This is a genomic window from Flexivirga lutea (genome assembly GCF_054778955.1).
The window spans coordinates 1,072,777-1,187,796 of the sequence record NZ_BAAGZB010000002.1 but is presented as its reverse complement, the minus strand read 5'-3'; the positions used below and the strand labels follow the sequence as shown (position 1 = coordinate 1,187,796).

Below are 115,020 nucleotides of genomic sequence, written 5' to 3'. Positions count from 1 at the left end.
GCTCGATGCTGCGCGCGACGGCCACCATCCGCAGCACCGGGGGGCTGGCCTTGAAGGTGCGCTGCAGACCGTGTTCGGCGCCGCCGTGCAGCAGCAGGGCGATCGCCTCCGGGCGGTGCCTGCCGTCCGGCAGCGTGAGGAAGGGGTGTGCCTCCGGTCGCACCTGCGCGTGCGCCGGACCGACCTCGAAGCGGGGCCTCATGCGGTCGCGCTCACAGCTGCGACCGGTGGAAGTTGTCGTAGGACCGGCTCGCGGTCGGGCCCCGCTGGCCTTGGTAGTGAGAGCCGTATTTCGCGCTGCCATAAGGGCTTTCGGCCGGACTACTGAGCTGGAAGAAGCACAGCTGGCCGATCTTCATGCCCGGCCACAGCTTGATCGGCAGGGTCGCGACATTGGACAACTCCAGGGTCACGTGGCCGGAGAACCCCGGGTCGACGAAGCCGGCGGTCGCGTGGGTGAGCAGGCCCAGCCGGCCCAGGCTCGACTTGCCCTCCACCCGTGCGGCGACGTCGTCCGGCAGCGTCACCTGCTCGTAGGTCGAGCCGAGCACGAACTCCCCTGGGTGCAGCACGAACGGCTCGCCCGCGTCGGTCTCGATCAGCCGGGTCAGTTCGTCCTGCTCGGCGGCCGGATCGATGAACGGATACTTGTGATTGTCGAACAGCCGGAAGAAGCGATCCAGTCGGAAGTCGATGCTCGAAGGCTGGATCATCGTCTCGTCATACGGGTCGAGACGCACGCGTCCGGCGTCGATCTGGGCGCGAATGTCGCGGTCGGAGAGCAGCACGGGGGTCACGCTACCCGGCGGGCCCGTGCGCCGGTGGCGCCGCGCGTGGGTTAGACTCCTGCCGGTCCGAAATCGCCCCCGCGGCAGCGTGTCAGGGGAGCGGCTTTCGCGGCACGCGAGTGTAGTTCAATGGTAGAACATCAGCTTCCCAAGCTGAATACGCGAGTTCGATTCTCGTCACTCGCTCTTCACTGCGTTTCTTGCGGTCGACTCCTCACCGCCCTCCTGCGGCTCGGGCTCGCTCGCCCCGCGCCGCAGCCGCGCCGACCGTTGTCTCGCGGACCGTCCACTCGCCCTTCCGTCGCCAACGCTGGTCGCTCACCACCTCCCCGGTTCGACTCCGCACCGCCCGCCTGCGGCTCGGGCTCGCGCCGTTCTGCCGATTTGACACCGTCGAAACTACATGCGTGCAACTACAGCATGTTGGGTCTTGGCAAAGTCGCCACCACTAGATAATGTGTCTCACGCAGTTGGTTCGGGCACGGACACTGACCGCCACGGTGGTCGTCGATCGTGCCCGAGGAAAGAGGGAAGCCGGTGAGATTCCGGCACTGCCCCCGCAGCGGTGAGTGAGGACGAACGTCGTCATCAGCACTGGGCCGACCAGCCCGGGAAGCGACGACCAGTAGGTGTGCGTCTGGCACGGAGTCACGAGTCCGAAGACCTGCCACTGCCCCGTTCACGTTCGTGGACGGGTCCGACCGCAGCCCGCGCGGGAAGGGCTGACGAACGAGCGGTGGCATGCCCCATCTGCGTGCGCTGCCCGCTCGCCGTCCCTCCTCGCCGGACGACCAGCGAGGACAGACGGGAGACACCGCACGTGGCCATACACGTCACCAAACGCGACGGTTCGCGCGAGCCGTATGACGCAGACCGCATCAACCGGGCGATCGAGAGGGCGGCCGACGGCCTGCCGAACGCCATGTCGATGACTATGCAGATCGCCTCGGAGCTGGCGATCACCCTCTTCGACGGCATCACCACCGAGCAACTCGACGAAGCCGCCATCTCGGTCGCGGTGCAGAACGTCAAGGACGACCCCGACTTCGACGTCATCGCCTCCCGTCTGCTGCTCAAGACGATCTACAAGAAGGTGCTGGGCGACTTCGAGACCCAGTCCGAGCTTGCGTTGCTGCACCAGGCGCGCTTCCCCGGCTACGTCCGCGAGTCGGTCGAGGACGGGCTCTTCGATCCCCGGCTGGCGTCGGCGTTCAACCTGGAGCAGCTCGCGGCCGCGCTCGACCACCACCTGGACGACGGGCTGCGCTACATCGGCATCGTCACCCTCAAGAACCGTTACATGGCAACGGATTCCAGTCGTCGACCGCTCGAGGTCCCGGCATACTTCTGGATGCGTGTCGCGATGGGTATGTCGGTGGGCGAGAAGGACCCGACCCAGGCCGCGATCGGCTTCTACCGCAAGATGGCGTCGCTGGACTACCTGGCGGCCGGCTCGACGCTGGTCAACGCCGGCACCGTCACCCCGCAACTGTCCAACTGCTTCGTGATGCAGATGGACGACGACATCGAGCACATCGCCAAGTCGATGCGCGACGTCATGTGGCTGACCAAGGGCACCGGGGGCATCGGCCTCTCGGTCTCCAAACTGCGCTCGGAAGGCAGTCCGATCCGCAGCAACAACACCTCGTCCACCGGGCCGATCCCCTTCATGCACACCATCGACTCGATCCTGCGGGCCGTCTCCCGCGGCGGGAAGAAGTTCGGGGCGCTGTGCTTCTATATGGAGAACTGGCACCTGGACTTCCCGCAATTCATCGATCTGCGGCAGAACGCCGGCGACCCCTACCGACGCACCCGGACCGCCAACACCGCGGTCTGGCTGTCCGACGAGTTCATGAAGCGCGTCGTCGCCGATGACGACTGGTATCTCTTCGACCCGCTGGAGACCCCGGACCTGGTGGAGCTGGTCGGCGACGACTTCTCCCGCCGCTACCAGGAGTATTCCGCTCTGGCCGAGGCCGGGAAGCTGCGCTCCTTCAAGAAGATCCGCGCCCGCGCGCAGTGGAGATCGATCCTGGTCTCGCTGCAGACGACCTCGCACCCGTGGCTGACATGGAAGGACACCGTCAACCAGCGCGCGCTCAACGACAACACCGGCACGATCCACCTGTCGAACCTGTGCACCGAGATCACGCTGCCGCAGGACCGCGACAACGTGTCGGTGTGCAATCTGGCCTCGATCAACCTCTCGCGACACCTGATGCCCACCCCACGAAGTTCGACTCCCCCGCTGCGCTCCTCCGTCGATACTTCGCGGGGACCCCGGGCTATCGAGGATGAGCGTCGCCAAGAGTGGGACTGGGATTGGGACCGACTCGCCGAGTCCGCCCGTCTCGCCGTGCGTCAGCTGGACAACCTGATCGACATCACGCGCTCCTCGGTGCCCGAGTCGGAGCACTCCAATGACCGGAACCGCGCGATCGGCCTGGGAATCATGGGCTTCACCGACGTGGTGGAGAAGTTGGGTCTGTCCTACGCCTCGGAGGAGGCGGCCGACCTGATCGACCGGCTGACCGAGTTCATCAGCTGGCACGCCATCGACGCCTCGTGTGATCTGGCGGTCGAGCGCGGCGCCTACCCCAACTTCCCGGGATCCGGCTGGTCCCGCGGGCTGGTGCCGATCGACACGCTCGAGGTGCTGGAGCAGCGACGTGGTGTGGAGGTCGACGTGCCCCGGACCGCGCAGCTGGACTGGGATGAGCTGCGCGCCCGCGTCAAGGACGGCGTGCGGAACGCGACGTTGATGGCGATCGCGCCGACGGCCTCCATCGGCCTTGTCGCGGGCACCACGCCGGGGCTGGATCCGCAGTTCTCCCAACTGTTCTCGCGCACGACCTCGTCCGGAAAGTTCCTGGAGGTCAACCGCAACCTGGTCACAGCGTTGCAGGAGCGCGGCCTGTGGGACACGATCCGCGAGGAGCTGCTGCGTTCACGCGGCGACCTCTCGGCGGTGTCCGGTGTGCCGGAGGATCTATTGGAGGTCTTTCAGACTTCCTTCCAGCTGCCGGCCACGGCATACCTGCAGGTCGCCTCGCGGGCGCAGAAGTGGATCGATCAGGCGATCAGCCGCAACATCTACCTGGAGTCGCGGGACATCGGTGGCATGAGCGACCTGTATGTCGACGCGTGGCGCAAGGGTGTCAAGACGACCTACTACCTGCACATGAAACCGCGCCACCGCGCGGAGCAGTCGACCGTCAAGGTCAACAAGGCCGTCGAAAGCGGCCGGGCCGGAAGCGGATTCGGCTTTGCGCGCAAGGCAGCGACGCCCCCTCCCGAGCAGGCAGAAACCCCGAAGAACGCGCCGGTCGCCGAATTCGAAGAGGGCTTCACCTGCCCCACCGACCCCCAGGAACTTCTCGAATGCGAGGCATGCCAATGACATCCACGACTCCCGACACCCAGACGTCCATCCTCGGCACTGGCGTCCAGGACGGCCTGTTGCTCAAGCCGATCCGCTACCAGTGGGCATACGACCTGTACAACCAGGCCGTCGCCAACACGTGGTTCCCGCACGAGATCCAGCTCGGGGAGGACCTCGGCGACTTCGAGCGGATGACGGACGAGGAGCGGCATGCCGTCACCTTCCTGATGAGCTACTTCAATCCCAACGAGCTGCTGGTCAACAAGGCGCTGGCCTTCGGCGTGTACCCGTATGTCGGCGCGCCCGAGGCACACCTCTACCTGGCCAAGCAGATGTGGGAGGAGGCCAACCACTGCATGGCGTTCGAATACGTGCTGGAGACCTTCCCCATCGACCGTGACGAGGCGTATGCCGCCCACGTCGACATACCGTCGATGGCCGCCAAGGAGGAGTTCGAGGTCCGCTACATCCAGCGGATGGCGGAACAGACGCTGGACATCACCACGACCGAGGGCAAGCGCGACTTCGTGCGTAACCTCGTCGCGTACAACGTTGTGCTGGAAGGCATCTGGTTCTACAGCGGCTTCATGGTGGCGCTGAGCTTCCGGCAGCGGAACCTGCTGCGCAACTTCGGCTCGCTGATCGACTGGATCGTGCGCGACGAGTCGCTGCACCTGAAGTTCGGGATCAACCTCATCCTCACCGTGCTCGAGGAGAACCCCGACCTGCAGACCCAGGAGTTCGCCGACGAGATCCAGCAGATGATCTTCGACGCGGTCGAGATGGAGGAGCAGTACAACCGCGACCTGCTGCCGCGCGGCATCCTCGGCCTGAACGCCGACTACATCAACACCTATGTGCGCTACCTGGCCGACCGCCGACTGGAGGAGCTGGGCTTCGGACCGCACTGGGGTGTCAGCAATCCGGCGAAGTGGATGGCGACCGCGAACGACACGCTGGAGCTGGTCAACTTCTTCGAGTCGATCAACACCAGCTACGAGGTGGACGCCCAAGCCGGATCGTAGCCCTGGGCGTGACGTCATCGAGCCGTTCGATGCGGCGCGCGAGGTCCACGCCTCGCGCGCCGAGCGGTCCGGATGCGCCGGCGTCGAGGCTGCTGCGGCTCGGCCCGGCGTTCGTCGCCGCGATCGCATATGTCGACCCGGGCAACATCGCTACCAACACGACCGCCGGCGCCCGGTACGGATTCGGGCTGCTGTGGGTCGTCCTGCTCGCGGTCGCGGCCGCCGGGCCGGTGCAGTACCTGTCGGCGAAACTCGGTGCGGTCACTGGCCAGTCGATGGCGTTGGTGCTCAGCATGCGCCTCAACCGCCCGTCGCGCGTGCTCTATTGGCTGCAGGCCGAAGGCGTCGCGATCGCCACCGATCTGGCGGAAGTGGTTGGCGCCTCGATCGCCATACACCTGCTGGTCGGTATGCCGCTCTGGTGCGGCGCCGTCGTCACGGCGGTGGCCGGCGGCGGGCTCATGGTGATCCGTGACCGGGTCGGCGAGCGCGGTTTCCAGGTGGTGATGGTCGCCGGACTCGCAGTCATCGGAGCGGGATTCATCCTCGGTGTGCTGATGGGACCGGCGCCTGCCGGGCTGGATCTGCGCCCCCGGCCGGCCGACCAGCAGATGGTCCTGCTGGCGACCGGCATCGTCGGCGCGACGGTGATGCCGCACGCCATCTACCTGCACTCCGCGCTCACCACCGACCAGGGCGGCACGTCGCGCCACAGGTTGCGGGACAACCGGATCGACGTCACGTTGGCGATGCTGGTGGCCGGGACGGTGAACGTCTCGATGCTGGTGCTCGGCGCCACTGCCCTACGCGGACACCAGGACGAGGACTTCGCAGCACTCGCCCACGCGCTGGCCGACCGGGTCGGGGACGGCGCCCGGACCGGGTTCATCCTCGCGCTGCTCGTCAGCGGCATCACCTCGACCGCTGTCGGGATCCGGTCCGGCGAGGTCGTGATGGCCGGACTACTACGCCGGCGGGTCCCGGTGGCGGCACGCCGGATCGCCGTCCTCGTCCCGTCGGTCGCGCTGCTCGCGTGCGGCATACCGCCGGTCGACCTGTTGGTCTGGTCCCAGGTCGCGCTCGCGATCGGACTGCCGATGGCCCTCATCCCCCTCGTCCGGCTCACCTCGTCCCGTGCCGTGATGGGCGTATGGCGCAACCACCCCGCCATGACGGCTGCGTGCTGGGCAGTGGTGGGGGTGGTGGTCACGCTGGACCTGGCCCTGCTCGCCATACCGCTGCTCGGCGCGTGACTGCTGCGCCGCAGCCGACGTGTGACAGTCTCGGAGCATGACTACTGCAGCACCGGAGCCGGCACCGCGCCGACGGGGCCGGCCCGGCAAGGACCAGGCGACCGTGCTGCGGGAGGCCATCGAGTTGTTCAACCTGCAGGGGTATGACGCCACCAGCATGGGTGACCTGGCCAGTCGCCTTGGGTTCACCAAATCCGCTCTCTACCACCATGTTCCGAGCAAGGAGCATCTGCTCCAACAAGCTCTCGACGAGGCGCTGGACAACCTGGCCGAAGCCGTTGCCGCAGCCCGCGCGGATCGCTCGGTATCCGCGCTGGAGCGGTTGCGTCGTGCCGTCCGGGGCAGCGTCGACGTGCTCATCAGCCACCTGCCTGCCGTGACGCTGCTGCTTCGCGTCCGCGGCAACAGCCCCGCCGAGGTTGCCGCGCTGAAGCGGCGGCGCGAACTGGACGCCGAGCTCGCGCAGCTCGTCGCGGAGGCGGCCGACGAGGGCGGCATACGCACCGACATCCCTGCCGACCTGATCAGCCGGCTGCTCTTCGGCATGGTCAACTCGCTCACCGAATGGGTGCGCCCCGGCGGCCGGATCAGTCCCGACACCATCGCCGACGCACTGACGACGATTGCCTTCGAAGGGCTGCTCACGGCCTGAGCAACAGTCAGTCCAGCTCGACCGACGCGGGGAACACCTCGGCCAGCACGGCACGGCAGGCACGCACACCGGGCGTCTGCACACTCGACTTGCGCACCGAGGTGAAGACCGAACGACGTGGCGCGCCGGGCAACTCGATCAGCCGGGCGGCCGGACGGCGACGGACCAGCATGAGGTCGGGCACCACGGCGACCGCGCTGCCGGACTCGATCAGCGCGATGTGAGCCTCCAGATCGTCGGTCTCGAAACGCACGTCCGGCTCGAAGCCGGACTGCCGGCACAGCTGCTCGGCCCAATGCCGCGATGCCGCTCCCGGTGGCTCCATCACCCACGGCAGTGTGCGCGCATCGGCGATCGAGCACACCTGGTCGAAGCCGTGCCTGTGGGCCGGCACGGCGAGGTGCAGCGAATCCGTGGTGAGCGGCACCCGGTCGAGCGACGGATAGCGCGGCGCCGCGTGATTGGGATACTGCTCGGCGATCACCAGGTCGAACTCGTGCGCTGCGGTCTCCCGCAACCCCTCCTCCGGTTCGCGCTGCGACATGGTGACCCGCAGCCGAGGATGCGCGGCGGCCAGCTCGGCCAGCAGCCGCGGCATGAAGGCGACGGCGGCCGACTGGAAGACCGCGATCCGCAACGTGCCCGACGCTTCTCCGGAGACGCCGATGGCGGCGCTCTCGGCCTCCTCCAACTGGCTGAGGATGCGCTCGGTGTGCTCGACCAGCACCTCCGCGGCCGGCGTCAACTCCAGGCGGCGGCCGGCCTTGCGCAACAGCGGCACCCCGACCTCGCGTTCGAGCTGGCTGAGTTGCTGGGACACGGAGGAGGGGCTCAGGTGCAGCGCTTCGGCCACTTCCGCGATGGTGCCGCGGCTGCTCAGCTCGCGTAGCAGCCGCAGTCGTCGCACTTCGAGCATACTTAAGGTTAGCCGAAGTGAATACGTCGGAAAACGTCGCTTTACCCGAAGTGAGCCACGCCGGATACTCGGATCGAAGCACTTTGCCCGGACAGAATTCAGAGGTATCCCGTGACCAGCATTCCCGTGGACCCGCAACTCGTCGCCGAAGTGGAGACACAGGTGAAGGCCTGGCTCGACGCCTCGGCCAGCACACCGGTCCACCCGTCGGCGACCCGGCTCGCCGAGGTGCTCAAGGACCCCAAGGGGCTGCAGTTCACCGTCGGTTTCGTCGACCGGGTCGTCCGCCCGGAGGACTTCGGGGTCGCTGCGCAGGCCTTGCGCGAGATCGTCGCCAACACACCGCAGTTCCTGCCCTGGTACCAGCGCGCCGCGCTGCAGTCCGGTGCGAAGCTGTCCGGCACGGCGCCCGGTGTCGTCATACCGATCGCCCGGAAGGTGTTGCGGCGCATGGTCGGTCACCTGCTCATCGACGCGACCGACTCCAAACTGGGCGGGCAGATCGCCCGCATCAAGAAGCGCGGTGTCAAGCTCAACATCAATCTGCTGGGCGAGGCCGTCCTCGGTGAGGCCGAGGCGGGTCGCCGGTATGACGGCACCCGCCGGCTGCTCGAGCGGCCGGATGTCGACTACGTGTCGATCAAGGCGTCCTCTCCGGTCGCACCGCACTCCCCCTGGTCCCACGACCAGGCCGTCGCCCACGTCGTGGACCGGCTGCTGCCGCTGTATCAGTACGCGGCATCCCAAAGCGGAAGCGGCACACCGAAATTCATCAACCTGGACATGGAGGAATACCACGACCTGGCGATCACGGTCGACGTCTTCACCCAGTTGCTGGACCGGCCCGAACTGCTCGACCTGGAGGCCGGCATCGTGCTGCAGGCCTACTTGCCCGACGCCCTCTCGGAGATGATCAAGCTGCAGGAGTGGGCAGCCGCGCGACGGGCACGTGGCGGCGCGCCGATCAAGGTGCGACTCGTCAAGGGTGCCAACCTGCCCATGGAGCGCGCCCAGAGCTCGCTCTTCGGCTGGCCGCTGGCGACCTGGGGCAGCAAGCGTGAGACCGACACGTCGTACCTCAGCGTCCTGGACTACGCCCTGCAGCCGGAGCGCACTGCCAACGTCCGCATCGGGGTCGCCGGCCACAACCTCTTCGACGTCGCCTATGCGTGGATCCTCGCCGGGCGCAGGGGGGTTCGGGACGGCATCGAGTTCGAGATGCTGCTCGGTATGGCGGAAGGCCAGGCCGAGGCGGTCCGCGCAACCGTCGGCGATCTGCTCCTCTACGTGCCGGTGGTCCACCCGAAGGACTTCGACGTGGCGATCTCCTACCTCGTGCGTCGACTGGAGGAGGGTGCCAGCCAGGACAACTTCATGTCGGCGGTGTTCGACCTGCACGACAGCGCCGAGCTCTACCAGCGTGAGAAGGACCGATTCGTCGCCTCGCTCGCCGCGTTGACCGACGACGTGCCGGCGCCGCACCGGGTGCAGGACCGACGCCGCCCGGTGCCGGAAGCACCACTGACCCGGTTCGCGAACACGCCCGACACCGACCCCTCGCTGCTCGGCAACCGGATCTGGGGCGCCGAGATCATCGACCGGATCGCGTCCTCGCAGTTGGGCATCGACCTGGTGTCGGCGCACTCCGTGCAGGACACGGCCGCCGTCGAGTCGATCATCGACGAGACGAGGACGGCCGGCGCGTCCTGGGGTGCCCGGCCGGCGGCCGAACGTGCCGCGATCCTGCGGTCGGCAGCCACCCACTTCGAGCAGCACCGCGGTGACCTGCTCGAGGTCGCCGGGTCGGAGTGCGGCAAGACGCTCGACCAGGCCGACCCCGAAGTCTCCGAGGCCATCGACTTCCTCAACTACTACGCCGACCTGGCCGAGCAACTCGAGCAGGTCGACGGCGCCGTGCCCCACCCGGTGAACCTCACCCTGGTCGTGCCACCGTGGAACTTCCCGCTGGCCATTCCCACCGGCGGTATGGCGGCCGCGCTCGCCGCAGGTTCGGCAGTGATCGTCAAGCCGGCCCCGCAGGCTGCTCGCTGCGGCTCGGTGCTGGCCGAGATCCTCTGGGCCGCAGGCGTTCCCGAGGACGTGCTGCGCCTGGTCCACGTCCCGGAGAACGAGGTCGGGCGGACGCTGGTCTCCTCGCCGAAGGTCGACCGGCTCATCCTGACCGGCGCGTTCGACACCGCGGCGCTGTTCCGTAGCTTCCGTCCCGACCTGCCACTGCTCGCCGAGACCTCCGGCAAGAACTCGATGATCGTCACGCCCAACGCCGACCTCGACCTCGCGGTCAAGGACCTGGTCAACTCGGCGTTCGGGCACGCCGGGCAGAAGTGCTCGGCCGCGTCGCTCGGCATCCTGGTCGGCTCGGTCGCGCACTCCGAGCGCTTCCGGACCCAGCTCATCGACGCCGTCACGTCGCTGAAAGTGGGCCTGCCCAGCGACCCCACGACACAGATGGGTCCGATCATCGAGCCGGCGAGCGGCAAGCTGCACAAGGCGCTGACGACCCTGGACCCGGGCGAGACCTGGCTGGTGAAGCCGCGGCAACTCGACGACGAGGGTCGGCTGTGGTCGCCGGGCGTGAAGACGGGCGTGCGGCGTGGATCCGAATACCACCTGACCGAATACTTCGGTCCGGTGCTCGGTCTGATCGAGGCGGCCGACCTGGACGAGGCCATCGCCATACAGAACGAGACCGACTACGGCCTGACCGCCGGCCTGCACTCGCTGGAGCGCAGCGAGCTGGAGACCTGGATCGACCGTGTCGAGGCGGGCAACGCCTACGTCAACCGCACGACCGTCGGCGCGATCGTCCGACGGCAGCCGTTCGGCGGGTGGAAGAAGTCGGCTGTCGGTGCCGGCACCAAGGCCGGTGGGCCGAACTACCTCGTCGGCCTGACCGACTGGACGCCGCGTATGGCGAGCGAGTCGGCCGAGATCTCCGACACCGTGCGCCGGTTCGTCGAGGCGTCCGGCCTGACCGGGGACGACGCCGAATACGTGCGCCGCGCCGCGGGGTCGGACGCACTGGCGTGGCAGCAGGAGTTCGGCACGGCCAAGGACGTCTCGGGCCTGCTGGCGGAGAAGAACGTCTTCCGCTACCGCCCGGTGCCGGTGACCATCCGGGTGGAGGCGACGGAGCCGGCGCAGCTGGTGCGCCTCGTCGCCGCCGGGCTGACGGCCGGTGCTCCGGTGACCGTGTCGCTCGGGGTCGACCTCGAAGCCGGCCTGCGAAGTGCTCTGACCTCGGCGGGCGTGACGGTCCGCGAGGAGGACCAGGACGCGTGGGCCGCTCGGCTGCGCGGCGCCGATGCGCCGCACCGCGTCCGGCTGATCGGCGGCACCCGGGAGGGCTTCGCCACGGCGAGCGAGGGTCGCGCGGACATCGCACTCTACGCGGGGCCGGTGCTGGAGGCGGGCCGGATCGAGTTGCTGACCTTCCTGCACGAGCAGGCCGTCGCCGTCACGGCGCACCGCTTCGGTTCGCCGACGCCGCTGGCGGAGGACCTGTTCTAGATCTGCGCCGACAGACCGACTCGGCCCTGCAGGGATCGCGCCACGGCGCGACCCCTGCAGGGCCGAAGTCGTCGGAGCTACTTCTCGGTGGTCCAGTCGTAGAAACCCTGACCGGTCTTGCGGCCGAGGTGCCCGGCGGCGACCTTGTCGCGCAACACCTGCGGTGGGGCGAAACGCGGGCCGAGCTCCTGCTCCAGGTGTTCGGCGATGGCGAGGCGGACATCGAGGCCGACCAGGTCGGTCGTGCGGAGAGGCCCGACCGGGTGCCGGTAGCCGAGGGTCATCGCGGTGTCGATGTCCTCCGCCGTCGCCACACCTTCGTCGAGCATCCGCATCGCCTCCAGCGCGATCGCGACGCCCAGCCGACTGCTGGCGAAACCCGGCGAATCCCGCACCGTCACAGCGGTTTTGCCGATGGCGGCGACCCAGCCCTGCGCGGCCCGCACCAGATCGTCCGCCGTGGTGTCGGCCACCACGATCTCGACCAGCGAGCTGCTGGGCACCGGGTTGAAGAAATGCAGGCCGATCAACCGGGTCGGATCCGGCAGGCGGTTCGCCAGCGCGGTGACCGACAGCGAGCTGGTGTTGGTGGCGAGTACGGCGCCGGGCGCCAGCCCGGCGACGTCACCGAGCACCTGCGCCTTCAACTCCGCATCCTCCGGGACCGCCTCGATGACCAGGCCGCACCGGGTCAGTGCCTCCCGGTCGGTCGCCATACACAGGTCACCGTGCGCGGTCTGGCCGCGTTCCGCGGACTTGGCGAGGCTGCGCTCGATCCGCTCGCGACCGGCGATCGCGGCGTCGTCGCTGCCCTCCAGCACCACGACGTCTGCGCCGCCGAGCAGGAAGGCGTGGGCGATGCCGGCTCCCATCCGGCCGGCGCCGATGACGCCGATGCTTGCGGGGAGAACGTCCTTGGTCACTTCGTGCGCTCCTTGCGCTCCAGGAATGCGGTCATCCGTTGGTATTTCTCCTCGGTCTCGAAGAGCACCGCCTGTGCGATGTCATCGATGAGTGGGTGCGCCTCGCGGGGAGCATGGAAGACCGACTTGGTCAACCGCACGGCCTGCGGTGCCTGTCGCGCGATCCGGTCGGCCAGCGCCGCCCCGGCTGCCTCGAGCTGATCAGGTTCCACCACGTCGTTGAGGAGCCGGCAACCGAGCGCCTCCTGCGCGGTCAGGACCCGCCCGGCCAGCAGGATCTCCTTGGCCAGCGGTTCACCGACGAGCTCGGCCAGTCGCCACGACGCGCCGGCGGCGGCGAGGATGCCGAGACCGGGCTCCGGGTTGCCGATCTTGACCGACGGTGTGCCGATCCGGAAGTCGCAGGCGTAGGCGAGTTCGGCTCCACCGCCGAGCGCGTAGCCGTCGATGAGTGCGATCACCGGCATCGGCAGCTTGCGGATACGGTCGAAGATGCCGGAGTTGATCCCCTGCAGTGCGTCCTCCCGGCGTCGCTCGCGCAGCTGCCGGATGTCGGCTCCCGCAGCGAAGATGCCGCCACTGCCGGTGATCAGTGCGATCCGCGGCTGTCGTTCCAGCAGAGCACAGGCGTCGTGCAACGCCGCGACGGTGTCGGCGTCGATGGCATTGCGCACCTCCGGCCGGTTCAGCCGTATGACGAGCCGGTCCTCCCGCTCGTCCAGCTCGACGGCGCTCATGCCGTTTCCAGCAGCAGCGCGGAGCCCTGGCCCACGCCGACGCACATGGTGGCCAGCCCGCGGGTGCCGCCGGTGTCGCGCATCCGCCGCAACAGGGTGACCACCAGCCGGGTGCCCGAGCAGCCGAGCGGATGTCCCAGCGCGATGGCGCCGCCGTCGGAGTTGACGATGTCGGCGTCCAGTGCCAGATCGCGCATGCACGCGATCGACTGCGAGGCGAACGCTTCGTTGAGTTCGATCGCGTCCAGCGAATCCACTTGCCAGCCCGCGCGATCGAGCGCCTTACGAGTCGCCGGGACCGGCCCGATGCCCATGATTTCCGGCGCGACGCCGGCGCTGGCCCCGGCGACGATGCGGGCCTTCGGCTGCACGCCGGTCTCGGCCAGGAACTTCTCGGAGACGACCACGACCGCTGCGGCTCCGTCGTTCAGCGACGAGGAATTGCCGGCAGTGATCAATCCGTCCGGCTTGTTGACCGGTCGCAGCGTGGCCAGCTTCTCGGCGGTGGTGTCCGGTCGGGGCCCCTCGTCCCGGGTGACCTCACCGACCGCGACGATCTCGTCGTCGAACCTGCCGGCGTCGCGCGCCGCGACCGCCCGCTGGTGCGACTGCAGCGCGAAGGCATCCATCTCCTCGCGGGTCAGCTGCCACTGCTCGGCGACGCGCTCGGCGGTCTGCGGCATCGACAGCGTCGTGTCCGCATCGAACCGCGGGTTGGTGAAGCGCCAGCCGATCGAGGTGTCGAAGCTGGCACCGGGTTTGGCCCACGGGCGAGACGGTTTGGCCTGCACCCAGGGCGCCCGGGTCATCGACTCGACACCGCCGGCGACCACGACATCAGCGTCGCCGGCGGCGATCATCTGCCGTGCCAGCGTGATCGACGTCAGTCCCGAGGCGCAGAGCCGGTTGACGGTGAACCCGGGGATGCGCTGCGGCAGACCGGCCAGCAGCACCGCCATACGAGCGACGTTGCGGTTGTCCTCACCGGCCTGGTTGGCGGCGCCGAGGATGACCTCGTCGATGCGCTCGGGGTCGATGCCGGAGCGCCGCACGACGTCGCCGACGACCAGCGCGGCGAGGTCGTCGGGTCGCTGCCCGGCGAGCGCCCCGCCGTACCGACCGATGGGTGTGCGGATCGCGTCGAGGACGAAGGCTTCCGGCATGCAGTGCTCCTTGGCGTTGTGGTCGGGTGGGATGGGTCAGGCGTCGAAGTCGACCGTGACGTCGTCGCTGATCGGGAAGCTCTGGCAGGTGAGGACGAAGCCCTGCTCGACCTCGGCGTCCTCCAGCGCGTAGTTGCGCGCCATCTCGACCTCGCCGGACGTCACCTTGGCGCGACAGGTGCCGCAGACGCCGCCCTTACAGGCGAACGGCATGTCGGGCCGTTTCTGTTGCGCGGAATCCAGCACGGTGCTGGTCCTGGGCACGGCGGCAGTGGTGCTGCGGCCGTCGAGCACCACCGTCAGCGACGCGGTTTCGCCCTCCACGACCGCGTCGGCGTGCCGCAGTTGCGGCGGCGGCGCGTCGACGTAGAACAGCTCGTAATGGATCCGGTCCTGCGGGACGCCGAGCTCCGCCAGGGCTGCCCGGGTCTCCTGCAACATCTCCATCGGACCGCACAGCCAGACATGGTCGATCGACGGCAGCGGCACGAGTTCCCGCAGGATGGTCCGCAGCCGCTCGCCCTCGAGTCGGCCGGAGAACAACTCGACGTCGCGCGGCTCACGGGAGAGCACGTGGATCAGGTCGAAACGTTGGTGATGGGCGTTCTTCAGATCCGCGAGCTCCTCGGCGAACATCACCGTGTTCGTCGTCCGATTGCCGTAGAGCACGGTGACGGTGGAGTCCGGGTGGCCGACCACCGATGCGGCGATGGACAGCATCGGGGTGATGCCGGACCCGGCAGCGATGCACAGATGACGCGCCGGCTGGTCCGGATCGGCCCGGAAACTCCCACTCGGGCGCTGCACCTCGACGGTGTCGCCGGGGCGGATGTCGCGGACCAGCCAGCGGGAGAAGAGTCCGTCCGGGATCTCGCGCACCCCGATCCGTGGCAGGCTGCCGGCCGGAGAACTGATCGAGTAGGTGCGCCGATGCTCGACGCCGTCGACGACCCGGCGCAACGTCAGCGCCTGCCCTGGGGCGAAAGCGAATTCGTCCTTCAGCTCGTCCGGCACGTCGAATGTCACGGCGACGGCGTCATCGGTCAGTTGCTCGATGTCCAGCACCAGCAGCGGGTGGAACGGCGCGGTGCGCGCGTTGATGTTGGCCTCGGGTGCGATGGTCATTCAGATTTCCTTCAGGTGGTCGAAGGGCTCCCCGCAGGCACGGCAGCGGTAGAGCGCCTTGCACGCGGTGCTCCCGAACTCACTGGTCACCTGGGTGTCGCCGGACCCGCACTGCGGGCACTGTATGGCGCGCCGGGTGGGCGCGAGAGTCAGCACGACCGGGCCGCGTGGCGCTTGCCCGGGCGGCGATATGCCGTTGTCCACCAACGCCTTCCGCCCTGCCTCGCTGATCCAGTCGGTGGTCCAGGGCGGGCTGAGCTCGACGCGCACGCGCACCGACTCGAACCCGGCATCGGTCAACCGGTGCACGAGGTCGTCGCGCATCGTCGCCATCGCGGGGCAACCGGAGTATGTCGGTGTGATCGCCACCACGACCGTGCCGTCGTCGTCGATCGCGACGTCGCGCAGCACCCCGAGGTCGGCGAGCGTGAGCATCGGCAGCTCCGGGTCGGTGACCTCGGATGCGATGGCCCGGGCGCGCTCTGCCGCAGTGGCTTCCAGTGTTGCCATCATCCGGTCACCACCGGCCCATCGGATGCGCGCGGGCGACGACCTGCATTTCGGCGAGCATCAGGCTCAGCGCCTCGGAATGCATGCCCTGCCGGCCGGTGCGGCCACGCACGCCGGCGAGTGCCGGTCCGTCCGGTGGCGTCATACCGGCGACAGCCAGGACCTGATCGATGACGACGTCCATCTCGTCGGCGACCGCGGCGGGGTCGACACCGACGTGTGCCTCGACCTCGGTCGAGGCCTGCAGCTCGGGGATCAGCGGCCACACCGATGTCATCGCATCGGTCAGCCGGCGGTGTGACTCCTCGGTGCCCCGGGCGAGCGTCAAGAACCAGCGGCCGGCGAAATCCCGGTGGTAGGCAAGCTCTTTCACGCCCTTGGCGGCAATCGCTGCGATCACCGCGTCTGCGTGGCTCACTAATCGCTGCAGGATCGTCAAGCGCCAGGTCGACATGACCAGCAGTCGGGCGACCAGCTCGGCGAAGTCACCGTTCGGGACCTCGGCCAGCCGGACGTTGCGGAAGGCGTCGGCGTCGCGGAAGTAGGCCAGCCGGTCCTCGTCGGGCACCGGGGAACCCTCGGGCAGCACCGGCACGAGCGAAGGGTCCGCCGCCGCGGCCCTGGCGAGCAGCAGTCGCGCCTGTCCGACGAGGTCGAGCGCGATGTTGGCGATCGCGATGTCCTCCTCGAGGTCGGGCGCGCGGCTGGTCCACTCCGAGAGCCGCTGCGCGTAGACCAGGGCGTCGTCGCCGAGCATCAAGCAGTACTGCGCCAATTCGGCGGCGTCGACGCCGTCCGGGATGGTCGTGTCGACGCCGGCGAGCGGGTCCTCGAAGTCGGTGCCGAACGCCCAGTGGGCGTCGTTGCCCAGCAGCCCGGCGTACGCGTTGTCGTGCTCGCCCTCGGTGTCCTGCTGAATGTGTATGTCGCTCATGGGTGACCTTTCACATATGCGGAACGTTGTCGGGGATGTCGTAGAACGTCGGATGCCGGTAGACCTTGTCGCCGCTGGGTGCGAAGAGCGGGTCCTTCTCCTGCGGGCTCGACGCGGTGATGTCAGCCGAGCGCACCACCCATATGGACACACCCTCGTTGCGCCGGGTGTAGACGTCGCGGGCGTGCCGCAGTGCCATCTCGGCGTCCGGCGCGTGCAGCGACCCGACGTGCACGTGATTGAGGCCTCGCTTGCTGCGCACGAACACCTCGTAGAGCGGCCATTCCCGTTGGTTCTCAGGCATTTTCGGATTCCTTGGTCTCGATACCGCCTCCGCTAGCGCTCCGACCCACCCGACCGGCGGAGTTCGCGAATGCCATGGCTGCCTCCCGCACCCAGGCACCCTCGTCGTATGCCGCCTTGCGGTGCGCCATCCGCTGCGCATTGCACGGTCCGTTGCCCTTGACCACGTGCCAGAACTCCCCCCAGTCCGGCTCGCCGTAGTCGTAGGAGCCGCGTTCCTCGTTCCACTTCAGCTCGGGGTCCGGGAAGGTCACACCCAGCGCCTCCGCCTGGGGCATCGACATGTCGACGAAGCGTTGCCGCAGTTCGTCGTTCGTATGCCGCTTGATGCCCCACTCCATCGACTGCGCGGTGTTGGGCGAGTCGCCGTCCGGCGGACCGAACATCATGAGTGCGGGCCACCAGAAGCGGTTGACCGACTCCTGCACCATCGCGCGCTGCTCGTCGGTGCCGCGCATCATCGTCATCAGCAGTTCGTAGCCCTGCCGCTGGTGGAAGGACTCCTCCTTGCAGATGCGGATCATCGCGCGCCCGTAGGGGCCGTACGACGTCCGGCACAGCGGCACCTGGTTGCAGATCGCCGCCCCGTCGACCAGCCAGCCGATGGTGCCGACATCGGCATACGTCAGGGTCGGGTAGTTGAAGATCGAGGAATACTTCTGCTTGCCGGAGATCAGCCGGCGGGTCAGCTCGTCCCGGGAGATGCCGAGTGTCTCGGTCGCCGAGTAGAGGTAGAGCCCGTGCCCCGCCTCGTCCTGCACCTTGGCCAACAACACGGCCTTGCGGCGCAGCGACGGCGCGCGGGTGATCCAGTTGCCCTCGGGCTGCATCCCGATGATCTCCGAGTGCGCGTGCTGAGCCACCTGCCGGATCAGTGTCTGGCGGTATTTCTCCGGCATCCAGTCACGCGGCTCGATGCGGTCGTTGCCGGCGATGGTCGCGTCGAACGCCTCCTGCAGGGCGTGCTCGGAAGTCTTTTCCAGAGGCGCTTGGTCAACCTGCACGGGATCCTCCTTGCGGTATTTACAGACCGAGTGGTCAGTTATTAGTCTGGCACGCAGCGCCGCCGATCGCAACGACTACTCGTAGGAGCCATCCAGTGACAGACGCACGCATGCTCGAGAGCTACGCCGCAGGTTCGTGGTTCCGGTCCGACGCCGAGGGAGATGCTCTGCTGGACGCGACCACCGGCGAGACCGTCGCCCGCATCAGCAGCCGGGGCGTGGACCTGGCCGCGATGGTCCGCCACGCCAAGCAGGTCGGTGGCCCGGCGCTGCGGGAGCTGACGTTCCACCAGCGGGCGATGCTGCTGAAGGACGTCGCGCTGACGCTGTCGCGCCCCGAGGTCAAGGAGGAGCTCTACGAGCTGTCCTACCGCACCGGTGCCACCGCCCGGGACTCGTGGGTAGACATCGACGGCGGCATCGGCACCGTCTTCAGCTACTCCAGCAAGGCCCGCCGCGAGCTGCCCAACTCGACCGTGGCCCCCGACGGCCCGCTGGAGCCGCTGAGCAAGGGCGGCACCTTCGCCGGCCAGCACGTCTTCACCTCACGCCCCGGCGTCGCGGTCGAGATCAATGCCTTCAACTTCCCGGTCTGGGGCATGCTGGAGAAGCTCGCGCCCGCGTTCATCGCCGGCCTGCCGAGCATCGTCAAGCCGGCCAGCCAGACGGCATACCTCACCGAACTCGCCGTTCGCAGGGTCATCGAGGCCGGCATCCTGCCCGAGGGCACCCTGCAGTTGCTGGCCGGCAGTGCCGGCACGCTGCTCGACGAACTCACCGTGCAGGACTCGGTGGCGTTCACCGGTTCGGCGCACACCGGTGGCATCTTGCGCCGGCACGAGTCGGTGCTGACGGGCGGCGTTTCCCTCGGTGTCGAAGCCGATTCACTCAACTGCTCGGTACTCGGCACCGACGTGACGACCGACGACCCGGAGTTCGACCTGTTCGTCAAGGGCGTCGTGACGGAGATGACGGTCAAGGCCGGGCAGAAGTGCACCGCCATCCGGCGCGTCATCGTGCCCGAGCCGATGATCGACCCGGTCATCGACGCGATCAGCGCGCGCCTGGACCGCACGACCGTCGGCGATCCGCGCGACGAGTCGACCCGCATGGGACCGCTCGCGTCGCTCGCGCAACGTGACGAGGTCCGCAAGGCGATCGAGGCCCTGCGCCCGGCCGCCGACGTCGTGTATGGCGACCCCGATGCCACCGTCGGCGACCCGCGCGGCGCCTTCCTGCAACCGGTGCTGCTGCGGGCGCACGCCGACGCCACCCAGGTCCACGACGTGGAGGCGTTCGGCCCCGTGGCCTCCGTCATCGGTTACGGATCCACCCAGGACGCAGTGCACCTGGCGGCTCGCGGCAAGGGCAGCCTGGTCGGCTCGGTCGTCACCCACGACCCGGACGTCGCCCGGGACCTCGTGCGCGGTGTCGCCCCGTGGCACGGGCGCATCCTGGTGCTCAACCGCGACGACGCGAAGGAATCGACCGGTCACGGTTCGCCGCTGCCGGTGCTGGTGCACGGCGGACCGGGCCGCGCCGGCGGCGGCGAGGAGCTGGGCGGTGTGCGCGGGATCCTGCACCACATGCAGCGCACCGCCATCCAGGGTTCACCGGACATGCTGACCGCCATCACCGGACGCTGGACCACCGGGTCCGCGCGCGGCACGGGCGACATACATCCGTTCCGCAAGTCGCTGGCGCAGTTGCGGATCGGCGACACCGTCGAGACCGGCAGCCGGACGATCACCGGTGCGGACATCGACGACTTCGCGGCACGGACCGGCGACACGTTCTATGCGCACACCGACCCCGAGGCAGCGGCGGCCAACCCGATCTTCGGTGGCATCGTCGCGCACGGTTACCTCATCGTGTCACTGGCCGCGGGCCTCTTCGTCGAGCCCGAGCCCGGCCCCGTGCTGGCCAACTTCGGCGTCGACAACCTGCGGTTCCTCACGCCGGTCAAGGCGGGCGACGCGATCAGCGTCCAGCTCACCGCCAAGCAGATCACTCCCCGGCAGACCGCCGACTACGGCGAGGTCCGGTGGGATTGCCTGGTCACCAACCAGGATGGCGAAGCCGTCGCGACCTACGACGTGCTCACGTTGGTCGCCAAGGAGTAGCGTCACGGACTGGCGTCACGGAGCGGACCCGCCGCTGCTCGGCCGTCAGTGGGCGGCCGGGGCCGTCGCACGGCACTCGGCGCACGTGCCGAGCAGGGCGGCGTGCTGGGCGTCCAGCTCGAAGCCGAGCTGTGTCCGCACCCGGTCGCCGATCGGACCCAGCCATTCGATCGGTATGTCGAAGAACCGCTGGCAGGTCGTGCACTGCAGGTGCGCGTGCCCGGTCCGGGCGGCCGCCGAGTGCCGCAGGTGATAGATCGTCGCACTGCCCGGCACGTGCGTGTGGGCGACGATGCCCAGCTCGGCCAGCGACTGCAACGACCGGTAGACCGTGGCACGGTGCACCCCGGGCTCAGCCTCGTCGACCCGGGTCACGATGTCCTCCGCGCACAGGTGACCGCTGGCGTCGTCGAGCACCTGCAGCACGGCCCGCCGCGCCGCGGTCACGCGCTCGCCCTTGTCCCGCAAGAGCCCGAGCGCCTCGGCCACCGCCGGTGATTCGTCGGTATGACGCATGACGCACCTCCTGGCCCCGATTGTCCACCATCGCACCGGTCCGAGCGCGTGGGTCGCCGTCCGGGGTGGACGGCCCATCCCTCGCGGTCGGCTAGCCTTCCCACGGTGACAGCAGCACTGCCCGCGCGCCCCGCCCCGGTTCACGACGCCGCTCCGTCCGCGCCCAGAACACGTGACGCGCTCATCGACAACTCGCGAGCCGTGCTCATCGTGCTGGTCGTGCTGGGCCACATCGTGATGACCTATCACTCCGACTCACGCGCGATGGGCTGGGCGCACTACTTCATCTACCTCTTCCACATGCCTGCGTTCGCCTACTTCTCGGGCAAGGTGCTGCGTTCCCCCCAGCGCGCCTTCGACAAGGCGTTCACCGCGATCTTCCCCCTGTACGTCGGCTTCAGCCTGATCCACTTCCTGGTGCGACGCTATTTCTTCGGCAGTTGGGACTGGGCGATGTGGGTCGCGCCCGGTCTGATGTGGTACCTGCTGGCCCTGCTCGTATGGCGACTCTCGCTTCCGCTCTGGGACAAGCTGCGCTGGCCGGTGCTGACCTCGCTCGCCATCGCCCTGCTGGTGCCGTTGACCAGCAGACTAGGAACCACGCTCTCCCTGGAACGCATCTTCGTGTTCGCGCCGTTCTTCCTGATGGGCCACTACACCACGTCCGAGACCGTCGAGCGGATCCGGCGGGTGCCTGCCTTCTGGGCGGCCGTTCCGCTGGTGTTCATCGCAGCGGTCGCCTGGCTCGCCGAGAAGACCGGCTTCGTCAAGATCGCCCTGCTCAACGGCAACACGCCCTATCCGCACATCGACGGCAGCAGCCTGGCGGAGATGGGTGGGCGACTGCTCGTCGTCGTGTGCACCCTCGGCGCGCTCTTCACGCTGTGGCGACTGCTGCCACGCCGGAAGGTGTTCTTCACGCACCTGGGTACCTACTCGCTGGGCATCTACACCTTGCACATGTCGTGGCCCTACGCACTGCAGAAGTGGCACCCGCATCTGGGACACCACGAGCTGCTCATCGCCGGCATCGTCCTCAGTCCCCTCGCCGTCGCGTTCTTCCTGGCCTCGCCCCCGGTGCGCGCGATCGTCGGCGGCTACGAACGAGCCTGGCGCCGACTGCTGGGGCTGCTGGGTGCTCCTGGCCCGTCCCCCCGCAAACCGGTTTACCCTTCAGACTGACAAAATGCAGTGCAGCCTCGCGCGCAGACGCCGGCTTCGCCGGCCGGCGCACTGCGCACGCACGAGACCGAACACATCGAGAGGACCCGTCGGGTGCAGGTAGAGACAACGATCAGTGAGATCGCGTGGGACCGGGTCCACCTCGGCCTGCTGGTCCGCATCGAGGCCGTTGACCCCGCGGCACCCACCCCTGCGATGGTCAACGCACTCGGCGACCCCCTGCCGTTACTGGTCGCCGAGCGCTTCGACAGCCCGGTCGAGGAAGCGCGCGACTGCATCGCACCGGACGGCTTCGTGCCGCCGGAGCCGCCCTCGGACATCGCGGAGTTGTCCGCGTCGCTGGGTTTCGCACTGCTGGACGGCCAGCGCCTGCTGGAGATCCCGGTCGAGGTCGACGACGACGGTTACTACCGGCTCACCATCAACGTCACCAACTTCCACAAGCGCAAGGCGGTGCCGAACGGATCGTGGCGCGTCGTGCCGACCTACGGCGGAGTGGCCGTGGGTGCCGGCGCCGCCTTCCCGCTCAGCCGGGTCGGTGAGCTCGAGCCGGCCTCCCGCACCTACCTGTACAACCAGAACCGTTCGGCATACGTCGTCAACTTCGACGTCACCGAGGACGACATCCGCCCCGAATTCGTCGTGCGCACCTACGCGCTGGGCCGCGGCACGGGGAAGAAGACCCGCAACCCGCTGCGCAAGCTGAAGAGCAGGGTCACCAGCCACGACACCCGCGTCAAGCTCGCCAATCAGGTGTATGCCGTCGCCCGTCGGGTGAAGCCGCCGAACGGCAAGCGGATCCTGTTCGCCTCCGAGGCGCGCGATGCACTCGGCGGCAACCTGCTGCAGGTGCGCGATCGGATGGTGCAGCGCGGGCTGGACCAGGACTACGAGTTCCGCTACTCCTTCCGCACCCCGAAGACGTCCAACAAGCTCAACACGGTGCGCACCATCTGGCTGATCGCCACGTCGGACTACATCCTGATCGACGACTACTTCAGCATGCTGCTCAGCCTCAAGCTGGATCCCAAGGCGGTCCTGGTCCAGTTGTGGCACGCGGGCAGCGGGTTCAAGTCCATCGGTTTCAGCCGGTTCGGGCGGTACGGTTCGCCGAAGTTGACCAACTCCCACCGCAGCTACACCTACGCGATCTGCGGTTCGACCCACCTGACGGGCGTGTATGCCGAGGCTTTCGGCATCGAGGAGAAGTCGGTCATCCCGACGGGTCTTCCGCGTATCGACGTGTTCCTCGACCCGGAGCGGATCGCGCGCGTGAGGCAGGAGTTCGCCGCCCGCTATCCGCAGTTCGCCGGGAAAAGGGTCATCCTGTTCGCGCCGACCTTCCGCGGCCGTGGCATCAAGGACGGGTACTACGACTACGACCGGCTCGACCTCGCCGCCATCCACGCCGCGATGGGTGAGGACTCGGTCTTCCTGTTCCGGATGCACCACTTCATCCACGAGAAGCCGCCGATCCCGGCGGAGTTCGCCGATCGCATCTTCGACGTCGGTGACTACCCGGACACGAACGACCTGCTGCACAGTGTCGATGTCCTCATCACCGACTACTCCTCGGTCATCTACGAATACTCCCTGCTCGACCGGCCGATGGTCTTCTTCGCCTACGACCAGGAGATCTACTCGGCGACGCGCGGCTTCCACCGTGACTACTCGTTGACCGCACCCGGCAAGATCGTCGCGGACTCCGAGGGATTGGTCCGGGCACTGACCGAGAACGACTTCGACACGTGGAAGATCGCCGGTTTCCGGAAGGAGAACTTCGACCACGTCGACACCCACTCCTCCGACCGGGTCATCGACTGGCTGATCCTGGGTGAGCCACCGACCCGGCAACCGGAGAGCGCCGCGGATCTGCGGTTCGGTGTCGACGGCTCACCCACCGAGGCAACGACCGAAACCGTCACCGAGAGGGTCCCATGAACGACGCTGCCCCGAACCGCCCCGCCAACGTCGCGGTGATCTTCGCCGGAGGCGTGGGTTCCCGCATGGGGAAGGCCGCCGTCCCCAAGCAATTCTTGGAGATCCACGGCAAGCCGATCATCGTGCACACCCTCGAGCACTTCCAGAACCACCCGGACGTCGACGCCATCGCCATTGCGATCCTGCCGGCGATGCGCCCACAACTGGAGCGCTTGGTGCGGTGGTACGACCTGACCAAGGTGCGCTGGGTCGTCGACGGTGGCGCCACCGGGCAGGAGTCGCGGCACAACGCGCTGAAGGCGGTTGCCGACACCTTCGGCGGCGACACGATCGTGTTGCTCCACGACGGAGTCCGGCCGCTCATCGACGAGAGCTTGATCACCCGCAACATCGAGGCGGCGCGCGAGCACGGATCGGCGGCGACGTGCACGAAGTTCAACGAGACGATCGCGTCGTCGCCGTCGGAGGTCATCGAGAAGATCATTCCGCGCGACACCATCTACTCGGCGCAGGCGCCGCAGACCTTCCGCCTGGACGAGGTGCTCGGAGCCTACGACCGTGCGGTCAGCGAGGGTGAGCACGACTCGATCGACTCGGTGTCGCTGATGTTCCGTTACGGCCACGAGGTGCACCGCGTCGAGGGCCCACGGTCCAACATCAAGATCACGACCGCGGAGGACTTCTACATCTGCCGAACGTTCTTCGAGCTCATCGAGAACCGGCAGGTCACCGGGATATGAGCGACGCCGCACGCCCGCAGCAGGGCGCGGGCAGCATCGTCGACGGGGACGTCGCTCGCATCCTGCACAGTGACCTGCCCTGGGGCGACCTGGCCGGCCAACGGATCCTGGTCACCGGCGCCCGCGGCATGCTGGGGTCCTACGTCTGGCGCACGCTGCTCGGCCTCAACGATCGATCCGATGCAGGGATCGAGGTGGTCGCGCTGGTGCGCGACGTCGCCCAGGCTGCGCCGACCTTCGGTGGCGCTGCCGACCGTGCAGACCTGACGCTGGTGGCCGCCGACGTGTCGGACCTGGACCCGGGAGCGATCGACGGCAGGTTCGATGCCGTCGTCCACGGTGCCAGCCCGGCGCGGCCCGCACTGCACGCGAGCAACCCGATCGGCACGCTCCGGGCCAACCTCAACGGCACCGAGAACATGCTCCAATTCGCGGTGGACCGTGGCGCGTCGACGTTCCTCACCATGTCGTCGGCGGAGGTGTACGGCGCCCAGCCGGCCGGTCGCACGCTGATCGCCGAGGACGACTTCGGCGGCTTCGACATCCTCAACCCGCGTGCCTGCTACTCCGAGGGAAAGCGGGCCGCGGAGACGCTGTGTGCCTGCTACCACGCACAGCACGGCCTCGGTGTGCGGATCTGTCGTTTCGGTCACATCTACGGTCCCGGTATGGCGCTGGACGACGGTCGGGTGCAGGCCGATTTCGCCGCGGCGGCGGTCGCCGGCCGCAACATCGTGCTCAACAGCGCCGGCGCGGCGGTGCGCACGTACACCTATGTCTCGGACGCAATCGCGGGCCTGTTCACGACATGGTTGCGAGGCGGCGAGCATCTGGCCTACAACGTCGCCGACCGGGCCGGGCTGATCTCCATCCGGCAGTTGGCCGAGCTGTTCGCCCAGTCACGGCCGGGCGTGCCGATAGAGCTGGAGTTCACTCATCCGGACGACTCGCGCGCCTATCAGCCGTCGCCCGGCCAGGGGCTGGACAGCAGCCGCCTCGCCGCGCTCGGATGGCGGGCCGAGGTGTCGCCGGCCGAGGGCGTGGCGCGCATGGTGGCCCACCACCTGGAGTGATCAGTCGCCGGCGCCCGCAGGGGTCAGCGCCGTCCGCAGCTTGGAGGCGATCGAGACCTGGGGGACGCCGAGTCCGGTCAGGTGCGCGGTGACGGCATCCAGGAAGTCCAGGCTGCCGTCGCCGGTCAGTTCCACCTCGAACTCGTGCCAGCGCTGGTCGAGTCGCGGATCGAGCAGGTTGTGCGTCGCCACCCGGTCGTCGCACAGGCTGGCCACCGCCCCGTCCGGTCCGTCGAGACGACGCTCCACCCGGGTGGTGCGTACGCGGCAGATCGGCCGCAGCGGCGCGTCGCCGGTCCACTGGGCGACCTGCTGGACGAACTCGCCCGGCGGGCCCTCCTCCGCGGCACCCAGCGGCAGTGCGTGCTCGATGCGGCCCTCGCCGTCCCCGGGCACCTTCAGGTGCCAGCCGTCGTCCGATCCGCCGGTGCGTCGGCGCAGGGTGACACCCGCGGTGACCAGCCGCAGGTCCTCGGTGTCGTAGTAGAGCGCGTCCAGGGCGAACCGCTGGGGCTGGGCAGCGGTGACCACGCCGGGCCAGTCCACCGGGTCGGGCACCTCGTCGTCGGGCCCGAGCGCGAACTTCCGCTCGATCTCCTCGTGCTGCTCGGCCGCCGTCATACCGATCGTCCTCCTCGTTCGCGTGGGTGCGCCGATCCCGGCACGTCGTGCGCCATACCCGCTCCCCACGAGCCTGTCACCGCCGCGTCGGAGTCGTTGCCGTACCCCCGCGTTTGCGCGTTGTACTGGTCAGTAGCACAATGAAGTTACCGACGAGTAGGGTCTATCTGGAGGAACCGTGTCGCACTACAAGAGCAATGTCCGGGACTTGGAGTTCAACCTCTTCGAGGTGCTCGGCCGTGGCGAGGTCCTCGGCTCCGGGCCGTATGACGAGGTGGACGCCGACACCGCGAGCGAGATGCTCAAGGAGCTGGCCCGCCTCGCCGAGAACGAGCTCGCCGAGAGCCTGCTCGACTCCGACCGCAATCCCCCGGTCTACGACCCGCAGACCAAGACCGCGACTCTGCCGGAGAGCTTCAAGAAGTCCTACCAGGCCTACCTCGACTCCGGCTTCCAGGCCGTCGACCTACCCAAGGAGTTCGACGGCACCGTCGTGCCGCCATCGCTGAAGTGGGCGATGAACGAGCTGATCCTCGGCGCCAACCCGGCGATCGGCATGTATGCCGCGACCTTCGCCTTCAGCAAACTGCTGCACATCCTGGGCAACGACGACCAGAAGAAGCTCGCCCGGTGGATGGCGCAGGGCTCCTGGGGCGGCACCATGGTGCTCACCGAGCCCGACGCGGGCTCGGACGTCGGCGCCGGCCGCACCAAGGCCGTGCAGCAGCCCGACGGCACCTGGCACCTCACCGGGGTCAAGCGCTTCATCACCTCCGGCGAGCAGGACATGACCGACAACATCGTGCACTTCGTGCTCGCCCGCCCCGAGGGCGCCGGCGCGGGCACCAAGGGCCTGTCGCTGTTCATCGTGCCGAAGTACCACGTCGACCTCGAGACCGGTGAGCTCGGCGACCGCAACGGTGTCTACGTCACCAATGTCGAGCACAAGATGGGACTGAAGGTTTCGACCACCTGCGAGCTGACCTTCGGCGACGGCGAGCCGGCCGTGGGGACGCTGCTCGGTGATGTGCACGACGGCATCGCGCAGATGTTCCGGGTCATCGAGCACGCGCGCATGCTGGTCGGCACCAAGGCCATCGCGACGCTCTCGACCGGCTATCTCAACGCCCTCGACTACGCCAAGCAGCGCGTGCAGGGCGCCGACATGACGACGCCGGCCAAGGATGCGCCGCGCGTCACGATCACCCACCACCCGGACGTGCGCCGCAGCCTGATGTTGCAGAAGGCGTATGCCGAGGGCCTGCGCTCGCTGGTGCTCTACACCGCCACCCAGCAGGACATCGTCGACCAGGAGTTCCTGCGCACCGGTTCCGAGCAGCCCGAGCCGGGTTCGGCCGCGGAGATGGCCGGCAAGCTCAACGACCTGCTGCTGCCGATCGTCAAGGGCGTCGGCTCCGAGCGCGCCTGGGTGCTGCTGGGCACCGAGTCCCTGCAGACCTTCGGTGGCTCCGGCTTCCTGCAGGACTACCCGGTCGAGCAGTACGTCCGAGACGCCAAGATCGACACCCTCTACGAGGGCACGACCGCGATCCAGGGGCAGGACTTCTTCTTCCGCAAGATCGTCAAGGACCAATTCGCCTCACTGATGCACCTGGCCGGACTGATCACCGAGACGGTCAAGGGCGGCGACGGTCACGACGGCCTGCAGGCCGAGCGCGAACTGCTCGGCACCGCACTGGCCGACGTGCAGGGCATCGCCGAATGGTTGGCCACCACCGCGATGTCGGCGCTCGAGGAGGGCAAGGCGAAGGAGATCTACAAGGTCGGTCTCAACACTTCGCGCTTCCTGCTCGCCGCCGGCGACCTGGTCATCGGCTGGCTGCTGCTGCGCGGCGCCGAGGTGGCGCAGGCACGCCTGGACGCCGGCGACGCCGGCTCCGACGAGGCGTTCTACCGGGGCAAAGTCGCGGCGGCGAAGTTCTACGCCGCCAACGTGCTGCCGAAGATCACCGCCGAGCGCGCCATCGCCGAGGCCACCGGCCTGGACCTGATGGAGCTGCCCGAAGAGTCCTTCTGACACCGCGCTCCCTTTCGCCGAGAGGACACCAACGGCACTGAGGGGACACGAAATCCGGGCCACCTGGCCCGGATTTTCGTGTCCCCTCAGTATGTTTCGTGTCCTCTCGGCGTTCAGGCGGTGGCGAGAGCGACGAGGCGACGGAGAGCGAACTCGTAGCCGTCGGCGCCGCAGCCGACGATCACACCGGAGGCGAGGTCGGACAGGTAGGAGCGGTGCCGGAAGTCCTCCCTGGCGAAGACGTTGGAGACGTGCACCTCCACGAACGGCACCTGGACCGCCGCGAGCGCGTCCCGGATCGCGATCGAGGTGTGCGTGTAGGCGCCGGCATTGAGCACGATGCCGGAGTCCGCCCGGCGTCGCTGGATCTCGTCCACCAGGGCGCCCTCGTGGTTGCTCTGGAAGAACTCGACCGCGACGTCGAGCTCGGCCGCCACCGTCTCGCACCGCTGCTGTATGTCGGAGAGGCGTTCTGCGCCATACAGATCGGGCTCTCGGGTGCCGAGCAGATTGAGGTTGGGACCGTTGAGCACAGCGAACGTCGGGCGCGTCATGGGCTCAAGTATGACGGCTCAGCGGGCGCCGGAGCCCGCTGCCGGGCCCTCATCGCGGACGTCGTGCACCGCCGACACCGCTTCCCGCAGCCGGCCGATCCACTCGTCCTCGTGCTGACCGACCAGTCGCACGCACCAGGCGAGCGCTTCCGAGCGGGACCGGGCGACACCGGCGTCGACGAGGGTGTCCAACACCCGACGCTCCGGCTGCCGCAGCCGGGTCATCACCGGCACCGACAGGTTGGTGAAGAGCTGCCGCGTCTCACCACACACCGCGCCCCAGGCGACCTTCGCGCCGAAGCGACGCTCCGCCTCGTCGGCGATGCGCATGCGCTTGCCACGGGTGTCCTCACGCCAGCGCTTGATCCGGCCGCTCTCCGCGGCACTGGCACCGTCCGCCTCGTCGCCGTCGACCTCCGGTGCCGGCAACCTGCCGACGACCACGATCTCGTCGCGATCGACCGTGACCTCCGGTGCGCCGTCAAACCACTCATCGGGTAGGCGACCCGCGAACCATCCGGCAATCGTGTCCATGCCTCGATTACACGCTTACATGATTACAGAGTCAAGAGCGCTCGGCCCGCAGACCGAGGATCAGCTCACGCAGCGCGCCGTCCACCAGCCGGATCGGGATGCCCCAATCCTGTTGGTACACGTGGCAAGCAGCGTGTTCGGGCAGCTCGCCGGTGACCGGGTCGCCGTCGCAGGCGGCGGCACGGACCGAGATGTGCAGCACGCCCTCGGTCGCATCGTGCGCGAAGGCGAGTGTTCGCGTCAGGCCCTGCGCCGCACCGGCGCCGGCTCGCAACAGTCCCTCGGGGCTGGCCGAGACGGTGAGTTGCGTCGGGTCGCCATACCGCTTGTCCAGCTTCTGACCGGTCGGCGGCACGAAGTCCACCGTGAGCTGCAGGTCACCCGGTGCGACCTCGGTGACCGGCCGCTGCGTCCGTAGCGCAGCACCCGAGACCCGCGCGGCCGCAGCGGGTATGGCGACCCGGGTGATCCGGTGCGCGGTGGACTCCACGACCAGCAGTCGCGTGCCGTCGACGTCGGTCTCGACGAGCACATCGCTGGGTTCGCCCAGGCCGGTGGCGAGCGTCGAGACCTCGTGCGCGTGCGGGTCGAACCGACGGATCGCCCCGTTGTAGGTGTCGGCGATCGCGACACTGCCGTCCGGCAGTTCGGTCACCCCGAGGGGGTGCTGCAGCAGCGCTCCCGCGGCCGGTCCATCGACGTGCCCGAAGTCGAAGAGGCCCTTGCCGATCTCCGAATCGAGACGGAAACCGCTGTCGGTCAGGGAGATCGAGCGCAGCGCCGAGGTTTCGGAGTCGGCGATCCAGACCTTGCTGCCGTCCGCCGACGTCGCCAGGCCGGACGGTTGCGCCAGCCAGGCGTCGTACGCGTCACCATCGCGCAGCCCCTCCTGGCTGGTGCCCGCGAGGACCGCGACCGAGTTGTCGTTCGGGTCCTCGGCGAGATGCAGGGCCCACAGCTGATGCGTGCCGGCCATCGCGATCACGGCGCGGTCGATCCACCAGGCGAGGTCCCACGGAGTCGACAACGGCTGCCGCAACGCCGCACCACCGCCGGAGCGCTCGCGCAGCTGTTCACCGGTGCCTGCCTGGACCCGGATCTGCCCGTCGGACAGGCGGATCGACAGGATCTGATGCCGGACGGAGTCCGCGACGAGCACGTCGTAGCCGACACGTTCGGCGACCTCGGCGGGTAGCACGAGCACGCCCTGCGGCGCATCCAGGGTCTGCGAGGTGCCGTACCGCGCGCGTTCGGTGTCCAGGTCGCCCTCGAGGTGCACGACCTGGTGGTGTGCGGTGTCGGACACCAGGTAGCTGCCGTCGCCGACCGCCGCCAGTTTGCCGGGGAAGCGCAGCGCGGTCGCGACCGGTTCCGGCGGCACGTAGGGACCGTCGCCGGTCCGCAACGTCCCCTTGGCGCGATGCTCCTCCAGCAGTTCGCGCACGAGCACCGTCAGCCCGTGCGCGTGACCCTCGCCGGAGAACTGGCCGACGATGTACCCCTCCGGGTCGATGACGACGAGCGTCGGCCAGGCCCGGGCCGTGTAGGCGCCCCACGTGGTCAGTGCCGGATCGTCGAGCACCGGGTGGTGGACGGCGTAACGCTCCACCGCCTGCTCCAGCGCGACCGGGTCCGCCTCGTGCTCGAACTTGGGCGAATGCACGCCGATCAGGACCAGTTGATCGGCGAATTCGGCTTCCAGCGGGCGCAATTCGTCCAGGACATGCAGGCAGTTGACACAGCAGAAGGTCCAGAAGTCCAGGACCACGACCTTGCCGCGAAGATCGGCCAGGCGCACCTGGTCGCCCCCGGTGTTGAGCCAGCCCCGGCCGATGAGTTCCGGGGCACGCACGCGCAGATTCGTCATACATCCATCGTCGCGCGGCGGCCGTGCGCCACGGTGGTCGGGCTACCGGTAACCGGTCGGCGCACCCGCCTTCAGCTGATCCCCCTGCATGACGCCCGGTCGCCGCTGCCGCGTTCCGGGCCTCGGAACGCGTCATTCGCCGTCCTGTCCGGCCCCTACCATCGTCGGTATGACGCAGTACCTGTCCTTCGTCGCACTCGCGATCGTGCTGGCGATCGCGCCCGGCCCCGACTCGCTGCTCACCCTGCGCAGCACGCTGCTGGGCGGTCGGCGACGGGGTGGGTGGACGGTGGTCGGGATCCTGGTCGCCAATGTCGTCCAGGGGGTGCTCGCCGCGTCCGGGCTCGGCGCACTCCTGGTGCATGCCGAGACGGTGTTCCGGGTGATCAAGTGGGCCGGCGCGGCATACCTGGCCTATCTCGGCTTCCTGGCGATCCGTGCCGCGTGGCGGATGCGCAGCGCGGACGGGCTCGCCGAAGGCGCCGTGCCACTGCGCCGTTCCCCGTGGACGGCCACCCGCCAGGGATTCCTGTGCAACATCACCAACCCCAAGGTGCTGGCGTTCAACATCGCGGTGCTGCCGCAGTTCGTCGGCGAACACGCCAACGTGGCAACGCTGTTGACCTATGCGATGACGCTGTCAGCCGTGGGTTCCGTCGTGCTGGTCGCGCTGGTCGCCGTCGCGGGCATCGCGACACGGGTACTGCAGCGGCTCACCGTCCGCCGCAGCATCGAGGGCGCCACCGGGGTGGTGATGCTGGGCTTCGCCGGGGCGTTGGTCGCCGAGAGCTGAGTCGGCCTCGGCGCACGTGGTCTCGATACACGGCCTCGTTCCTCGGCCGCACGCGACCAGCGTGCAGGCGCTACAGGCGTCGGTCGGCCAGCACCGGGAACGCGTCCCGGAACTCAGCCACGGACGCCGGATCGACATCGACGCGCAGGACCTCTTCGTCGCTGCCGGCCTCGACGAGCACCTCACCGGTCGCCGCGACCACGGCGCTGTGCCCACCCATCGGCGTGCCCGCATGCGTGCCCGCGGTGTTGCAGCCGACCACCAGGCACTGGTCCTCGATGGCCCGCGCGCGCAGCAGCAGCCGCCACGCCTCGACCCGGGCCTGCGGCCACGCAGCCGGTATGACGAAAGCGGTCGCTCCGCGATCCACTTGCTCCCGGTAGAGCTCGGGAAAGCGCAGGTCGTAGCAGGTCGACAGTCCCATGCGCACGCCCGCGGCATCGGCGACGACGACCTCGTCACCGGCCTCCATCAGCTTCGGCTCTCCCCCGGCAAAACCGAACCGGTGGATCTTGCGGTAGGTCGCCGCGAGGGATCCGTCCGGTCCCAGCAGCACCGAGGTGTTCCACAACGACTTGCCCTCCGGGCCGGTCTCGCCGGACGCCGGGTGCTCGGCGATCGACCCGCCGTGCAGCCACAGTCCCGCGTCCCGCGCCGCCGCCGCGAGCGCGGCCACCACCGGTCCGCGGATGTCCTGCGAGCGGTCCGGCCAGTCCCGGTAGGAGAATCCACCGGCCGACCACAGCTCCGGCAGCACCACCAGGTCCGCACCCGCCTCGGCCCGCACCATCCCGGCCACCCGGTCGGTGCGGTCGGCGAGCGACTCCTCGTCGTCATACGCGAGCTGGATGGCGGAGATCCGCATGGTCCTCAGTCCTTCTGGTGCGCCGAACCCGCGCGGGCCCGCGCGGCGAGGTAGTCGTTGTAGGCGTTGAGCTCCGCGTCCCCGTCACGCTCGGCCTGCCGCTCGGCGCGCTGCCCGGCGGCACGGTCGGTGCGGTACCACTCCATCGCGATCAGCATCGCGAGCATCAACGTCGGGAACTCGCCGGCACCCCACGCGACGGTGCCGGCACGCTGCTGGTCGACGAGCGGGTCCGGAATCCACGACAGGTCGAGCACCGTGAAGAGATCAGGTGCCAGCAGCGTGGTGCCGGTCATCATCGCGACCCCGAAGAAGGCGTGGAACGCGATGGCCACCAACAGGATCAGCATCCGGATCGGCGGCGCCCAGCGCTTGGGTCCCGGGTCGATGCCGACCAGCGCATACGCGTAGATGTAGCCGGTGATCATGAAGTGCGCCACCATCAGCACGTGCCCGGTGTGGGTGGTCAGCGACAGGTAGAACCACGGCGAGTAGTAGAAGACGATCAAGGTGCCGAAGGACAGCACGGCCGCGATGATCGGGTTGGCGAAGAACGCGAACACCCGCGAGTGCACGACCGCCAGGAGCAGCTCGCGCGGCCCGAGGGTGCCGTCCTGCCGCTTGGGCAGGGCGCGCATCGCCAGGGTGACGATGCCGCCGCGCACCAGGCAGATCGGCACGAACATCGACACACCCATGTGCATCAGCATGTGCATCGAGAACTGCACGTGCCCGTAGATCGCCGGCGCCGCGTCGGTGAAGTAGACGAAGGACGCCCAGCCGCAGACCCACCAGATCGTCCGGGCGATCGGCCACTTGTCGCCGCGACGATGCAGGCGCCATACCCAGTGCAGATAGACACCGAGCGCGATGACCGCGACGGCGGTGAACAACCACTCGACCCGCCAGGCGGTGAACCAGCTGCTGGTCTCCAGCGGCGCGGGTGTCGGGTAATCGGTGAGTGAGAACGCCCGGTCGGTGGTGTTGAGCGGCGACTCGCCGGAGATCGGCGGCTCCGAGCGCGACAGGGCTGCGCCCAGCCCGATCGCCACGCCCATCACCAGCACCTCGATGCCGGCCAGCCGGGCGAACGCGGCGCGGCCGGGCCGCGAGGACCGGTCCGCCCGCAACCGAGCGATCACCTTCTGCCGCTGGAACCAGCCGAACACGCCGAGCGCGACCAGCGCGGCGATCTTGGCGAGCACGATGACGCCGTACTTCGAGTTCAGACCGCTGAAGCCGCCGATGCGGATCCAGGCGTTCAGCGCCCCGGACAGCCCGACCATGGCGATGCACCAGGTGGCGACGGTCGAGAAGCGCTCCACCACGTCGGGTGCCCCTTTGCCGAGGCGCGACCACATCAGCAGCACGGCGAGCAGGCCACCGACCCAGACGGCGACACCGAGCAGGTGGAACACCAGCGAGTTGACCGCCGCGTCGTGGTCCAGGCTGCCGGCGGCGTGACCGACCAGCGCCAACGGCCAGAGCGCGGCCACCGCGACGAAGAAGAGGAACGCCTGCACGCCCCGGCTCGCCCCGACGAAGCAGATGACCGCGACGCAGAGACCGACCAGTGTGGTGATCGCCGGCGCCCGCAGCAGCTCCAGGTCCCAGGTGGACTGCCAGGCGTTGGACCAGAACCCGCTGGACCCGACGTGTGTGCCGGACACGTCCGCGTAGTTGAAGACCCCGCTGACCGCGCCGCACACCGCCCAGGCCAGCGCCGACCAGGCGGCATACCGGCCGACCCGGATCCGGCGGGCGGTGTGGGCTCCCTCGGGCATCAGCATGCCGCCGAGCAGGAGCAGTCCGATCGTCAACGCGATCGCCAGCTGGCATGCCGTGGTGGTCAGTGGCAGCCCCCAGCGGACCAGTGCGCCGGGATCGAGCAGCTCGAGCTTCGCGGCCGCGCCGGTGAAGCGCAGAGCCGCCGCGCAGGCCAGGAGGCCGGCCAGCACGGCGCCGGCGAGAGATCCGGCGTGCGAAACCGGTCGGGTGCTGGCCTGACGTGTCACGCACAGCAGCCTAGATCGACACCTTGTGGGTCGTACTCTCGGTCGACGCGGGTCCAGCCACTACCGTGGGGGTATGCCGACACGACCGCTCCCGCCCGAAGGTCTCGACGAGATGGTCACCGCGTATGCCGAGACGACGCAAGCGGTCCTCGACCTCGGAATGACCTGTCGGCCGGATGATTTCGACCTCCCGACGCAGTGCCCGGGGTGGACCGTCAAGGACCACATCTCGCACGTCGTGGGCGTCGAGACCGCCCTCCTCACCGGCGAGCTGCCCGATGTCGAGGTGCCCGACCATCCGTGGATCCGGCACGACTTCGGCCGGTTCATGGAGCAATCCGTCGAGGAGCGACGGTCGCGCAGCGGGCACGAGGTCGTGCAGGAACTGGCGCACGTGCTGCCACGGCGGCTGCGGGCGCTGCGCGACCCGGAGCTGACGCTGGACTCACCGGTCGTGCCGGTGATCGGCGAGCTGGACACGATCGGCAAGCAGTTGCCGGTCCGCATCATCGACATCTGGTGCCACGAACAGGACCTGCGCGCTGCCCTCGACCGCCCCGGGAACCTCGACTCCACCGCCGCGGCCGCGTTCGTCACGACGGTGCTGGATGCCTTCCCCCGGCGCGCTGCCCGCGCCGGCCTGGAGCCGGGGACCTCGGTGATCATCGAATGCACCGGCCCGGTGCTGGCTCGCGAGGGGGTGCGGATCACTCCCAGCCATGACGGCTCCCTGCGTGGCGAGCCGCTGTTCTCCGGGCAGGCGCATGTGGACGAGACGGACGACAGCACCGGTGAGGTGATCATCGTGCCGCCGGGCTCGGTCACCACCATCCGGCTGACCACCGAAGCCCTCACCCGTCGCGGCGCCGGCCGGGTGCCCACCGCCGAGTTGCGCTATTCGGTCGAAGGCGACGAGGACGTCGCCGCGCGCGTGCTCGACGCGCTCACCGTCACGCCCTGACCGGGCGGCGGCCCGCACCCGCCGTACCCAACCGGCAACGGTCGCCGCTTCGCGCCGGATCCAGCCGTCGACTTGATACATCGCCATTCGATGCATATCGTTGTATGCCGCAAGCAAGTAACCCCTTGTCGTCATCCAGGAATCGTCATGCCCGTCGAGCACGCAGTTGCGATGGAGCTGTCGACCGAGCTCATCCAACTGGTCAAGAAGATCGAAGCGGTTCGCCATCACACGCCTCGGGTACACCCCGGGATCGAGCCTTCGTCGTACCCGGTGATCTTCGCGTTGCGCCGCGGCGGCCCCGCCCGCATCTCGGCGCTCGCTGAGACCGTGCACTCCGACGTCTCCACGGTCAGTCGCCAGGTGAGCAACCTGGTCTGCCACGGCCTGGTGGCCAAGGTCTCCGATCCGGACGACGGGCGCGCCCAGCGAGTGGCGCTGACCGACGAGGGTGACGCGCTCGTCCAACGCCTGCAGGACGGCCGTGGCCAGTGGTTCCAGCAGATGCTGGCCGACTGGGACGATGCCAAGGCGCGCGACTTCACCCGTTATCTGCACGAATTCATCGCGGCGCTCACCGCACAGCTCGACCAGGCACGCGCACAGGGCGCCGACCTGCCCGAATATCCGCCCACCACCCGAAAGGATCCTTCGTGACCACCTCTACGGCGACTGCTCCGGCGCCCACGGACGGTGAATACACCCATCGGCAGATCCTGACGATCCTCACCGGTCTGCTGCTCGGCATGTTCCTCGCCGCGCTCGACCAGACGATCGTCAGCACCGCGATCCGCACGATCGCCGATGATCTGCACGGGTTGTCGATCCAGGCGTGGGTCACCACGGCATACCTGATCACCTCCACGATCACCACGCCGATCTACGGCAAGCTCGGCGACCTCTACGGCCGCAAGAAGCTGTTCATCTTCGCCATCGGCGTCTTCATCATCGGCTCGGCGATGTGTTCCTTCGCGACCTCGATGTACGAACTCGCGGCGTTCCGAGCCTTCCAGGGCATCGGCGCGGGCGGCCTGATGACGCTGGTGCTGGCGATCATCGGCGACCTGGTGCCGCCGCGGGAACGTGCCAAGTACACCGGCTACTTCATGGCGACCTTCGGCACCTCCTCGGTGCTCGGCCCGGTCGTCGGCGGCTTCCTCGCCGAGACCACCTCGTTCCTGGGCGTGACCGGCTGGCGCTGGGTCTTCCTGGTCAACGTGCCGATCGGCATCGTGGCGTTCTTCGTGGTGTCGGCGACGCTGCACCTGCCGCACGTGCGGCGTGAGGCGCGCATCGACTGGTGGGGTGCCGCGGCGCTGGTCGTGGCGCTGGTGCCGCTGCTGACCGTGGCGGAACAGGGCCGCGACTGGGGCTGGGGCTCGGTCACCTCCGTCATCTGCTACCTGATCGGCATCATCGGCGTGGCCACCTTCGTGTGGATCGAGCACCGCATGGGTGACGACGCCCTGATCCCCCTGCGCATCTTCAAGCTGCGCGCCGCGTCGGTCACCATCGCCGCCAGCGTGATCGTCGGCATCGGCATGTTCGGTGGCATCACCGTGCTGCCGCTCTACATGCAGATCGTGCACGGAGCCTCGCCGATGACCTCCGGCCTGATGATGCTGCCCATGGTCGCCGGCCTGATGATCGCCGCCGTCATCTCGGGTCTGATCACGGCCAAGACCGGCAAGATCCGCGGCTTCCCGATCCTCGGCACGCTGCTGGCCACCGCCGGGCTGTTGCTGCTGTGGATCTTCGTCACCGCCGACACCAACCTGGTCTGGGTGATGGTGATGATGTTCATCACCGGCCTCGGCCTCGGCAACTGCATGCAGCCGCTGACGCTCATCGTGCAGAACGCCGTGCCGCCGCGCGAGATCGGCGTGGCCACCTCGGCCGCGACATTCTTCCGGCAGACCGGTGGCACCATCGGCGTCGCGATCTTCCTGTCGATCCTGTTCAGCACGGTCGGCGACAAGATCAAGGACGCGCTCGGCGCGGCGGTCAAGGCCGATCCGTCACTGGCGCAGCCGGCCAACCAGCAATTGCTCGGCAAGGTCGCCGCGCAGGTGCAGGACGACTCCAACATCCTCACCAAGGTGCCGGCCGACATCGCGCATCCGTTCAAGGTCGGGTTCGCCGACTCGATGGACCTGATCTTCCTGTGCGCGGCGGTGCTGATGTTCCTCGGTTTCCTGGTGCTGTTGCTGATGCCGCACGTCGAGCTGCGGGCGCAGTCGGCGCAGGCCGCCGCCGCCTCAGAGGCTGCCGGCGCGGCGAGCGCGGCGCGCGAACCCGTCGGCGTGGGCGCGGGTGCCGTGGGTCGTCACGAGGCGCTCGGGGACGAACCGGCCGACGGCGTGGGCGAGTCGATGTCGCCGCGGCACAGCGCAGACTGAGTCCGCGGCGCCCGGGAGAAATCCACCGGGATGCATGAAGGAGCGCCCGGCAGCTGCCGGGCGCTCCTTCGTTCACGGCGCAGTGATGACGGGTCAGGCCTGAGCGCTATCACCTGGGGCCCCGGGCGGTCGTGCTGGGACGCGCCGCAGAGCGCGTGCTGGGCATCGACAAGGCGATGCAGCCGTTGCACCGTCTGGCCGAGAGCTCCCACGAGTCGGTGAACCTCGCCGCGCGGGACGGTGTCGAGTCCGTGGTGCTCGCCCGCGTCCAGTCCACGCTGCCGCTGCGCTTCGTGCAGCACGTGGGTGCGCGATTCCCGCTCTACAGCACCGCGTCCGGCAAGGCGATGCTGGCGTTCGGCGACTCGACCACCGACTACCTGGCGGGCCTGCCCAACCGGCTGCCTCCGGTCGGCCCGGGCACCCTCGCCACGCGCGCCCAGCTCGAGCGGCAGCTGGAGCAGACCCACGAGCGGGGCTACTCGATCGACATCGAGGAGAACGTCGAGGGCGTGCGCTGCGTCGGGGCGCCGGTGCTCGACGGCGACGGCATCGCCCGTGCCGCGGTGGTGCTGCAGGCGCCCAGCGTGCGCATGCACAAGGACCGCATCGAGGAACTCGGCCCGGCCGTCGCGGCGACGGCCCGCGAGGTCTCTCGAGTCATACCCGATGCGAGCGTGCTGCGTTCGCAGGACTGACTGCCGCGCTCACTCGTCCTCGTCGACCATCCTCGACCAGGCCCGCCAGGCGCCGGTGTCGCCGTCGTCGTGGGCCTGGGTGATCAGCAGTCGCCCGGTCTCGATGAGGTGTCGCCGCATGGACATGGCAGCCCGCGCCGGGTCGCCGTCGGCGATGGCGTCCACGAACGGTTCGTGCTCCTCCAGCACCTCCAGGTGGGTGCGCGATCGGCCGGCGGTGTTCGCCCCGATCAGCCGGGTGGTGTCCCGCAGCTCGGCGACCAACGCCACCAGCCGGGCGTTGCCCGAGCACTCCAGGATCGTGGCGTGCAGCAGCTCGTCGGCGCCACCGAAGCCCGCGTCGTCGCCAGCACTCGCGGCGGCCCGCATCTGCCGCAGCTGCCTGCGCAGACCCCGCGCGACGGCCGTGCGACCGGCGCCGAGCCTGGCCGCACGCGCGGCGGCGTCGGGCTCCAGCGCGAGACGGAGCGCGAAGATCTCCGCGATGTCCTGGCCGGTCGGGAGCACCGCCCGGAACCCGCGCTGCGGGACGAACTCGATCAGTCCGGCATCGGCCAGGCGCAGCAGTCCCTCCCGCACCGGGCTGCGTGACATGCCGAGCTTCTCGGCCATCTCGGGCACCGAGTGGAAGATGCCGCGGCCGATCGTCCCGTCATACAGCCAGGCGCGCACCTGCGTCGCCGCGTCCTCCGCGAGAGTCATGGGTAACATGTTACCTATGTCGTTGATCTCCGCATTGCGCTCGGCCGGCCTCTCCGCACGCGACGACGACACGACGCGCGCGATCTACAGTTCGGACGCCTCGCTCTACCGGGTGCCGCCACTCGCCGTCGTCTTCCCCCGATCCTCGGACGAGGTGGCCAGCGCGTATGGCGTCGCCCGGGACGCCGGTGTCCCGTTCACCATGCGTGGTGCGGGCACCTCGGTGGCGGGCAATGCGGTCGGGCCCGGGCTCGTGGTGGACACCTCGCGGCACCTGAACCGCATCCTGGAGATCGACGGCGAGGCCCGGACCGCTCGCGTGCAGCCGGGCGTCATACAGGAGCAACTGCAGCGCGCCGCCGCGCCGCACGGGCTGCGCTTCGGGCCGGACCCGTCGACGTCGACCCGCTGCACCATCGGCGGGATGATCGGCAACAACGCGTGCGGCTCTCGCAGCCTTGGTTATGGAAGGACCGCCGACAATGTGCTCGCATTGCGCGGCTTCTTCGGGACGGCAACAGAATTCGACGTCGGGTCGCGTGTCGACGACGCCATACCGTCCGTTGAGGCGGACGCCCTGCGCCGACTGGGGCACGACAACCTGGCGCACCTCCGCACGCAGTTCGGCCGGTTCGGCCGGCAGGTGTCCGGCTATTCGCTGGAGCATCTGCTGCCCGAGCGCGGAGCCGACGTCGCACGCTTCCTGGTCGGCTCCGAGGGCACTCTCGGCGTCGTGACCGAGGCAACCGTCCGGCTGGTGCCCGACCCGAAGCACCGGCGGATGGTCGCGCTGGGTTTCACCGACATCGTCGCGGCGGGCGCCGCTTCTCCGGCGGTGCTCGCGCATCGTCCGACCGCGTGTGAGGGCCTGGATGCACGCCTCACCGACGTGGTCCGCACCCGGCGAGGGGACACCGCCGTGCCCGACCTGCCACGCGGCGGCGCGTGGTTGTTCGTGGAGATCAGCGGTGATGAGCTGCCCGAGGTCGATGCGCGGGCCGATGCGCTGGCCGCGGACTCCTCGCTCGGTGCGATCGATGCGCGCGTCGTGCGTTCAGCCGCGGAAACCGCTGCCCTGTGGCGCATCCGGGCCGACGGGGCGGGGCTGGCGGGACGGTCTCCCGCCGGAGAGCCTGCGTGGCCGGGCTGGGAGGACGCCGCGGTGCCCCCGGACCGACTGGGCGACTACCTGCGCGATTTCGACGAGTTGGTCACGGCGCACGGGCTCACGTCCGCGCCGTTCGGCCACTTCGGCGACGGGTGCATGCACGTGCGGCTGGATCTGCCGCTGCAGCGTCCGGACGCACCACAGGTGTTGCGCTCCTTCATGACCGACGCCGCCGAGCTGGTCGGCCGCTACGGTGGTTCGCTGTCCGGCGAGCACGGTGACGGCCGCGCCCGCAGTGAGCTCCTCCCGCACATGTACGACGCAACGTCCCTCGATCTCTTCGCGGCGGTCAAACGCATCTGCGATCCCGAGAACCGTCTGGCGCCAGGGGTGCTCGTCGATCCGGCACCGATCGATGCCGATCTGCGCTTCCCTACCCCGTCCGCGCCGGCAGCCCGTGGACCGAGGTCTCGATACGCGGCTCGTACCTCATCGCTCCTCGACCAGCAAGAGGGCCTCGCGCTCGCCTGGGCCTCCGACAACGGCGACTTCGGGCAGTCGGTCCACCGCTGCACCGGTGTCGGCAAGTGCCGGGCTGACAACACCGGCTCGGGCGGGGTCATGTGCCCGTCGTACCACGCGACCAAGGAGGAGAAGGACTCCACGCGCGGCCGCGCACGGGCACTGCAGGAGATGATCAACGGCTCTGTGGTGCAACGTGACTGGCGTGCACCGGAGGTGCACGAAGCACTCGATCTCTGCCTGTCGTGCAAGGGTTGCCTGTCGGACTGCCCGACCGGTGTCGACATGGCGTCGATGAAGTCGGAGGTGCTGCATCAGGCGTATGCCGGCCGTCGCCGGCCGATCTCGCACTACACGCTCGGCCGGTTGCCGCAGTGGCTGAGGCTGGCGCGGCGGACGCCACGGCTCGCGCGGATGGCGATGCGCTTCGGCGACAAGGCGGGTATGGCGAAGCGTCTCGGCGGCGTCGACCCGCGCCGTTCGATCCCGGTGATCGCAGCGACGTCCTTCGCGCAGTGGGCCGTCACCCACGGCCTGCGTCCCTATGAGCCCGGCGCTCTCGACCGGCCGGCACTGCTGTGGGTGGACACCTTCACCGACGAGTTCACGCCGGAGATCGGCACGGCGATGGTGCACGTCCTGCGCGCCGCCGGATATCAGCCGGTGCTGCCGCCGCGCGCTACCTGCTGCGGGCTGACACTCATCTCCACCGGTCAGCTGGACGCCGCGAAACGCACTCTCACCACACTGGTTTCGGCGCTCGCCCCGGCGGCTGCAGATGGCGTGCCGATCGTCGGAGTGGAACCGTCGTGCACCGCCGTGCTGCGCCACGATCTGCTGGCACTGCTCCCGGGGGATGCACGCGCCGCCCAGGTCGCCGGGGCCCCCGTCACGCTCGCCGAGCTGCTGACCCGCACCACTGACTGGAGTGCGCCGGACCTCACCGGCACGCGGGTGATCGCCCAACCGCACTGTCACCACCACGCCGTGATGTCCTGGACCGCCGACGAGCGGCTGCTGACGGCAGCGGGTGCGGAGGTTGTCCGCATCGGTGGATGTTGCGGCTTAGCAGGCAATTTCGGCGTCGAGCAGGGTCATTACGAGGTCTCGGTTGCGGTGGCGGAGAGCCACCTGCTGCCGGCGGTGCGGGACGCAGGCCCGGACGATATCATCCTGGCCGACGGTTTCTCGTGTCGCACGCAACTGCAGGACTTGGCGGGGACTTCCGCCATACATCTGGCGCAGCTGCTGGCCGGTGCTCTGCCCGCCGTGCGGTAGGCCGCACTGCTGACATACCCGATGCGTTGACTACGGCGTGCTCACCAAGCGCTGCGCACCCGGTGCGATGGATCGCAATGGGGCCGGCAGCGGGTGCGGTTTTCGCACCAGCTGCCGGCCCTCCACGTCTCGGAGCGGGAAGCTAGCCCCAGACCAGCGCCTTCGCCGGGTCCTCCAGCAACGCGGCGATGTCGGCCAGGAAGCGCGACCCGAGGTCGCCGTCGATCAGTCGGTGGTCGAACGACAGGCCGAGCTGCGTCACCTGGCGCGGCACGATCTGGTCGACGCCGTGCTCGTCGCTCACCACCCACGGCATCTTGCGGACCTGGCCGAAGCACAGGATCGCCGACTCACCGGGGTTGATGATCGGAGTGCCGGTGTCGACACCGAAGACGCCCACGTTGGTGATCGTGATCGTGCCGCCGGACATGTCGGGCGGCGGCGTGCGCCCCTCCCGGGCGGTCCCGACCAGCGCACCGAGCGCTTCGCCCAGCTCTCGCATCGACATCCGGTCGGCGTCCTTGATGTTCGGGACCACGAGGCCGCGCGGCGTCGCCGCGGCGATGCCCAGGTTGACGTAGTGCTTGACGACGATCTCCTGCGCCGCCTCGTCCCAGGTCGCGTTGACCTCCGGATTGCGTTTGATCGCAACGCACAACGCCTTGGCGAGGACCAGCAGCGGCGTGACCTTCAGGTCGCGGAAGTCGCGGTCGGACTTCAGCCGCTCGACCAGCTCCATGGTGCGGGTCATGTCGATCGTCACGAACTCGGTCACGTGCGGCGCCGTGAACGCCGACCCGACCATCGCCTGCGCGGTCATCTTGCGCACGCCCTTGACCGGGATGCGGGTCTCGCGTGCACCGTCGTATGACGCGGCAACCGCCGGCGCGGACGCAGTGGCCCCGCCGCCGGACAGGAACGCCTCCACATCGGCGCGGCTGATCACGCCGTCCTCACGGGTGGGCTGGACCTGTGACAGGTCGACACCGTTGTCCTTGGCGAACTTCCGCACCGGGGGCTTGGCCAACGCCTTGCCGCCCTTCGCGGCCGGCGCGGGAGCGGCTCCGCCGACGCGGGACCGGGTCGGAGCCGGCGCATCCTCGCGCGGCACCGGCGCGCTCGGCACGGCGTCGGTCGCGACGTGCTTGTGCAGGTCCGGTGTGGGCAATGGGTCGCCCTGACTGCCTGGTCCTTGCACACCCTCGAACGCCCGCCGGGCACGACGCTTCGTCGCGCCTTCGACGGCGCCATACCCGACGAGATTGGCGACGCGTTCGCCCGAGTCGTCGCCGGAGTCATCGGCTGCCGCGGCCGGTGCGGCCGCAGCGGGTGCATCGTCCTCCGCACCGACGACATCGACGCTCACGATCGGCGCACCGACCTCGACGGTGGCACCCTCGCTGACCAACAGCTCGACGACCTTGCCCTCCCACGGGATCGGCAACTCCACCAGGGATTTCGCGGTCTCGATCTCGACCACGATGTCGTTGACCTTGACCTGGTCGCCCGGCTTGATCTTCCAGGTGACGATGTCGGCCTCGACCAGACCCTCGCCGGGGTCGGGCAGCTTGAACTGCTTCACGCCCATGGTGTGAACTCCTTAGAAGCTGAGCGCTTGGTCGACGCTGTCGAGGATCCGGTCCAGGTCGGGCAGGAAGTCCTCCTCGTAGCGGGACGGCGGATAGGGGATGTTGTAACCGCCGACCCGCATGACCGGTGCTTCCAACGAGTAGAAGCACTCGCGCTGTACCTGCGCGGCGAGCTCGGCGCCCATGCCGAGGAAGGTCGACGCCTCGTGCACCACGACGCACCGACCGGTCTTGCGAACCGATGCGAAGATCGTCTCGGTGTCCAGCGGCGACAGCGACCGCAGATCGATGACCTCCAGCGACTTGCCCTCGCCCTGCGCCGCGCCCGCGGCGTCGAGGCAGGTCTTGACCATCGGCCCGTAGGCCAGCAGCGTCGCGTCCTCACCTGCGCGGGCCACGCGGGCGCTGTGCAGCGGCAGCGGTGCACCGGCCGCCTCGTCCAGCTCGACCTCGGCCCGCTCGTGATAGCGGCGCTTCGGCTCGTAGAACATCACCGGGTCGTCGGAGGCGATCGCCTGCTGGATCATCCAGTAGGCGTCGGCCGGGTCGGCACAGCTGACCGTCCGCAGGCCCGCGGTGTGGGCGAAGTAGGCCTCGTTGGACTCCGAGTGGTGCTCGACGGCGCCGATGCCACCGCCGAACGGGACGCGGATGACCAGGGGCAGCTTCAGGTGCCCGAGCGACCGCGCGTGCATCTTGGCGACCTGGCTGATGATCTGGTCGAACGCCGGATAGATGAACCCGTCGAACTGGATCTCGACCACCGGGCGGTAGCCGCGCAGCGCCAGGCCGATCGCGGTGCCGACGATGCCGGACTCGGCCAGCGGGGTGTCGATGACGCGGTCCTCGCCGAAGTCCTTCTGCAGCCCCTCGGTGATCCGGAAGACGCCGCCGAGCTTGCCGACGTCCTCGCCCATGAGCACGACCTTGGGGTCGTCCTCCATGGCCTTGCGCATGCCGGCGTTCAATCCCTTGGCGAGGGAGAGCTTCTGAGCAGCCATCAGTGACCACCCTCCGATCCGGCGAAGGACTCTTGGTAGGCGATGAACTCCGCCTTCTCCCGCTCGACCACGGGATGCGGGTCGACGTAGATGTCGTCGAACATCGCCGGCTTCGGCGGGTTGGGCATCTCCTGGCAAGCCTTGCGGATCCGAGCCGCCAGCTCGTCGGCCTCCCTGTCGACGGCGTCGAAGAACTCTTCGTCGGCGTGGCCCTTGGTCGACAGAAAGCCGCGCATGCGGGCGATCGGGTCCTTCTCGCGCCAGATGTCCACCTCGGCGGCGATGCGGTATTTGGTCGGGTCGTCCGACGTGGTGTGCGCACCCATGCGGTAGGTGAACGCCTCGATCAGGGTCGGGCCCTGACCGGCACGAGCGGCGTCCATCGCGGCCTTCGTCACGGCATACACGGCCAGCACGTCGTTGCCGTCGACCCGGACGCCCGGGAAGCCGAAGCCGCGTGCGCGCTGGTATGGCGGAATGCGGAACTGCTTGTAGTTGGGCTCACTGATGGCCCACTGGTTGTTCTGGACGAAGAACACCATCGGCGCGTTCGCGACCCCGGCGAAGACCAGCGCCTCGTTGAAGTCGCCCTGCGCGGTGCCGCCGTCACCGGTGAACGCCATGACGGCGGTGTCGCGGTCGAGGTCCCCGGTGCCCACCGCACCGTCGCGCTGTACCCCCATCGCATAACCGGTCGCGTGCAGCATCTGGTTGCCGATGACGATCGTGTAGAGGTGAAAGTTGTTGGCGTTGCTGTCCCAGCCGCCGTGGTTGACGCCTCGGAACATGCCCAGCAGGTTCTCCGGCGGGACGTCGCGGCACCAGGCGACACCGTGCTCGCGATAACCGGGGAAGGCGTAGTCCTGCGGTCGCATCGCGCGGCCGGCACCGACCTGCGCGGCCTCCTGACCCAACAACGACGGCCACAAGCCGAGTTCGCCCTGCCGCTGCAGCGCATGGCCCTCGGCGTCGATCCGGCGCACCAGCACCAGATCGCGGTACATCGAGCGACCGTCCTCACCGGTCATGTCCTCGACGATCTGCGCGTAATCGGCGTTGGCGTCGGTCGTCGGCAGGCGATTGCCGTCACCGTCGACGAACTGCACCATGTCGGGGCCGCCATCGGTGATGTCGTGCTCCATCGGACCTGTCACCACCGTCTCGTGATGTCTCACGGGGCCCGGCGTCGACGGCGCCGAATCCATTGCATCGTCAGGCATGGTTCTCCTTCTCGGGCGGCCGCGGGCCGGGTGTGCCGCGACGTGTCGTGCGCCTGCGCCGGGGTCGCCGGGCAGGCGCTGAGCGGCCTCGCCATACGTTCGGAGTGGGTGTCCGTGGGGTATGACGCGGCTCACATTGCCTTACGCGGGAAGATTACCTTTGCGGCGTCCGACCGCCGAATCGGGAGGGCTACCAGCGAGTAGCGAACTGTGCCGCCACTTCGAGCAGCCGATTCGTCGCCTCGACCTCGCCGACACTGCAGCGCACGCCGTCACCTGCGAACGGCCGCACCACCACACCGGCGGCCTCCGCTGCCGCCGCGAAGTCGAGGGTCTTGTCACCGAGCGGCAACCAGACGAAGTTGGCCTGGGTGTCGGGGACCGGATAGCCCAGATCGCGCAGCCCGATCAGTAACCGGTCACGCTCGGCGACCAGCGCCTGGACCCGCTCGTCGAGTTCGTCGTATGCCGCCAGGCTGGCGATCGCGGCCTGCTGAGCCACGTGCGAGACACCGAACGGCACCGCCGCGGTGCGTAGTGCCGATGCGACCTGCTCGTGCGCGATGCAGTAGCCGACCCGGAGTCCGGCGAGTCCGTAGGCCTTCGAAAAGGTCCGGAGCACAGCGATATTCGGCCGCGAGCGCCATACGGACAGGGCGTCCGCGGCGTCGGTGTCGTGGTTGAACTCCAGGTAGGCCTCGTCGAGCACGACCAGCACGTCGGACGGCACCCGCTCCAGGAACTCCTCCAGCTCCGCGGCATGCACCGCCGGGCCGGTCGGGTTGTTGGGGCTGCAGACGATCACCAGGCGGGTGCGTTCGGTGATCGCGTCGGCCATCGCTGTCAGGTCGTGCCGGCTTTCGCCGTCCAGCGGCACCTGCACGCCGGTGGCGCCGGACAGCCCGACGACGATCGGGTAGGCCTCGAAGGAGCGCCACGCATAGACGACCTCGTCGCCGGCCTCGCAGGTGATCTGCAGCAGCGTCCCGAGCAGCCCGACGCTGCCGGTCCCGGTCGCGATCTCGTCGGCCTGCACGTCGAAGTGCTTCGCGATCGCCTCGCGCAGGTCGACCGTCCCCATGTCGGGGTAGCGGTTCATCGTCTGCAGGGCGTCCTGCACCACCTGCAGCACGGACGGCAGTGGCGGATAAGGGTTCTCGTTGCTGCTGATCTTGTAGGTCGTCCGTCCGGGCTGCTCAGCCGCCGGCTTGCCCGCGACGTAACGGGGGATGGACTCGAGGGTCGCTCGCAGTCGGACGGTCCCCGGTGTGGCGTCAGTCATTCCTTCTACCGCTCCTCTGTCCTCTGCTGCGGGCCTCACTACGTTCGTGTCCTCGCATCGGTCGGCGCTCATCTTCCGCAGCTTAGGACCCCGCGGCAGGCGCGTTCGCGGCGGTCGCGAGCGTCATACATGACAAGCTGGACCCATGAAGAACTTCCTGGTCAAGACCGGTATCAACGCTGTCGCGCTGTGGATCGCCGCGATCGTCGTGCCAGGCATCACGCTGGCTCAGGACAGCAAGTCGACGAGTTCCAAGGTGCTGACGATCATCGTCGTCGCCATCGTCTTCGGCGTCATCAACGCGATCGTGAAGCCGATCGCGCACTTCCTGTCGTTCCCGCTCATCTTCCTGACGCTCGGGTTGTTCACCTTCGTGGTGAACGCCTTCATGCTGCAGATCCTGTCGTGGCTGTCCGACAGCCTGGGGCTGTCCTTCCACATCGACGACTTCTTCTGGGCGGCGATCCTCGGCGCGCTCGTGGTGTCGTTCGTCAGCATGCTGATCAACATGCTGTTGCCGGACGAGCTCGAGGCCCGCTGAGTCCTCACCAGGACGGCGGGCGGCCGTCCTCCAGATAGACGGTGCCGGCTCCGGAATCCAGGGCGGCGAGCGCGCGCTCGGCGGCACGGACCGTGTAATCGGCTGCGTGCTCGGCGAGTTCGGACAGGTCGCACCAGTGCACGGCCCGGATCTCCCGTGCCTCCAGCTGTATGGCGGACAGCTGCTCCGCCGGCACGGTGACTTCGAAGAGGAACAACGTCGCGTCGTCCCAGCCACGCCAGGCCGGCAGCCAACTGACGGCGGCCAGCGAATGCACCCGGGCGGTCACTCCGAGCTCTTCGTGCAGTTCGCGCACGACCGCGGACGCAGGCGACTCCATCGGATCGACAACGCCTCCGGGCAGGTCCCAGGGCTTCTTGTAGACCAGCTCGCACACCAGTAGCCGGCCGGATTCGTCACGGACGAGCGCCTGGGCGATGGTGCGCTTGGTCGGCAGCGAGGTGTTGAGCCATGCGGTGAACGCGTCGCGGGTGCCCGGCTCGGGGTCGCTCGCGAGTCGGCCGAGGACGATCGCGTCGGCACCGTCGCGGAACTCGCGCAGCACCCCTTCGGTGCGCAGGCCCGCTTGCGCTGCCGTGCGGAGCGCGGACCGGTTGGTGCGGGCGACATACGCCTCGACCCGGCGCAGCCCGAGATGGGTGAAGCCGTGCGCGATCACGGCTCGCAACGCAGCTGCCGCGAGACCGCGCCCACGGGATCCGGGCCGGAGTTGCCACGCCAATTGGCCTGCGCCGTCTCGATGCTCGGGCAGTCGCAAAGCCACCAGCCCGGCGAAGGCGTCCGCGTCGTCGATCGCGAAGACGTGCACACCGTCGTCGCCCACCCAGCCGGGCACGCCGTGTTCGAGCGGCGGGACGTCGCCGGAGACCAGCCGGCGCAGCTCGCGTCCGTCGCCCAGGATCGGTGCATGGTGCGGCGCCTGCGTCATACCCCCACCCTTGCAGAGTCGTCGCCGCACCAGAAAGGGCTGTGCCCCCGCACGCCGTATGGCGCGTGGGGGCACAGCCCTGTCGTGCTGACGACCGCGATCAGCCGGTGACCGGGAGGGTGGTGGTCGTCGGCGTCGGCGTCGGCGGCTCCGTGGTGGGAGGCGCCGTCGTCGGCGGCGTCGACGTCGGCGGGTTGGTCGTCGAGGTCGGCGGCGGGGTAGTGGTCGTCGAGGTCGGCGGCGGGGTAGTCGTCGTCGAGGTCGGCGGGGTGGTGGTCGTCGACGTGGCCGGCGGCGGCGTCGTAGCCGCCGCGCAGTCGGCGCCGGTCAGCGCGACGTACGTCCCAGGCGAAAGGCTCGGCATGGAGATGTAGGCCCCGACCAGGTGCCCACCCACGGTCTTCGACGCGAACGAGACGGTGCCCACTGCGTTCGAATTGGTGAATGTCGCGAGCGACACCGAGCCCCCGGTGTGGACGCCTGCGGCACCGCCACCGGAGACCAGCACGCTCGGCTTGCCGGCCACACACGTGGTGGTCACCGTCACGGCGGCACCGCCCGCAGCCGACCGGAAAGTCGCCGGACCGGCAGCCGCGGCACTGGCAGAGGCTGCGCCCGCGAACTCCACGCCGTACGGATCTGAGTAGGTGCCCGTTTTCCAGCCTTGGGACTGGCCGCTCGTCGGGTCACTCCACGCGACGCCATAGAACGAATTGCGAGGTGCGGCAGAGCTGGTGCCGCCGGTCATGATCAGCCCCGAAGCAGCAGCGACACCTGCCACCAATGAAGCCCCGAACAACGCAGTGTTGCGTCTCATGGTCTTGCTCCCCTTCACTTCAGTTGTCGAAAAGTACGTCTGCCGGCGGCGCGGATCGGTGCCGGGCACCAGCCCACGCCGCCGGATCGAGCTGTGGATCTCGGCCGAATGTCACTTACCGAAGGACGTCAGGAAGCTGCCGCTGGGCTCGCCCAGACCGGTCACGTTGTCCCAGCCGGTCGCCACGCGCAGCGAGTCGGACGGCTGCGCCAGGCCCTCGAGCACGTAGTGGCCGTTCTTGAGTTGACCGAAGACCATGCCGTACTTGCCGGCCGTCGTCGCCTTGACGTCGGTGAGGTTGGAGGTCCCCCGCAGCTTGTAGAAGTAGGGCGCGGCGTTGCCGACCTTGCGACCGGTCAGCGCCTTGGACGACGCCACCAGGGCGGCGACCAGCGGCGAGGACTGGCTGGTGCCGCCGCTCGTCGTGCCGGTCGCGCCATCGAAGGTGAGCACGATGCCGGTTGCCGGGTCGGCGACGGCACTGACGTCCGGGATCGTCCGCTTGGTCGTCGACCCCTTGACCACACCCTTCTGCCACGCCGGCTGGGCGTAGTCACGGCTCACGCCACCACCCGCACCGACCGAGTTGCCGAAGTAGGGGTAGCGAGTGATGCCGGCGGTGCTGGTCGCCTTGGGCTGGTCCCAGAGGCTGGTCGACCAGCCGACGGTGAACTGCCGGGTGCCCGCCTTGTTGAGCGCCACGGCGGTGCCGCCGACCGCGGTGAAGAACGGCGAGGTGGCCGGGTAGCTCGGCTCCTTGGCGCGGGTCGGCGTGACGTCGCCCTCCTGGATGCTTCCGTCACCCATGTCGCCACTGCTCGCGAACAGGCTGATGCCGGTCAGCGAGGCGCGCGCAGCGATGCGGTCGAACTGTTGCTTGAAGCTCTTGCTCTGACCGGACTCGTCACCACCCCATGACATCGAGATGGTGCTCACCTTGTGCTGGGTGACTGCCTTGTTGAAGATGCTCAGCAGGGCTGCGTCGGTGCTGTCGGAGGCACCGTAGTAGGTGATCGACGACTTCGGCGAGATGTAGTGCGAGGTCTGCACGTCCATGTCCTGCTCGCCGTAGTCGGGCTTCAGGCAGGCGCTGTCCTTCGCCTTGCTCTCCGGAGCCGACTGGTCGGAGTAGCTGGTCAGCGTCGGGTAGTCGAACGCCGACGAGACCGCGTTGGCCTTGGACTTCGCTGCCTTGTCGGAGCACCAGAGCAGGATGCCGATGTTGGCCTTGGCCGTGGACGCCTTGCCGGCGTTGTAGAGCTTCACGGTCTGTTGCGGGCTGTAGCCGCACATCATGTTGGAGGTGCTCGGGAATTTCAGCGCCGTCACCGCGGAGTACTGGGCCCAGTAAGCCGAGCACTTGTTCGACGGCGTCGCCGCAGCGGCAGCCTTGCCGCCCGGCAGGGCGCGCCTGTTCGAGAACGGCGACTCGGTGTGCTGCGCCGAACGCACCGAGGTCAGCGGACGCCGGGTGCCGAGCGTGTCCAGCGGGCCGGTGTGTCGGCTGCTGACCGTGGTGAGGCCGGCGACGTTGACGACGCCGAGTGACTTGGGCACCAACGGGTCGGTGTTCGGCGCGAAGCCCGTGTCGGAGCCGAGGGCGACCCGCTGCATCTTGAGCGAGAACGCCTTGTTGACGGTGCGGACCGGCGCGGTGACGGTCACCAGACCGGTGACCGCGTCCTTGGCGGTGACCTTGAGGCCCTCGCTCTTGGCCCAGTCCGCGACCTTCTGCAGCGACGCTGGGGATGCGCCGAAGAGCTGCTTGTACTGCGCCGGTGAGATGACAGCGCCGTTGGCCAGCATGCGGTTCATCAGCGCCTGGTTCCGCAGCGGGACGGCGATCGACAGGTCGATGTCGGCGCTGGTGGATGCGGCACTCAGAGTGCGCAGGTTGCCGTGGTCGGGCAGTGCGGCGCGACCGGAGTTGGTCAATCGCACCTTGTCGCTGCCCTTGCCGGCGGCGTGCGCCATGGTGGCACCCGTGCCCGCCATTGCGATGGCCGTTGTCAGCGCGACAGCTCCTGTCGCGATGTGACGACGCTTCATCAAACTTCCTCCCAATAGTTGAATTTTCGCCTGATCCAAGCTCTGTAGATTGGGGTCCGAACGGGGATCGGGTGTGGCGCGCGCAACAGAGTACCGGTTATCACGAAGTGGTGTAACCGGTTGACCAGGGATGTCCGCCGAGGCGGTCAGACCGCGAGATCGCGGCGCTCAGGCGGCGATGTCGACCGGGGTCCCGGTCGGCAATTTTGCGAACATCTGCAGTGCGGCAGCGGGGACCCGGATACAGCCGTGGGAGACCTTCCCTTCGCGGCCCGCCGCGGTCGGCCAGCCGTGGACGGCCACCGTGCCCGGGCCCCCGCCATACGAGTCCAGCGTCGCGGAGTGTGCACCGAGTGCGTAGATCACCGGTGAGAAGGACTGGTGGGGGTCGACGAAGCCGCTGAGCAGGAACGTCTCGCCGACCGGGGTGGGTGTCGACGGCTTTCCCTGTCCGATAGTCCAGGTTCCGCGGGACTTGCCGTCATACGTGACGGTGATGGTGCCCTTGGACAGCGACACCTGCACCGCCCATCGGGTTCTCGCGCGCTCGAGGCCTGCCGCCGGCACCCACGCCGTGGCACCGTTCGGGCGAGACGGCAGCCGCACCTGCGCCCAACCCCGCTCGGTCCGCAGCACCGGCAGCCAGGTCGTCGTGCCGATCTGCGACTTGGGGATCAGTGTGATCGGCTCCTTCCCCGGCTGCGCAAAGCCGGGCATCGGCTTGGCGATCTCGATCGCCAGGCCGCCACTGCCGGTGGTCAGGTCGACCGGCGCATCGACGACCTTGCCGTCGGTGTCGGCCACCGGCAGCTTGTCGAGCACCGACTGCGGCACGTGCGGCACCGGTATGTCGGACTGGCCCGGCGATCGGGCGGCGCCGGCGGATCCGACCGGCGATGACGACGCGGCCGTCGTGACGGCCGCCGGCTTGTCGTCGCCGCCGCCGAACAATGTGATCCCGCCGAAGACCGCGAGCGCCACTACGAGAAATCCGACGGTGACGCCGATCACCGACGTCCCGACCTGGCGCAGTGAAGATCCTGCGGTCCTACGGTGCTTACCTGGTTCGGTCACGACGTGTGCTCTCTGTCCCGCGAAGAGCGGTGCGACGCCCGACGACGTCGCACCGCGAGGAGGTGCCTGCCCTCCTGAACTTCACGCATTCTGCACGGACGAACGGGATTCGCCGAATCAGCGGCCGAAGCCGGTCAGGAAGCCCTGGCCGGTCGGCTCGCCCACACCGGTGATGTCGTCCCAGGCCTTGGCAACGGTGAGCGAGTCGGGCTTGTCACCGACTCCGACGATCACCTGGTCGCCGTTGTCCCATGTGCCGAACCAGGCGCCATACGTGCCGGTCGGGCCGGTGACATCGCGGATCGCACTGCTGCCCGCCAGCTTGTAGAAGTAGGGTGCGGCGTTGCCGACCTGACGCTTGGTGATCGACTTGGAGACGCCCACCATGGCGGCGACCAGCGGCGTCGCCTGGCTGGTGCCGCCGCCGATGCTGATCTCCGCCGTCGAGGGTCCGTAGGCGATCGCCAGACCGGTGACCGGGTCGGCGAGCGCCGCCACGTCCGGCATCGCGCGCTTGGTCGTGGTGCCGGTGACCTTGCCCCTCTGCCAGGCGGGTTGGGCGAACTTGGCACTCACCCCGCCGCCCGCGCCGATGCTGTTGTGTCCGCCGTACACCCGCTTGATGCGGGTGAGGTTGCCGGCGTTGGGCTGGTCCCAGTAGCGACTGGCCCAGCCGAGCGTGAAGGCGCGACCGCCCGAGGAGGTGAGGCCGACGGCGGTGCCGCCCACTGCGGTCACGAACGGCGACGAGGCCGGGAACGCCACCGTCCGGGCGCCGACGTCCGGATCGGTGCTGTAGTCGCCACTGTCCATGCTGCAGACGATGACCGAGATGCCGGTCAGGGCGGCCTGGGCGGCGACCCGGTTGAACTGTGAGAGGTCACTGGCGTCCTGGAACTTCTCCGGGCCGCCGAACGACATCGACACCGTGGTGACCTTGTGCTCCGCGACCGCCTTGGCGAGCATCGCCGTGGTGTCGACGAAGTAGCAGCTCGCGGCGCCGTAGTAGCGGATCGCCGCCTTCGGGGAGATGTCGTGGGTCGATTGGACGTCGAGGTTCTGCTCGCTGGAGCCGTCCTCACAGTCGGCCATTCGCGCATTGGGCTTGGCCACCAGCTTGGAATACTTCGTCAGCTTCGGGTAGCCGTATGCGCCGGACAGCACATTGGCGTTGGTCAAGGCGTTCGGGTCGTCGCCCCACAACAAGATTCCGAGGCTGGGCGTGGCGTTCGCGGCGCCGGACATGCCGTAGATCTTGACGGCCTGCTGCGGGGACAGCGGGCACTGGTAGTTGGACATCTTGGCGTACTTGTGTGCCGTGACCGCGAGGTTCTGCCCCCAGTATTTCGAGCAGTACTGGTTGTTCGCGGCCGCGGCGGTCTGCTGGCTGCCGAGCGTATGGCGCGCCACCGGCTCGCGCCGCACCTGCAGCTGCTGCTGGGGCCGGACGGCGCTGCGCCCCAGCGTGCTCAGACCGGAGACACCGCTGATCCCGAGACTCGCCGGCACAGCGGGAGCGTTGTCCGGGACGATGCCGGTGCGCCCCTCGGCGTGTGCTGTGCGCAGCGTGATGCGGAAGGCCTTGTTGATGGCGGCGGCTGTACCGGTGACCTGCACCGCACCGGACGTCGCGTCGGTGGCGGTCACCCGCAACCCGTGATCCGTCGCCCATGCAGCAACCTTGCGCAGATCCGCCGGCGACGCGGCGAAGAGCCGGTCGTACTGCTGGGGCGAGATGACCGCGCCCTTGCGCAGCAGATCCTGCCGGATGCGCTCGTTGCGCAACGGCACCTGCAACGACAGGTGCATCAGGGTGTGCGAGGCGACGGCGCCGCGGTCGACCAGCTTGTCGTGCACCGCAATCGACGCACGACCCGAATTCGTCAGGCGCACAGTGCGATCCGCGGCCCGAGCCGGGCCGGTGGTGGCCGTGACGGTCATGCCCACCGCCGCCGTCAGAGCGACGGCACCTGCAGCGATCTGCCGAGTCTTCATGGGGTCCTCCCTGTACGGGCACTGCTGGAAATGCGTCGACCGAGACGGAGGCTCCCTGGGCCACCGATCGACGTTCCCCTCGTGGATGTCCTGCGCACTCCGAACGTGCCCGTACTGCACGTCGTGCGTCTCTGGAGACACCCCGCACATTCTTACTGCGGACCGGCCGGTAGCGGAAGGGAGTTGGCGGCGGTTCCCGAACTCGGATGCGGACCCCTGTCCAAATACTGATCGAATGGTCAGTAATTCGGGGATATCGTCCTCCTCCTCGCCCCCGCGGTGGCACACTGCCCGCATGGAGGCAACCGATCACGTGCACACGATGTGGCAGGAGGATCGTGCGTCGGCGGCGCAGGAGATCGAGCTCCTCGATGTCGGCCTGTATGACGACGGCCGCGGCCACGCACGCACCCGCATGCAGTTGCGTGAGCATCAGGTCAACGGGCACGACATCGCGCACGGCGGGCACATCTTCCTGCTGGCCGACTCGACGTTCGCGCTGGCGTGCAACGCCGGCGGTCACACGACGGTGGCCTCCGGTGGTGACATTTCCTTCGTGGCGGCCGGCCGCCTCGGTGACGTGTTGGTCGCCGAGGCCAGTGAGCGCGTGACCTACGGCCGATCAGGCATCACCGACGTCACCGTCCGCCGCGAAGCCGACGGTGCAGTGATCGCAGAGTTCCGTGGCAGATCGAGGAGAATCAAATGACCGGGGCAGAGCTGGACGCGGCCGAGACATGGTCGGTGGACGAGCTGCGTGCGCACCAGCTGCAGCGTCTGCAGGAGACCGTCGCCGCGGCATACCAGAACGTGCCGCACTACCGGAACGCCTTGGACTCCAGCGGTGTCCATCCCGATGACATCAAGGAACTCGGTGACGTGCGGCTGCTGCCGTTCACCGGGAAGGCCGACCTGCGGGACAACTACCCGTTCGGGATGTTCGCCGTGCCGCGATCCGAGGTGGTGCGCGTGCACGCCTCCAGCGGCACGACCGGCATGCCGACCGTCGTGGGCTACACCCGCCAGGACATCGACACCTGGGCCGACCTGGTGGCTCGTTCGCTGCGGGCCGCGGGAGTGCGGCCGGGCGATGTCTGCCACGTCGCCTACGGCTACGGCCTGTTCACCGGCGGCCTCGGTGCGCACTACGGCGCCGAGCGGCTCGGTTGCACGGTCGTCCCGATGTCGGGCGGTCAGACCGCCAAACAGGTGCAGCTGCTGCGCGACTTCGGCGCCCGCGCGATCATGGTCACGCCGTCATACTTCCTCTCGATCCTCGACGAGATGACCGCACAGGGCATCGACCCGCTCGAACTCCCGCTCCGGGTAGGCGTTTTCGGCGCCGAACCGTGGACAGATGCGATGCGGGCCGAGATCGAGGAGCGTGCCGGCATCGACGCCGTCGACATCTACGGCCTGTCCGAGGTGATGGGACCGGGCGTCGCGATGGAGTGCGCGCAGACCAAGGACGGACCGACGATCTGGGAGGACCATTTCCTGCCCGAGATCATCGACCCGGTGAGCGGCGAGCCGGTCGCCGACGGCGAGGAGGGCGAGCTGGTCTTCACCTCACTGACCAAGCAGGCGATGCCCGTGCTGCGCTACCGCACCCGGGACCTGACCCGCCTGCTGCCGGGCACTGCGCGACCGTCGTTCCGGCGGATGGCCAAGATCACCGGCCGCAGCGACGACCTGATGATCATCCGGGGGGTGAACGTCTTCCCGACCCAGATCGAGGAGCTCGCGCTCGGGTATGACGGGCTGTCGCCATACTTCCAGTGCGTGCTGGACCGCCCCGGGCGGTTGGACGAGCTGACCGTCAATGTCGAGGCGACCGAAGGCTTCTCGAGCGACCTGTGGGCGCAGGTGGAGATAGACCTCGCCCGAGACATCAAGGACCGGATCGGCACGTCGGCCCGGGTCACCGTGCTCCCCGCCGGCGGCATCGAGCGCTCCGTCGGCAAAGCCCGCCGGATCGTCGACAACCGCCCGAAGTAGCGGTCGGGCCTCGAGACACTCGTCCTCGCCCCACCGGATCAGCACAGGCGACAGGCACGAGCGACCCGTCCGGACGGCAAGGCGACGCCCGCGAGACGATGACCGGTTCGCGGATAGCAGCGAGCGAGCCTGCGAGCCGTTGCTGCCCGCGGGCCGCGAGGAATCGAAGCCATTCAACGCAGCGGGCGGATGCGCTCCAGCTGATCGAGGAAGTGGTCGACGGCGGCGGCGTCGTAGCCGCCGCGGCCGGCCCGGGACATGTGGAACTGCGCAGACCGGATGTCCGGCAACGGCTCGCCGTTGCCCATTGCCCGCAGCACGTTGTCCAGGAAGTCGTCGACCTGGTCCGTCTCGTACGCCGAGCCGAAACGTGTTGCCGCGAAGGTGATCTCACGGACCCACACCTGCTGCTGCCGGCTCCAGGTCAGCCGGCCGCGATCCGGCACCTGCTGCTCCGGCGCATCCAGGTCGCGGGTCTCCTGCTGGATGGTGAGCTGGCGCTGCCATTCGGCGATGTTGTCGAAGAGTGCGGTGACCGACTCCGGCGTGTAGCCCTCCCGGAAACGCGCGCGGCGCAGGCCGACGGTGCCGATCGCGGGCACCGGCTGCTGTGCCCGCATCAACGACAGGACACGGTCCAACTGTCGCTGCACATCGGCCATCACATAACCACCCCGAGGCTGAGTGGTCAGCGTCGGGTTCTCCACGCGCGAAATATGATCGGCTGTCCACAGGGTCCTCACCACGGGCTCCATCCTTGCACCGTAACCTGATGGACCATGCGCGTACTCGTCTCCGGCGGCGCCGGTTACATCGGCTCCCACACAGTGCTGGCCCTGCTCGATCACGGCCACGATGTCGTCATCGTGGACGACTTCGCCAACAGCAAGCCGACGGTGCTCGGCCGACTGGAGGCGCTGTCCGGACAGGCGATCACGCTGCACGCCTTCGACCTGACCGACGTGGACAAGACCGAGCAGCTCTTCGCCGGCGAGGACTTCGACGCGGTCATCCACTTCGCGGGCTTCAAGGCAGTCGGTGAGAGCGTCGAGAAGCCGCTGGACTACTACCGCAACAACCTCGACAGCACCTTCTCGCTGGTGCGCGCGATGACCCGGCACGGTGTCGACAAGCTGGTCTTCTCCTCGTCGGCGACCGTGTATGGCGACAACGCGCCGGTTCCCTATCACGAGGACTACGAACCGCTTTCGGCTTCCTCGCCATACGGCCGGACGAAGGTGATGATCGAGCGGGTGCTGACCGACGTCGCGTCCGTCACCGACGGGTTCCGGGTGGCGCTGCTGCGCTACTTCAACCCCGTCGGTGCCCACCCGTCCGGCCGGATCGGTGAGGACCCGCAGGGGGTGCCGAACAACCTGATGCCCTACATCGCCCAGGTGGCGGTCGGTCGGCGCGACAAGCTGCGCGTCTTCGGCGACGACTACGCGACCAAGGACGGCACCGGGGAGCGCGACTACATCCACGTCATGGACTTGGCGGCCGGCCACGTGGCCGCTCTGGAGCATCTGCCGGCGATGAGCGAGCCGGTGCGTGCGTTCAATCTCGGCACGGGCGAAGGCACCTCGGTGCTGGAGCTGTTGCACGCCTTCGAACGCGCCGTCGGGCACGAGCTGGCCTACGAAGTCGTCGAACGACGTGCCGGTGACCTGCCGGCCTACTGGGCGGACCCGGCGCGAGCGCACCAGGAGCTCGGCTGGCGCGCCACGCGCACGATCGACGACATGTGTGCGGACACGTGGCGTTGGCAGTCCGAGAACCCGAACGGTTTCCCCGAGGGCTGATCCACGCCGCACCTTCATGCCGCATGACGGCTTCTTCGGCGACGTCGGCGTCGTATGCCGTGCGCCGGGTCAGTGGTGCGCGAAGTGCTGATGCGTGTGCAGGTACTGCTCGCACTGGGTCCGCGTGCCGGGGCCGAAGGCGATGCTCCAGTCCGGCGGCACCGGGTTGGTGCACGACCAGACGATGAGTCGGCCGACACGGCCGACCACCACGAAATAGAGCTGCGTCGACTTTGCTGCATCCGGGTTTCCGGACATGGTGATCCCTCCCAAGTCCTGCACCCCCCGAGCGTCATACTCGTGGTTCCAGTGTGACGCACGCGACCGCTGCAGCGCTCCATTTTCCGCAGCACGGCGGCGATCGGAACCGATCCGGACCCTGGCCACGTCCATGGCGCGACACCGAACACCCCGTCAGCAGGGAAGAGAGTCCAGTCATGCGTCGTCGCCTGCCGCACCTCGTCACCGTGAGTGCCCTGGCCGTCCTCCTCGCCGCGAGCGGTGGTGCGCTGGCCGTGGCCCCGGCGACCGCGGCTGCCGCAGCGGGTGACCTGTCGCCCACGCATGCGGACCTGGACGAATACACCTCCCAGCAGCTGACCTGGAGCGCCGCGTTGTGCCCGCGCGAAGTTCGCGAGCTCGGCACGGCGGCGAAGCGGTCGACCTGCGCGCGAGTCACCGCACCGAAGGACTACGCCCACCCCGACAAGGGCGACATCACCCTGATGGTCACCCGCACCACGCCCGAACGACCCGGTGCATCCAGCCGTGTGGTCTTCACCAACCCCGGCGGACCCGGTGGCCCGGCCGCCCGCTTCTCGGCCATCGTCGCGGCGCTGTCACCGATGGGCCGCACCGAGACCGTGGTCGGCGTCGACCCGCGCGGCACCGGCGAGAGCACACCGGTCAGCTGCGACCCGCCGCGCAGCAGGGTGCGCGACAACCACCGGCTGACCGCCGACGACGTCACCGCACTGCAAACCGCTGTGAAGGCGTCGGTCGACAAATGCGTCGCCCAACACGGCGACTACCTGCCCTACATCACCACCGACAACACCGCTCGCGACCAGGAGTTGGTGCGCCGACTGCTCGGCGTGCAGCAGATCGACTACTACGGGGTTTCGGCCGGCACGTGGCTCGGCGCCCACTACGCGACGCTCTTCCCCGAGCACGTCGGACGCTTCGTGCTCGACAGCAACACCGCGTTCAGCCAGGACTTCCAGGCCAGCTTCGGCTACCAGCCGATGGGCTTCCAGCGCCGCTTCACCCAGCAGTTCGAGCCGTGGGCGGCCCGGCACCACGATCAGTACGGCATCGGCGCGACCGCCGCGGAGGTCGAAGCCACCCACCAGCGAGTGCGCAAGGCGGCCGCCGAGGGCCGGCTCGGCTTCTTCTCCGCGAACGTCGTCGACAACGTCCTCGCCCAGCAGATGTACTCCGACGAGGGCCTGGTCACGGCGGCCAAGTTCCTCGGCTTCCTGGACGAAGCGCGCGACGGCGACAAGATCGCGCTCTACCGGGCGTTCGCCCTGCTCGGCTCCGGTTCGGACAGTTACACCGACAACCGCGAGAGCACCACCTTCATGGCGACCACCTGCAACGACACCTCGTGGCAGCGCGACCCCGACTACTACGTCGATCGGGCCCGCAGTCTCGGACCGAAGTATCCACTTCTGGGGTACGGGCAGGTCGTCAACCAGTGCGCCTACTGGCCCTACCAGGCCACCAACCGGAAGGTCGACCTGTCCAAGTCGCCCACCATCCTCATGGTCGACACCACCCTCGACCCGGCGACGCCGTACGAAGGTGCTGTCGCCGCGCACAAGGCGTCACCCCACACGGTGCTGCTGACGGTCAACAACCAGGGCAACCACGGCGCCGTGCTCGGCAGCAAGAACACCTGTGTCACCGACGTGGCATACGGCTTCCTGATGAATGGCGCTGTGCCGGAACAGGACTCGGTGTGCCAAGGCATGCCGCTGCCCGGTGACAGCAAGGTCTATCCGGTCGGTGCGCAGGTCTCCGGGCCGAGACCCGGCCTGGACGACTCGGCGAAACCCACCGAGAAGCACGAGTCCGACGACCTCAGCACGGTGCTGCGCACGATCCTGGAGAAACTGATCGGCGACATTCTGGGTGGCCCGCACGCATAACGCGGGTCGAGTAGGGCGAGGAAAGAGCCCGTATCGAGACCAAGGTGTTCGGCGCACGTGGTCTCGATACGGGCTCGCCTATCGGCTCGCCCTACTCGACCGACGTGGAACCGCTACATCTGGTCCGGGGACTCGATGCCGAGCAGGTCCAGGCCCTTGACCAGCACCTTGCGGGTCAGCGCACAGAGCGCGAGGCGGCTGTCGCGGACGGCTGCGTCCTCCGCTTTGAGCACCGGGCAGTGCTCGTAGAACGCCGTGAACGTCGTCGCGAGGTCGTAGAGGTATGCCGCCAGGCGGTGCGGCTCCAGGGTCTCGCCGACCTCGGCCACCACCGGCCCGAAGTCCAGCAACCGCAACGCCAGTGCCCGCTCGTCCGGCTCACTCAGCACGATGGGTCCGTCGAGCTGCACTGCGTCCGCACGAGACAGGATCGACCGGATCCGGGCCGTGGCGTACTGCAGGTAGGGACCGGTGTTGCCCTGCAAGGCGAGCATCCGGTCCAGGTCGAAGGTGTAACCCGAGTCGTGCGACACCGACAGGTCGGCGTACTTGATCGCTCCGATGCCGACCTGGTGCGCGATCGTCGCGCGCTCCTCGTCCGAGAGATCCGGCCGCGACTCGGCGACGACCTCGGCCGCACGCTCCAGCGCCGAATCCACCAGGAACTGCAAGGAGATCAGGTCACCGGACCGGGTGCGCAGGATCTTGCCGTCGGTGCCGACGACATTGCCGATCTGCACGTGGATCGGCTCGGTGCCCTGCACCCATCCGGCCTTGTCGGCGGCCGCCCAGACCATCCGGAAGTGCAGGTTCTGCGGAGCGCCCACGACATACAACGCACGGGTGGCGTGCAGGTCGAGTGAGCGGTGCCGGATGGTCGCCAGATCTGTTGTGGCGTAACCGTATCCACCGTCCGACTTGCGGATGATCAGCGGCACCGGTTGGTCGTCCCGACCGGTGAACTCGTCCTGGAAGACGCACAGCGCACCTTCGCTGACGACCGCAATCCCCTTGGCCTGCAACGTGTCACAGACCTCGGCGAGTTCATCGTTGTACGACGACTCCCCACGCAGGTCCGCATCGGTCAACGTGATGCCCAGGTCGGCATACACCCGGTTGATGTAGTTGCGGGTGAAGTCCATGATCTTGACCCACAGCCGCTTGCTCTCAGCGTCGCCGCTCTGCAGCGTCGCCACCCGCTGACGGGCCCGCACCGCGAAATCACCTGCAGCGTCGAACTCCGTGCGGGCCGCCCGGTAGAAGGCGTTGGGGTCGGTCTCCAGCAGCTTGGCGTCGTCGCTGTCCTCGCCGACCTCCAGCAGGTGCTCGATGAGCATGCCGAACGCGGTGCCCCAGTCGCCCAGGTGGTTCTGCCGGATCACCTGGTGACCCAGCGCCTCCAGCGTGCGCGCCAGCGAGTCGCCGACGACGGTCGTGCGCAGGTGGCCGACGTGCATCTCCTTGGCCGCGTTGGGCGAGGAGTAGTCGATGACCACGATCTCGTGCTCCGGCGACGGTATGCCGAGCCGCTCGTCGTCGAGCTGATGGTTGGCGGCGGCAGCGACCCAGTCGGTCCGCAGGGTGAGGTTGAGGAAGCCGGGGCCGGCGATCTCCACCGCCGAGATCAATGCGTCGTCCGCAGCGATCCGGTCAGCGATCGCCTGGGCCACCTCCCGCGGCGGCTTGCCGACCCGCTTGGCCAGCGCCATCGCGGCGTTGGCCTGGAAGTCCGCATCGGTCTGGCGCTTGTTGGCCGGACGGATCACCGGGTCCGCCTCTCGCCATTCCGGTCCGAAGGCCTCGGCGAGGGCCTGCTGGACGCGGGTGGTGAGGGCAAGGGTCGGATCGGTCATGGCCTTTAGATTAGGCGGTGCGCCCGGGGCCGGACGAATCGATATCAGGACCCCGCAACGCCTGTCGTCCTCGCCATTATCCTGGAGTCATGCGGTCCGTCACTCGCATCTCCGTCTGCGCGTTCGTCCTCGCCCTCAGCCCGGCAATGGTCGCGTGCGGGTCCTCCGGCACCGTCACGGTGACGGGCCCGTCGTCGGGTGCGTCGTCGGTCTCGTCGGGTGCCGGAGCGTCGGTCGACGCCACTGCGCCGGTGCCGGACGCCACGTCCCTGGCTCATGACGCCCGGTCGGCATACCGCGCGGCGACCTCGGCACACCTGCACGCCTCGGTCGACGACAACGGCGTCACCGAGACCATCGATATCCGCGGCACGATGGACGGCAGCAATCAGGAACTGTCCATCAAGGACCCGGGCAGCGGCAACGCGACGCTGCGCACGGTCGACGACAAGTACTACATCAAGGGCAATCAGGACTTCTGGGAGTCCGCGGCGAAGTCCGACACGACCACGGCCGCACTGCTCGCCGACAAGTGGGTGCTCGCGCCCCACCGGATGGCGACCGACAACTCGATCGGCAAGCTGACCATCCGCGCGTTCCTGGACGAGATGCTCGGCGAAGGCGCGCTTTCCGACAGCGAACTCGGCGACATGACCACCAGCCGCGGGTCGCAGGGCGACGCGCCGGTGTTCGTCGCACAGGGCAAGGACTCACACGCCGACACCAATACTTTCAAGGTCTTCGCCGACGGGAAGAACAACGTCGCCGAGGTTTCCGGCGCCTCCGATGACGGGTCCGACGGCAAGGCGACCTTCGACGGCTGGAACACCCAAGCCCGGGTGGATGTGCCGAAGGGCTATGTCACGTTCCCGGACCCCGGCTCCGGTTCCGGACCCGACCGCACGACCGGTCCGACGACCTGATCTGATGACGACGGATCCGCCGACGGACCCGTCGCGCGTCGTCGCAGGGACCGCGCCCACGGTCACGTACGTTGGGGACATGCGTACCGTCACTCGCGTCTCCCAGTTGACCCTCGCCGCGGCGCTCGGTCTGTCCCTCGCCGCGTGCGGCTCCAGCTCCAGCTCCGGCAGCAGCGCCCCGGCGAGCGCCGGCGGCGCGACGTCGGCGGCCGGCGCCTCGGGCGGCAGCGGCTCGTCCGCGGGTCCGTCCGCCGGCGGGTCGTCGTCGGCCCCCAGCGCGGCGACCAGCGCGGCGACGAGCGGCAGCGCTCAGGCGGGCGTACCGGACGCCACCACCCTGGTGCACCGGGCCCGGGCGGCATACCCCAAGGCCAAGTCCGCGCACCTGCACATCAAGATCAACGACGCATCGCAGAACGAGACCATCGACATCAAGGGCAACATCGCCGGCACCAACCAGGAGGTGCAGCTCGCCGAGGCCGGCAAGGGTTCGGCGACCCTGCGGACCGTGTCCGGCAAGACCTACATCAAGGCCGACCGGAAGTTCTGGACCACCAGCGGCGGACTGCCGGCGAACGTCGCGGCCAAGACCGCGGACAAGTGGATCATCTCGCCGCCGTCGGCCAGCAAGCAGTTCGCCTCGGTCACCATCAAGAACTTCCTCGACCAAGTGCTGAGCAAGGACTCACTCAGCGACAGCGACCTGGCCAAGGCGTCCAGCACGAAGTCCTCGCTGGACGGCAAGGACGTCTATGTCATCACCGACCACTCCGACGAGGGCGGCAGCCTCACCCTGGCCGCCGACAGCACCTACGTGTTGCGGCTGCTGCCCCCGGACAAGCAGCGCGACGAGGGCGCGCTGACGATGGACGGCTGGAATCAGCAGCCGACCGTGAGTGCCCCCTCGGGCGCCGTCGACCCCCAGTCGATCCGGTGACGCGCGGCTGACGTGCTGGGCGACCGGAGCGGCCCGGTGAGCATCACGCTCACCGGGCCGCTCGGTCGTCCGTATGCCGCCAGGCGGGTGACGGCATACGGCGGGCACTCAGGCGTTGGCGAGGGCCGCGTCGTCCGAGCGTTCGGCATCCAGCTTCTCGGCCAGCCCCTCACCCTCGACGTCGACCCGCGGCAGGATCCGGTCCAGCCACTTCGGTAGCCACCAGGCCTTGTCGCCCAGCAGGTACATGATCGCCGGGATCAGCACCATGCGGATCACGAACGCGTCGAAGAAGACGGCGGCGGCGAGCGCGAAGCCCATCGACTGGATCAGGCTGTTGCTCTGCAGCATGAACGCGGCGAACACCGAGATCATGATGGTCGCGGCGGCCGCCACCACCCGCGCGCCGTGCCGGAAACCGTCGACGATCGACGCCCGGGCGTCGGCGCCGTGGACGTAGGCCTCCCGCATCCGGGTGACCAGGAAGACCTGATAGTCCATGGCCAGGCCGAAGACGATCCCGATCAGGATGATCGGCATGAAGCTCACGATCGGCTGGCCCTCGACCAGCCCGAGCGCGCCCTTCTGGAAGACCTCGACCGTGGCGCCGAGGGTGGCCAGCACCGACAGCAGGAAGCCGAGAGTCGCGGTCAGCGGCACGAGGATCGAGCGGAACACGATCATCAGCAGGATGAAGGCCAAGCCGATCACCACCGCCAGGTATTTCGGCAGGGCATTGGTCAGCTGGGTCGACACATCGGTCTGCACGGCGGTGGCTCCGGTGACGCCGACCTCGGTGCCGGTCTTGGCCTCGATGGTCGACTGACCGTTGCGCAGCGCGTCCAGCAGATCCAGCGTGGACTGGTCGTCGGCGCCGCCCTTGGGGGTGATCAGGATCTGCGCGCCGGACTTGTCCTTGTTGACCGCGATGATCTGGGCGTTGACCACGTCCGGCTGGCTGCCGGCCCAGCCCATCACCTGACCGTATGCCGCCATCCGCTGCTGGGCACCGTCGATCTTGCTGCCGTCGACGACCGTGAGCAGCGGAGCCTGGCGGCCCGCGCCGAAAGCCTCGGTGATCATGTCGGCGGCCTGCCGCTGGGTGGTGGACGTGGGCGCGGTCGAGTCGCTGGGCAGCGCCAGGTGCAGGCTCTTCATCGGCAGGGCGAGCGCGCCCAGCACGACGACCACCAGGGTGACGACGATCGCCGGCTTCCTGCCGAGCAGCTTCGCCCAGCGCACGCCGTTGTTGGTGGTCCTGCCGTCCTCGGCGACCTTGTCCTGCCGCTTGCGCAGCTGCGCACCGAACGCCTTGGTCTTGAGCATGCCGAGCACGGCAGGCAGCAGGGTCAGGGCGACGCACACGGCGAAGAACACCGAACCCGCGGCGGCCAGACCCATCGAGGTCAGGAACGGTATGCCGACGACCGACAGCGCGCAGAGGGCGATCAGGACCGTCAGACCGGCGAACACCACGGCGCTGCCTGCCTTCCCGACGGCGAGGCCGGCGGCGTGCGCGCGGTCGTCGGTGTTCTGCAGCTCGGTGCGGTAGCGGGCCAGGATGAAGAGCGTGTAATCGATGCCGACCGCCAGGCCGATCATCGTGGCGAGGATCGGTGTGGTGGTGCCGATAGTGGTGAAGCCGGTCGCGAACTGGATCGCCAGCTCGCCCATGAGCACGCCGACACCGGCGGAGATGATCGGCATACCGGCGGCCACCAGCGAGCCGAAGGTGATGAAGAGGACGAAGGCGGCCACGATGATGCCGAGCAGCTCACTGCTGCCACCGGTCTCCGGCATCGCCTGCATGCCGGTGCCGTTGACCTCCGCGCGCAGACCGTCGGCGCGAGCGCCGTCGAGCGCCTTGAGCACGTCGTCCTGCGTGCTGGCCTTCACGTCGGCGACGGTGTCGACCTTGAAGTTCCAGCTGATGGTGCCGGTGCGCTCGTCCGGCGACAGCGGCGAGAGGGCCTGCGCGTTCTTCCTGGCGGCGGCCTGCTCCTGCGGGCTCTTGCCCGCCGCGGCCAGGATCTGCCGGCTCTGCGCCTGTGCGGCGACGACCGGGTTGACCGGTTGTGCCGCGGGATCGGTCGGCATCTGCGGGATCTTCTTCAAATCCGCGATCAGGTCGTTGACGGCGTTCTTGTACTTGGTCTCCTCCAGGGTGTGACCCTGTGGTGCAGCGACGACGACGGTCGCGGAGGCCTGGTCCTGGACGTCGCCGGTGCCCGGGAAGAGCTGCTGCTGCATCGACTGGGCCTGCAGTGACGGGATGCCGGGGATGCTGAACTTGTCGACCATCGGCTTGCTGACGCCGATGGCGACGGCGCCGAAGCCGACGAGGACGATCGCCCACGCGGCGAGGAACATCGGCCACCGGCGGTAGGCCGTGCGGCCCAGCCGATAGAGCAGGGAAGCCATGGGTGTCCTTCGGTTGAGATGGTTTCGGTCTGGGGAATGAACGGCGCTCTCAGCGCAGGATCCGGCGCACCGTCCGCAGGTTGTCCAGGAAGATCTGCGGGATCTCCCGGTCGTCGCCCGCACTGAACCGGTGCAGCGAGACCTGGAACGTCGCGGCGAGCACGGTGAGGAGCAGGACGTTCTCGGCATCGTCGGCCGGCCGGCCGGAGCGGCGTGCGAGCAGTTCGGCAATGCCTGCAGCGAAGCCCTCGAAGTTCTGCTGTGCGGCGATGATCAGCTTGGGATTGACCTCGAAGCACCGCTGGGCCAGCGTCCAGTCGTCGCGTTCGAGCGGCACCTCGGTGCTGGCCCGCAGCACACCCAGCGCCAACGCCGCCACGTCGTCGACGAACTCCCCCGTGGGGCCGCCGGCGAGGAACGTGTCGATGTCCTCCTGGGTCAGTTGCGGGCCACCACCGAGGGTTGCCTCGAGCTTGCCGTCGAAATAATTGAAGAGCGTGCGTCGCGAGACGCCCGCTTTGGCGGCGAGCTCGTCGAGCGTGAACTCGTCATACCCCTTGTCGGTGGCCAGTTCGCGCGCCGCCCGGGTGATGGCGTAGGTGGTCCGCGCCCGTTTCGCGGACATCGGCACCGCGATGCGCAGCTGCGGTGTCGTGTCCGGCGAGGTCTTGAGCATGTCTTGAATTTTTGCCCTTTTGGATATCAAAGTGCAAATCGGTCCGATGTGATGTGCGTCGCGCCGATCATGACTGCGGGTCGGTCGCTCGCCTCGAATCGCTCGCGGCGGTGCGTTCGTTGGACGCCTCGCGGCTCAGCAGGTTGGATGGACTGCGACAGAGGGCGCCACGCAAGGGGCCTTACCGACCAAGGAGGGAACGTATGTCGACGCCCACAGGTGGCTCGTGGAACAACGATCAGCAGGGCCAGGGTGCCCCGCAGGGTGGCCAGGGCTACCAGGGCCAGAGTCTCGGCCAGGGTTTCGGCCAGCAGCAGGCGGCGGGCCAGGGCCAGCCGGGTCAGGACCAGCAGGGTCATGACACCCAGCAGGGTTACGGACAGCAGCAGGGTTACGGACAGAGCGCTCCGCAACCCGACTACGGCCAGCAGCCGGGTTACCAGCCGGGCTACGACCAGCAGTCCTACCACCAGCAGGGCTACGGCCCGCACGGCCAGCAGGGCTATGACCAGCAGGCCGACCAGACGCACACCCAGCACGGCGGCTTCGCCAGCGGTGCTCAGCAGGCCGGGCAGCAGTTCGCGTCCGGTGCGGGTCAGGTCGTCTCGGGCGCCGGCGAAGGTGTCGGCGACCTCTTCTCGGACCTGCAGTTCAAGAAGTCGCTGACCGAGAAGATCGCCAGCCTGACGTTCCTGGGCGTCATCATCTGGGCGGTCCTGAACTTCATCAGCAACCTCGTCTACAACTTCGGCAGCGAGGACTTCGGCGGGACGCATGTCAAGCACATGAGCGGTTTCTCCGCGGTCATCCACAGCATCACCGACCTGGTGTGGCTGATCATCATCGTCGCGATCGTCCGGCTCGCGCTCGAGCTGGCGATCAACGTCGCCCGCCTGGCACAGCGGTCCAAGGACTGACGGAGCACCGTCACGCGTCGGCAGACGCCGTGGAGCGGCCGCATCCCTCGTCGGATGCGGCCGCTTCACGTTTTGCCGGCATCCGCCGCGTACGCTGAGCGTGCTACAACAGACTTGAACATTTTCAAACGTCCGACTTCGATCGAAGCAGCGGACACTTCGATCCCGACGAGAGGGTCGCGATGGAGCGCACGACGGGCAGGCTGGCCGACGGCCGCCAGATCCTTTGGTATGACGCCGACGGCACCGACCGGCAGGCCGTTCCCGATCGACGCGATCTGCCCACGGCGGTGACCAGCTCGCAACTGCGCCTGGACCCGCTGACCGGCGAGTGGATCGCCGTCGCGTCGCACCGGCAGAGCCGCACGTACCTGCCGCCGGCGGACCAATGCCCGTTGTGTCCGTCGCGCGACCACCTGTCGGAGGTCCCCTCCCCCGACTACCAGGTCGTCGCGTTCGAGAACCGCTTCCCGTCATACGAATTGAACGCGCAGGCGCCCCAGACCCCGACTGCCTCCGTCCCCACGATGGGGCAAGGCCTCGAGCAGGTGCGCGCCGGACGCGGCCGGTGCGAGGTCGTCTGCTTCACCAGCGATCACGACTCTTCCTTCGCGGCACTCAGCCCGGCGCAGGCGCGGCTGGTCGTCGACGCCTGGGCGGACCGCACCGCCGAGCTGAATGCGATGGACGGCGTGGAGCACGTCTTCCCCTTCGAGAACCGCGGCAAGGAGATCGGCGTCACCCTGCAGCACCCGCACGGTCAGATCTACGCCTATCCCTTCGTGCCTCCGCGGGCGGCGACCGAGCTGCAGCACGCGCAGACCTACCTGGACGAGCACGGCAGCAGCCTCTTCGGGGACCTCATCGACAGCGAAACAGCTGCTGCCACAAGGATCGTCGCCGAGAACGACGAATGGATCGCGTTCGTCCCGTTCGCCGCCCGCTGGCCGATCGAGGTGCACTTCTATCCCAAGCGGCAGGTCCCGGACATTCCCGCGCTCGACGACGCCGCGCGCGACGGCTTCGTCGGTGTCTATCTCGACGTGCTGCAGCGCTTCGACCGGTTGTATGACGAGCCGACGCCCTACATCGCGGCCTGGCAACAGGCCCCGGCCTCCTCGCACCGCGACGTGGCCTGGCTGCACCTGGAGCTCTACTCGATCCGCCGTGCGGAGGGCAAGGTCAAGTTCCTGGCCGGATCGGAGTCCGGTCAGGGGGCGTTCGTCAACGACGGACTGCCCGAGGATGTGGCACAGCGTCTGCGAGACGCGTCGGCATGAGCGATGAACCCATGAGCAACAAGGTGATTCGCACTCCCGACGCTGTCGACCTCGACGCTCTCGCGGCCCGCTTCCGTTCGCTGTACGACGCCGAGCCCGACGGGCTGTGGGCGGCGCCCGGCCGGGTCAACATCATCGGTGAACACACCGACTACAACGGCGGATTCGTCCTGCCCATCGCGCTCGCGCAGCACACCGTGGCGGCGGTGCGCCGGCGTGACGACACGCTGGTGCGGGTGGCGTCGGCGTCGATGGACGACGGCGCCGTGGCCACCGTGGAGCTGACCGACGTCACCGAGGATGGCGACTACGGCTGGGCGGCATACGTCGTGGGCGTGGGGTGGGCGGCCGCCCGGCGCGACCTGCCGGTGACCGGCCTCGACATCGCGCTGGACTCCAATGTGCCTGTCGGAGCGGGACTTTCGTCATCGGCCGCGCTGTCCTGCGTGACTGCTCGTGCCTGGTCCGACCTGCTCGGCTGGCAACTGGACGAGGAGACCGTGGCGGACCTGGGCCGCGACGCCGAGAACGAGATCGCCGGCGCGCCGACCGGCCTGATGGACCAGCTGGCGTCGGTGTGCGGGCAGGAGGCGCACGCGATGCAGATCGACACCCGCGCGGTGGCGATCACCCAGCTGCCGTTCGACCTGCCCGCCGCCGGGCTGTCGCTGTTGGTCATCGACTCGCGCTCGGAGCACTCGCACACCGGCGGCGAGTATGCCGAACGTCGCCAGTCCTCCCATGAGGCGGCGCTGCGCCTGGGGGTGCACGAGCTGCGCGACGTGCCGTTGGAGAGCCTGGCCACCACGCTGGACAAGCTGCCGCCGCTGCTGCGTCGGCGGGCTCGGCACGTCGTGACGGACTCCGCACGCGTGGAGCAGGCGGCCAGGTTGCTCCTCGCCGGTGACGACCTGCGCCGGATCGGCCCACTGCTCAACGATTCCCACGCTTCGATGCGCGACGACTACGAGATCACCGTGCCGAGTGTCGACACATTGCAGGAGGCGGCGGTGGCAGCCGGCGCCCACGGTGCGCGGATGACCGGCGGCGGGTTCGGCGGCTGCGTGATCGCGCTGGTCGACCACGACGATGCCGCGACGGTCGCGGATGCCTGTGTCGCAGCGACAGCGCGCGGCGGCTTCCCGGCACCGGCCGTCTTCGAGGCGGTTGCCAGCGGGGGTGCCGCTCGGATCCGGTGACGTAGGGTCGTCCGGGTGACAGCTCAATCCGCTCAAGCGCCCTACACGGTGTGCTTCGTGTGCTCGGGAAACATCTGCCGCTCGCCGATGGGCGAGGTGATCCTGCGGGCGATGCTCGAGGAGGCCGGACTGGCCGACCAGGTCGTCGTGGACTCCGCCGGCATCGGTGACTGGCACGTCGGGCAGGGAGCCGACCCGCGCACCCTCGCGGCACTCAGCCGGGGCGGCTACGACGGCAGCGCACACCGGGCCCGGCAACTGGAGGCGTCATACCTGGCCGGTCGCGACCTGATCCTCGCCGCGGACCGCGGCCACCTGCACGACCTGCTGCAGTTGCGCGAGGGCCTCGGCGCTGCCGGATCCGGTGCCGAGACGCGGCTGGTGCGGGAGTTCGACCCGGATGCGATGGCGGCCGGCGAGCTGGAGCTCGACGACCCCTACTTCGGCAACGCCACCGACTTCGACCGCTGTCGCGACGAGGTCGAGGCGGCCTGCCGCGGGCTGGTCGCCGAGCTGCAGCGCGCCCTCTGAGGCGCAGCTCAGCCGACCGGCAGCTCGCACCGGGCGACCTCGGTCGCCCACCGCAGGATCTCCAGGTCCTCTGCGCCGTCGGTGAACATCGGGCAGTGCGGCATCGTCACGTAGTGCAGCGCCGCGATGACCACCAGCGCACGCGGGTCGGTGCGCAGCTGCGCCAGGCGCTCGGGGGTGATGGCCGGCTCCAGGAGTTCCTCGATGTGTGCGTCGACGATCGCCTCGGCGATGTCGAGATGGAGGTGGGTGGCCACGCCGGTCTCCCCGTCCGTGCGCAGCCTGGTCTCCACGACGTGCAACAGCCACCGCAAAGCTCCGGCGTCGGCCATCAGCGCCTTCGCCGCCTCGCGCGATGCCCGGAAGGCGATCGAGACGCTCGGATCCGCCGCCATCTGGGGGCACCTCCCCACCCTGTCGTCGCTCATGTGCACACGGTATGGCGCCCGCAGGCGCACGGACCCGTCGTTGGCGAAACCTTGAAGTTGATTTTGCCGAACGGCCGCACCGTGGCCCAGTGCGGCAACCGCCTAAGCTCGCTGCATGACGACTCGCACCACACCGTGGCCCGCCGGCACCCCGTGCTGGGTCGACTGCGCCTTCGAGCCCGCTCACCGCGGGATGCACCACGCCCAGGACTTCTACGAGAAGCTGTTCGGCTGGGACGTGCTGCGCGGCACGGACGACCAGGACTACCGCGTATGCCGCAAGGACGACCTCCCGGTCGCGGGGCTGGAGCACAAGAACGGCTCCGACGCGCCGCCGTTCTGGACCACCTACTTCGCGACCGACGACATCACGGCCAGCTGCGCGGCCGTCACCGCGGCCGGTGGGCGGGTGCTCACCGAGGTCATCGACATCGAGGGTGTGGGGCACTCCCACTACTGCTCCGACCCGACCGGCGCCTTCTTCGGGCTGTGGCAGGGTGAGGGCCTCATCGGCTTCGGCCTGGTCAACGAGCCAGGCTCGGTCGCCTGGAACGACCTGCTCACCCGCGACCTCGAAGGCTCGAAAGCGTTCTACCGCAACGTCTTCGGTTACTCGTATGACGACCGAGGCGACTCCTACGCCGTCGCGAAACTGCCGACCGGGGAGGTCGTCGCCGGCATACACCAGGCAGGGCAGCTGCCGGAGGATGCTCCGCCGTCGTGGCTGGTGCACTTCGCGGTGGCCGATCGTGACTCGTCGGCGCAGATCGCCCAGGAGCTCGGCGCCGCGATCCTGATGACCTTGGACACGCCGTTCGGGCCGGAGGCGGTGCTGCAGGGGCGGCACGGCGAGGTCTTCACCGTGATCGCCATGGACGACACCGCCGGGGAGTGACCGATCGGATCGCCGTCGTCGGTGGCGGCATCGCCGGTCTGACGCTGGCGGCGCTGCTCGATCCGGGCCGTTTCGAGGTGACGATCCACGAGGCCCAGCCGGAGCGGTCGGCCACCGGAAGTGCCCTCGGGCTGTGGGGTGGCGCGCGGAAGGTCCTGCACCGGATCGGTGCCTTGCCGGACGACACTTTCCGGCAGACCGGCGGCGCGCTGCACCGCATCGACGGTCGTCGCCTCGTCTCGGTGCGCGGTCCGGGGCCGGTGCTGGTCGACCGGCCGACGTTGCTCGCGGCACTCGCGGACGCGGTTCCGTCGAGCGTGCGCCGCGTGGCCGGGGAAGTCACTGATCCGGCCGTGCTGGACACAGACCTGGTGGTCGGCGCGGACGGGGTCCGCAGCCGCGTGCGTGGCTTGGTCGAGGCCAGGGCCGCGAAGCGCGTGCTCACGTCATACGTCGCGCTGCGCGGGATCCGTGCGGGTACACCCGCCCCGGACGAGGTGGGCGAGTACTGGGGCGGCGGCCGGCTGTGCGGCATCGCGCCGATGGCGCGTGAGCGGAGCTACTGGTTCACGACCCACCGCAGCGCGCTGGTGGAGCCGTTCGAGGTGGCTGCGGTGCTGGAGGAGGCGCGCAGCCGGTTCGCCGACGCCGCGCCCGTCGTCAACCGAGTGCTGGCCGATGCCGGCCCGGACACGCTTGCCACGGCGCTGTGGGTCGCCCCGCGCATGCGGTCGTATGCACGAGGCAGGTATGTCGTCATCGGTGACGCCGCACACGCGATGCTGCCGAATCTCGGACGCGGCGCGTGCAGTGCGATCGTCGACGCGGCGACACTGGCGAAGAGCCTGAACGCCGGCAGCGACCTGCGTGGCTGGCAGGCCCGTCGGCTGCCCGCGACGCAGGTCGCCCGGCTCGGCTCGGCTGCGCTGATGCGCACCGCTCTCGCCATACCTTGACCACCCGACGACCACCCGACGACCACCCGACGAACGCGCGACGCGGCCGTCGCGGACGCTCTGGGACAATCGGCGCATGCGTTCGCTTGCTGATGCCAACCCACCCATCGCGCTCGGCGCCCTGGACGGGCGTTACCGGACCGCCGTCGCCCCGCTGGTCGACCACCTCTCCGAGGCGGCACTCAACCGCGAGCGGGTGCACGTCGAGGTCGAATGGCTGATCCACCTCACCTCCCACGAGGCGGTGCCGGGTGTGCGCCGGCTGACCGAGCAGGAGATCGCCGGGCTGCGCGACATACCAGCGCAGTTCGACACCGCGGACATCGCCGAGCTCGCCGACATCGAGCGGGAGACGGTGCACGACGTCAAGGCCGTCGAGTACTACCTCAAGCGACGCCTGCCGCAGATCGTCCGCAGCGACGACGCTGCCGGCATCGCCGAGCTGGTCCACTTCGGCTGCACCAGCGAGGACATCAACAACCTGTCCTACGCGCTGATGGTGCAGGGTGCCACCCGGCAGGTGTGGCTGCCCAAGGCCACCGCGCTGGCCGACCAGATCGCCGCGATGGCAGCGGTACTCGCCGATGTCCCGCTGCTGGCACACACCCACGGCCAACCGGCGACACCGACCACGATGGGCAAGGAGCTGGCCGTGCTGGCCCACCGGCTGCGGCGGCAGCTGCGCCGGATCGCCGCCGCCGAATATCTCGGCAAGATCAACGGCGCGACCGGCACGTATGGCGCACACGTCGCGGCCGTGCCCGGCACGGACTGGATCTCGTTGTCCCGCTCGTTCGTGGAATCCCTTGGCCTGCAGTGGAACCCGCTGACCACGCAGATCGAGAGCCACGACTGGCAGGCCGAGGTCTACAGCGACATCGCCAGGTTCAACGCGATCCTGCACAACCTGGCCACCGACGTGTGGACCTACATCTCGATGGGTTACTTCGCGCAGTCCCGTGGCCAGGGCACGGTCGGCTCGAGCACCATGCCGCACAAGGTCAACCCGATCCGCTTCGAGAACGCCGAGGCCAACCTCGAGGTCAGCAACGCCCTGCTCGAGGTGCTCGCCCGCACGTTGGTCACCTCGCGGATGCAGCGCGACCTGACCGACTCCTCGATGCAGCGCAACATCGGCACGGCATACGGGCACTCCGTGCTGGCGATCGACAACGTCGCCCGTGGGCTCGCCGGGCTCGACGCGGTCCCGGAGCGGATGGCGGCCGACCTCGACGCCAACTGGGAGGTGCTCGGCGAACCGATCCAGTCGGCGATGCGCGCCCTCGGAGCGCAGGGCGTGCCGGGCATGGAGCAGCCCTACGAGCGGCTCAAGGAGCTGACGCGTGGCCGCCGGATCAGCGAGGCCGACCTGCGGGAGTTCGTGCGCGGGCTGGGCCTGCCGGCCGAGGTCGAGGAACGATTCCTGACCATGACGCCCGCCACCTATGTCGGGCTGGCGCCACAACTGGTGACGTTCCTGGACGACTGATCCACGCCGGGCCGGCGACCGGGCTCCGTACCAAACCTTCCCCAGGGCAGACCTCGGCACGCCCGACCGGCCGAACCCGTACCAAACCTTCCCCAGGGCAGACCTCGGCACGCCCGACCGGCCGAACCCGTACCAAACCTTCCCCAGGGCAGACTTCGGCACGCCCGACCGGCCGAACCCGTACCAAACCTTCCCCAGGGCAGACCTCGGCACGCCCGACCGGCCGAACCCGTGCCAAACCTTCCCCTGGGGAGACTTCGGCACGCCCGACCGGCCGATCCCGTACCAAACCTTCCCCTGGGGAGACTTCGGCACGCCCGGAGCTGACAGACCGGCCCGAGCGGATACCCCCTGCGGGTATGCTGTTGGTATGACGAGAGGCGGCCGACCGGCCGCCGACGGCACCATCGGAGGCACGGATGCCCGGATACACCGGCAGCAAGGACGACTATCTCAAGCGGCTGCGGCGCATCGAGGGTCAGGTGCGCGGCATTCAGCGCATGGTCGAGGAGGACACCTACTGCATCGACGTGCTCACCCAGGTGAGTGCGGTGACCAAGGCGCTGCAGAACGTCAGTCTCGGCCTGCTGGAAGACCACGTCGGCCATTGCGTGGTCGACGCCGCGCGCGAGTCCGACGAGGCGGCCACGGCCAAGGTGCGCGAGGCGTCCGACGCGATCGCCCGCCTGGTGCGCAGCTGACAACCGACCGAAGCCGAACCCAGAAGGAGAACACCATGACCCAGACCGACATCACCGTGCACGGCATGACCTGTGGCCACTGCGTCGCCGCAGTCACCGAGGAGCTCAAGACCATCGACGGGGTGCGCGAGGTCCAGATCGACCTGCACGAGGGTGGTGACTCACCGGTGCGGATCACCAGCGACGGCGACCTCGATCCGGCGGCGATCTACGCCGCCGTGGACGAAGCGGGCTACGACGTGGTCGGCTGACGCCGCACGACGCGTATGACGCCCGGCGGTCCGGTCAGATGCTGACCGGGCCGCTCGGCGTACGGAACTGCACGGACATGACGCCCGGAGTGCCGTGCGGTGCGGCGAAGTCGAAGTGGATCTCCGGCTCCCACTCGTCACGGTCGACCCCCGGCTCGCCGACCAGGCCGAGCCATTCACGGACGCGGTCCGGGGAGCCGGCGATCTGCAGACCGGTCAGCGACGCGTTGGTCGTGCCTTCGGTCGACGGGTGGTCCTGACCTTCCGGCCACTCGATGAAGAACGGCACCTGGGGGTCGGCCATCAGACCGCGGATGCCGATCTGCTTCCAGCAGATCTCGACACCGTCCGGGCGGTGCCGGTTGCCGGGCACCGCGTTGCGGCCGAGCAGGCGCTCGGCGATCGACATGTCCTCGACCTCGACGACCCAGCCGAGCCAGCCGCCGCCGGACGCGGAGCGGGCGCGCACCGCCTGACCGAAGGGCGCCTTGTCCGAGGCGGGGTGGTCCAACACCTCGACGACCTCGACGAAACGGCGGTCGGTCAGCGGAAGGATCGAGTTGCGAGTGCCGAAGCGCGGGTGCAGGCCACCGTCGACAGGTTCCACCCCGAGCAGGTCGCCGAGACGCTTCGCCGTGGCGATCATTCCGTCGGGCTCGGCGGCAAATACCAGGTGATCAACTCGCATGAACCGATGGTGCCACTGCTCACATCTCCGCCGTGCAGCGGGTCCGCGATCGCGGCACGCGGTATGGCGTCCCGGCGCGGGCCGACGGCAGCGGACCCGCCGGCTTCAGCGGACGCCGGACGATGCCGCGCCGGCCATCCGCTGCCGGACGGCTTCGTAGAGGACGATCGCCGCGGAGGTGGCGACGTTGAGCGAATTGGCCTTGCCGCTCATGGGGATCCGGATCAGCACATCCGCCGCGGCCAGCGCATCGTCGGTCAAGCCTTCCTTCTCGGTGCCGACGGCGATCGCCACCGGCCCGGTCAGGTCGACGTCCGTGTGCAGACTCGTCGCAGCGGGCGTTGCAGCCACCACCCGTATGCCGCGCTCGCCCGCCCAGCCGAAGGTGTCGGCGGTCGTCGCGGTCGCCACCGGCACCGAGAAGACGGTGCCCTTGGAACTGCGCACCACGTTGGGGTTGCCCCAGTCGGTGACGGGGTCGGCCGCCACGACGGCGTCGACGCCCGCGGCGTCCGCCGTGCGCAGCATCGCACCGAGGTTCCCGGGCTTCTCGACACCTTCGGCGATCAGCACCAGCGGCTCGTCGGGCAGCAGGAGTTCACGCGGGGTGGCTCCCACCGCGGGCACCACGGCCAGGAACCCGTCGGCTCCCTCCCGGTAGGCGACCTTCTCGAAGGCGGGCCGGCTCAGCCGGACGATCTCGGCACCCGCCTGACGTGCCCGGCGGACCACGTCGTGCTGGGCCGCGGGGTCCGCCATCAGCTCCTCGCAGGTGTAGAGCTCATGCGGTCGCACACCGGCGTTCAGCGCGAGCGCCAGCTCGTCATACCCCTCGAGCAGGGTGCGTCCGGCTTCCTCGCGGCGGCGTCGCCGGCGCAATCCGGCCAGGGCCTTCAGGCGCGGGTTGGCCGCCGAGCTGATCGCGCGTTCGCTCACCTCGCCACCAGCTGTCGCAGTATGACGGCCGCGCCCGCCTCCTCGACCGGCAATGTCACCTCGTCGGCAGCGGCCTTGACCTCGTCCGGCGCCTGCCCCATCGCCACGCCGCGGGCCGCCCAGCGCAGCATCTCCAGGTCGTTGGTGTGGTCACCGATCGCGACGGTGTCCGACGGTTCGACGTGCAACTCGCGCCGGACCTGCTCCAGCGCGGAGGCCTTGGACACTCCCTCGGGATTGACGTCCAGCCACGCCGTGAAACCGATCGCATAGTTGACGCCGTGCAGACCGAGCTGGTCCACCAGCTCCACGAAGTCCTCGGCGGTGCCGCTGGGTGAGCGGAAGGTGAGTCGGGTGGTGGGTTCGTCGCCCAGCTCGTCCCACGGCAGCACCTTCGTCGGCCCGACGATCTCGTCCTCGGGGAACGGCGCGCTCACCTTGGTCCCGACACCGGCCTCCTCGACGCCGACCACGGCGTCCGGCCAGGCGTTCTTCAGCACCTTCAGGACGGGCGAGGCGTCGAAGGTGACCTTGTCGATGATCTCCCAGTCGCCACCGTGCAGCCGCGCCGTCACGGCACCGTTGGACGTCACCGCGAATCCGCTTGTCAGCGAAAGCAATCCGAAGATCTCCTCCGCACCCAGGATGCTGCGGCCGGTCGCGATCACCACATGGTGACCGGCGTCCGCGACCGCACGCACCGCATCGCGCACCTCGTCGTCGAGTCGGCCGTCGTGGTGCAACAACGTGCCGTCGATGTCCAGTGCCACCAGTTTCTTCTGCACGGGCACAGCGTATGTCGCCGGCCGCCGTGCGCCGAGAGACCCTCCGCGCACCGAGAAGCGGGGGCGGGTCGGTCACTCGGCTTCTTAACGCAGTGCCTGGCGGAAGCTGAGCTTGTGGGAGGTCTGCAACAGCGCGGTGCGATACATCCGCTCGGCGAGCCGCAGGATGCCGTAGGCCCCGGCCAGCGCGATCGCCAGCGCCACCAACGGTTCCCACCAGGACGCGTCACCGGAGAGCATCCTGGCCGGCATCGCGATGGTGGAGAAGATCGGCACGTAGGACAGCGCTGCCTGCGTCGCGCCGGAGGTCAGGATGCCACCGAAGAAGACGATCGCGACCAGTGCCGTCATCGGTGCCGAGGTGGACTGCACGTCCTCCGAACGCGTGGCCAGCGCTCCCACCACCGCCCACAGGGCGGCCAGCGCCAGGAAGCCGATCAGGAAGAACGGCACGAACCAGCCGATGCCGGAGGCCATCTGGGTCAGCAGGTCGGTGTTGTCGGTCACGAGCAGGCCGCCGATGCCGACCAAGGACAGCAGCACCACCTGGCCGAGGGCGAGGACCGTGTTGCCGACGATCTTGCCGATCAGCAGTTGTCGCAACGGGATCGCCGACGCGATGATCTCCACGATGCGGTTCTGCTTCTCCTCGACGACGCTGTTGGCGATCGCCATACCGAACAGCAGCGCAGCCAGGTAGAAGAGCATCCCGAAGACGATGCCGCCGACCCGGGCCGCCCCCTCGTCGGCATGGTCGGGCGACAACAGGTCGTAGGGCAGTTGCGAGCCCTGTTGCAGCTCGGCCAGCGTGGTGCCGTGCGCCTTGGCGTTGCGTCGCACCGCATCCTGTTGCACCGCTGCGCCGAGGTAGGTCGCCACCTCGGTGTGACGGCTCGACTTGCCGATCAACCGCCACCCGTCGCCGTCCCGCAGCAGCCCGGCGTCCGCTTTGCCGGAGGACACCCGGTCCTTCACGTCCTTCGCCGAATCTGCCTGCTGCGGTTCAATTTTCACCTTGGCATCGGCAGCATCGGCCAGCTGCTCGGCGGCGTTGACCACCGTCGCGCCGGCCGAGCCTCGCACCGCGATCTGCTCGGTGCTCTGGTGGCCGGCGGCCACGAACTGTATGGCGATCGCCGCCACCACCAGCACCAGCATCAGCGCGGTGGAGACCAGGAAGTTGCGGTCCCGCAGTTTCACCGACACCTCGCGGAACGCGACCAGGCGCCATACCGACCCGATGGCCGGACCCTTCGCCGAGCCGGTGGGCGGGTGCTGCACGGACGCGGTCGGTCCGCTCGTGCGGGACGGGGCGGTCATTTCGCGACCTCTCGGTAGATGTCGGCGACGGACGGGACGATCTCGGCGAGTTCGCGCACCGAACCGCGGCACATCGCCTCGGCGAGCAGCCGGTCGGTGTCCTGCTCGTCCGCGAGTTGTAGGACGGCGGTGTTGCCGGCGACGTCGACGACGTCGACCCAGCCCAGGTCGCGCACCCAGCCGGCGTCGCCGCCGGTGACCAGCCGGTGCCGCAGCGGTCCGCTGCGGCGCAGTTCGTCGGCGATCCCGTTGGCCACGACGCGGCCGCGGGACAGGATCACGATGCGGTCGCACAACCGCTCGACCAGATCCAGCTGATGCGAGGAGAAGAGCACGGGCACACCGTCAGCCGTGAACTCCCGCAGCAGGGCCACCATGTCGTCGACGGCGCCCGGGTCCAGCCCGGAGAACGGTTCGTCGAGCACGAGGAGCTGGGGGCGGGCGATCACCGCGGCGATGATCTGCACCCGCTGCTGGTTGCCCAAGGACAGCGCCTCGAGTTTGTCCTTGACCCGGTCGGCCAGCCCGAAGCGGTCCAGCAGCGCCGTCCCGCGCTCGCGGGCCTCGTGCGCCGAGACGCCGTGCAACTGCGCCAGATAGGCGACCTGCTCCAGCACCGGTTGTTTCGGGTAGAGCCCGCGCTCCTCGGGCATGTAGCCGAACCGGCGCCGGTCGGTGGCGGTGACCGGCGCGCCGTTCCAGAGCACCTCACCGCCACTGGCGGCCAGCACGCCCATGATCATCCGCATGGTGGTCGTCTTGCCGGCGCCGTTGCCACCGACGAAGCCGACCAGTTGCCCGTCGCCCGCATCGAAGCTGACGTCGTCGACAGCGACCGTGTCGCCGAATCGCCGGGTGAGCCGGTCAAGACGCAACATGCGGTGTTCCTCCGGAGTTCATGCTCCGACCGTATGGCGCACCGCGGCGCCACGGATCCGGCGCGCGACGGAGATGCCACCTCCCCCGCCGGAACGAGCCGGTCAGCGCGCCGAATCGGCGGGTCAGTTGCCCGGCCGAAGGACGGCACAAGACACCAGAGGCAACAGACCCGACGATGAGGGACGAATCGGCGGGTCAGTTGCCCGGCAGGATGATGCCGTTCTCGTAGGCGAACACGACGGCCTGGACCCGGTCGCGCAGCTGAAGTTTGGCCAGGCAGCTGGACACGTGCGTCTTGACGGTGGCCTCGCCGAGGAAGAGCGTGCGGGCGATCTCGGCGTTCGCCATACCGCGGCTCACCAGCTCCAGGACTTCGCGCTCGCGGGGCGTCAACCGGTCGATCTCGGCCGGCTGCTGCCGGTCGTTGGCGGCACTGCCGGTGCTGCCGGGGGTTTTCGCCATACGCTCGATGACCCGGAGGGTGACCTCCGGTGCCAGCAGGGCGTGCCCGCGGGCGACCGAGCGGATCGCCTCGACCAGATCCTCCGGCTCGGTGTTCTTCAGCAGGAAGCCGCTGGCGCCGGCACGGAGCCCGTCGAAGAGGTAGTCGTCGCGGTCGAAGGTCGTCAGCAGCACCACCTTGGCCAGGTCCTCGGCGACGATCTGCTCGGTCGCCGCGATGCCGTCCATGACCGGCATCTGCACGTCCATCAGCACCAGATCCGGGCGTTCCCGGCGGACCAGCTCGAGCGCCTGCGCGCCGTCGGCGGCGTCACCCACGACTTCGATGTCGTCCTCGACCGACAGCATCATCGCGAAACTGCTGCGGACGAGTCGCTGGTCGTCGACGACGACGACCCGGGTGGACGCCGGAGTCGGCTCGGTGGTCGCGGCGGCGCTGTCGGTCATGCTCTCCTGCCCGGTCGTGGGGACGAATGCGGCGGTGCGACAACCCTAAGCGGTCGTGCACCGGTGTGGGATCAGTCGAACGGCAGCCGCACCCGGACCCGGAACCCGCCGGTCTGCCGCGGCCCGACCTCCACCTCGCCGCCGAGCACGGCGACGCGTTCGCGCATCCCGACCAGACCCAGGCCGGTGCCGGCACGACCCGGGCGGGCGTTGCCGGCATCGAGGATCTCCACCTCCGCGTAGTCCTGCTCGCAGTGCCGGCCGAAGCGGGTGACCACGGAGGCGGTGGTCGCCGTGCTGTGCCGTTGGACGTTGGCCAGTGCCTCCTGGACCGTGCGATAGATCGCCAGGCCGACGCCGGGCGGGATGTCGCAGGTGCATTCGCGACGCCCGTCGACGACCTGCAGGTCCACCGCCAGCCCGGCCGCACGGTAGTCCGCCACCAGGGTGCCGACGTCCTCCAGCCCCGGCGTCGGCGCCCGGTCCAGCTCCGGGGTCGCGCGCAGCGTGCCCAGCAACGCCCGCATCTCCGCGACCGCCGAGCGGGAGGAGCGTTCGATCCCGGTGAGGGCGTCCCGGGCGGCGTCGGGCTGTTTGTCGAGCACGCGGCGGGCCGCGCCGGCCTGCACGCCGATGACCGAGACGTGGTGCGCGACGACGTCGTGCAGCTCCCGGGCGATCCGCAGTCGCTCGGCGTCGACTGCCTGCGTGCGTAGCTCCGCCGCCTGCGCGTCGATGGTGCGTGCCTGCTCCTCCAGCTCGAGGCGGCGGCGCAAGTTGCGCCATTGAAGGACACCGAGCAGCACGACGCCGCCCAGATAGATGACGTTCGTCAGCACCAGGATGATCGTCATACCCAGCCAGCCGGGCATCAGGTCGGAGCCGGGCGGCCCGTCATACCCCTTGAACATCAAGGCGTAGGCGACCCAGCCGGCGAGCACCAGCAGGCAGCCGCCGATCACCCAGGCACCGAGGATGCGGCGACGGCACCACGCGGTGCCCGAGTAGATCACGAGGAGGTAGACGCACTGGATGCCCAGGGTCGTCGTCAGCAGTCCGTCGAGCTGGCCGGTCACGACCCAGGCGACGGTGATGAACGCCGTGGTGGTCAGCGGGAATCGGCGCCGTAGGACGAGCGCCGCACAGGGGATGAGGATGTAGAGGTACTGCAGTCGCAGATCCGTGTGGTCCCGGGCCAGCGCGTTGATGGCGCGGTAGCCCTCGGTCCACGCCGCGGACACGGCGAACGCCAGGACCGCCAGCAGTCCGTCCAGCCGCCACCAACGCTGCGGCAGCGGGCGCACCCAGCTGTCGTCGATGGTGAGGGCATGCCGCCAGGAGTCACGCACAGGGCGAGGTTAGCCAGTCGGGTATGCCGTCACCTCCGTCGCGCGACGGAGATCGCCGGTGATCGGCGGTGACTCCGCACAGCCGCGCAGGACGGCTGCCTCGGCAGGGTGGCTGGGCCGGTCAGGCGGGGCGTATGACGTCCGTGCCGAGGAACGGCTGCAGCGCCTGCGGCACCCGGATCGACCCGTCGGCCTGCTGGTGGTTCTCCAGCAGCGCGACGATCGGGCGGGTGTCGGTGAGCATGGTGCCGTTGAGCGTGGCGACGAACTCGGTCTTGCCGCTTTCGGCACGTTGACGGATGTTGAGCCGGCGCGCCTGGTAGGTCGTGCAGTTGGAGGTGGACGTCAGCTCGCGGTACTTGCCCTGCGTCGGCACCCAGGCCTCGCAGTCGAACTTGCGGGCCGCCGACCCGCCGAGGTCGCCCGCGGCGACGTCGATGACGCGGTAGGGCAGCTCGAGTCCGTCCAGCAGTCGGCGCTCGATGCGCAGCAGGTTCTGGTGTTCCTCGATCGCCTGCTGCGGGTCGCAGTAGACGAACATCTCCGTCTTGGTGAACTGGTGCACCCGGAAGATGCCACGGGTGTCCTTGCCGTAGGAGCCGGCCTCGCGGCGGTAACACGTCGACGTGGCGGTGTAACGCAACGGACCGCCGGACAGGTCGATGATCTCGTCGGTGTGGTAGCCGGCGAGGGCGACCTCGCTGGTGCCGGTGAGGTAGAGGTCGGCCGACTCCAGGTGGTAGACGTCCTCGTGTGCGTCCAGGTAGCCGGTGCCGCCCATGGTGGCCGGGCTGACCAGGGTGGGCACCACGAGCGGGATGAAGCCCTCCTCGGCGGCGATGCTCTGGGCGTAGGCCATCAGCGCGTTGGACAACCGTGCCCCGGCGCCCTTGAGGAAGTAGAAGCGTGAGCCGCTGACCTTGGCGCCGCGTTCCATGTCGATCGCGTCCAGCTTCTCGCCGAGCGCCAGATGGTCCAGCGGCTCGAAGTCGAACTCCCGCGGTGCGCCGACGATCTCGACGGTCTCGAAGTCGTCCTCCCCGCCGGCCGGCACACCGTCCAGGACGATGTTGTCCAGCTCGCGGATGAGCGCGGTGAAGTCCTTGTCCTCCTGGTCGGCGGCCGCTTCGCGCTGCTTGACCTCGGCGGCCAGCTCGGCGGCCTTGGCGCGTGCGTCGTCGGCCTCCTTGGCCAGGACGTCGACATCGTCCGAGCCGGCCTTGCGGGCGGCGTTCAGCTTGCCCATCGCCGCACCGACCGACTTGCTCACGGTCTTCTGCTGCGAGCGCAGACTCTCGAACTCGGTGATGGACGAGCGTCGCTTCTCGTCGGCTGCCAGAACCTGGTCGACCAGGCTCTCGTCGGCGCCGCGAGCGCGCTGGCTCGCACGCACGAGGTCGGGGTTGTCGCGCACTAGCTTGATGTCGATCACGACAGGCAAGGCTACGCGGCGCACCGCGCGGCCGCGCAACCCGATAACGTCTGCCCGAATGTATTTGACTCGTGAGTAGCGAAAGGTGCACCGGTGCAACGTGCCGCGGTGGTGGTCAACCCCACGAAGGTCAAGGACCTGGGCGCGCTGCGCGACGAGCTGACCTCGGTCTTCCGCAGCCACGGGTGGGCACCCCCGCTGTGGTCGGAGACGACCATCGAGCAGCCGGGCACCGCCCAGGCCCGCGAGGCGCTGGCGCAGGACGTCGACCTGGTGGTCACCCTCGGCGGCGATGGCACCCTGCGCTGGGTCGCGACCGCCCTGATGGGCTCGGGCACACCGCTGATCGTGCTCGCCGGCGGCACCGGCAACCTCTTCGCCCGCCAGCTGGGCCTGCCGGTCAATCGGTATGCCGAAGCGCTGCGCCTGGGTCTGGGCGGCACCGACACCGCCGTCGACGTGATCCGGATCGCGTTGGACCCCGCCGGTTCCGGCGCCTTCGACGACGAACACATCGGCCTGGTCATGGGCGGCGTCGGCCGCGACGCCGACATCATGGCGGCCACCACCGAGCAGCTGAAGTCGCGGCTGGGCTGGACGGCATACCTCTGGGCCGGGCTGGGGCAACTGCGCCACCGGTTGGTGCCGGCCACCATCGGCATCGACGACCGGGCACCGATCGGACGCGACGTCACCGCCGTGCTGGCCGGCAACTGCGGCATGCTGCAGGGCGGGATGCGGCTGATGCCCGATGCCGTCGTCGACGACGGTCTGCTGGACGCGGTGATCGTCCGTGGCGGCGGGCTGCGGTGGATCGCGGTCGTCGGCAAGGTGCTGACCCGCTCGCGCAAGGACTCCGAGCAGTTCACCCGCGCACAGTTCACCGAGATGACCGTGGAGACCGCGACCCCGCAACGCGTCGAGGTCGACGGTGACGTCATCGGTACGGCGCGGGCGGTGCGCTTCTCCGCTGCTCGTGGAGCGCTCACGGTGCGCCTTCCGCGCTGATGGGCGAGCTGTTCCGGTTCGCCAGCACACATCGGATCGCGGCGGCGCGGGATGCGGTCTTCGAGGTCTTGCGGGACGCGGAACGCTGGCCGCAGGGGTGGCCGCAGATCCGCTCGGTGACCCCGTATGACGACTCCCACGGCCGCACCGAGATCCGCAGCGTGTTGCCGTTGACGCTGCGCATCGAGCTCAGCACGGAGCGGGTCGACCCCGAATCCGGGGTGCTGCGAGCCAGTTTGGCCGGTGACCTGATCGGCTGGTCACAGTTCGCGCTGCGCGCTGAGGGGCGCGACCGGACCGTGCTGGACTACACCCAGCAGGTCCAACTCGGCGTCGCCGGGATCACCGGCCGGCTCGCGGGGTCGGCGCTCGCTCGGCCGACCCTGATCGCCAACCATGCCGCGATGATGCGGTCCGGGATGCGCGGGCTGAGCCGCGCGGCGTCCCGTGCACAGTTGCGGCATACATAATCGGGCGGGGCATTCGCCCGGGTGCACAGGACTCAAGAGGGGATCTGCGGTGGGCAAGCACTCCAGCCGACGTGCGAGAGGCACGGCGTCGATCGTCGCGGGGGCCGTCATCGCGCTCGGCGGTGGCGCCGTCGTCGTGCACGGCCTGACCGGTGGTGCCGCGGCCGACCGACCGACCAGTGCGGCAGGCACCCCGCCGCACCGCACGCCCTCGGACATTGCCAGCACGCCCGGGTCCGGCAGTGCCACCAGCACGCACTCGACGAGCCCCGTGGCGAGGGCCGACGTCCTTCCCCGGCCTACCGGTCACAGCTCCGAGGTGCCCGTTGCCAATCCGGCGGGTGCCGCCTGCATCCCGCGGAGTCTGACGGTCGCGTCGGTCGGCATCTCCGGTGAGCGCGTGGTGCCGATGGGCACCAATGCGCAGGGGCAGATCTACCCTCCCGCGCACACGACGATGTGGTACGACCGTTCCACCCAGCCGGGGCAGCCGGGCATCTCGGTCATCGCCGGGCACGTCACGTATGACGGCCCCGACAACTTCTACAACCTGCGGAACGTCCCGGTCGGCGCCGCGGTGACCGTGACCTGCACGAACAACAAGATCGTCAGCCTCCGGGTCACCCACAAGGAGTCGATCCTCAAGACGAAACTGACTACGGATCAGCGGATCTGGGGTGACAGCGCCACCCCCGTCGTCACCCTGGTCACCTGTGACATCGCCTCACCCATGGTCGCCGGGCACCACCTGAACAACTACGTCGTGTGGACCAGGCCGGCCTGACGTACCAAAGTCTCCCCAGGGTCAAGTTGGGCACGGGTAGACCGGCCGGCGCCGTACCAAAGTCTCCCCAGGGTCAAGTTCGGCACGGGTAGACCGGCCGGCGCCGTACCAAAGTCTCCCCAGGGTCAGGTCCGGCACGGGTAGACCGGCCGGCGCCGTACCAAAGTCTCCCCAGGGTCAGGTCCGGCACGGGTAGACCGGCCGGCGCCGTACCAAAGTCTCCCCAGGGTCAAGTTCGGCACGGGTAGACCGGCCGGCGCCGTACCAAAGTCTCCCCAGGGTCAGGTCCGGCACGGGTAGACCGGCCGGCGCCGTACCAAAGTCTCCCCAGGGTCAAGTTCGGCACGGAGCCGCCTCCGAAAAGTCCTCAGTGCCGCTCGGGCGAGGCCGGGTAGACGCCGAGGATCTTGACGTCGGTGGTGAAGAAGCGCAGCTCGTCCAGGGCGAGCTTCAGCCCCGGGTCCTCGGGATGGCCGTCGACCTCGCTGAGGAACTGCGTCGCGGCGAATCGTCCGCCGACCATGTAGGACTCGAGCTTGGTCATGTTGATGCCGTTGGTGGCGAAGCCACCGAGGGCCTTGTAGAGCGCGGCCGGGATGTTGCGCACGTTGAAGATGAAACTGGTCACCATCGGTCCCGATCCCCTGGGCGGCACGACGAACTCGCGGGAGAGCACCACGAAACGGGTGGTGTTGTGGTCCTCGTCCTCGATGTCCTCGCGCAGCACGTCCAGCCCGTAGATCGAGGCGGCCAGCGGCGGGCTGATCGCCGCCATCGTCGGATCGGCGGCTTCGGCGACCTCGCGGGCGGCCCCCGCGGTGTCGCCGGAGATCACCGGCTCCAGCCCCAGCTCGCGAATGATGTGGCGGCACTGACCCAGCGCGTGCACGTGACTGTGCACGGTCCGCAACCGGTCGATGGACGTCCCGGGCACGCCCAGCAACGAGAAGCGGATCCGGTGGAAGTGCTCCCCGACGATGTGCAGGCTGCTCGCCGGCAGGAAGTGATGTATGTCGGAGACGCGCCCGGCGACCGAGTTGTCGATCGGGATGAGCGCCAGGTCGGCGGTCGGGCCGCCGGAATCGGTGCGCTCGACCGCGGCGAACGCGTCCTCGAACGACGCGCACGGCACCGACTCCAGTTGGGGGTATTCACGTTCGCACACCGCATGCGAGTTGGAGCCGGGTTCGCCCTGGTAGGCGATGCGTCGAGGTTGGATCACCTGCGCAGCATACGAGCGCCGCTCAGCGCGAGGCGGGCGCGCATCGCCATACGGACGACACCCGCCATACACCATCCGGGTCAGGAGTTGGAAGGTTTCGTCACGTACGATTTGCCCGGTGTTGCGACGGTGGCTCGGGTGGGTGGTGTGTCTGGCCGTCGTCGCCGTCGCCGGTTCCTACCTGATCTCCTACGTCACCCAGTGGCCGGCGGCCGAGAAGATCAGTCAGCCCGGCCCGTTGATCGTGGTCAGCGAACCCACCCTGTCCTGGGACCAGGTCAGTGCATCGGCGACGCCCACCCTGTGGCGGCTGGCGCACGAGGGCGCGGTCGGGTCGATGACCACCCGCAGCCTCAGTTCGCACAGCTGTGACAGCCAGTCCTGGCTGACCTTCGGAGCCGGGAAGCGGACGACCTACGGCACCCAGTCGCCGATGACTCCGCCGGGCGAACGACCGGCGCCCTGCTGGACCCAGCCCTACCCGACACCGTTGACCAGCACACCGACCACCGGCGCCGGCGCGCCGGCGGCATACCCCTTCTGGGACAAACTGCGCGCCGAAGACCTCGGCCGGACGGTGCCGGCGGACCCCTCCAACATCGTGACCCGGATGAGCCGGGCCGGACAGTGCATCACCGCGGCCGGGCGTTACGCGCCACTGGCCGCGGCGAACGCGCAGGGCCGCGTCGAGCACTACGTCGCCGACCCGGCGACGGTGGACCTGGCCGCTTGTCCGATCACTTTCGTCAGTTTCTCCTCCGTCAACGACCGGCTGCTCGGATCGATCCTCGCCAAGGCACCTCCCAACGCCACCATCGTGGTGGCCGGCTTCGCCGACGAGACCGGTCCCGAGGTGCTGCACACCGTCGTCATCAAGGGGCCTGGTGTGCCACACGGCCTGCTGACCTCGCCCTCGACACAACAACCCGGCGTCGTTCAATTGACCGACCTGTCGGCACTGGTCTTTGCGCGCCTCGGCGACAAGGCACCGCATCTGCCCGAGGGCCGGCGTCCCGCGGTCCAGCCGCGCCCCACGGGCACCAGCGCGATCATCGACGCCGGCATGATCGCCATGCAGTTGCAGGTCGAACACGCCCTGTCCGCCGACTTCCTGGCCCGCTTCGTGGTCACCATGACGCTCCTGCTCGGCATCGGCTGCCTCTGGTGGTGGCTGCGCCGCAGGAGGGCCGCGGCGGTCGGCGAACCCGTCGCACCCAGCCGGGCGCTGCGCTGGTGGTTCAGCGGTTGCGCCGCCGTGCTCGGCTCGATGCCGGTGAGCACCTGGCTGATCGGACTGGTGCCATGGTGGGACGCCGCCGACCCTGCGTTCGCCCTGGGTTGGGGCGTGGTCGGTTTCGCCGTGCTGCTCGCCGCGCTCGCACTGTGGGGGCCGTGGCGTCGCTGGCCGATCGGCCCACCGCTGTTCATCGCCGTCGTGACGTTGTCGGTGTTGTTGCTGGACGTCATACACGGCACGCCGCTGCAGTTCGTGTCGATGATGGGTCTGCAGCCCGTGTACGGCGGCCGTTTCTACGGCATGGGCAATGTCGGCGACGCCCTGATCGCGACGTCGTCGCTGCTGATCTGCGCCCTGCTGGCCGGCGTGCTCGTGCGGGCGGGGCACCGCAGGCTCGCCGCCGCGACCGTCATCCTGATCGGCCTGGTGACCCTGCTGATCGACGGCACCCCGGTGTGGGGCGCCGACGGCGGCGGCCCGCTGGCGATGTTCCCCGCGTTCGCCTACCTGGCACTCAACGCCGGCGGCCTGGCCCTGACCTGGCGTCGTGCAGCGCTGATCGGCGGCATCGCCGTCGGGATCGTCGGCACCATCGCCGTCCTGGATTACCTACGCCCCCCGCAGTACCGCACGCACCTCGGTGACTTCGTCGCGCAGATCCGCTACCACGGTGACTTCTCCGGGATCCAGCAGATCATCCACGCCAACTGGGTGATGCTCAGCAGCAACGCGCTGACGGCGCTCGTTCCGCTGATCCTCATCGTGGCGATCGTGATCCTGCTGACCCCGTCGCGGTGGCCGGGCAAGCTGCTCGTGCCGCTCGTCGAACGAGTGCCGATGCTGGGCGAGGGCATCGCCGCGATCGTCGTGTGCTGGATCCTCGGCTTCGCGTCCAACGACTCGGGAGTGTCCATCCCGCCGACCGGTCTGCTGCTGCTCGGTCCGGCGCTGATCATGCTGGCGGCCGCGCCGATGGCCGCACACATCCCCGACCGCGTCAACGGTTCGCTGGCGCACCGGCAACGGGTCAGCGAATCGTGATCTGACGGGACACCAGGCCCGCTCGCGCTCGTCGCTCCTCATCGGTCAGCGCCTCGCCGGCACGCACCGAGGCCAGTGCCGCGTCGAAACGCCCCGCCAGTGCGCCCATGCCCTCGTCGTATGACGCCGGCTCGGCCGCCGCGTCGACCTCCCACACCGGGACCAGGAGGCCACAGGTCCGGAACGCACCGAGCAACCGGCCGTCGACCAGGGAGTCGTTGCCGGAGGCGTGCAATCGGGCCAGTGCGGCGGTGGCCTCCTCCTCGTCGTGCGGCAGCACCCACCGCACGTAGGTGCGTTCGCCGATGCGGCACCAGTAGGCCGACTCGGTTGACGGCAGCGCGGCGGTCGGCGTGATCGCGGAGTTGGCCTGCTCCAGGGAGGCGGAGGTGGCCTCGTCGAGCTCGTCCTGCTCGACCCAGAAGTCGAAACCGTCGCGCAACTCGAGCTGCGGGGCGTCCCCGGTCAGCAGGTCCTGCAGGCGAGGCGTGTCGATGGTGACCGGAGGCGTCTTGATCACCGGCTGACCGGCCTCCGCCTCGACGGTGCCGATCAGCGCGGCGGCCAGGTCCCGGCTCAGGTCGCCCGATCCGGCGCCGGACTGGGTGGCGACGAAGCGTTCGCCGTCGGTGCGATGCAGGCCGGCCCAGGCCAGCGGCAGCACCGTCGCGACCGTCGCGGTGTATGGCGCGCCGCCGTAGGAGAAGGAGATCCGGGCAGTGGCGGCCGGCAGGATCTCACGCATCGCCACCCACCCGGTCTCACCCGGCAAGCCCTCGAACGGCCTGGCGGCGAACGGAACACGCGCCGCGCGTGCGGTCTTCTTGTCGGCGCCCTTGCGGCGCGATGCCTTGCCCATGGTGAATCAGACTAGACACCGGCGGATCGCGTCGGTGACGGCGGCGAGTGCGAGCAGGCGTACGACGTCGACGTGCGCGCGGACCTTCCCGGTCGCGGCAGCGACCAGTGCGTCTCCGTCGAACCGAGTGTGCGGCGGGGTGATCGCACGGGCCAGACCGTCGTGTGCACCTTGCGCGACGATGCGGCAGCCGATCTTGTCGAGGGCCGCATTGGTGACGACCGCCCCGATGGTCGTGTGTGTCCGGCCGAACTCGAAAGGTTGTGACAACCCGGCTATCGGCGCCGTGTCGACGTCGGCCGAACCGCGGTCGATGTCGCCGAATGCGTTGACCACCACCAACGCCCACACCACGACGTCTCCGAGCCGGCGGCTCGCGGTGACGACACCGCCGGGCTGTGCTCCATCCGGACCGCGCCAGTGGCCGACCTGCGCGCCGGTGCCCGCGCCGACCTGGCCGGTCGCCGGGTCGGCAGCGGTGACGGCAGTCGCGGCGGCATACCCCTGCTCGGCGCCGGGTCGCACGGCGGCGTCGCCCACGGCGAGATCGAAGAGCCCGAGCGCCGGCACGATCGGCACCGCGCCGGCGGGTGTCGGCACACCGCGACCCAGCTCTTCCATGCGACGCATCACCCCGTCGGCGGCCGCCAGCCCGAAGGCAGACCCGCCGGTCAGCAGCAACGCGTCGATGCTGGTCACCGACTTGTCCGGCTCGAGCAGGGTCAGCTCGCGCGCGGCCGGCGCGCCACCACGGCATTCGTAGGAGGCGACGGTCCCCGGCGGGAATTCGATGACGGTGCAACCGGTCCGGGCCACCTCGTCGGTCCAGTGGCCGACCTTCACGCCGTCGATCGGGATCGTCATACGTCCGGTCGCCTCCTCAGATGCGGCGGCGGGACGCGCCGCCGAGCGCGGCCCACACCATCGTGTGGCCGTCCTCGTCGTTGACGCCCCACTCGTAGGCGAGCGACCGCACGATGCGCAACCCGCGACCGCTGGGTGCCCAGTCGGCCTGCGGCTTCGGCTTGGGCTGCTTGTCGGAGCCGCCGTCGGTCACCTCGATCTCGACCCGGGGCGGCCGTGCACGCCAACGGACCCGGACGGTGCCGTCGGGCAACGGGCGGCCGTGCAGGATGGCGTTGGCGACGAGTTCGGCGACGACCGTCTCGGCCTCCTCGACGACGGTGCCGGGCAGCTTGCCCTGACCGAGGTCACCGACGATCTCCTCGCGCACGCGCGGCACAGAGTCGATGGTCCACGGCAGACGCACCGTCCGCACCCAGGGCTCGGACTTGCGCTTCTCACTCACGTCGGGCCGCCTCTCCTCGTCTCGATGTCGTGCCGGTCGTCGCCCGACCGACCTGTCATCATGCCGGATCGGCTCGTCAGCGTTCCGCGTAGGCCGCGTCGACCATCGCCCGCACGAGCGCCGGACGGTTGGAGATGATCGCGTCGACGCCGATCTGCAGGCACAACTCGATGTCCGGTTCCTTGTCGACGGTCCACACATGCACTTGGTGGCCGTAATGGTGCTGCCGCGCAACGAACTCCGGATTGCGGCGGATCATCCCCATCCGCGGCCCGGCGATCGCGACGTTGGACGGCAGTCCGTCGCGGAAGAACGGCGAGGTGCCGACCTCGATCAGTTGCACCCGCTGCAGGTGCGGCGCCAGCTTCGCGATCCGTTGGATCGCCATGGAGGAGAACGACATCACCCGCACCGTGGGCTTGTCCGGGGCCGGTCGCAGCAGGTCGAACTCGCCGAGCAGGTCGACCAGACGCCGCTCGACCTCCCCGGCATACCGCGTGGGGTGCTTGGTCTCGACGACCAGGTCCGGCTTGCGATCACTCTCCAGCACGGCCCGGATCAGTTGCCGCAGGGTGAGAATGTTGGCGTGGTGACGGTCGGGCACCTCGTCGTCGTCGCCGTGAGCGGCCTTCCAGCTGCCCCAGTCCATGCCCTCCAGGGCCGCGAGCTCCAGGGCGGACACCACGCCCCGCCCGTCCGAGGTGCGGTTGACCCGGCGGTCGTGCACGCAGACCAGGTGCCGGTCGACGGTCAGCCGGACGTCGCACTCCAGACCGTCGGCACCTTCGTCGATCGCGCGCTGGTAGGCGCCGAGAGTGTGTTCGGGGTTGTCGTGGCTGGAGCCGCGGTGAGCGATCACCTTGGGCGGGCCGCCACCGAGGGGTGAGCCGACTGTGCGCACGGACCCATCGTTGCAAAGCCGCCTGGGCGGATGTCGGCCACCCGGAATATCGGCGTGGCGACGTTCGCGATGTGGCCTCGGTGGCGGGGTCCGGCGTGTCCGGCCATTTCCCCACCCTGGGGAGACTTCGGTACGCCGCCGGCCGGCATACCCGTACGACCCTGGGGAGACTTCGGTACGCCGCCGGCCGGCATACCCGTACCGAACCCGACCCTGGGGAGACTTCGGTACGCCGCCGGCCGGCATACCCGTACCGAACCCGACCCTGGGGAGACTTCGGTACGCCGCTAGCCGGTCTACCCGTACCGAACCCGACCCTGGGGAGACTTCGGTACGCCGCTAGCCGGTCTACCCGTGCCGGACCCGACCCTGGGGAGACTTCGGTACGCCGCCAGCCGGTCTACCCGTGCCGGACCCGACCCTGGGGAGACTTCGGTACGCCGCCGGCCGGCATACCCGTGCCGAACCCGACCCTGGGGAGACTTCGGTACGCCGCCGGCCGGCATACCCGGCCATTTCTCGACCCTGGGGAGACTTCGGTACGGCGTGGGCGGCGGACGTCAGCGGAAGTCACCGGACGTCAGGGAGAGTCACCGGACGTCAGCGGAAGTCACCGGACGTCAGGGAGGATCAGCGGGACGTCAACAGCTCCGTCACGACGGTGGCGTCATGGAACGGTACGTCGCCGGTGGCCAGATGCTGCACCCGCTCGTGGCCCTTGCCGGCCACCACGACCACATCGCCGGGGCGCGCCTGCCGCAGCGCAGTGTCGATGGCTGCGCGTCGGTCGAGCACGATCGTGGTGTTGGCGGCGTCGGCACCGGCCATCACCTCGTCGGCGATGTCCTGCGGGTCCTCGTGGTAGGCGTCGTCGGTGGTGATGATGGCGACGTCCGCCAGCTCGGAAGCGACCGCCCCCATCTTCGGCCGCTTGTCTCGGTCGCGTGCGCCGGCAGCGCCATACACACACAACAGGCGGCCGTCCCCGGCGACCTCACGGGCCACTTCGAGGACGGCACGCAAGCCGATGTCGGTGTGCGCGTAGTCGACGACGACCTCTAGGCCACGGTCGACGGCAGCCGGTACACGCTCGAACCGGCCGGGGACCTGGCCCATCTCGCGCACGGCGCGGATGAGCACGTCCGGCGCCATACCCATCTCGAGGGCGATGCCGGCAGCCCCGGCGACGTTGTGCACGTTGTAGTCGCCGAGCAACGGGATGTGCAGCGTCAGCGTGCCGTGTCCCGGCGTCACCAGCTCGAAAACCGTGCTGACGCCGTCGCGGCGTTCGTGCTGGATGCGGTAGTCGGCGCTGTCCGCCACGCCGAACGTCCGCACGCCGTCGATCTCCGTGGCCAGCCGTGCGCCCCACTCGTCGTCGGCGTTGGTCAGCTTGGGGCCGCCGGTCCACTCGAAGAGCTTGCGCTTGGTGCGGTAGTAGTCCTCCATCGTCCCGTGCAGATCGAGATGGTCACGGGTCAGGTTGGTGAACAATGCTGCGGCATAACGGGTTCCGTCGACGCGATGCAGATGTATGCCGTGCGAGCTGGTCTCCAGGACGACGTGCTGCAGGCCGGCGTCGCGCATCCGAGCGAGAGTGGCCTGCACCTGCGTCGCCTCACCGGTGGTGCGCACCGCCGTCTCGTGCTCGGCGCCGACGATGATCTCCGCGGTGGTCATCAGACCGGTCGCTGCCTCGCCGTAGGCACCGGTGAGAATCGCGTGCAGCACGTAGGAGCTGGTGGTCTTGCCGTTGGTGCCGGTGACGCCGTAGACGGTCAGCTCGTGCGAGGGGTGGCCGGCGAGTTCGGTCGCCAGAGCGGCCAGTGCGACGCGGTCGTCGGGCACCACCGCCGTCGGCACCCCGTCGATCGGCTGCTCGGCCACCACCAGGGCGGCGCCCCGCTCGATCGCCTGCGGCGCGAAGTCGGCCCCGCGGCTGGTGAACCCGTTGATCGCCACGAAGGCCCCACCGGGCACGACCGCGCGCGAGTCATGGGTCACGGCGACGATCGGCCCCTCGAGGGGCGGCACCTCGACGCCGAGCACCCGCGCCACGGTTTCCTGGTCCAACGACACCGTGGGAGCGTACCCGCCGCCACCGCGTCATCCGGCGCCGGGCGTCAGTGGCGAGCCGCACCGTCGATGCCCTTGTCTAAGGTTTTCTAGTGTTTCGCCTAGCCACAGGTACACACCGGCATCGATCCGTTCGCCGGCCGCCCGAAGGTCACGAACAGATTTCGGCCCCGGCGCGCCGTCCGAGGCACGCGCGCGGCGTGTCAGACTCACTCTGAGCGACCGTGAAACGTCCGGCCGGATGTCCTGACCTGCCGGTAACCTCGCGGCCGGAACGCACCCTCCGAAGACGACTCGAAAGCGCCATGACTGAGCACCAACCCGACGTCCCGCCGCGCCCGGCGTTCGTCCTGCGGGTGCGGAACGACGCCAGCGGCGCACCCACCGCCTGGCTGGACGACGAGCGACTGACCGTGCCGCCGGGCCTGGGTGTCCACCGCGCACTGATCCGCGCCGCGCGCCGGCGGGCCGATCGCACGCAGCCCGGACGCACCATCCGCGTGGTGGGTATGACGCCCGACGGCACCGCCTTCCACCTGGCGATCGGGCCGGACGGCGAGGCGTGGGAGGTGCCGCCGCCCGAGGAGAACCCACCCGCGGAGAACCCGCCCGCAGAGAACCCGCCCGAGGAGAACCCACCCGCGGAGAACCCGCCCGCAGAGAACCCGCCCGCGGAGGCCCCCCGCGAGGAGAACCCGAGCGAGCAGGACGGCGCCCCACCCGACGTCGTGCCGGACGAGGTCGCTCACGTGGTGGAGCTGCAGGAGCAGGGCGATCGGCTGGTCGGCCTGGTCGACGGCGAGCAGGTCCCACTGGAGTCGGGCGAGGACCCCTACGACCAGCTGTTGCGTGAAGCACGTCGGCGTGCCGACGAGCATGCCCCTGGCCGGACGGTGCGGGCACTGGGCCGCACGCCGGGCGGCCGCGTCTGGCACGTCGCGCTCACTCCGGACGGCACACCGCAGGTCGTCGCGCCGGTGCCGGCGAAACCGGCCGCATCGCAGCGCCCCGGCGAGCGGCCGAGCGGACCGGTCAACGCCTTCCGTCCGGCGGCGCCGGCGGACGACGAACCGGTCCGCGACGAGCCGGCCCGCGACGACCGAGCCCGCGACGACCGAGCCCGCGACGACCGAGCCCGGGACGACCGAGCACGAGACGAAGCAGGCGACTCGTCCGACGACCCAGTCGACACCTCCCACCACACCTCCCCCGGCCTCCACGACGGCTCCGGCCAGACGCCCGACCACGCCCTCATACCTGCGGACGAGCCGGAACCGCAGCCGGCATACGCCCCCGAGCACGACTACCAGCCGACCGAGCATCCGGCGCCCGGCGGCGCCGCGCTCACCGACGACCTCGGCCGGCCCATACCCACGACCACCACCCTGGCCGGCAGCGGCCGTGGTTTCGAGGCCGCTGGGCCCGGCGCCGAGCCGGCCGCCGGCCGCGGCACGACCGACCGACCGGACCCCGCGCCGGAACACGGCCCGGACGGTCCGTCACGACGCGGCCTGCTGCTCGGCGGCGCGGGAGCCGTCGTGCTCGCCGGGGCCGCTGTCGCGGGCTTCTTCGCGTTCCGGGGCAACGACGGTCCGACCACCCGCCCGACACCCTCGGTGGCCGGCACCCCGTTGCCCGACGGCATCAGGTCACCGGCAGGACTGCCGTCGAGCTATCTGTGGTCGGTGGTCAAGCTGTCCGACGTCGCGCCCCAGCTCGTGGTCACCGACAAGCAGATGGCCTGCACCGTCGACAACGACACGACCGGCGGCACCGAGCTGATCTCGCTGGACCCGCAGACCGGCAAGTCGCAATGGAAGGCGGACCTGCCGGTCGACGCGGTGGTGTCCAACGGTCCGGCGCTGTGCCCGATCGACGGTGTCGACACGATCGTGCTGACCACGCAGTCGCAGATCATGGCCTACCCCCTCTCCGGCGGCGAGCCCAAGACGTGGCCGCTGGAGTCGAAGTGGAGCTCGGCGCTGACCACCAGCGGCGTCATCGTCACCAAGCCGGAGGACACCGGCAGCGCCTACATCCTGTATGGCGACCGGCTGACCCAGCGCGCGCTACCCAAGAACGCCAACCCGGTGGCGATGCTCGGCGACGGGACACTCGTCGCGACCGACTCGCAGGGCACCGTGTGGTTCAGCACGGATCCCACCACGGCGCCCGCACCCCAGAAGCTCAAGGCGCCGGCCGGCACGACACCCGGCACGTTCGTGGCCGCCACGGCCGACCAGCTGATCACCGCCTTCGTCCCCGACGACGATCCGCAGGCCTCCCGGCTGCGCGCGTTCTCGCTGCCGTCACTGCGACCGCGGATCACCACCGCAGCGATCAAACCCGCGGTGTTCCCGAGCACTTTCATGCTCGCCCCGGACCAGAGCTGGGCGGTCGCCGGCAACGCCTGGATCGACATGCGCACCGGCAAGAGCCACGTCATCACCGCGCAGTGGTCACCCATCGCCATCTCCCAACACAACTCGTGGAGCAAGTCGGGTGACAACGTGCTGACCGCGACCGCTCAGGGCACGTCCCTCGGCCCGGCCACGCAACAGGGCGGCCAGGTGACCGTGCCGCACGGCGGCACCGCCAAGGTCGCCTACTGTGTGGCGTCGGTCGGCAGTGACACGACGCTGTATGCCGTGCCGCTCAAGGGCTAGCCGGTGCTGACAGGGGCGTTGTTCCTGGTCGCGGTGCTGCTCACCTGGCCGGTGCCGCGGTTGCTGCCCCGGCTGACCGTCCTGGAGCACGTGCCCGGCCCGGCACTGCTGCTCTGGCAGGCGATCTCACTGTCCGCGATCTTCGCCTCGGTCTGCCTGGCACCGCTGGCGATTCTGCAGTTCGTCCGGGACGGCCGGCAGATTCCGGCGCCCGCCGCCAATGTGCCGCTGCTGGTCGTCGGACTCGCGATCGCCGGGCTGGTCATCGCCCGGCTGCTGCTGCAGGGGCACCGGGTCGGCCGCAATCTGCGCGCGGCCCGCCGCGAACACGCCGAACTCGTCGACCTGCTCGGCGATCCGTCGGACGAGGCGTCATACGCGGCGGTGACCGTGCTGGCGCACCCGACACCGACGGCCTACTGCATCCCCGGCCGGCGACGACGGGTGGTGTTGACCGACAGCACTATCCACGCGCTGCCGGGCGACGAACTCGCCGGCGTCCTGGCCCACGAACGCGCACATCTGCGACTGCGGCACGACCTGGTGCTGGAGTTCTTCACCGTGCTGCACACGGCCGTGCCGCAGGTGATCCGCAGCGACCGCGGCATGCAGGAGGTGCGGCTGCTGATCGAGCTGCTGGCCGATCGTGCTGCCTGCCGTGCCGTGGGACGGGTCGCCGTGGCGCGTGCGCTGGTGCAGCTTGCCGGCGGCAGCCACCCGGATGCGACGCTCGGGGCGGCCGGAGCGCCGGCGGCGCGCAGGATGCAGCTGTTGGCCGACGACCGTTCGCACCGCGGGCTTTTCGTCGTGGTGCTCACCGTGGCCGGACTCGTCGTCGTGGGCACCGGCGTCATCGCCTGGGGCGCCCTGCTCGGTGTCGGCTGATCGGTCCGGTCAGTCGGTATGGCGCTTCTCGACCTCGGCCAGTCCGGCGCGCAGCACGTCCAGGTCCTCGGCGGAGGCGTTGTCCAGGAAGTGCAGCAGCGCAGCCTTGCGGTCGTCGGGCGGCAGCGGGGCCAGGCTCGACCGCAGCACCTCGGCGGTCAGCTGGTCGCGGGTCGAGGCGGCGCGGTAACGCCAGGCACGGCCGGCGCGTTCCCGGCTGACCAGGTCCTTCTTGGCCAGCCGGTCCAGCACGGTCATCACGGTGGTGTAGGCCAGCTCGCGGTCGACCAGCCGTTCGTGCACTTCGCGGACCGACAACCAGCCGTCCTCGGGCAGCGCCCACAGCTGCTCCATGACCGCGCCTTCCAGGTCACCGAGCCCGGACCGCCCCTGCCTCACCACGACGACACCGTATCCTCACGCGTCGCCGCTCCCGGCAGCTGTATGGCGAACTCACGGTCCGGCGCGAGCTCCGCGATCGCCTGATGCGACACGGCCACGACGGTGGCACCCTCGGTCGCGGCCCGCAGGTCGCGCAGGACCGCGCGTGCGGTCGGCGAGTCGAGGTGCGCGACCGGTTCGTCGAGCAACAGCACCGGCCGGGCGGACAGTAGGGCGCGGGCGATCGCCAACCGGGTGCGTTCACCGCCGCTGAGACTCCGCCCGCCACCCAGTTCGGTCTCCAGCCCGTCCGGCAGCCCGGCCAGCCACCGGCCCAGCCCCGCGGCGACCAGGGCGCGGCCCACCTCGCGGTCACCGGCGTCCGGGCAGGCCAGCAGCAGGTTGGCGCGGACGGTGCCGATGAAGACGTGCGGTTCGTCGTCGACGACGGCGAGCTGCGCGCGCAGCTCCGCCACCCTCCGATGGCGCACCTCGGCACCGCCGAATGTGTAGCTGCCGGAGGCGATGTCGAGGTGCCGGGCGAGCACGGCGAGCAGGGTGGACTTGCCGGCACCGTTGACCCCGCTGACGCCGACGCGCTCCCCGGCGGCGATGCGCAGGTCGGCCACGGCGAGGTCCGTGGAGTCGCCCGTCCAGGATGCGCGCACGTCGCGCAGTCGGATGTCGGGCCGGCGCGCACCGTCGGGCGCGGTCCGGGGCGCGGCCACGGACGCGACGTCGCGCACGGCCGGTGGCTGGTGGGTGAGCCGGCGCAGTCGGCCGTGCGCCACGCTGCCTCGGGCGGCGGCACCGACCGCGTCGGGCACGCCCGCGAGCACGTCGGTCAGCGCGAGCGGGCCGAGGACCAGCAGCGCGGCGACGGGTGCGCTCACCTGCCCGTGCGTCAGGCCGCCTTGTGCCACCACCGCGGTGACGACCGTCGCGAGGCCGGCGAGTGCGGTGGTCGTGGCGACTCCGGCGGCTCGGCCGCGCGCGTGCCGGCCCGCGGCGCGGATGCCGTCACGAGCGGCGCGATCCAGGCGGCCGATGAGCGACGGGACAGCCGAGATCGACTGCGCCGCAGCGAGATGGGTGACCAGCAGCTGTGCTGCGTCGTTGACGGCGCCCCGCGCCCGCAGGGTATGGCGCTGAGCGTCGCGTTCGATCCGGTACTCCCACGCACCGACCAGGCACGCGAGGACCAGCACCGCGGCCAGCACCAGCCCGCTGGCGGGGTGCAGTGCGGTGACCACGCCGAGCGTGAGCACCGCCGTCGAGGCGATGCCGAGCAACGGCACCAACGCACGCACCTGCACATCGACCTCGTCGTCCAGGTCGTGGACGGCCGCGGTGAGCACGTCCGATCGACGATGGCGTCCCAGCCGGGCCGGCGTGAGCGGAATGAGCCGGGTGAAGAGCGTCGCACGGCGCTCCACCAGGTCACCGAGCGCCGCATCGTGCGACCGGATCCGCTCGACATACCGCAGCACCGGCCGGCCGATGCCGAAGGCGCGGACGCAGACGATGGCGACCATCAGGGTGAGCACCGGCGGCCGGGTGCTCGCCTGGACGATCAGCCATCCCGAGGTGGCCGTCAGCGCGACACCGCAGGTGGAGGCCAGGGCGCCGACCGTCGCGGCGCGCAACACGCCGGGCGCCGGGCGCCATACCGAGTCGCCACGAACCCGGGACGCGGGCACCTCGAGAGGCTCCTGGGTCGTTCCTCGGCCCCTACGGGGCGCGGTCACCGAGGGGCGGTGAGCCGCGGGGGGCCTGGCCGGCTGCGCTCCCCCGCACACCTCACGGATACCGTGCCGCTCCGCCGTTCCACGATCGCCACGGAACTGGACCACGTTGTCCGCCAAGGCGATCAGGCTCGCGCTGTGGGTGGCGACGACAACTGTCCGGGTGCGCGAGAGGTCCTTGATCATCGCCTCGGCGTGCTGCTGCATGTCCGAGTCCAGGTGCGCGGTGGGTTCGTCCAACAGCACCACGGGAGCGTCGGAGAGCTGGGCACGGGTGAGGGCGAGCAACGCCCGTTGTCCGGCCGAGAGTCCGAACCCGTCATCGCCGACCACGGTCTCCAGACCGGCGGGCAGTCGGCGCAACGGTTCGGGCAACCATGCGTCTCCGTCCGGCAGTTCGGTTGCCAGTGCGATGTTCTCGCCGATGGTCCCGGGCACGACGAAGGGTCGCTGGGTGACGTAGTGCACCGCCGGGCGCTCGACAGTGCCCGTCGTCGGGGTGCGCAGCCCGGCCAGCAGGTCCAGCACAGTGGTCTTGCCGCAGCCCGACGGACCGGTCAGTGCGGTCAGCCCGGCACGGCATTCCAGGTCGAGATCGTGCACCGCCGGCGCCCGCGCACCCGGGTAGCGGTAACCCAGCCCGGTGGCACGCAGCCGGGCACCGGTCGCCGAATACCCTGGTACGCCGTCTGATTCGCCGGCCAGCAGCTCGTCGATCGCCTGCGCACCGTCGGCGGCCGCGTGGAACTCCTGGCCCACCCGGCGGATCGGCCAATACGCCTCCGGCGCCAGGAGTATGGCGACCAGGCCCACCTCCAGCTGCATCCCACCGCTGACCAGCCGCAGTCCCACCGCCACCGCGACGATCGCCACCGAGATCGTGGCGAGCAGTTCCAGCGCGGCGGAGCTGAGGAAGGCGGTGCGCAGGGTCCGCACCGTCGCCGTCCGCCAGCGTTGCCCCACGGCCCGCACCAGGCCCACCTGGTGCTCGGCCCGCTGATAGTTCACCAGCGTGGGCAGGCCGCGCATCACATCGAGGAAATGGCCTGTCAACCGGTCGGTCTCACGCCACCGTGCGGCGGTCTGATCACGGGTGTGCATGCCGATGAGGGCGGCGAAGAGCGGCAGCAACGGCAGCGTCAGCAGCACGATGAGCGCGCTGATCCAGTCGGTCCACGCCAGTGCCAGCAGCGCGAAGGCCGGTACGACCGCGGCGCTGACCAGGGCGGGCAGGTAGCGGGCGACATACGGCTCGACGGCCTCGGCGCCCTGCGTGGCGCGGGTGAGCATGACCGTCTCTCCCGGCCGGGCGTCGATGGTCCGGCGGGACCAGGTGTCGATCGCGCGCCGGCGCAGCAGTGCGGCGACATACGAACCCGCCCAGGCCGCAACGCGTTCGGAGGTGGCCGCGAGCAGCGCCCGCAACCCGAAGACGGACATCACGAACACCGAAGGGCCCAGCAGGGGGCGTTCCCGGACGACCGCCACGACGAGCGTCGCAACGGCCAGCGCCTGGCCGGTCGCCAGGCCGCCCTGCAGCACACCGATGGCGCCGAGTGCCGCGAGGGGCCGCCGCACGCGTGGCTCGGCACGCAGCAGCCGTGCATCGAAGGGTCGCATCAGTGGGTCCCGACCTGCACCTCGGCGAGCGGATCGGTCTGCGGGGCAAGGTGATCGGTGTGGATCCGCTTGCGGAAGACCCAGTAGTTCCATGCGGTGTAGAGCAGCATGATCGGCGTGAAGACGACCGCCGCGCCGGTCATGATCTGCAGAGTCAGATGCGAGCTTGCCGCATTGTGCACCGTCAGGCTGTATGCCGCCGAGGTGGTGCTCGGCATCACGTCGGGGTATGCCGCCAGGAAGTATGCCGCGACCGACGCGCCGATGGTCAGGAACGTCCCGCTGAACGCCAGTCCGTCCCGCCCGATACGGTCGGCGGCCAGGGCGCCCACGAAGGCCAGCAGGCCGATCGAGGACACCAGCCAGGACCATACGGTGCCGGTGTGCACGTTGACCCAGACCAGCAGCGCGACCGCGAGAACCGCTGCCACCGGCGCGGATCGGCGCGCCACCCGGCGGGCGTCCTCCCCGATGGAGCCGGCGGTCTTGAGCGCGAGGAAGAACGCGCCGTGGACCAATGAGAGTGCCACGAAGGTGACGCCACCGAGCAGGCTCATCGGCCCCAGCAGGGTCAGGAAGTCACCGGTGAAGTTGCCACTGCTGTCGACCGGCACACCGTGGATGAGGTTGGTCAGCGCGATGCCGACCAACAGCGGCGGCAGCACCGATCCGGCGATGATGGCGGCGTCCCAGCCGGCGCGCCAGCGGTCGCTGTCCCGTTTGTAGCGGTAGTCCAGTCCCATGTTGCGCAGGATCAGCGCGACCAGGACCAGCAGCATGGCCAGGTAGAAGCCACTGAACATGGTGGCGTACCAGGCCGGGAACGCCGCGAACATGGCACCGCCCGCAGTGATCAGCCACACTTCGTTGCCGTCCCAGAAGGGGCCGATGGTGGTCAGCATGAGCCGGCGCCGGGTGTTGGTCTCGCCCTTGTCGCGGCCCCGGCCGATGATCGCCAGCAGCATGCCGACGCCGAAGTCGAAGCCCTCGAGGATCAGGTAGCCCGCCCAGAGCAGCCCGATGAGGATGAACCAGAAGGTTTCCAAAGACATCGCGAATTCCTCAGTACGAGAACGCCAGCGGCTTGTCGTCCGCGGCCGGTTCGGTGGGTCGGTAGGCGTCGGCACCGCGCCGGATGTAGTCGAGCATCAACCTCACCTCGACGACCGCGAGGCCGGCATACAGGACGGTGAAGACGACCATCGAGGTGATCACCGATGCGGTGCTGACCGTCGGCGAGACGCCGGAGGAGGTGGTCATGACGCCATACACCAGCCACGGCTGCCGCCCCGTCTCGGTGAAGATCCACCCGAAACTGTTGCCCAGCACCGGAAGCAGCGGCGCGACGATGCCGGCCAGTACCAGCCACCGCGGTAGGTCGGAGCGCCCCTTGCGGGTCAGCCAGAGCACGACGATCGAGATCGCGGAGGCCAGCATCCCGATGCCGATCATCAACCGGAAGGACCAGTAGGCGAGCGGGATGTTCGGAGTGAAGACGGCGTCGGCCGGTTGCACGTACCGGGCCGGTTCGCCGCGCTGCGCGGCCGCCGCCGCGATCTGCCGCGGCAACTCCCGCTTCAGGTCGTTGATCCCCTGGACCTTCCCGTCGAAGGACCCGGTGCCCAGGAAGCTGAGCACGCACGGCACCGTGATCGCATACTTCTCGTGCTCACCGTCCAGCGAGCCGACGGTGAAGATCGAGAACTCCGCACAGCTGTCCCGGGTGGTGTACAGCGCTTCTGCCGCAGCCATTTTCATCGGCTGCACCTCGGTCATCACCTTGCCCTGGGTGTCGCCGGTGATGGCGACCCCGATGCCGGCGACGAGGGTGACGATGGCGCCGACCCGGGCCGCCTTCCGGTACATCTGCGTGTCCTGCCGGTGGTGGGGAGAAGATGTGCGCATCGACCACAGGCCGACGCCCATGACCAACGCACCACCGCAGAGGTATGCCGCGGCGAGGACGTGCGGGAAGGTGACCAGCTGCACCTTGTTGGTCAGTACGGCGATGAAGTCGGTCAGCTCAGCGCGGCCGGTGTCCGGGTTGTACCTGTAGCCCACGGGGTGCTGCATGAAGGAGTTGGCGGCCAGGATGAAGTATGCCGACAGCACCGTGCCGATGTGCACGACCCACATGCAGGCGCCGTGGATCTTCTCCGGGACGCGCCCCCAACCGAAGATCCACAGGCCCAGGAAGGTGGATTCGAGGAAGAAGGCCAGCAACGCCTCGAAGGCCAGCGGCGCACCGAAGATGTCGCCGACGAACTTGCTGTAGTCCGACCAGTTCATCCCGAACTGGAACTCCTGCACGATGCCGGTGACCAGGCCGAGGGCGAAGTTGATGGTGAAGAGCTTGCCGAAGAACTTGGCGAGGCGCAGCAACTGGGGATCGCGCCGGCGCAGGTACCAGGTGTGGAATCCCGCGACGATCGCCGACAGGCCGATCGTGATCGGCACGAACAGGAAGTGGTAGACCGTCGTGATGGCGAACTGCCACCGCGCCAGATCGAGGGCGTCCACGCCATCTCCTCCGTTGTCTACTACGTATTGTCGTAGCCAACGTTACTACGCCACGTAGTAATCAGCGCAACGCCCCAGACGTCACTTCACCGAGCGGACACACAACGCACCGAGCGGACACGAAAATCGCGCCATACAGCAGAGATTTTCGTGTCCGCTCGATCTGTTGTTGTCCGGTCGGTGCCGGAGGTGCCCGGAGGCGGGCTCAGAGGACCTCGTGGCCGGGGTGCGGTTCGGCCGGCACGGTGCCGAGGCGTCCGGCCTGGAAGTCCTCGAACGCAGCGATCAGTTCCTCGCGAGTGTTCATCACGAACGGGCCGTATGCCGCGACAGGTTCGCGAAGGGGCCGGCCGCCCATGATGTAGAGCTCCAGGCTCGGGCTGCGCGACTCCTGGTTGTCATCCGCCGCGACCTCGATGACGTCACCGGGCCCGAAGACGGCCAGCTGACCCATCTCGATCGGGCGCCGCTCGGCGCCCACCGAGCCGCGACCGGCAAGCGCGTAGACCAGCGCGTTGAAGTCGGTGCGCCACGGCAACTGGACGCGGGCGCCCGGCGCGACCGTCGCGTGCACGACGGAGATCGGGGTGTGGGTGATGCCCGGGCCCGTGTGCCCCTCCACCTCGCCGGCGATGACGCGCAGCAGCGCGCCGCCGTCCGGGCTGGAGAGCAGCCCGACCTCCCGGGCACGGATGTCCTGGTAGCGCGGGTCGCTCATCTTCATCGTGCTCGGCAGGTTGACCCACAGCTGCAAGCCGTGGAAGAGCCCGCCGGACACCACCAGCGACTCCGGTGGCTTCTCGATGTGCAGCAGACCGGATCCGGCGGTCATCCACTGTGTGTCGCCGTCGGTGATCCGGCCACCGCCGCCGTTGCTGTCCTGGTGCTCGAAGACCCCGTCGATGATGTAGGTGACGGTCTCGAAGCCGCGGTGGGGGTGCCACGGAGTGCCCTTCGGCTCCCCTGGCGCATATTCGACCTCACCCATCTGGTCCATGTGGATGAACGGATCCAGATCCGCCATCGACACCCCGGCGAACGCACGACGCACCGGGAAGCCCTCACCCTCGAACCCCTGCGGGGCGGTGGTCAGCGACTTCACCGCCCGCGATCGGGCACCCGGTGCGGGAGTGGACACGCGCGGAAGGGTCAGGATGTTCGACACTGTGACAGCAGGCATGCCGGTACCAACTTACTTCAGATTTGAATTATTCCGGAGTGCTTCCGGGTCGCGCAGCCGCGCGGTGAGCCGGCTGAAGACCACGTCGAGCGTTGCGACCTCGTCGGCGCTCAGGTCGTCGACGAACAGTTCGCGCACCGCCGTCAGATGTGAGCGCCCGGCGCGGTCGAAGGCCTCCCGTCCGGCGTCCGTCAGACAGGCCCGTATGACGCGCGCGTCCGCCGCGTCACGCTCGCGGCATACCAACCCACGGCGCTCGAGCACGCCGATCTGATAGGTGAGCCGACTGCTGGAGAACACCATTGCCCGTGCCAGGTCGCCCATCCGCAGCCCGTCGGGCGTCTCGGCCAGTAGCAACAGGATGTTGTACTCGACGAGGCTGAGGTCCGCGGCGTCGCGCAGCCGATCGTCCAGGGCGCGCTGCAGCAGGACGCTGGATTCGAAGTAGGAGCGCCACATGCGCACGCGGGAAGCGGCCACCGGGCCAGCCTAACTTCACATCCGAGGGGTGGCCGGATGCGTGAAGTTAGGGTGTACGGCGTGACCACCCTTCACCGCCTGGAGCCTCGTGAGGTGCCCCTGGGCGGCCTGCGGGCCATGCAGGTCCAGCGCACGCTGCCGCACCGCGATCGCACACTGGTGGGCGCCTGGTGCTTCGTCGATCACTTCAAGCCGTCGAGCAGCCGCATGGATGTCGCACCGCACCCGCACTGCGGCTTGCAGACGGTGACCTGGCTCTTCGACGGCGAGGTGGAGCACCGCGACAGCGCGGGCAATGTCCAGTTGGTGCGGCCGGGCGAGGTCAACCTGATGACGGCCGGTCACGGCATCAGCCACTCGGAGGTGTCCACGTCGGCCGGTCTGCGCGGGGTGCAGTTGTGGGTCGCCCAGCCGGACGCGGATCGGTCGGGCAGCAATGCTTTCGACCATTTCGCGACGACGCTCACCGATTTGTCGGTGATGTCCGGTGCGGCCACCGCACGGGTCTTCGTCGGCGAGTTGGAAGGTGCCTCGTCACCGGTGCGCACCTTCAGCCCGCTGGTCGCCGCGGAGTTGGTGCTCGGGCCGGGCACGGCCGTCGACATCACCGTCGAGCCGGGCTTCGAGCATGCGGTGCTGCTCGACGAGGGCCGGCTCACCATCGCGCCCGGCGACGCCACGGAGGAGGAAGCCCTGGCCCTCGCGGAGTCCGAGCTCGGCCTGGTCGATCCCGGTCGCGAGTTCATCCGCTTCATGACCGGCGACACCGCCGCGCGCGCGATCCTCATCGGCGGTGCCCCGCTGGACGAGGAGTTGCTGATGTGGTGGAACTTCATCGCGCGCAGCCACGAGGAGATCGTCGCCGCGCGCGACGAGTGGCAAGCGGACTCAGGGCGATTCGGTCGGGTCGAGGGCTATGTCGGCCCGATCGACCGCATCCCGGCGCCCGACCTGCCGCCGGTGCGACTGAAGCCGCGCACACCGCGCCCCACGTCGGTCGAGTAATCGCCGCGTCGGTCGAGTAGGCCGAGGCGTTAGCCGAGGCCGTATCGAGACCACGCACGTGGTCTCGTGGTCTCGTGGTCTCGATACGCTCGTTCCTCGCTACTCGACCGACGAGACTGCCCGGCCGACGAAACTGCCCGGCCGACCAGACTGCCCGGCCGAGCAGGCTCAGACGATGCGCGTCTCCGGCGACACCGTCAGCGACGCGTCACGCTGGGCGAGGTCACCGATGGCGTCGTCGATCCGAGACAGCACGTCGGCGTCGAGGCGGACACCGGACGCCTTGACGTTCTCGGTGACCTGCTCGGGGCGCGAGGCGCCGATCAGCGCACTGGCGACATTGTCGTTCTGCAGCACCCAGGCCACCGCGAGCTGCGCCATGGACAGTCCGAGGTCGTCGGCGATCGGCGCGAGTTTCTGCACACCGGTGAGAGTTTCGTCGTTGAGGAAGCGCGAAATCATGTCCGCGCCGCCCTTCTCGTCGGTGGCGCGGCTGCCGGCGGGAGGCTGCTGGCCGGGCTTGTACTTCCCGGTCAAAATGCCCTGCGCGACCGGCGACCAGACGATCTGCGAGATGCCCAGCTCCTGCGAGGTGGGCACCACTTCCTCCTCGATGACCCGCCACAGCATCGAGTACTGCGGCTGGTTCGAGATCAGCTGGAACCCGAGTTCGTCGGCCAGCTTGTGTCCCTCGCGCAGTTGCTGCGAGGTCCACTCGCTGACGCCGACATACAGGACCTTGCCCTGCCGGACGAGGTCGGCGAACGCCTGCATCGTCTCTTCCAGCGGCGTCTCGTAGTCGTAGCGGTGCGCCTGGTAGAGGTCGACGTAATCGGTGCCGAGCCGCTGGAGGGAGCCGTTGATCGACTCGGTGATGTGCTTGCGCGACAGGCCGGTGTCGTTGTGTCCCTTGGGGCCGGTCGGGAAGTAGACCTTGGTGAAGATCTCCAGGCTCTCCCGGCGCTCACCCTTGAGCGCCTCGCCCAGCACGGTCTCGGCCGCGGTGTTGGCGTAGACGTCAGCGGTGTCGAAGGTGGTGATGCCCGCTTCGAGTGCGGCGCGCACGCAGGCCAGCGCCGCGTCGTTCTCGACCTGGGACCCGTGGGTGAGCCAGTTGCCGTAGGTGATCTCCGAGATCTTCAGGCCTGAATTGCCGAGGTAGCGAAACTCCATGGCTCCCACCGTACGTCGGTGTCAGGAGGCGGCGCTCACGACGTCGGTCAGCTCGGTGCGGTCGGCGAGCGTGAGGCGCGCCGGCAGGTTGGCCCAGCCTCGCAGGATGCGGGTCGACCGGCGCTCGGCTCCGGGCAACAGCTCGACGCCACCGAAGCGGTCGTAAAGCGCGCGCAGCCCGACCTCACCCTCCATCCGGGCCAGTGCCGCTCCGAGGCAGTAGTGACGCCCGGCCGAGAACGACAGGTGATCACGGGCGTTCGCCCGCTGTATGTCGAACCGGTCCGGATCCTCGAAAACTTTCGGGTCACGATTGGCGCCGGCCAGCACGGTGATGACGAGCTCGGCCTCCTTCAGCCGCTGACCGGTGATCTCGATGTCGCGGCTGACCTGTCGGCCGGTGAGCAGCACCGGCGGGTCGAAGCGCAGAATCTCCTCGACCGCATTGGCCCACCGGTCCGGTTCCGCGCGCAGCAGCCGCAACTGCTCCGGGTGCTCGTCGAGCAGCCGGATCCCGTTGCCCAGCAGATTGACGGTGGTCTCGAACCCTGCGGCGAGGACGAGGCCAGCGGTGGCCTTGAGCTCACGTTCGTTCAGCTGTCCGCCCTCATCGCCGGCCTGCACGAGCTGGCTGAACAGGTCGTCGCCGGGATGCCTGCGGAGGTGGGCAAGATGCTCGCCGAGCCACGCATCGAACTCGTCGAGCGAGCTCTCGACCTCGCGGAAGTCCCGCCAGCTGAGGCCCATGTCGAGGCTGGGTGCCGCGCCGCCGCCGAGCCGGAGCACCAGGTCGCGGTCCCGTTGCGGCACCCCGAGGATCTCCGAGATCACCTCGACCGGCAGGCGCGAGCAGTAGGACTCGACCAGGTCGACGGGCCGGTCCGCGGGGAGCTGGTCCAGCAGGTCCGAGGCGATCTGCTCGGTGCGCACCCGCAGCTTCTCCACGGCGCGCGCGGTGAAGACACGCGTGACCAGTCTGCGGTAGCGGGTGTGGTCCGGCGGCTCGACCGCGAGCAGTGAGGGCGACTCGACCGGATTGACGCCGTCCCGCTTCGCCCACCTCCCGAGCTTGCCGAGCAGGGTGCCGTCCTCGAAGATGAACCCGGCGTGAACATCGTTGCTGCTCAACGTCTCCCGCACGGCTTCATGATCCACGGTGATGTGTCCGAGGCGCCAGCGCGCCATGGTGCCTGCGGCCCGGATCTCGTCCATGAGTGGCACCAGATCACGCGTGCTGACCCTCTCGGCCTGGGTGGACATCCGGCCCTGGAGATCGCCCCGGCGCGCGGCGATCCGCATGAGACCGCCGGGCAGACCGTGCCCGAGGCCCCAGCGCACGGCGCGTTTGAGCGCGTCTGCTGAGTTCATCAACGCCTCCGCGTTACGACAGGTGTAGTGGCCTACTTCACAGTAGGCCCGAACGCGCCGGGGCGCCACCGTCTACGGTGAAGCCATGCCGCTCCAGGAGTGCTCTGTCGCAGCTTCCCGACGGGTCCGTGCACGGGAGCTGGGCGTCGCGCCCGGGACCGGGAGGCCGGGCCCGGCGAACTCCATCACCGACGTTCCGGGCGTGCGCGTGGGCCAGGTGACGATCCGCGAGGGCACCCGGCTGCACACCGGTGTCACCGCAATCGTGCCGGATGCGGTGGATGTGGCCGGTGGGAGACTGCCGGCCGGACTCTTCGTCGGCAACGGTTACGGAAAACTCGTCGGCGCAACGCAATTGGCCGAGCTCGGCGAGATCGAGACGCCAATCCTGCTGACCGGCACGCTGTCCGCCTTCCGGGTGGCCGACGCCCTCGTCTCCTACGTGCTGGCCACACCGGGCAACGAGCAGGTCGAGTCGCTCAACCCGGTGGTCGGCGAGACCAATGACGGTCATCTGTCCGACATCCGCAGCCGCCCGGTGACCGAGGCACACGTCCTGCAGGCCCTGGCCGATGCGACGGCGGAGCCGGTGGAGCAGGGCTGTGTCGGTGCCGGCACGGGCACTGCGGCCCTGGGCTTCAAGGGCGGGATCGGCAGCTCGTCACGGGTGGTCGATCTCGGTGCACACGGCAGCTGCACCGTCGGCGTGCTCGCGCAGACGAATTTCTCCGGCACGCTCACCGTGCGCGGCATACCGATCACTCCACGGGAAGCGCTTGGTCTCGACACACCTGGTCTCGACACACCTCCTCCGCTGCGCTCCCCCGGCACTCGACCAGCTGATGATGAAGAGCCGCAGGGCAATTCGTGCATGCTCGTGGTTGCCGTGGACGCCGGCCTCGACGCCCGTCAGCTGACCCGGGTCGCCACCCGTGCGGTCTTCGGTATGGCGCACGCCGGATCCGACTTCGCCCAGGGCAGCGGCGATTACGCGATCGCCTTCGACACCGGGCGGTCGCGCGGCATCCCCGACAACGCGCTCAACCCGGTCTTCTTCGCAGTCCAGGAGGCCGTCGCCGAGGCGGTGCTGGACTCGCTCTTCCTGGCCACGACGACGGAGGGGTTCCACGACCACGTCATGCACGCCGTGCCGCTGGACTTCGTCCTCGAGAAGTGCGCCGCCGCAGGGGTGCTCACGCGAAGCTGAGCCGCAGGTCGTCACCGAGGTGCCGATAGCCGAGCGCCCGGTAGATCTTGTTGGAGGTCGGATTGGCCAGCTGGGTGTAGAGCATGCAGGTGTGTCCCCGCTCCTGCTCGCGCCGGCTCGCCGCAGCCACCACCGCGCTGGCGTAGCCGTGACCGCGCTCGGCCCGCGGGGTGTACACACCGGACACCCGCACGACGCCGCCGTATGGCGCGCTTGCCCAGCACATCGCGACCGGACGGCCGGCGACCTGCCAGAGGCTGACGTTGCCCACGGCGATCTGCCGCCGGGCCGTGGCCTCGGCGTTGATCTCGCGGTCTCCGATCTCGACCAGGAAGTCGCGCACCCAGCCGGTGAGGAGCGGCAGCTGCGACTCGTCGGCGATGACGTGATCGCCGTCGACCGCCCACCGCAGTTGCGCCGGCACCGGCAAGTCGTAGACGCCGATGCCCTCCCGCCCGATGATGCGTCCACCCGTGGGCTCGAGATAGGCGTCGGCGAAGTCGAGCGCCGCGTCCCGTGGGCCATTGACTCCCGAAACCGGTGCACCGCAGGCGCGCAGATGGTCCGCCAGGGCGGGCACCGCGCCCGGCAGGTCGGTCGGCAGGTGCAACGGCTGCGGTGCGGTCAGCATCGCGACCAGCGCAGCGGCGCCGTGCTCGTCCTCGACGGCATACCAGCGCGGCTCGACATACCGGCTCGGCTCGGCCAGCAGTGATCCGGTGACGGTCGAGAACACCGAGTAGGCCACCGGATCCGTCGCCACGAGCTGCTGCGCACAGGAGATCGCCTCGCGGGGGTCGGTCAACGTGCGCACCTGCCATGGGGTCGTGTCGCTCATGCCGCCGATCCTGGCAGTGCCAGGCGGCCGCGGCCACCGAGTTCGGGCGCTGTCGAGATGGATTCGGCTCCCGTCGAATCGTTGTGCGCCCGTTGCGGCGCCCGCAAGCTGGTCCCGTAGCAAGCCGCCGGAGGGGGCGACGGGTCGAGGCGCACGCTGTCCGCAGGGGGGACAGCGTGCGCCTCGGTCTGTCGGGAGGGGCTCGCGAGGCTCACGAGGGCTGCGTCACCCGCCGGACCGGTCACTGCCAGACTGGTCGGACCAGCGAGGAAGGGACGACGGCGCAGTGTCCATCGAAGACGGCGAGCGAGCGATCGAAGAGGGGGTCCGCACCGATTTCCGGTCGCGGATGGACTACGGCGGCTACCTGGACCTCGACAAGCTGCTGGACGCGCAGCACCCGGTCAGCGAGCCGGTCCACCCCGACGAGTTGCTGTTCATCATCCAGCACCAGACCACCGAACTCTGGTTCAAGCTCGTGCTGCACGAACTGGAGTCGGTGCGCACCTATCTGCAGGCGGAGGACGTCAGTCGGGCCCGCAAGGCTCTCGCACGGGTCAAGCACATCTTCCGCACACTGGCCGAGCAGTGGTCCGTGCTGGCCACGCTCACGCCCAGCGAATACGGAGAGTTTCGAGGCTTTCTCGGCTCCGCATCCGGATTTCAGTCCTACCAGTACCGCTGCGTCGAATTCATCCTCGGCAACAAGAACGCCGGCATGCTGCCGGTCTTCGAGGCCGCGCCCGAGCAGCAGGAACGACTGCGCGGGATCCTCCACGCACCCACCGTGTATGACGCCTTCCTCCGTTTCCTGGTCTCCCGCGGCCACCAGGTGCCCGAGCACGTCCTGGCCCGGGACGTCAGCCAGGCGTGGGTGGAGCAACCGGACCTCGTCCCGGTCTTCCAGCGGATCTACGAGGATCCCGACGCGCACTGGGCCGAATACGCCATGTGCGAGGACCTGGTCGACTTGGAGGACGCCTTCCAGTTCTGGCGGTTCCGGCACCTGCGCACCGTTCAGCGCACCATCGGCTACAAGAAGGGCACCGGCGGCAGCTCGGGCGTCGGCTTCCTCAAACGCGCACTCGACCTGACCTTCTTCCCCGAGCTCTACTCCGTGCGAACGGAGATCGGCTGACATGCCCGACATCCTCACCCGGTTACCCGATCACCTTGTCGCAGAGGCGGAATCACTGGACCAGGGCGATCCGCTGGCGGCATACCGCGAGCAGTTCGTGCTCCCCGACGGCGTGGTGGCCTACCTGGACGGCAATTCGCTGGGCCGGCCGTTGGAGGTCACCCGCGACCGGCTCGCCGAGTTCGTCGACGAGGAGTGGGGCGAGCGGCTGATCCGCGCCTGGGACGAGTCCTGGATGGACCGCCCGCTGCAGCTCGGCGACACGATCGGGCGGGTGGCGCTCGGCGCCGCACCGGGGCAGACCGCGGTCGCCGACTCCACCACGGTGCTGCTCTACAAGCTGGCCCGTGCGGCGGTGGCGGCGCGGCCGGGCCGCACCCGGATCGTCGCCGACACCGAGAACTTCCCGACCGACCGCTACATCGTGCACGGCATCGCCGCGGAGCTCGGCCTGACGGTCGACTGGATCGAGCCCGATCCGGCCACTGGTGTGACACCCGAACAGGTCCGCGAAAAGGTCTCTGCCGACACCGCTTTGGTGTTGCTGAGTCACATCGCCTACAAGTCGGCATACGTCGCCGACCTGCCGGCCGTCACCGCAGCGGCACACGACGGCGGCGCGTTGGTGCTCTGGGACCTGAGCCACTCGGTCGGTCTCCTCCCGATCGGGCTCGACGCCGCGCGCGTCGACCTGGCGGTCGGCTGCACCTACAAGTATCTGAACGGCGGACCCGGCGCGCCGGCCTTCGGCTATGTCGCGAAATCGTTGCAGGAGAAGCTGACTCAGCCGATCAGCGGCTGGATGGGGCACGCGGAGCCGTTCACCATGGGCCCGGCGTACACGCCGGCCGAGGGGATGCGGCGATTCATCAGCGGCACTCCGCCGATCCTCGGGATGCTGCC

Annotated in this window: 100 protein-coding genes, 1 tRNA gene and 1 riboswitch (2 of these 102 cut by a window edge); of the genes, 45 read left to right on the top strand and 56 right to left on the bottom strand. The window is 69.2% G+C overall.

Annotation, left to right across the window (positions count from 1 at the left end; all coding sequences use genetic code 11):
- Positions 1-202: the 5' end (the start) of an alpha/beta hydrolase family protein gene (locus ACYVBN_RS12055; RefSeq protein ID WP_460600722.1), read on the bottom strand. Its footprint begins 464 nt before the window's first position; 202 of the gene's 666 nt are visible here — the first part of the coding sequence; it begins with the start codon at positions 200-202; the stop codon falls past the left edge of the window.
- Positions 203-212: 10 nt separating this feature from the next.
- Complete coding sequence (gene dcd, locus ACYVBN_RS12050) at positions 213-788, bottom strand: dCTP deaminase (protein WP_460600721.1); 576 nt, start codon at positions 786-788, stop codon at positions 213-215.
- A gap of 115 nt (positions 789-903) precedes the next feature.
- Between dcd and ACYVBN_RS12045 the strand changes: the two genes are divergently transcribed.
- From ACYVBN_RS12045 to ACYVBN_RS12025, 5 genes are all read left to right on the top strand, one after another.
- Positions 904-974, top strand: a tRNA-Gly gene (locus tag ACYVBN_RS12045).
- Between the two features lie 298 nt (positions 975-1,272).
- Positions 1,273-1,474, top strand: a riboswitch (cobalamin riboswitch).
- Between the two features lie 134 nt (positions 1,475-1,608).
- On the top strand, positions 1,609-4,191 hold the full coding sequence (locus ACYVBN_RS12040) for a ribonucleoside-diphosphate reductase subunit alpha (RefSeq protein WP_460600850.1): 2,583 nt from the start codon (positions 1,609-1,611) through the stop codon (positions 4,189-4,191).
- Positions 4,182-5,198, top strand: coding sequence for a ribonucleotide-diphosphate reductase subunit beta (locus tag ACYVBN_RS12035; protein WP_460600720.1), 1,017 nt, complete (start codon positions 4,182-4,184; stop codon positions 5,196-5,198). Before ACYVBN_RS12040 ends, ACYVBN_RS12035 begins: the two co-directional genes overlap by 10 nt.
- 29 nt (positions 5,199-5,227) lie before the next feature.
- Complete coding sequence (locus ACYVBN_RS12030) at positions 5,228-6,451, top strand: SLC5/6 family protein (RefSeq protein WP_460600719.1); 1,224 nt, start codon at positions 5,228-5,230, stop codon at positions 6,449-6,451.
- A 37-nt stretch (positions 6,452-6,488) separates the two neighbouring features.
- A complete protein-coding gene (locus ACYVBN_RS12025) occupies positions 6,489-7,103 on the top strand; it encodes a TetR/AcrR family transcriptional regulator (RefSeq protein WP_460600718.1) in 615 nt (204 codons plus the stop codon).
- Between the two features lie 7 nt (positions 7,104-7,110).
- Here ACYVBN_RS12025 and ACYVBN_RS12020 read toward each other — a convergent pair whose 3' ends face one another.
- Positions 7,111-8,019, bottom strand: a complete 909-nt coding sequence (locus ACYVBN_RS12020) for a LysR family transcriptional regulator (protein ID WP_440281495.1) — start codon at positions 8,017-8,019, stop codon at positions 7,111-7,113.
- A gap of 111 nt (positions 8,020-8,130) precedes the next feature.
- On the opposite strand from ACYVBN_RS12020, the gene ACYVBN_RS12015 reads away from it, so the two are divergent.
- Positions 8,131-11,550: a bifunctional proline dehydrogenase/L-glutamate gamma-semialdehyde dehydrogenase gene (locus ACYVBN_RS12015; protein ID WP_460600717.1), complete on the top strand. Its 3,420-nt coding sequence runs from the start codon at positions 8,131-8,133 to the stop codon at positions 11,548-11,550.
- 77 nt (positions 11,551-11,627) lie between these two features.
- On the opposite strand, the gene ACYVBN_RS12010 is transcribed toward ACYVBN_RS12015, so the two are convergent.
- The 8 genes from ACYVBN_RS12010 to paaA are packed head-to-tail and all read right to left on the bottom strand — an operon-like array spanning position 11,628 to position 18,249.
- Positions 11,628-12,473, bottom strand: a complete 846-nt coding sequence (locus tag ACYVBN_RS12010; RefSeq protein WP_460600716.1) for a 3-hydroxyacyl-CoA dehydrogenase family protein — start codon at positions 12,471-12,473, stop codon at positions 11,628-11,630.
- Complete coding sequence (locus ACYVBN_RS12005; protein WP_440281492.1) at positions 12,470-13,210, bottom strand: enoyl-CoA hydratase/isomerase family protein; 741 nt, start codon at positions 13,208-13,210, stop codon at positions 12,470-12,472. Before ACYVBN_RS12005 ends, ACYVBN_RS12010 begins: the two co-directional genes overlap by 4 nt.
- The gene (locus ACYVBN_RS12000; protein WP_440281491.1) at positions 13,207-14,373 is read right to left on the bottom strand and encodes a thiolase family protein; all 1,167 of its coding nucleotides are present in this window, start codon (positions 14,371-14,373) and stop codon (positions 13,207-13,209) included. The genes ACYVBN_RS12005 and ACYVBN_RS12000 overlap by 4 nt, the downstream gene beginning before the upstream one ends.
- Positions 14,374-14,409: 36 nt before the next feature.
- Entirely contained in the window at positions 14,410-15,498 is a 1,089-nt protein-coding gene (gene paaE, locus ACYVBN_RS11995; protein ID WP_460600715.1) for a 1,2-phenylacetyl-CoA epoxidase subunit PaaE, read from the bottom strand.
- Positions 15,499-16,011 carry a PaaD family protein gene (gene paaD, locus ACYVBN_RS11990; RefSeq protein WP_460600714.1) on the bottom strand — a complete coding sequence of 171 codons (513 nt, stop codon included), beginning with the start codon at positions 16,009-16,011 and terminating at the stop codon, positions 15,499-15,501.
- 4 nt (positions 16,012-16,015) lie between these two features.
- Complete coding sequence (paaC, locus tag ACYVBN_RS11985) at positions 16,016-16,942, bottom strand: 1,2-phenylacetyl-CoA epoxidase subunit PaaC (protein ID WP_460600713.1); 927 nt, start codon at positions 16,940-16,942, stop codon at positions 16,016-16,018.
- A 10-nt stretch (positions 16,943-16,952) separates the two neighbouring features.
- Positions 16,953-17,246: a 1,2-phenylacetyl-CoA epoxidase subunit PaaB gene (gene paaB, locus ACYVBN_RS11980; protein ID WP_440281487.1), complete on the bottom strand. Its 294-nt coding sequence runs from the start codon at positions 17,244-17,246 to the stop codon at positions 16,953-16,955.
- Positions 17,239-18,249 carry a 1,2-phenylacetyl-CoA epoxidase subunit PaaA gene (paaA, locus tag ACYVBN_RS11975; protein WP_460600712.1) on the bottom strand — a complete coding sequence of 337 codons (1,011 nt, stop codon included), beginning with the start codon at positions 18,247-18,249 and terminating at the stop codon, positions 17,239-17,241. Before paaA ends, paaB begins: the two co-directional genes overlap by 8 nt.
- A gap of 110 nt (positions 18,250-18,359) precedes the next feature.
- Here paaA and paaZ point away from each other — a divergent pair, with 110 nt between their 5' ends.
- Positions 18,360-20,372 carry a phenylacetic acid degradation bifunctional protein PaaZ gene (gene paaZ / locus ACYVBN_RS11970; protein WP_460600849.1) on the top strand — a complete coding sequence of 671 codons (2,013 nt, stop codon included), beginning with the start codon at positions 18,360-18,362 and terminating at the stop codon, positions 20,370-20,372.
- A gap of 45 nt (positions 20,373-20,417) precedes the next feature.
- On the opposite strand, the gene ACYVBN_RS11965 is transcribed toward paaZ, so the two are convergent.
- Positions 20,418-20,888, bottom strand: a complete 471-nt coding sequence (locus tag ACYVBN_RS11965; RefSeq protein WP_460600711.1) for a Fur family transcriptional regulator — start codon at positions 20,886-20,888, stop codon at positions 20,418-20,420.
- 105 nt (positions 20,889-20,993) lie between these two features.
- Here ACYVBN_RS11965 and ACYVBN_RS11960 point away from each other — a divergent pair, with 105 nt between their 5' ends.
- The 4 genes from ACYVBN_RS11960 to ACYVBN_RS11945 all read left to right on the top strand — a co-directional run bounded on the left by ACYVBN_RS11960 (position 20,994) and on the right by ACYVBN_RS11945 (position 25,824).
- Positions 20,994-22,070: an acyltransferase family protein gene (locus tag ACYVBN_RS11960; protein WP_440281484.1), complete on the top strand. Its 1,077-nt coding sequence runs from the start codon at positions 20,994-20,996 to the stop codon at positions 22,068-22,070.
- Positions 22,071-22,163: 93 nt separating this feature from the next.
- Positions 22,164-24,011 (top strand): CDP-glycerol glycerophosphotransferase family protein, encoded by a 1,848-nt coding sequence (locus tag ACYVBN_RS11955; RefSeq protein ID WP_460600710.1) that lies wholly within the window; start codon positions 22,164-22,166, stop codon positions 24,009-24,011.
- A complete protein-coding gene (locus ACYVBN_RS11950) occupies positions 24,008-24,751 on the top strand; it encodes an IspD/TarI family cytidylyltransferase (RefSeq protein WP_460600709.1) in 744 nt (247 codons plus the stop codon). The genes ACYVBN_RS11955 and ACYVBN_RS11950 overlap by 4 nt, the downstream gene beginning before the upstream one ends.
- Positions 24,748-25,824, top strand: a complete 1,077-nt coding sequence (locus ACYVBN_RS11945; protein ID WP_460600708.1) for an NAD-dependent epimerase/dehydratase family protein — start codon at positions 24,748-24,750, stop codon at positions 25,822-25,824. Before ACYVBN_RS11950 ends, ACYVBN_RS11945 begins: the two co-directional genes overlap by 4 nt.
- On the opposite strand, the gene ACYVBN_RS11940 is transcribed toward ACYVBN_RS11945, so the two are convergent.
- A complete protein-coding gene (locus tag ACYVBN_RS11940) occupies positions 25,825-26,445 on the bottom strand; it encodes a CYTH domain-containing protein (protein WP_460600707.1) in 621 nt (206 codons plus the stop codon).
- A gap of 178 nt (positions 26,446-26,623) precedes the next feature.
- Between ACYVBN_RS11940 and ACYVBN_RS11935 the strand changes: the two genes are divergently transcribed.
- Positions 26,624-28,483 (top strand): acyl-CoA dehydrogenase, encoded by a 1,860-nt coding sequence (locus tag ACYVBN_RS11935; RefSeq protein ID WP_460600706.1) that lies wholly within the window; start codon positions 26,624-26,626, stop codon positions 28,481-28,483.
- A gap of 113 nt (positions 28,484-28,596) precedes the next feature.
- Here ACYVBN_RS11935 and aroQ read toward each other — a convergent pair whose 3' ends face one another.
- From aroQ to ACYVBN_RS11920, 3 genes are read right to left on the bottom strand one after another with little or no spacing between them, the layout of a single operon-like run.
- Positions 28,597-29,037, bottom strand: coding sequence for a type II 3-dehydroquinate dehydratase (aroQ, locus tag ACYVBN_RS11930; RefSeq protein ID WP_460600705.1), 441 nt, complete (start codon positions 29,035-29,037; stop codon positions 28,597-28,599).
- Between the two features lie 18 nt (positions 29,038-29,055).
- On the bottom strand, positions 29,056-29,571 hold the full coding sequence (locus ACYVBN_RS11925) for a hypothetical protein (protein ID WP_460600704.1): 516 nt from the start codon (positions 29,569-29,571) through the stop codon (positions 29,056-29,058).
- A gap of 31 nt (positions 29,572-29,602) precedes the next feature.
- Positions 29,603-31,438, bottom strand: coding sequence for an NHL domain-containing thioredoxin family protein (locus tag ACYVBN_RS11920; RefSeq protein WP_460600703.1), 1,836 nt, complete (start codon positions 31,436-31,438; stop codon positions 29,603-29,605).
- Between the two features lie 169 nt (positions 31,439-31,607).
- On the opposite strand from ACYVBN_RS11920, the gene ACYVBN_RS11915 reads away from it, so the two are divergent.
- Positions 31,608-32,231 carry a LysE family translocator gene (locus ACYVBN_RS11915; RefSeq protein WP_460600702.1) on the top strand — a complete coding sequence of 208 codons (624 nt, stop codon included), beginning with the start codon at positions 31,608-31,610 and terminating at the stop codon, positions 32,229-32,231.
- Between the two features lie 70 nt (positions 32,232-32,301).
- Here the strand turns inward: ACYVBN_RS11915 and ACYVBN_RS11910 are convergent, their stop codons facing one another.
- A complete protein-coding gene (locus ACYVBN_RS11910; RefSeq protein ID WP_460600701.1) occupies positions 32,302-33,096 on the bottom strand; it encodes a carbon-nitrogen family hydrolase in 795 nt (264 codons plus the stop codon).
- 5 nt (positions 33,097-33,101) lie between these two features.
- Positions 33,102-35,111: a cytochrome c oxidase assembly protein gene (locus tag ACYVBN_RS11905; RefSeq protein ID WP_460600700.1), complete on the bottom strand. Its 2,010-nt coding sequence runs from the start codon at positions 35,109-35,111 to the stop codon at positions 33,102-33,104.
- Between the two features lie 73 nt (positions 35,112-35,184).
- On the opposite strand from ACYVBN_RS11905, the gene ACYVBN_RS11900 reads away from it, so the two are divergent.
- The 4 genes from ACYVBN_RS11900 (at position 35,185) to ACYVBN_RS11885 (ending at position 39,169) form a co-directional block, all read left to right on the top strand.
- The gene (locus tag ACYVBN_RS11900) at positions 35,185-36,072 is read left to right on the top strand and encodes a maleylpyruvate isomerase family mycothiol-dependent enzyme (RefSeq protein WP_460600699.1); all 888 of its coding nucleotides are present in this window, start codon (positions 35,185-35,187) and stop codon (positions 36,070-36,072) included.
- A gap of 147 nt (positions 36,073-36,219) precedes the next feature.
- A complete protein-coding gene (locus ACYVBN_RS11895) occupies positions 36,220-36,729 on the top strand; it encodes a MarR family winged helix-turn-helix transcriptional regulator (RefSeq protein ID WP_460600698.1) in 510 nt (169 codons plus the stop codon).
- Positions 36,726-38,471, top strand: coding sequence for an MDR family MFS transporter (locus ACYVBN_RS11890; RefSeq protein ID WP_460600697.1), 1,746 nt, complete (start codon positions 36,726-36,728; stop codon positions 38,469-38,471). Before ACYVBN_RS11895 ends, ACYVBN_RS11890 begins: the two co-directional genes overlap by 4 nt.
- Positions 38,472-38,602: 131 nt before the next feature.
- Positions 38,603-39,169 (top strand): IclR family transcriptional regulator, encoded by a 567-nt coding sequence (locus ACYVBN_RS11885; RefSeq protein WP_460600696.1) that lies wholly within the window; start codon positions 38,603-38,605, stop codon positions 39,167-39,169.
- 9 nt (positions 39,170-39,178) lie between these two features.
- Here ACYVBN_RS11885 and ACYVBN_RS11880 read toward each other — a convergent pair whose 3' ends face one another.
- A complete protein-coding gene (locus ACYVBN_RS11880; RefSeq protein WP_460600695.1) occupies positions 39,179-39,871 on the bottom strand; it encodes a GntR family transcriptional regulator in 693 nt (230 codons plus the stop codon).
- A 16-nt stretch (positions 39,872-39,887) separates the two neighbouring features.
- On the opposite strand from ACYVBN_RS11880, the gene ACYVBN_RS11875 reads away from it, so the two are divergent.
- Entirely contained in the window at positions 39,888-42,779 is a 2,892-nt protein-coding gene (locus tag ACYVBN_RS11875) for an FAD-binding and (Fe-S)-binding domain-containing protein (RefSeq protein WP_460600694.1), read from the top strand.
- Positions 42,780-42,921: 142 nt separating this feature from the next.
- Here the strand turns inward: ACYVBN_RS11875 and ACYVBN_RS11870 are convergent, their stop codons facing one another.
- The 4 genes from ACYVBN_RS11870 to hisC form a co-directional block, all read right to left on the bottom strand.
- Complete coding sequence (locus ACYVBN_RS11870; protein WP_460600693.1) at positions 42,922-44,367, bottom strand: dihydrolipoamide acetyltransferase family protein; 1,446 nt, start codon at positions 44,365-44,367, stop codon at positions 42,922-42,924.
- 12 nt (positions 44,368-44,379) lie between these two features.
- Entirely contained in the window at positions 44,380-45,369 is a 990-nt protein-coding gene (locus tag ACYVBN_RS11865) for an alpha-ketoacid dehydrogenase subunit beta (protein ID WP_460600692.1), read from the bottom strand.
- Positions 45,369-46,589, bottom strand: a complete 1,221-nt coding sequence (pdhA, locus tag ACYVBN_RS11860) for a thiamine pyrophosphate-dependent dehydrogenase E1 component subunit alpha (RefSeq protein ID WP_460600691.1) — start codon at positions 46,587-46,589, stop codon at positions 45,369-45,371. Before pdhA ends, ACYVBN_RS11865 begins: the two co-directional genes overlap by 1 nt.
- Before the next feature lie 190 nt (positions 46,590-46,779).
- Positions 46,780-47,871 (bottom strand): pyridoxal phosphate-dependent aminotransferase, encoded by a 1,092-nt coding sequence (gene hisC, locus ACYVBN_RS11855; protein WP_460600690.1) that lies wholly within the window; start codon positions 47,869-47,871, stop codon positions 46,780-46,782.
- 145 nt (positions 47,872-48,016) lie between these two features.
- Between hisC and ACYVBN_RS11850 the strand changes: the two genes are divergently transcribed.
- Positions 48,017-48,412 carry a phage holin family protein gene (locus ACYVBN_RS11850; protein WP_440282177.1) on the top strand — a complete coding sequence of 132 codons (396 nt, stop codon included), beginning with the start codon at positions 48,017-48,019 and terminating at the stop codon, positions 48,410-48,412.
- Between the two features lie 4 nt (positions 48,413-48,416).
- On the opposite strand, the gene ACYVBN_RS11845 is transcribed toward ACYVBN_RS11850, so the two are convergent.
- On the bottom strand, positions 48,417-49,361 hold the full coding sequence (locus ACYVBN_RS11845; protein WP_460600689.1) for an NUDIX hydrolase: 945 nt from the start codon (positions 49,359-49,361) through the stop codon (positions 48,417-48,419).
- A 107-nt stretch (positions 49,362-49,468) separates the two neighbouring features.
- Here ACYVBN_RS11845 and ACYVBN_RS11840 point away from each other — a divergent pair, with 107 nt between their 5' ends.
- Entirely contained in the window at positions 49,469-49,735 is a 267-nt protein-coding gene (locus tag ACYVBN_RS11840; protein WP_460600688.1) for a hypothetical protein, read from the top strand.
- Positions 49,736-50,289: 554 nt separating this feature from the next.
- On the opposite strand, the gene ACYVBN_RS11835 is transcribed toward ACYVBN_RS11840, so the two are convergent.
- The 3 genes from ACYVBN_RS11835 to ACYVBN_RS11825 all read right to left on the bottom strand — a co-directional run bounded on the left by ACYVBN_RS11835 (position 50,290) and on the right by ACYVBN_RS11825 (position 55,296).
- Positions 50,290-52,227 (bottom strand): S53 family peptidase, encoded by a 1,938-nt coding sequence (locus ACYVBN_RS11835; RefSeq protein WP_460600687.1) that lies wholly within the window; start codon positions 52,225-52,227, stop codon positions 50,290-50,292.
- 168 nt (positions 52,228-52,395) lie between these two features.
- A complete protein-coding gene (locus tag ACYVBN_RS11830; protein ID WP_460600686.1) occupies positions 52,396-53,301 on the bottom strand; it encodes a L,D-transpeptidase in 906 nt (301 codons plus the stop codon).
- 117 nt (positions 53,302-53,418) lie between these two features.
- Positions 53,419-55,296, bottom strand: coding sequence for a S53 family peptidase (locus ACYVBN_RS11825; protein WP_460600685.1), 1,878 nt, complete (start codon positions 55,294-55,296; stop codon positions 53,419-53,421).
- Between the two features lie 295 nt (positions 55,297-55,591).
- Here ACYVBN_RS11825 and paaI point away from each other — a divergent pair, with 295 nt between their 5' ends.
- Positions 55,592-56,005, top strand: a complete 414-nt coding sequence (gene paaI / locus ACYVBN_RS11820; protein WP_460600684.1) for a hotdog family protein — start codon at positions 55,592-55,594, stop codon at positions 56,003-56,005.
- Positions 56,002-57,294, top strand: a complete 1,293-nt coding sequence (gene paaK / locus ACYVBN_RS11815; RefSeq protein ID WP_460600683.1) for a phenylacetate--CoA ligase — start codon at positions 56,002-56,004, stop codon at positions 57,292-57,294. Before paaI ends, paaK begins: the two co-directional genes overlap by 4 nt.
- 173 nt (positions 57,295-57,467) lie before the next feature.
- Here the strand turns inward: paaK and ACYVBN_RS11810 are convergent, their stop codons facing one another.
- On the bottom strand, positions 57,468-58,001 hold the full coding sequence (locus ACYVBN_RS11810; protein ID WP_460600682.1) for a DivIVA domain-containing protein: 534 nt from the start codon (positions 57,999-58,001) through the stop codon (positions 57,468-57,470).
- A gap of 72 nt (positions 58,002-58,073) precedes the next feature.
- On the opposite strand from ACYVBN_RS11810, the gene galE reads away from it, so the two are divergent.
- Entirely contained in the window at positions 58,074-59,096 is a 1,023-nt protein-coding gene (gene galE, locus ACYVBN_RS11805; RefSeq protein WP_460600681.1) for an NAD-dependent epimerase/dehydratase family protein, read from the top strand.
- A gap of 69 nt (positions 59,097-59,165) precedes the next feature.
- Here the strand turns inward: galE and ACYVBN_RS11800 are convergent, their stop codons facing one another.
- On the bottom strand, positions 59,166-59,354 hold the full coding sequence (locus ACYVBN_RS11800; RefSeq protein ID WP_440282187.1) for a hypothetical protein: 189 nt from the start codon (positions 59,352-59,354) through the stop codon (positions 59,166-59,168).
- A gap of 179 nt (positions 59,355-59,533) precedes the next feature.
- On the opposite strand from ACYVBN_RS11800, the gene ACYVBN_RS11795 reads away from it, so the two are divergent.
- Entirely contained in the window at positions 59,534-61,249 is a 1,716-nt protein-coding gene (locus tag ACYVBN_RS11795) for an alpha/beta hydrolase (protein WP_460600680.1), read from the top strand.
- A gap of 113 nt (positions 61,250-61,362) precedes the next feature.
- On the opposite strand, the gene argS is transcribed toward ACYVBN_RS11795, so the two are convergent.
- Positions 61,363-63,102: an arginine--tRNA ligase gene (gene argS, locus ACYVBN_RS11790; RefSeq protein ID WP_460600679.1), complete on the bottom strand. Its 1,740-nt coding sequence runs from the start codon at positions 63,100-63,102 to the stop codon at positions 61,363-61,365.
- 89 nt (positions 63,103-63,191) lie between these two features.
- On the opposite strand from argS, the gene ACYVBN_RS11785 reads away from it, so the two are divergent.
- Together ACYVBN_RS11785 and ACYVBN_RS11780 are read left to right on the top strand one after the other, a co-directional pair.
- Positions 63,192-64,025, top strand: coding sequence for a hypothetical protein (locus ACYVBN_RS11785; RefSeq protein WP_440282190.1), 834 nt, complete (start codon positions 63,192-63,194; stop codon positions 64,023-64,025).
- Between the two features lie 79 nt (positions 64,026-64,104).
- On the top strand, positions 64,105-64,962 hold the full coding sequence (locus tag ACYVBN_RS11780) for a hypothetical protein (RefSeq protein ID WP_460600678.1): 858 nt from the start codon (positions 64,105-64,107) through the stop codon (positions 64,960-64,962).
- A 108-nt stretch (positions 64,963-65,070) separates the two neighbouring features.
- On the opposite strand, the gene ACYVBN_RS11775 is transcribed toward ACYVBN_RS11780, so the two are convergent.
- Together ACYVBN_RS11775 and ACYVBN_RS11770 are read right to left on the bottom strand one after the other, a co-directional pair.
- Positions 65,071-67,383, bottom strand: a complete 2,313-nt coding sequence (locus ACYVBN_RS11775; protein WP_460600677.1) for an MMPL family transporter — start codon at positions 67,381-67,383, stop codon at positions 65,071-65,073.
- Positions 67,384-67,432: 49 nt separating this feature from the next.
- A complete protein-coding gene (locus ACYVBN_RS11770; RefSeq protein ID WP_460600676.1) occupies positions 67,433-68,059 on the bottom strand; it encodes a TetR/AcrR family transcriptional regulator in 627 nt (208 codons plus the stop codon).
- Positions 68,060-68,262: 203 nt separating this feature from the next.
- Here ACYVBN_RS11770 and ACYVBN_RS11765 point away from each other — a divergent pair, with 203 nt between their 5' ends.
- From ACYVBN_RS11765 to ACYVBN_RS11750, 4 genes are all read left to right on the top strand, one after another.
- Complete coding sequence (locus tag ACYVBN_RS11765) at positions 68,263-68,976, top strand: DUF4282 domain-containing protein (RefSeq protein WP_460600675.1); 714 nt, start codon at positions 68,263-68,265, stop codon at positions 68,974-68,976.
- Between the two features lie 182 nt (positions 68,977-69,158).
- Positions 69,159-70,256, top strand: a complete 1,098-nt coding sequence (gene galT / locus ACYVBN_RS11760) for a galactose-1-phosphate uridylyltransferase (protein WP_460600674.1) — start codon at positions 69,159-69,161, stop codon at positions 70,254-70,256.
- The gene (galK, locus tag ACYVBN_RS11755; protein WP_460600673.1) at positions 70,253-71,455 is read left to right on the top strand and encodes a galactokinase; all 1,203 of its coding nucleotides are present in this window, start codon (positions 70,253-70,255) and stop codon (positions 71,453-71,455) included. Before galT ends, galK begins: the two co-directional genes overlap by 4 nt.
- A gap of 15 nt (positions 71,456-71,470) precedes the next feature.
- Positions 71,471-71,986, top strand: a complete 516-nt coding sequence (locus ACYVBN_RS11750) for a low molecular weight protein-tyrosine-phosphatase (protein ID WP_440282197.1) — start codon at positions 71,471-71,473, stop codon at positions 71,984-71,986.
- A gap of 8 nt (positions 71,987-71,994) precedes the next feature.
- Here the strand turns inward: ACYVBN_RS11750 and ACYVBN_RS11745 are convergent, their stop codons facing one another.
- Complete coding sequence (locus ACYVBN_RS11745; protein WP_440282198.1) at positions 71,995-72,414, bottom strand: hypothetical protein; 420 nt, start codon at positions 72,412-72,414, stop codon at positions 71,995-71,997.
- 115 nt (positions 72,415-72,529) lie between these two features.
- Here ACYVBN_RS11745 and ACYVBN_RS11740 point away from each other — a divergent pair, with 115 nt between their 5' ends.
- The 5 genes from ACYVBN_RS11740 to ACYVBN_RS11720 all read left to right on the top strand — a co-directional run bounded on the left by ACYVBN_RS11740 (position 72,530) and on the right by ACYVBN_RS11720 (position 76,706).
- A complete protein-coding gene (locus tag ACYVBN_RS11740; protein ID WP_460600672.1) occupies positions 72,530-73,309 on the top strand; it encodes a VOC family protein in 780 nt (259 codons plus the stop codon).
- Positions 73,306-74,265, top strand: coding sequence for a flavin-dependent monooxygenase (locus ACYVBN_RS11735; protein WP_460600671.1), 960 nt, complete (start codon positions 73,306-73,308; stop codon positions 74,263-74,265). The genes ACYVBN_RS11740 and ACYVBN_RS11735 overlap by 4 nt, the downstream gene beginning before the upstream one ends.
- Before the next feature lie 76 nt (positions 74,266-74,341).
- On the top strand, positions 74,342-75,754 hold the full coding sequence (gene purB / locus ACYVBN_RS11730) for an adenylosuccinate lyase (RefSeq protein WP_460600670.1): 1,413 nt from the start codon (positions 74,342-74,344) through the stop codon (positions 75,752-75,754).
- A 419-nt stretch (positions 75,755-76,173) separates the two neighbouring features.
- Entirely contained in the window at positions 76,174-76,455 is a 282-nt protein-coding gene (locus ACYVBN_RS11725) for a metal-sensitive transcriptional regulator (protein WP_440282750.1), read from the top strand.
- Positions 76,456-76,490: 35 nt separating this feature from the next.
- Complete coding sequence (locus ACYVBN_RS11720) at positions 76,491-76,706, top strand: heavy-metal-associated domain-containing protein (RefSeq protein ID WP_460600669.1); 216 nt, start codon at positions 76,491-76,493, stop codon at positions 76,704-76,706.
- A 34-nt stretch (positions 76,707-76,740) separates the two neighbouring features.
- Here ACYVBN_RS11720 and ACYVBN_RS11715 read toward each other — a convergent pair whose 3' ends face one another.
- The 8 genes from ACYVBN_RS11715 to serS all read right to left on the bottom strand — a co-directional run bounded on the left by ACYVBN_RS11715 (position 76,741) and on the right by serS (position 85,004).
- On the bottom strand, positions 76,741-77,394 hold the full coding sequence (locus tag ACYVBN_RS11715) for a VOC family protein (protein WP_460600668.1): 654 nt from the start codon (positions 77,392-77,394) through the stop codon (positions 76,741-76,743).
- Positions 77,395-77,499: 105 nt separating this feature from the next.
- Complete coding sequence (locus ACYVBN_RS11710; RefSeq protein WP_460600667.1) at positions 77,500-78,330, bottom strand: TrmH family RNA methyltransferase; 831 nt, start codon at positions 78,328-78,330, stop codon at positions 77,500-77,502.
- Positions 78,327-79,115 carry an HAD family hydrolase gene (locus ACYVBN_RS11705; RefSeq protein WP_460600666.1) on the bottom strand — a complete coding sequence of 263 codons (789 nt, stop codon included), beginning with the start codon at positions 79,113-79,115 and terminating at the stop codon, positions 78,327-78,329. Before ACYVBN_RS11705 ends, ACYVBN_RS11710 begins: the two co-directional genes overlap by 4 nt.
- An 84-nt stretch (positions 79,116-79,199) precedes the next feature.
- Positions 79,200-80,435, bottom strand: coding sequence for an ABC transporter permease (locus ACYVBN_RS11700; RefSeq protein ID WP_460600665.1), 1,236 nt, complete (start codon positions 80,433-80,435; stop codon positions 79,200-79,202).
- Entirely contained in the window at positions 80,432-81,313 is an 882-nt protein-coding gene (locus ACYVBN_RS11695; protein ID WP_460600664.1) for an ABC transporter ATP-binding protein, read from the bottom strand. Before ACYVBN_RS11695 ends, ACYVBN_RS11700 begins: the two co-directional genes overlap by 4 nt.
- 196 nt (positions 81,314-81,509) lie before the next feature.
- Positions 81,510-82,223 (bottom strand): transcriptional regulator, encoded by a 714-nt coding sequence (locus ACYVBN_RS11690; protein WP_460600663.1) that lies wholly within the window; start codon positions 82,221-82,223, stop codon positions 81,510-81,512.
- Between the two features lie 71 nt (positions 82,224-82,294).
- Positions 82,295-83,572, bottom strand: coding sequence for a sensor histidine kinase (locus tag ACYVBN_RS11685; RefSeq protein ID WP_460600662.1), 1,278 nt, complete (start codon positions 83,570-83,572; stop codon positions 82,295-82,297).
- Positions 83,573-83,693: 121 nt separating this feature from the next.
- Positions 83,694-85,004: a serine--tRNA ligase gene (serS, locus tag ACYVBN_RS11680; RefSeq protein ID WP_460600661.1), complete on the bottom strand. Its 1,311-nt coding sequence runs from the start codon at positions 85,002-85,004 to the stop codon at positions 83,694-83,696.
- A 93-nt stretch (positions 85,005-85,097) separates the two neighbouring features.
- Between serS and ACYVBN_RS11675 the strand changes: the two genes are divergently transcribed.
- Genes ACYVBN_RS11675 through ACYVBN_RS11665 form a run of 3 tightly spaced genes read left to right on the top strand, consistent with a single transcriptional unit; the run spans position 85,098 to position 87,266 of the window.
- Positions 85,098-86,012: a diacylglycerol/lipid kinase family protein gene (locus ACYVBN_RS11675; RefSeq protein WP_460600660.1), complete on the top strand. Its 915-nt coding sequence runs from the start codon at positions 85,098-85,100 to the stop codon at positions 86,010-86,012.
- Entirely contained in the window at positions 86,012-86,482 is a 471-nt protein-coding gene (locus ACYVBN_RS11670; RefSeq protein WP_460600659.1) for an SRPBCC family protein, read from the top strand. The genes ACYVBN_RS11675 and ACYVBN_RS11670 overlap by 1 nt, the downstream gene beginning before the upstream one ends.
- Before the next feature lie 49 nt (positions 86,483-86,531).
- On the top strand, positions 86,532-87,266 hold the full coding sequence (locus ACYVBN_RS11665) for a class F sortase (protein ID WP_460600658.1): 735 nt from the start codon (positions 86,532-86,534) through the stop codon (positions 87,264-87,266).
- Positions 87,267-87,633: 367 nt separating this feature from the next.
- Here the strand turns inward: ACYVBN_RS11665 and ACYVBN_RS11660 are convergent, their stop codons facing one another.
- Complete coding sequence (locus tag ACYVBN_RS11660) at positions 87,634-88,488, bottom strand: prephenate dehydratase (RefSeq protein ID WP_440282737.1); 855 nt, start codon at positions 88,486-88,488, stop codon at positions 87,634-87,636.
- 118 nt (positions 88,489-88,606) lie between these two features.
- Between ACYVBN_RS11660 and ACYVBN_RS11655 the strand changes: the two genes are divergently transcribed.
- Positions 88,607-90,766: a hypothetical protein gene (locus ACYVBN_RS11655; protein WP_460600657.1), complete on the top strand. Its 2,160-nt coding sequence runs from the start codon at positions 88,607-88,609 to the stop codon at positions 90,764-90,766.
- On the opposite strand, the gene ACYVBN_RS11650 is transcribed toward ACYVBN_RS11655, so the two are convergent.
- From ACYVBN_RS11650 to ACYVBN_RS11630, 5 genes are all read right to left on the bottom strand, one after another.
- Entirely contained in the window at positions 90,753-91,625 is an 873-nt protein-coding gene (locus ACYVBN_RS11650) for a DUF5926 family protein (protein ID WP_460600656.1), read from the bottom strand. The genes ACYVBN_RS11655 and ACYVBN_RS11650 overlap by 14 nt on opposite strands.
- A 6-nt stretch (positions 91,626-91,631) precedes the next feature.
- Positions 91,632-92,489 carry a P1 family peptidase gene (locus ACYVBN_RS11645; RefSeq protein WP_460600655.1) on the bottom strand — a complete coding sequence of 286 codons (858 nt, stop codon included), beginning with the start codon at positions 92,487-92,489 and terminating at the stop codon, positions 91,632-91,634.
- A gap of 16 nt (positions 92,490-92,505) precedes the next feature.
- Positions 92,506-92,934, bottom strand: coding sequence for an ATP-binding protein (locus ACYVBN_RS11640; protein ID WP_440282733.1), 429 nt, complete (start codon positions 92,932-92,934; stop codon positions 92,506-92,508).
- 76 nt (positions 92,935-93,010) lie between these two features.
- Positions 93,011-93,835, bottom strand: a complete 825-nt coding sequence (locus tag ACYVBN_RS11635) for a glycerophosphodiester phosphodiesterase (protein WP_440282732.1) — start codon at positions 93,833-93,835, stop codon at positions 93,011-93,013.
- A 630-nt stretch (positions 93,836-94,465) separates the two neighbouring features.
- Entirely contained in the window at positions 94,466-95,914 is a 1,449-nt protein-coding gene (locus ACYVBN_RS11630) for a UDP-N-acetylmuramoyl-L-alanyl-D-glutamate--2,6-diaminopimelate ligase (protein WP_460600654.1), read from the bottom strand.
- Positions 95,915-96,216: 302 nt separating this feature from the next.
- Between ACYVBN_RS11630 and ACYVBN_RS11625 the strand changes: the two genes are divergently transcribed.
- Entirely contained in the window at positions 96,217-98,577 is a 2,361-nt protein-coding gene (locus tag ACYVBN_RS11625; protein ID WP_460600653.1) for a hypothetical protein, read from the top strand.
- A gap of 3 nt (positions 98,578-98,580) precedes the next feature.
- A complete protein-coding gene (locus ACYVBN_RS11620) occupies positions 98,581-99,462 on the top strand; it encodes a M56 family metallopeptidase (protein ID WP_460600652.1) in 882 nt (293 codons plus the stop codon).
- 9 nt (positions 99,463-99,471) lie between these two features.
- Here ACYVBN_RS11620 and ACYVBN_RS11615 read toward each other — a convergent pair whose 3' ends face one another.
- From ACYVBN_RS11615 to ACYVBN_RS11590, 6 genes are all read right to left on the bottom strand, one after another.
- Entirely contained in the window at positions 99,472-99,864 is a 393-nt protein-coding gene (locus ACYVBN_RS11615) for a BlaI/MecI/CopY family transcriptional regulator (protein WP_440283415.1), read from the bottom strand.
- Complete coding sequence (gene cydC, locus ACYVBN_RS11610; RefSeq protein WP_460600651.1) at positions 99,858-103,208, bottom strand: thiol reductant ABC exporter subunit CydC; 3,351 nt, start codon at positions 103,206-103,208, stop codon at positions 99,858-99,860. Before cydC ends, ACYVBN_RS11615 begins: the two co-directional genes overlap by 7 nt.
- Positions 103,208-104,260, bottom strand: a complete 1,053-nt coding sequence (gene cydB, locus ACYVBN_RS11605; RefSeq protein WP_460600650.1) for a cytochrome d ubiquinol oxidase subunit II — start codon at positions 104,258-104,260, stop codon at positions 103,208-103,210. Before cydB ends, cydC begins: the two co-directional genes overlap by 1 nt.
- A gap of 10 nt (positions 104,261-104,270) precedes the next feature.
- Positions 104,271-105,728, bottom strand: coding sequence for a cytochrome ubiquinol oxidase subunit I (locus ACYVBN_RS11600; RefSeq protein WP_460600649.1), 1,458 nt, complete (start codon positions 105,726-105,728; stop codon positions 104,271-104,273).
- Between the two features lie 205 nt (positions 105,729-105,933).
- Positions 105,934-106,866 (bottom strand): pirin family protein, encoded by a 933-nt coding sequence (locus ACYVBN_RS11595; protein ID WP_460600648.1) that lies wholly within the window; start codon positions 106,864-106,866, stop codon positions 105,934-105,936.
- 54 nt (positions 106,867-106,920) lie between these two features.
- Positions 106,921-107,388: a MarR family winged helix-turn-helix transcriptional regulator gene (locus ACYVBN_RS11590; RefSeq protein WP_460600647.1), complete on the bottom strand. Its 468-nt coding sequence runs from the start codon at positions 107,386-107,388 to the stop codon at positions 106,921-106,923.
- 60 nt (positions 107,389-107,448) lie between these two features.
- On the opposite strand from ACYVBN_RS11590, the gene ACYVBN_RS11585 reads away from it, so the two are divergent.
- Positions 107,449-108,393: a pirin family protein gene (locus ACYVBN_RS11585; protein ID WP_460600646.1), complete on the top strand. Its 945-nt coding sequence runs from the start codon at positions 107,449-107,451 to the stop codon at positions 108,391-108,393.
- Positions 108,394-108,561: 168 nt separating this feature from the next.
- Here ACYVBN_RS11585 and ACYVBN_RS11580 read toward each other — a convergent pair whose 3' ends face one another.
- Together ACYVBN_RS11580 and ACYVBN_RS11575 are read right to left on the bottom strand one after the other, a co-directional pair.
- Positions 108,562-109,566, bottom strand: coding sequence for an aldo/keto reductase family protein (locus tag ACYVBN_RS11580; RefSeq protein WP_460600645.1), 1,005 nt, complete (start codon positions 109,564-109,566; stop codon positions 108,562-108,564).
- Between the two features lie 21 nt (positions 109,567-109,587).
- Positions 109,588-110,934, bottom strand: a complete 1,347-nt coding sequence (locus tag ACYVBN_RS11575; protein ID WP_460600644.1) for a cytochrome P450 — start codon at positions 110,932-110,934, stop codon at positions 109,588-109,590.
- Positions 110,935-111,019: 85 nt separating this feature from the next.
- On the opposite strand from ACYVBN_RS11575, the gene ACYVBN_RS11570 reads away from it, so the two are divergent.
- The gene (locus tag ACYVBN_RS11570; RefSeq protein WP_460600643.1) at positions 111,020-112,141 is read left to right on the top strand and encodes a P1 family peptidase; all 1,122 of its coding nucleotides are present in this window, start codon (positions 111,020-111,022) and stop codon (positions 112,139-112,141) included.
- Here the strand turns inward: ACYVBN_RS11570 and ACYVBN_RS11565 are convergent.
- Entirely contained in the window at positions 112,128-112,979 is an 852-nt protein-coding gene (locus ACYVBN_RS11565; protein WP_460600642.1) for a GNAT family N-acetyltransferase, read from the bottom strand. The two genes, ACYVBN_RS11570 and ACYVBN_RS11565, sit on opposite strands and share 14 nt — an antisense overlap.
- 286 nt (positions 112,980-113,265) lie before the next feature.
- On the opposite strand from ACYVBN_RS11565, the gene ACYVBN_RS11560 reads away from it, so the two are divergent.
- Together ACYVBN_RS11560 and ACYVBN_RS11555 are read left to right on the top strand one after the other, a co-directional pair.
- Positions 113,266-114,117, top strand: a complete 852-nt coding sequence (locus tag ACYVBN_RS11560) for a tryptophan 2,3-dioxygenase (RefSeq protein WP_460600641.1) — start codon at positions 113,266-113,268, stop codon at positions 114,115-114,117.
- A 1-nt stretch (position 114,118) separates the two neighbouring features.
- Positions 114,119-115,020 carry the 5' portion of a kynureninase gene (locus tag ACYVBN_RS11555; RefSeq protein WP_460600640.1) on the top strand. 346 nt of this gene lie beyond the right edge of the window, so only the first 902 of its 1,248 coding nucleotides appear in the window; its start codon is at positions 114,119-114,121; its stop codon lies beyond the right edge, outside the window.

Bases quoted from the DNA above. Each gene is read 5' to 3' on its own strand.
- ACYVBN_RS12035 (WP_460600720.1), top strand. From the start codon at position 4,182: ATGCCAATGACATCCACGACTCCCGACACCCAGACGTCCATCCTCGGC.
- ACYVBN_RS12030 (WP_460600719.1), top strand. From the start codon at position 5,228: ATGCGGCGCGCGAGGTCCACGCCTCGCGCGCCGAGCGGTCCGGATGCG.
- ACYVBN_RS12025 (WP_460600718.1), top strand. From the start codon at position 6,489: ATGACTACTGCAGCACCGGAGCCGGCACCGCGCCGACGGGGCCGGCCC.
- ACYVBN_RS12020 (WP_440281495.1), bottom strand. From the start codon at position 8,019: ATGCTCGAAGTGCGACGACTGCGGCTGCTACGCGAGCTGAGCAGCCGC.
- ACYVBN_RS12005 (WP_440281492.1), bottom strand. From the start codon at position 13,210: ATGAGCGCCGTCGAGCTGGACGAGCGGGAGGACCGGCTCGTCATACGG.
- ACYVBN_RS12000 (WP_440281491.1), bottom strand. From the start codon at position 14,373: ATGCCGGAAGCCTTCGTCCTCGACGCGATCCGCACACCCATCGGTCGG.
- paaE (WP_460600715.1), bottom strand. From the start codon at position 15,498: ATGACCATCGCACCCGAGGCCAACATCAACGCGCGCACCGCGCCGTTC.
- paaD (WP_460600714.1), bottom strand. From the start codon at position 16,011: ATGATGGCAACACTGGAAGCCACTGCGGCAGAGCGCGCCCGGGCCATC.
- paaC (WP_460600713.1), bottom strand. From the start codon at position 16,942: ATGAGCGACATACACATTCAGCAGGACACCGAGGGCGAGCACGACAAC.
- paaB (WP_440281487.1), bottom strand. From the start codon at position 17,246: ATGCCTGAGAACCAACGGGAATGGCCGCTCTACGAGGTGTTCGTGCGC.
- paaZ (WP_460600849.1), top strand. From the start codon at position 18,360: ATGCTCGAGAGCTACGCCGCAGGTTCGTGGTTCCGGTCCGACGCCGAG.
- ACYVBN_RS11965 (WP_460600711.1), bottom strand. From the start codon at position 20,888: ATGCGTCATACCGACGAATCACCGGCGGTGGCCGAGGCGCTCGGGCTC.
- ACYVBN_RS11950 (WP_460600709.1), top strand. From the start codon at position 24,008: ATGAACGACGCTGCCCCGAACCGCCCCGCCAACGTCGCGGTGATCTTC.
- ACYVBN_RS11945 (WP_460600708.1), top strand. From the start codon at position 24,748: ATGAGCGACGCCGCACGCCCGCAGCAGGGCGCGGGCAGCATCGTCGAC.
- ACYVBN_RS11940 (WP_460600707.1), bottom strand. From the start codon at position 26,445: ATGACGGCGGCCGAGCAGCACGAGGAGATCGAGCGGAAGTTCGCGCTC.
- aroQ (WP_460600705.1), bottom strand. From the start codon at position 29,037: ATGACGCGCCCGACGTTCGCTGTGCTCAACGGTCCCAACCTCAATCTG.
- ACYVBN_RS11925 (WP_460600704.1), bottom strand. From the start codon at position 29,571: ATGGACACGATTGCCGGATGGTTCGCGGGTCGCCTACCCGATGAGTGG.
- ACYVBN_RS11920 (WP_460600703.1), bottom strand. From the start codon at position 31,438: ATGACGAATCTGCGCGTGCGTGCCCCGGAACTCATCGGCCGGGGCTGG.
- ACYVBN_RS11915 (WP_460600702.1), top strand. From the start codon at position 31,608: ATGACGCAGTACCTGTCCTTCGTCGCACTCGCGATCGTGCTGGCGATC.
- ACYVBN_RS11910 (WP_460600701.1), bottom strand. From the start codon at position 33,096: ATGCGGATCTCCGCCATCCAGCTCGCGTATGACGACGAGGAGTCGCTC.
- ACYVBN_RS11900 (WP_460600699.1), top strand. From the start codon at position 35,185: ATGCCGACACGACCGCTCCCGCCCGAAGGTCTCGACGAGATGGTCACC.
- ACYVBN_RS11895 (WP_460600698.1), top strand. From the start codon at position 36,220: ATGCCCGTCGAGCACGCAGTTGCGATGGAGCTGTCGACCGAGCTCATC.
- ACYVBN_RS11880 (WP_460600695.1), bottom strand. From the start codon at position 39,871: ATGACTCTCGCGGAGGACGCGGCGACGCAGGTGCGCGCCTGGCTGTAT.
- ACYVBN_RS11875 (WP_460600694.1), top strand. From the start codon at position 39,888: ATGTCGTTGATCTCCGCATTGCGCTCGGCCGGCCTCTCCGCACGCGAC.
- ACYVBN_RS11870 (WP_460600693.1), bottom strand. From the start codon at position 44,367: ATGGGCGTGAAGCAGTTCAAGCTGCCCGACCCCGGCGAGGGTCTGGTC.
- ACYVBN_RS11865 (WP_460600692.1), bottom strand. From the start codon at position 45,369: ATGGCTGCTCAGAAGCTCTCCCTCGCCAAGGGATTGAACGCCGGCATG.
- pdhA (WP_460600691.1), bottom strand. From the start codon at position 46,589: ATGCCTGACGATGCAATGGATTCGGCGCCGTCGACGCCGGGCCCCGTG.
- hisC (WP_460600690.1), bottom strand. From the start codon at position 47,871: ATGACTGACGCCACACCGGGGACCGTCCGACTGCGAGCGACCCTCGAG.
- ACYVBN_RS11850 (WP_440282177.1), top strand. From the start codon at position 48,017: ATGAAGAACTTCCTGGTCAAGACCGGTATCAACGCTGTCGCGCTGTGG.
- ACYVBN_RS11845 (WP_460600689.1), bottom strand. From the start codon at position 49,361: ATGACGCAGGCGCCGCACCATGCACCGATCCTGGGCGACGGACGCGAG.
- ACYVBN_RS11835 (WP_460600687.1), bottom strand. From the start codon at position 52,227: ATGAAGCGTCGTCACATCGCGACAGGAGCTGTCGCGCTGACAACGGCC.
- ACYVBN_RS11825 (WP_460600685.1), bottom strand. From the start codon at position 55,296: ATGAAGACTCGGCAGATCGCTGCAGGTGCCGTCGCTCTGACGGCGGCG.
- paaI (WP_460600684.1), top strand. From the start codon at position 55,592: ATGGAGGCAACCGATCACGTGCACACGATGTGGCAGGAGGATCGTGCG.
- paaK (WP_460600683.1), top strand. From the start codon at position 56,002: ATGACCGGGGCAGAGCTGGACGCGGCCGAGACATGGTCGGTGGACGAG.
- galE (WP_460600681.1), top strand. From the start codon at position 58,074: ATGCGCGTACTCGTCTCCGGCGGCGCCGGTTACATCGGCTCCCACACA.
- ACYVBN_RS11800 (WP_440282187.1), bottom strand. From the start codon at position 59,354: ATGTCCGGAAACCCGGATGCAGCAAAGTCGACGCAGCTCTATTTCGTG.
- ACYVBN_RS11795 (WP_460600680.1), top strand. From the start codon at position 59,534: ATGCGTCGTCGCCTGCCGCACCTCGTCACCGTGAGTGCCCTGGCCGTC.
- argS (WP_460600679.1), bottom strand. From the start codon at position 63,102: ATGACCGATCCGACCCTTGCCCTCACCACCCGCGTCCAGCAGGCCCTC.
- ACYVBN_RS11785 (WP_440282190.1), top strand. From the start codon at position 63,192: ATGCGGTCCGTCACTCGCATCTCCGTCTGCGCGTTCGTCCTCGCCCTC.
- ACYVBN_RS11780 (WP_460600678.1), top strand. From the start codon at position 64,105: ATGCGTACCGTCACTCGCGTCTCCCAGTTGACCCTCGCCGCGGCGCTC.
- ACYVBN_RS11775 (WP_460600677.1), bottom strand. From the start codon at position 67,383: ATGGCTTCCCTGCTCTATCGGCTGGGCCGCACGGCCTACCGCCGGTGG.
- ACYVBN_RS11770 (WP_460600676.1), bottom strand. From the start codon at position 68,059: ATGCTCAAGACCTCGCCGGACACGACACCGCAGCTGCGCATCGCGGTG.
- ACYVBN_RS11765 (WP_460600675.1), top strand. From the start codon at position 68,263: ATGTCGACGCCCACAGGTGGCTCGTGGAACAACGATCAGCAGGGCCAG.
- galT (WP_460600674.1), top strand. From the start codon at position 69,159: ATGGAGCGCACGACGGGCAGGCTGGCCGACGGCCGCCAGATCCTTTGG.
- galK (WP_460600673.1), top strand. From the start codon at position 70,253: ATGAGCGATGAACCCATGAGCAACAAGGTGATTCGCACTCCCGACGCT.
- ACYVBN_RS11745 (WP_440282198.1), bottom strand. From the start codon at position 72,414: ATGAGCGACGACAGGGTGGGGAGGTGCCCCCAGATGGCGGCGGATCCG.
- ACYVBN_RS11740 (WP_460600672.1), top strand. From the start codon at position 72,530: ATGACGACTCGCACCACACCGTGGCCCGCCGGCACCCCGTGCTGGGTC.
- purB (WP_460600670.1), top strand. From the start codon at position 74,342: ATGCGTTCGCTTGCTGATGCCAACCCACCCATCGCGCTCGGCGCCCTG.
- ACYVBN_RS11725 (WP_440282750.1), top strand. From the start codon at position 76,174: ATGCCCGGATACACCGGCAGCAAGGACGACTATCTCAAGCGGCTGCGG.
- ACYVBN_RS11720 (WP_460600669.1), top strand. From the start codon at position 76,491: ATGACCCAGACCGACATCACCGTGCACGGCATGACCTGTGGCCACTGC.
- ACYVBN_RS11715 (WP_460600668.1), bottom strand. From the start codon at position 77,394: ATGCGAGTTGATCACCTGGTATTTGCCGCCGAGCCCGACGGAATGATC.
- ACYVBN_RS11700 (WP_460600665.1), bottom strand. From the start codon at position 80,435: ATGACCGCCCCGTCCCGCACGAGCGGACCGACCGCGTCCGTGCAGCAC.
- ACYVBN_RS11695 (WP_460600664.1), bottom strand. From the start codon at position 81,313: ATGTTGCGTCTTGACCGGCTCACCCGGCGATTCGGCGACACGGTCGCT.
- ACYVBN_RS11690 (WP_460600663.1), bottom strand. From the start codon at position 82,223: ATGACCGACAGCGCCGCCGCGACCACCGAGCCGACTCCGGCGTCCACC.
- ACYVBN_RS11670 (WP_460600659.1), top strand. From the start codon at position 86,012: ATGGGCGAGCTGTTCCGGTTCGCCAGCACACATCGGATCGCGGCGGCG.
- ACYVBN_RS11650 (WP_460600656.1), bottom strand. From the start codon at position 91,625: ATGGGCAAGGCATCGCGCCGCAAGGGCGCCGACAAGAAGACCGCACGC.
- ACYVBN_RS11645 (WP_460600655.1), bottom strand. From the start codon at position 92,489: ATGACGATCCCGATCGACGGCGTGAAGGTCGGCCACTGGACCGACGAG.
- ACYVBN_RS11625 (WP_460600653.1), top strand. From the start codon at position 96,217: ATGACTGAGCACCAACCCGACGTCCCGCCGCGCCCGGCGTTCGTCCTG.
- cydC (WP_460600651.1), bottom strand. From the start codon at position 103,208: ATGCGACCCTTCGATGCACGGCTGCTGCGTGCCGAGCCACGCGTGCGG.
- cydB (WP_460600650.1), bottom strand. From the start codon at position 104,260: ATGTCTTTGGAAACCTTCTGGTTCATCCTCATCGGGCTGCTCTGGGCG.
- ACYVBN_RS11580 (WP_460600645.1), bottom strand. From the start codon at position 109,566: ATGGAGTTTCGCTACCTCGGCAATTCAGGCCTGAAGATCTCGGAGATC.
- ACYVBN_RS11575 (WP_460600644.1), bottom strand. From the start codon at position 110,934: ATGAACTCAGCAGACGCGCTCAAACGCGCCGTGCGCTGGGGCCTCGGG.
- ACYVBN_RS11570 (WP_460600643.1), top strand. From the start codon at position 111,020: ATGCCGCTCCAGGAGTGCTCTGTCGCAGCTTCCCGACGGGTCCGTGCA.
- ACYVBN_RS11565 (WP_460600642.1), bottom strand. From the start codon at position 112,979: ATGAGCGACACGACCCCATGGCAGGTGCGCACGTTGACCGACCCCCGC.